This window comes from Bradyrhizobium semiaridum (genome assembly GCF_020329505.1).
Lineage (GTDB): Bacteria > Pseudomonadota > Alphaproteobacteria > Rhizobiales > Xanthobacteraceae > Bradyrhizobium > Bradyrhizobium semiaridum.
The window spans coordinates 57672-171260 of record NZ_JAGKJJ010000003.1 but is presented as its reverse complement, the minus strand read 5'-3'; the positions used below and the strand labels follow the sequence as shown (position 1 = coordinate 171260).

Below are 113589 nucleotides of genomic sequence, written 5' to 3'. Positions count from 1 at the left end.
GAATATGGCGCCATCAGCAAGGTGTTCTCGGGCGAACTCATGGAGCGGTTCGGCGAAGCCGCGCTCTATATCCTCGGCATGCGCGCCACGCTGTCGGAGCAGATGCCCGGCGCGATCGATAACGGCCGGTTCGAGCAGAACCTGCGCCACTCGCTGATGTGGGTCATCAGCATTGGTACCAATGAAATCCAGCGCAGCCTGATCGCCCAGCGGGCGCTTGGACTGCCGAGATAGGAGAAGTGCATGCAGGAGCAGCAAACGGCGGGCCGGCCCCTCGAGGGCGTGCGCGTGCTCGACTTCTCGATCATGCTCGCCGGTCCCTATTGCGCCCGGCTGCTGGCCGACGTCGGCGCCGAGGTAATCAAGATCGAGCCGCCGGAGGGCGACGACATGCGGCTGCGGACGCCGCTGCGCGACGGCCACAGCGCCTATTTCGGCCAGCTCAATGCCGGCAAGCGCAGCCTGGCGCTCGACCTGAAGAACGCCGATGCGATCGCGCTGGTGCACCGGCTGGTGGCGCAGGCGGATGTTGTGGTCGAGAATTTCCGGCCGGGCGTGATGGATCGCCTCGGCCTCGGCTATGAGGCGATGCGCGCGATCAATCCGCGTCTGATCTATTGCTCGATCTCCGGATATGGACAGTCCGGCCCGGCCGCTGAGCGCGCGGCCTATGCGATGATCGTCCATGCCGAAAGCGGCTTCGACCGTTCCCTGATGCGCTATGCCGGCGACCGCGATCGGCCGGCCTCCGGCGCGATCTTCGTCGCGGATGTGCTCGGCGGCATCTTCGGCTATGCCGCGATCCAGACCGCGCTTGTTCAGCGCGCGCGAACCGGCACGGGGCAGCGGATCGACGTCGCGCTGATGGATTGCATGCTGAATTTGTTGGTCTACGAATTGCAGGAGGCGCAGTTCTCAGGTCCGGCGCCGCGCGCGGCCTATGGCCCGGTGCGCGCCCTCGACGGCGACATCCTGATCGCCCCGATCACGCCGCGGAATTTCGCCGCACTTTGCGAGGTTACCGGACAGCGCGAACTGGCCGACGATGCCCGCTTCAAGACCGTGCCGGGCCGCGCCGCGAACTGGGCCGCCATGATGCAGGTCGTCGAGACGTGGACCGCGCGGCATCCGGTGCGCGAATGCATGGCCGCCCTCGGCAGCGCCGGCGTTCCCTGCGCCGAATATCGCGATCCCGGCGCGGCGTTGACCGATCCGCACCTCCTGGAGCGCGGCGCATTCGCCGCCATTGCCGACGCCGCCGGGCAATTCATGGGCGTCAATGCGCCCTGGAAGATGTCCGCGGCAGATACCCGGATGCAGCGCGCAATCCCGGCCATCGGCGCGCATCGGGACGAGGTTTTGTCGCGCGTGCTCGGCCTGTCGGCGGATGCGATCGCCGAGCTCGGCGCCGCAGGCGCGTTCGGGCAACCGGCGGATTAACTAAAGCGCGATGAGGTTTGGTCGAATCGTCATCGCGCTTGAGCTCTTTGTTTGAGCATGATCTTTTCGGAAAACCGCTTCGCACTTTTCCGGATCATGCTTTAGGTCGGCCGCCGGATATCGCTAGACCCGCGTTTTTTCGGCAAACGTTGAGCTGTTCCGGCGGGCCGGCCCTGGGAAGTGCGATCATAGGTTGAGACCTGTTTCGACCTATACGTTTGCGAGTTCTTTGCAAAGGCCGGTCGCAAGAAGCGCCCTTGCGCGGCAAAAAATCAATCTTTGCCCGAAGGCTGGATCGAATGCTAGGATCGGCGAGCGGGACATTTCGGTTGAATTTCATTTGGAAGCGGCCTGCCGGGCCGGAGCGCAACAGACAGCCTCGCTTGCCGCTGGTCGCGGCCATGAATGGGTCGAGCGCGCGCCATGCAATGCGTCGAGTGCGGTGTGACAAGCCAACCAGGTAAGCGCTTTTGCGCTGACTGCGGCGCCTCGCTGCCGGCCGCCCTTTTGTCGGAGCCGATCCAACGCAGCGCAACCAATTCCGGCGCCATCCTGCCAACTGGACGGGTCTACCGCGAGCGGCGGCATCTGACCGTGCTGTTTGGCGATCTGGTCAACTCGACCCGTCTTGCCGCCGAACGTGATCCGGAAGATTGGCGCGATATCGTGACCGAGTGCCTCGGGGCAACCAGCACGGCGATCACGGACCTCGGCGGATACGTTGCCCGGTACATGGGCGACGGCGTGTTGGCCTATTTCGGATGGCCGAACGCCAGCGAGGATGCCGCCGAACGCGCGGTCAGGGCCGGGTTGATGATCGTCAGCGCCTTCGCGTCGCTCAACCGGCGGCTGATGGGGACGACGGGCTCCGAGCTTGCCGTGCGCGTGGGAATTCACAGCGGCTGGGTGGTGATCGACAAATTGGGCACCAACAAGGTCGAGATATTCGGCGACACGCCAAATGTCGCATCGCGCGTACAGGCGAAGTGCGACCCGAATGCCGTCTTGATCACGAGCGCCGTGCACGATCTTGTCGCAGGTCAGTTCGTCGTCGAGGATTATGGCACGCATCCGCTTCCGGGCATTGCTCGCCCGATACGGCTTTATCGGCCGATCGCACCGAGCGGCGTTCGGCGGAGCTGGCGGCGCAAGGGCGTTCGGGGCCCGACGCCGTTCGTCAACCGCAAGCGCGAAATCGAGTCGCTGTTGTCGAGCTGGCACAGCGTGCGCAACGGCGCAGCGCAATACGTTTTTCTGACAGGCGAACCCGGAATTGGAAAGTCGCGCCTGATCGAAGAACTCCGCTCGAGGCTTACGGATAACTACACCTGGATGGAATGTGCCGGTGAACGCTTCTCCGAGAGCATTCCGTTTCATGCGATTACCAAGCTGCTTGAGCAAGTGCTGGACGGGGAGCGGAGCGAAAGCGCCGAAACGCGGATCCTTCAGCTCAAACGTGCGATCAGATTCAGCGGTGTCGATCCCTCCGAGATGTTGCCGCTCATCGAAGAGGCGCCGGGTCTTCCCTTGCCGGAGGACAACCTCGCTTCCGAGATCGGGCCCGAGCGCGCGAGGCGCCGCTTGCTCGCGAGCCTCGCGGAGTGGGTGCTGAACCTTGCCAGACGTCAGCCGCTCGTCCTCGTCATAGAGGACCTGCATTGGGTCGATCCTTCCAGCATCGAATTGATCGGAATGCTGGTCGAGCTGAGCGTCGACGTCCCGCTGATGCTGATCGCGACCGCGCGGCCGGAATACAGCCCGCCCGCGGAATGGCGGGCTGCCGACAAGTTGATGGTGCTCGAGCGGCTGAGCCATTCCGAGATCGGTGAACTGATAGCCGGCTCTCTGGAGGCCAATGATCTCGCCGCAGATGTCCTCGATGGTGTCGTCAAGCGTTCCGACGGCGTGCCGCTGTTTGCCGAAGAACTGCTGTCGTTCGTGGTCGAAGGCGAAGGGGATCCGCGGGCCAACGATATTCCCGCAACCCTGCTGGATTCGTTGACGGCGCGCCTCGACCGCCTCGGACCGGTGCGCCGGGTAGCCCAGGTTGCAGCCGTGCTCGGCCGCACGTTCGACTACTCGCTGCTCAGGGCGGTGGTGTCGGGTTCGGATCACTACGTTCAATCGGCGCTCGAGGCCCTGATCGAGGCCGAATTGATCTACATGCAAGGCAAGCCTCCCAAGGCGACCTACCAGTTCAAGCACGCATTGATCCGCGACGCCGCCTATGAGGGCCTGCTCAAGACCGAACGCCGCGAACTCCATGCGCGCGTGGCACGGACCCTGAGCGAGCAGTTTGCGGCATTGGCCGCAGTCCAGCCGGCGCTGCTGGCGCGTCATTGGACCGAGGCGGGCGAAGCGGAAGCGGCCATCGAAGCCTGGAAGAAGGCCGGGCAGACGGCGCTTGCGCGGCGCGCGTTCATGGAGGCGGAGGAGAGCTATCGCCAGGCGAACGCCTTGCTCGGCAGGTTGCCGCTGTCGCAGTTGCGCGATCGGGTTGAATTGGACCTTTGCAGTGGGCTGGTGCGCGTGCTGCAAGTGACCAAGGGCTACTCGGCGCCGGAGACGATGCAACTCGGGGCTCGTGCAAGGGTGCTCGCCGAACGGCTCGGTGATCTCCCGCAACTCATTCGCCAGGGCGCCCAGACCTGGGCTTCAATTTTCTTCACGGGTGACTACGAGACCGCCGCGACCCTCGCGGAGCAAATCCTCGAAATTGCCGTGGCTGAAGGTAGTCCCAACCACCTGTTCTTCGCCCATTATGCGCAGGTGCAGGCGCGGTTCTACGCGGGCGATCTGGAGGGAGTTGAAGAGCATTTTGCAAGACTCTCCCCGATGCTCGACACCAAGTCGATTGCAGCAGCGTCCTATCTCATTATCCCGATCGGCGTTGCCAGCCACACCGCCTGGCAGCAAGGGCGTATCGATATCGCGCGTGACCGGATGAGTCGCGCGATGGATCTGGCCGACAAGAGCGGCGACCCCTACGCTCTGGCGATGGCGCTGCATTTCAAAGGCAACCTGAACCTGTGCCTCAAGGCGCCGCGGCAGGCCGAGGACGATGCCAATCAGCTGTTCCTGCTGTCGGAGAAGCATGGCTTGAGCTATGCGTCCGATCTGGCGCGCGTGATGCTCGGCCGCGCCACGGCAGAACTCGGGGATGCCGCCGAGGGGGTCGAACTGATCAACCAAGCCCTGGTTGGCTTCGCCAACGCCGGTGCAAAAGTGGCTATCACCTATTTCCTCACGCTGCTGTCGCAGGCGCAGGCACTGGCTGGCGATACGGAATTGGCGCTGCGCACCGCCGAGAGCGCCCTGGCGGCAAATCCTCGCGAGCTGATCTGGCGTGCATACACGCTGACCTGGCGAGGAGAGCTCAAGCTCAGGAACGGGCAGACGGCAGGAGCGGAAGATGACTTCCGCAACGCGATCGAGATGTCGCGATCTCTCGGGCACAAGGCCTGGCAAATGCAGGCCGCGACGAGCCTCGCGCGGTTGCTGATGAACCGCGGCGATTACCTTGCCGCACGGGAAAATCTGCTGCCGGTCCGCTCCCGCGTCGGTCAGGGTCCGCACGCGACCGAGCAACGCGACGTCGATTCGCTGCTGGCGGAGATTGCCCATCTTCTGCCCGCGACCTGAGCTAGCGCGATGAGATCAGGCTGAATCGTCATCGCGCTCTGGCTCTTCGTTGCGCATGATCCATTCGGAAACCGCTTCGCACTCTTCCGGATCATGCTCTAGCGACGGGACAGCTCCCTGGTATGGTCGACAAGCGCATAGAGAATTGCCGGGTTGGCGGCATGAAGGTGCGCCTCCCACTTGGCCTCTGCCGCCAGTTGATCGAGCCGCTCCTCGGCGGCCGGCACCGCAGCCTTGACGGCCTGGGCGATGCGCGCCAGTTCGTCCGCTGAGCGGGTTTCCTTGCAAAACAGCTCGGCGATCACCGGGTCCTTGATGGCGATCGAGGCGGGGAGCGTGAGGATGCCGTCCCGCAAGTCCTCTTCGCCGCCGCCGCCAAGCGACTCCAGTCCCTTGACATCGCCCACGTCGTCACAGCCGTGGTACACGACACCGAGCAGCCCGCCGAACTTGCGGAACAGATCGTCTCTCGTGGCGATGCATGCACAAGTCTCGAACATCGATCCGGTGTCCTCGCCGGCGATCCTCAGCCAGTCCTCGACGCCGAGCGGCTGGCGCCGCAGATTCCATTGTAGGCACTCGGCCGCACCAAGGCGCTTGATCAGGTCGGAGATCAGCCTTGTGTCGATCCGGTCTCCGGCCGTCATCCGAAAGCTGTCGGCCACGATATAGCCGGACGCCATCAGGGCCTGCAAGAATCCGAACTGGGTGTGCAGCGTTGGTCTGCCGCGGCGGCTGTCCGACTCGTCGACGATGTCGTCGATGATCAGCGTCATGTTGTGGATCATTTCGACCACGGCAGCGGAATAGATCAGCCGATTGGGGATCGGCTCGTCGGTCGTGGCGCGATAGACGCTGAATACGGTGAGGGGCCGGAAATATTTGGAGGCGGTGATGAACTGCCACTCGAGCAGGGGCTTGATCTGGTCATCGGCGCCGCGGATCCAGGATTCGATGATCTCGCGAAGCTGCTGGATCTCCTCCGTGAACCCGAGTTGCGAGATGATGCTTTGCGTCTTTGCCTTTGACACCGTGACGTCCCCAATTGCTCAACTGTTTCCCAACCCGGTGCGCGCGCCGTCCAGTCAAGGCTTGGCGCGATGCCTGCGCACGTAGTTTGACCGGGGACGGTAACGTCCGGAGCCGCGCAGCAGCCCACCGGTGCTCGGGGGTGCGGATGGCGAAGCTTGCCCGGTGCGGGCCCGCGCCGTGGACGCTTCACTTGCGCCGGCATTGATTGCCCTGAATATGTCGGTGAGCAGGGAAGACAGATCGCGCGGTTTGCTGGATTTGTCCGACGTGAGATGCGGGCTTGCGGCCAGCACTCCCTTGGCCGCCGCTCGCAGCCCCTCCTGGGCCGCAGCACCCAGACTGCCCGGCTCGCCGGTGGAGGAAAACACGGCGATCGCCAGGTTTTCGAGGCTCTTCACCCAGTCGGCGGCAAATCTCAGCGGAAGCAAGGCGAGCGTCGTTCCCGGCGTCAGGATCTCTTCCGGGGTATCGACCCGCCCGTCCGACAGATCACGCATGGCAGCGTTCACGGCCGACCAGGCCATGGCGCCATAGGCAAGCGGAAGCAACAGGAGCTTTGCGGCGGCGAATTCGCCCGAGCTCGGCATGACGCTTTGCTCGATCACGATGTCGGTCTTGCCCTCGACGCGCGTCTGGACCGCGCGCGCAGCATGGAGGCCGCTCAGGACGGCGGCCTCGACCGTCGCCATCTTCACTTCGTTCAGGCAGAAATCGCCGGCGAAGAACACGCTCGGCAGTTCGGCGTAGGCCGGTTCAACCACCAGATGCTCCGAGTTCATGTCGTTCAGGAACAGGGTGTGGTTGCGGTTGTTCTGAGCGAACGAATTGCAATAGTCGATGTTGCTGTGCGGGTCGCCCCAATGGCTGCCGGGCTTCACCACAGGCAGGTAGCGGGCGAATTCCTCGAGCATCAAATGAGCCCATTCCTCGTCCCTGGACGCCGGGTAGTCATTGGCATCGGAGGCGGCCAGGATCAGGACGGTTGGCTGCTCCTTGCCGTTCAAATTGGTCCAGAGCTGCGAAATGTCGATGAAGGTCAGGTAGCCGCGTGATCCGGACAGGCCGACATGCTCGGGCGGGATGTCCTTGAGCCGCTCCTTGAATACGACCGTCACGACGAGAATGTTGGCCGTTCGCAGCCGCTGCAGTTCGGAGAGCTGCGGAAGGCGTTCGACAACGCAGCGTGTGGTGTCGCCCGGTTTGCCGCCGCCGGTGACGACCAGCTTTGCGAGTTCGGGCGCGGGCACGGCCAGCACGGCATTGTCGTGCGTTACTTTTGCGTGGTCGCCCAAGGTGAGGTGGACCTTGTTGTCGTCGCCGATTTCCAGGCCGGTCACGGCGACGCCCGACTTGATCAGGCAATTGGGACCGAGGCGCTCCTTCCAGGGAGCGATCAGCCGCTCCTCGAGGCTGCCCCGCAACAGCCAGGCGAACGGCGGAGCGCTCGATCCGAGCGAGTGCTTGATGAAATCCTTGTAGGCCGCGGCAGAGGTGTCGTTGCTCGAAATCGACCAGATTTCGTTCAGGATCGTGTTGTGCAGATCGGCGCAATCCTGCGTGGCGTAGGGACGCGAGTACAGGAATCCGTTCACTGTCTGCTGTTCGAGAGTGACCGAGCGGCGAAACGGCTGAGAGGCCAGATCGAGCATGGTGAAGCCGACCAGGAACATGTCGGGCGGAGGCAATGCGCCGGACTTGAGGTTCTCCAGGATGTTCTTCAGCGAGGTCGGGTTCTTGAGGTCGACATATCCCGGAGCCTTGCCGGTTCGTTGCTGCTGGCCATTGATGAGATCAAGCAGCTTGACGCCCAGCCGGGGCTCGAATGCCTCGTCCCGCCCGATCTTGAGATCGTTCTCGAGGATGCTCCAGAAATTGACGTACCAGTCGCAGAACAGATGCGTATAGACGTCGTGATACAGCTCCTTGTGCAGGACCGAGGACAGATTGCCTCCCAGCATCTTGTCCTTCTCGTACAGCGTCACCCGGTATCCGCGCTGCGACAGGCGCAGCGCGCATGTCAGTCCCGCAATGCCCGCGCCGATCACGGCGATATCGCTCTTCGGCGACAGTGCTCCAGGTGTTTCTGGTTGGGGTGCGGTAGAGGCCACGCGCGTACTCCTTGGGGAATCTGAAAGCTCAGATCGACAATCCACGTATCCTGGGGTTCTCGAGCGTCAACAACGTGGGGCCAAGCTGCGCGGCCCGCCGGAGGAGATCGGACAGCCAGGCGGCGTGCCAGTCCGGGTCGTCGCTGGCCGACCGTTTCCATGCGCTCTGCCATTCGAGAAGGTCACCAAGCATCGCTTCCCGACCGAGCGAGCCTTCGCTGACGAGGTGCCGCAGGGTGTTGATCGTGCCTTCGCCGAAGTAGCGCAGGAGGCTTGCCCCGATATGCTGCAGAATTCCGAAAGGATGGACGTTCAGGCCGCCGAAGGCCGCTCCTGCGACACGTGCAAAGTTTCCGTCGGCCATCGCACGCTCGCAGCCCCGTAGCGAAGACCGCATCCAGAACTCGCGAAAATGCCAGTTGCGCATGACCGCGGCGCAGAAGCTCAGGAACAGCATGCTGGGATCGAAGTAGCGGCGAAAGTCCCGTTCGAAGTTTGCCAGGAACGCGGCGTCAGACCTTCCAAGCTCGAGAGCTTTCAGCAGCGTCGAGGAGGCAATCAGCGCCGATTCCATCCCTTGCGTGATTCCCTCACCGGTCATTGGATCGGCGAACGCGCCGGCATCGCCGATCAGGACGCCGCCGTCGAAGTAGTTCGACCCGGCACCGCCATACATCTTGACGACGCCCCCGATCGGTTTGCTGATCAGCTTGACCCGTGCGCAGCCGGGGTGCCGGATCTTGAGCCGCTCGATCGTCGCTGCGAATGCCCCCGGCACGGAATGGCCCTGTCGGTGGCAGGATTCGCTCAGGATGCCAACGCCGACATTGGCCCTGCCGCCGGACATCGGAAACATCCAGCCATATCCGGGGGCAATGTCTTCGTCGAACCAGACCGTGGCTTCGCCTTCTTGGACCTCGACGCCCTCGATATAGGCGCGCTGCGCAATCGAGATGTGGGCGCGGTCGGCCATTTCGAGGTTGAACGACCTCGCGACGATCGATTCCGCGCCATCTGCGCCCACAATCAGCCGGGACCGAAGTGTGAGATTGACGTCCGCGCTGTGCACATCGACGTGAATCAAGCCGTCTTCGCGCCTGATGCCGCGTGCAGCGCAGCCGGCATAGACTTTGGCGGAGGCCTGCTCGGCCTGTTCCAGGAGGCGGTGGTCGAGGACGTGGCGCGGTATAATGGAGCCGTGCGGCAGCAGCCCGTGCTCAGGCTGATAATAGGGGATTGCGCCGCGAAAGCCGAGACGGGGCCCGAGATAGATCCGCGTGGACGTGATCGGAGAGGACGTCGCGGCCTCCAGCGCCTCTCGAATTCCCATGGCTTGCAGAATTCGCAAACCTGCAGGTTCGACGAAGTCGCCGCAAACCTTTTCGCGGGGAAAATTGGCGCGCTCGACGATTGCGACACGTACACCGCGCCTTGCCAGCGACCAGGCTATCGTGGAGCCCGCCGGGCCGCCTCCGACGACAATCACGTCATAAAGTTGGGAATCCGACACTCAAAATACCTTGATAACATACGGCGAGAATTTCAGAGCGGGCGAGCGTGGTCAAGGCATAGGTTCTCGCGCGCAAAATGCAGCGCGGGATGGCCTGACCAACCATTTTGGGCTGGCATAGGGTGGTTTAGTCGAGGCGAGATTACAACCTGCCGAGGCTCCGCGGAAGGGGCCTGTCCCGTGGGTCGGGACAAATTCTTCCGCATTCGGCCCTCTCGTTGATCTATCTCTTCCGCTAACCCGGGTTGACCCGGCCCCATTCGCGGCTTCCGGGACTTGAGGGCGGGGGGAGCGAAGTATGCCGGTCGCATCTTTCCGGGCCAGCGAGGTGCTGAACGACCCCGTAGAACCTGCAGCCGGGCTCGATTTTGGTGTTCCTGCGATCTTGATGGCGTGACGCCGGCCAGGCTTACTGCTGCGCTGAGGTGCTCGCCGTCGACGTCCCGGCGGAACCCGAAGGGCTCACTGGAAAGTGTCCAGCGCAAGTGAGGCGCTTCACATCGCAAGGCCACGGCCCGCACTATTCAGACCACTGCAAAACTTCTTCGGGGACAGCTTCAACCGAACGGAGATTTCGCATGAAGGGTCTGGTGGCGGCGGTTACCGTTTTCGCTCTTGTTGCCGCGGTGCTTGGCATCCCGAGACCACACTTGGTCTCGACAACCGGGCGGGCCGAGACGGCACGCGGTTTGACAGTGCAGGACCTGCAAGGCGCCCGAGGCGCAGGCAAGTTGGCCGCCGAGGACTTCGACGACCGGTCTCTGGTCTTTCCGAGAGAACCGGCTCGCTAAAGCGCCGATGAGACCGGATGAATCGTCATCGCGCTTTGGCGCTATGGGGCCAGGAACGCGGTTGGCAGCGGGACATGGTTTCCGCGCAGACCAAGCGACTCCAGCTCACCTCGATGCAGATCGACTTCGAGGATGGCCACGAAAGACGCCAGCACGACCGCGATCCAGATGAGCGATGATGACGTTCGGCGCGGCGCTTCGCCGTCGTGTGGCGCAATCGAATTGCGGAGCGATCGCCACACCGAAATGAAATGCAGATACGTCTTGGATCGTATTTGCATGCCTTCATCCTTGACGCTTCGGATTTGAGCATAGGAGCCGGTGACCCGCGCTTCAAGCCGACAAGACGCGATTGCGGCATTGAGTAGCGGGACAATCCCGATCCCGCGACGCAGCATGGAAACCCGACAGCGACTCCAGCCGTTGACCTCCGATCAAGCGCGCGCAAGTTTTCCTGCAAGGCGACGGCTACCGGCTGGAGCCGATCCGCGAGGCGCCGATGAATTGGCTCTCAACTCTGTGTGTCGTTGTCGTCCTGTGGGCATGTGATTCAACGCCGGCCCGAGCACAGCTTGCGGGTCACGGCGGTCCGGTCCGCGCAATCGCGATCTCGCGCGACGGCAACAGCGCCCTGTCAGGCAGTTTCGACACGTCGGCAATTCGATGGTCGCTCAAGACCGAATCGGCGGAGCAAATCCTTCGCTTTCACTCCGATGCCGTGAATGCGGTTGTGTTCCTGAAGGATGGACGGATGGCAACAGCCGGAGCCGACGCGCGGATCGCGATCTGGACACCCGGCCGCGAGCAGCCGGATCGCGTCTTCGAGGGCCATCAGGCGCCAATCGTTGCGCTCGCCGTCTCGCCGGACGGAACGAAGCTCGCCACCGCATCGTGGGATCATCACGTTGGCATCTGGTCGCTTGCCGACGGCACGTCACAGATGCTGAAAGGGCATACGCAGAACGTGAACGGAGTTGCCTTCTCCGCGGATGCGCAATCGCTGATCAGCGTCGGTTACGATCGCGAGTTGCGGATATGGCCGATCGTGGCGGGAGAGCCGCGTGTCGTAGCGTTTCCGTCACCTCTGAACGTCGTGGCAGTTGCGGCCGACAGCGAGATCGTAACGGGCGGAAGCGACGGGAAAATACGGTTTCTGACATCGGCGGGCGATGAAACCGGGGAGGTTCAGGCCGGATCGGCTCCGATTGTCGCGCTGGCGATTTCGACGGACGGTGCATTGGTCGTCGCAACCGGAATTGATGGAGGAGTCTTCGTCATCGACCGGAAGGCGCGGAGCATCGTGCAATCGCTGACCGCTCAGGGGGCGCCCGTTTGGTCGGTGGCTTTCCTGCCCGACAATGCAACGTTGCTGACCGGAGGCGCCGACGGCAGGATCCGGCGCTGGAATGCGCGCACCGGCGATTCCATCGACCCGCCGTTGCGGGCTGCACAGGGCGACCCCCTGGCGGTCTATGCGGGAGATCGTGGCGCCGAAGTGTTCAGGGCGTGCGTCGCGTGTCACACGCTGTCCGCAGAGGAGCCGCAACGCGCCGGCCCCACGCTCGGTGGCCTGTATGGTCGCAGGATCGCGTCGTTGCCGGGATATCGCTTCTCGGCGGCGCTGACGAGGATGGACATCATCTGGACTCCCGAAACGGTGGCTCGGCTCTTCGAACTCGGCCCGAATGCCTATACGCCGGGCACCAAGATGCCGGAGCAGCGGATCGGCTCGGTCGAGGATCGCAAGGCGCTCACGGATTTCCTGGGGCGTGCAACCTCCGGGCGGCGATAGCTGCGCGCTAGTAGCCGGGCCATCTCTCGACCGGCATGTCCGTGATGTTGGGATACTCCTTGATCAACCTGATCACGTCGACGTTCGGATGTTCCTTCAGGGCCTCGGCGACGCAATTGTTGACGTATTTCCGGCGCGAGAGCCATTTGACCTTCTTGCCCTTGGCCTGTGCCTTGCAAGCGACGATCGCCTGTTTCAGGGCGACCTTGTCGGCTTTCGACAGGCGCGCGGCTTCGACAGGAGCCGGCATCGTCGCCATGCCAAGGGCGACGGCAGCGGCAATGAATGTAGAATGAGCTTTGGAGACATGAGACATAATGCGCCCTCCTGACTATGTTGCTCCCCGCAATTGAATTGGCTCTAAGTCTTGGTTTCCCGCTCGCGCAGATAATCGTCGGTCGTGCGGGGCGCCGGGCGCTGTGGCGCGCCGGCAAACGGATCGAACTGCTGTTCGCTCATGGTGATCACGCGGCAATCCGCACACATTCTGACCGTCTCGAGCCGCCGGTCGCCCGCGGCATACATCCAGTGCCGGCCCTCGAGCTTCGCCGCGATCTTCTCGATCGTGCTCTTCACGCCAAACGGCTTGTTGCAGCGAATGCAAAGCGCCGGCTCTTCCTCCTTGATGATGACAGCCGGGGCCCTGGCGGCACGGAAATCAACCTGCGGCTTGAGCGTGATCACCTTCTCCGGACAGGTGGTCTGGCACAGCCCGCATTGCACGCAGGCATCCTCGACGAATTTGAGCACAGGGCGCTCGGGATCGTCGCGCAGCGCACCGGTCGGGCAGGCCGATACGCACGACAGACACAAGGTGCATCCGTCCACGTTGACGCTGATCGCGCCGAGCGGCGCGCCTTCGGGCAGGGCGATGACGTCGACCGGCGACGGAGCGAGACGGTGCAACTCGTGCAGCGCCAGGCGCAGCAATTCGCGCCGCTTGCCGACCGACCGGAAGGTTGCGGGAAGTGCGACGGTCGATGCGGGCTCGATCGACCAGAGCGTCTTGCCGAGAGCGTCCGGATCGTCGGTTTCGATTGCTTTGACCCGGTGTCCTTCGAACCCAAGTCCGGAGACGATCGCATCGGCCATCGCAATCGTCTTGAAGAGGCCGGCGACGTCATGCCGCGGCTTTGCGCGAAGCAGAAAGCGTATTCCCGCCGCGCCATAGGCAAAGGACGCGATGACAGCCTCGAGTCCGAGCTGCGTCACCTCGTTCACCGCGAACGGCAGCACGTTGGCCGGAAGCCCGTCGCCATGGCGGGCAAGCGCATCGATCAGTGCGGTGCCGTGCTGGCTGTCGTGGAACAGGACGACGGCATCGGTGCCGCCGGCCGCATGATAGGACAGAAGCATCGCGCGCAATCTGTGCAGCAGCGAGTCGGCCGGCGGCAGGGCATAGGTTGCGGCACCGGTCGGACAGGCCGCGGCGCATTGGCCGCATCCGGCGCAGACCTCCGCATTGATCCTGACGTGATCGCCATCCGGTGTGATCGCCCCGGTCGGGCAAAGATCGAGGCAACGATGACAGCCGGTCAGCTTCGACCGCGAATGCACGCAGAGTTCTGCGGTGAAATTGACATATTGCGGCTTGTCGAAGTTGCCGACGAGGTCACGCGCCCTGAGGACCGCGCGCAGCATCGCAGACGGATCGCCCGGATCGGCGCGCAGATAGCCGTCGCGCAGCTCATGCGCGGGAAACAGCGGCGTCGCGCCGGAAAGATCCAGGATCAGGTCGCAGCGCGATGTCAGGCCGTTGCGTGGCGCATCGAACAGCAGTGCGTCGCGCGAGGAGGGACGAGGCGCGGCATAGTCGTCGACCACAAGCTCGAAGGCGCCGAGATGTCCCTTGGCATTGCGGATCGTTCCCCTGACGATCGGAAACGATGTCGTTCCGGGCGGCGCCATCCGCGCCGGCCTCGTGATCATCACCGTGACGTCGAGGTGATCTGCCAGCAACCGGCCCGCTTCAACCGCGACGTCGTCGCGGCCATAGATCAGGATCACGCCCTCGCTCGACAGGGTGACAAACGGGTAGGCCGGCACGGGCTCGGACGCCGCGGCGAGCAGCCCCGCCATTTTCGGCCCCGCCTGCCGCCCTTGCAGGGACCAGCCTGCGGTCTCCCTGATGTTGACGAACTCGGTTCTCTCCGAGCGGCCCTCCATCGTATCGGCAAACAGCGGCGCCTCCTGGGTGCAGCCGACGATCATGGGGCCTGCAACCTTCGCCGCATCGCGAAACCGGTCCAACTCGGCCCGGCAGAGGTGCCGGAATTCGGCGATCTCGCTGTTGCGGCAGCCTCGCTTGATCGCGGCAGTATCGAGACGCATCGTGTCTTCGCACGAGCAGATCAGGATCGTCTTCGGTGAATCCGGCATACGCAGCTATTCACCTCCCGAAGCGGTCGGAGAACGAGGGGGCGGACTCGCGCCGTCCGCTTTGCTCGGATAAGCTATTATCACATGGGAAGAAATGGAAGCTGGAGGACCGACTGTCGCCGACCGTCCGCACGCGCGCATCGATGCTGGAGCCCGTTGAGCTGCCTCCGCCGTTCACGCTGGTGAGGCTGCGCGAGAGCCGCGACGCATTCGCCGATGCGATCGGCATCGCTGACGAGAGTGGGGCAGGCACGCTGACCTATGTGGGGCGGTTCGATCTTGCCGAGTTCGCCGTCGTGCTGCAGCCGGCGGAGCCCTTGCGCACTGCGCGCCGCGCCTTCTATGCGGCCATGGTGGCATTGACCGACGCGCTGCGTGCCTACGCACCGCCGAACAAGGAGGTCGCGATCGACTGGCCGGATGCGGTTCGTATCGATGGCGGGCTCGTCGGTGGCGGCCGGCTTGGCTGGCCATCGTCCGCAAGAGAAGATGAGCCGCCGCGCTGGTTGGTATTCGGCGCGATGATCCGGACGGTTGCGATGACCGACGCGGAAGCGGGCGTTCATCCGCTCGCTTCGGCACTCGACCAGGAGGGCTTTGGCGAGACCGGCGCAGCCCAGATCACGGAAAGCTTTGCGCGGCACCTGATGCGTGCCACCGAAACCTGGCAAGCCGACGGTTTTGACGCCGTCGCCCGTGAATTCCTGGGCCGGTTGACGGACGGGCCGCAGGCCTCCCGCTCGATCGCCGACAACGGCGATCTTCTGCTGCGCCGGGTTGCCGCCGATGCAATCGAGCGGCGCGATTTGCAGAAATGCCTGCGATCGCCCTCATGGCTCGATCCGAAGCTCGGAGGGCCGCGCCGGTGAAGCTCTTGCGCACCATCGCGCTCGATCCGTCCGACACGTTCGTATTCGATGTGCCGGCGGAGCCCGGCGAATGGGCGGTGCCGGGCGCGTTCCGCTTCCTCAACCACGATCTGGCGCGCCTCGAGGGTAAGGACCGTTCCGCGTTCCGCGGCGGCTTGCTCGGAGTGCAGTCCTGGGGCTGGTCGACGCTGGCACAGATCGTTCCCGCAACCGCGGACGATCGCCGGGCCCTGGTCGAGTTGCTGGCGAAGCGGCTGGTCGAACGGTTCGGCGCGCCGGATCTCGTAACCGCGCGTGCGGCGGCGGAGGAGGAGGTCGCCTTTGCGCAATCGCTCTGTAGCCATCCGGTGAGCACGCTGATTGCCGTGCACCGCTCGGTGCGCGACGGCGAGGTCCGTGAATCCTTCCGGAGCTTGCGGCTGCGCGAGGGACAGGGGCACGGCAAGGCGTTCTCGTTCATGGAAATGGAGGATGACGCCGGATCCGACGGCGATCTCAATCCTGATCTCAATCTTGCCGACATGAGCAAGGAGCCGGGGCGATGAGGGCTTGGCGATGAACGATTTCTGGATCGCCTGCGGCCACCATTTGCTCGATCGCAACGCGAGCGGCGGCCTCGTCGTCACGGATGAATATCTGAAGGCCTATTTTGCACGTCCCGAGCTGATGCCGCCGGATGACGCCTGCGCGGTCGAGCGTCGCTTGCACCGGCAATTGCTGGCCGATCCGCGTCGTCCGGTCGAGGGCAATGAGGTGGCCGCGATCGTCGATGCCGATGCACGGGAAAATTGGCAATTCGTGCTGGCATTTCGTGACCTCCTGCTGCGCTATCCGACGCTGGAGGCGGCCTATCTGGCGACGGTTCGCTCAGCTTCGGTCAATCTGCCGCCGCTGTTCATGAACCAGCTTGTGCATGTGATCCTGCGCAATGCGCTTGATCGCTGCGAGGATCCGTTTCAGCTGCGCGCAGCCGAGCTGTTCTTTCGGCCGCAGCGAATCCTGTCGCACGAGCATTTGCTGCTGCTGGGCGACGACGAAATCCTTGGCGGGCGCAGTTCGACCCCGGTGCTGTCGCTGATGTCGATGCTGGGCGCGGCTGATGATACCGAGCTCGACGTGCTGAGCGAGGAGAACGCCGGCAGCTATTGGCAACGGAGTGATCAATTCGATATGGCGCTTGATCTGACCGGCGGAGGGCGCGGGCAGGCCGCGCTGGCCGGCGCGATGCGGCGCTGGATCTCGCATCTGCTCGGCATCGATGTCGTGATCGAGCCGCTGACGGAGCTGCGCGACGCAGAACTCACCTGGTATGTGGGCCTCGATGCCGAGGCGACCCGCATCGGCGACCGGCTTTGGCAGGGCGAATCCCTCGACGAACGCAGCGCGGGGCGCGTGCTGGCGCTGTTCAGGCTGAGCTTTGCGGATCCCGGCCTGATCGTCGAGGCTGCGGGGCGCGCGCCGGCCTACCTGATCCTTGCGATGACGTCCGATCGGGGCATCCGGATGAAGCCGCAGAACCTGCTGACGGGCCTGCCGATCAAGCACCTGGAGGCCGTGACGTGAGCCCCGTCGCCGAGCCGCTGGTGCGTGTCTCCGTCGGCGTCGTGGTCGAACGCCGCAGAGCGGATTCTCCGTGGATCGACGCCGTCTGGCGCGGGGTCGGGGTGCTGCCCGATGTCCTGGACATGACGCCGTGGACGGTGATCCGCGAGCAGGATGGCGTGACGCTGTTCTACGCCGGCAGTGCGACGGTCGATCTCTACCGCTCGGAAACCGATCGCTACCGCGACAATCTTGCCTCGGGGACGCCGAGCATCTGGATCGTGTTGAGCCCTGCCGAGGGAGCCTTGCCCTACCTCCTTGGTGGGGTGACGGCGGATCCCGCCGAAGGGGAGGCGTTCACGGCAGCCGGCGCCAATCTTGTCGAAGCGGTGCCGATGCCCGAGGTGCTGCGCCGGGCGATTGAAGATTTCATCGCCGAACACCACGTCGAGAGTGAGTTCTTCAAGCGCGAGCGCGATCGCGCCGATCCGGAGGCGCTGGCGCAGCGGCGCCGTGGAGATGGGCACGAATGAGCGAAGACGACTTTCTGGCACGCTGGTCGCGACGCAAGCAGGCGGCGAGGAACGGCCACGCTGAACCAATAGCTGGACAAGCCGTCGAGGCGGATGCGACGGCGGCAATCACTCCCGACGTCGCGGAGCCCTGTCCCAGCGAGCCGGACTTGTCGAACCTGCCGCCCGTCGAATCGATTGATGCCGCGACCGACGTCACGGCCTTCCTGCGCAAGGGCATTCCTCAGGAGCTGAGCCGCGCGGCGCTGCGCCGAGCCTGGAGCGCCGATCCCGCCATTCGCGATTTCGTTGGGCTGGCGGAGAACGCCTGGGACTTCAACGACCCGGCGGCCATGCCCGGCTTCGGTCCACTGGACTATTCGCCCGAGCAGGTCGACGCCCTCGTTCGGCACGTTTTCGGGGAGCTCGTGCAAGCCGCCGAGAACACGGCCGGCGCGATTGGAGAGACTGTCGAGCACGCCATGCGACCTGCCGCAGACGATGTGGCGCCCGCGCCAGACCCGGTGGAAGCGCCCGCGGATCTGCCCTTGGCCGACAAGTCCGCAGCCGCGGCATCCAATCCTGCTGCACTGCAACTGCAGAACGCGAACGAAGAGACTGCCCTTCGGCGCCGCACGCATGGTGGCGCGCTGCCCCGATAGGATGCGACCAAATGCTATAGTTATAGGCTATGGCCGTTGATTGACCGGTTCTAAACAGCCGACTACTCTTTGTTACGCAAACGCAATCAAGCGCTTGGCCCCTAGGATGGGAGGGTGGCGTGCGCGATGCGGGCCTCGAACGTGCGATCGATGCTGCGGGCGGCGTAGCCCAGCTTGCCCGGAAAATCGGTATTGCCCAGCCCTCGGTGTCGAACTGGAACCGGGTTCCGGCGCAGCGCGTCGTTGCCGTCGAAACCGCGACAGGTGTCTCGCGAAAAATTCTTCGTCCCGATCTCTACAGCGAGCTTGCGATGTCGGACATGCTCGATCCGATCGAGACCGGACGCGTGCAGGAATACGCACTGCTTGCGACGTTGCTCGCGTCGCCGCCGTCGCAATCCTTGCTCGCGCAGCTCGCGCAACTGAACGGCGATGCGACGCCGCTTGGGCGTGCCCACGCTGCGCTTGCCGAGGCCGCTTCGATCACGGTCGCGGCCGAGGTCGAGCGCGAATTCTTTGACCTGTTCATCGGCGTCGGACGCGGCGAACTGCTGCCTTACGCGTCCTACTATCTCACCGGCTTCCTCAACGAGCGCCCGCTGTCGCGGCTTCGCGACGATCTCGCCGCGCTCGGCATCGAGCGGATCGAGAGCAATCCAGAACCCGAGGATCACGCGGCGACGCTCTGCGAGATCATGGCGGGGCTTGTGTCAGGTCGCTTCCCGGCGCCGCTCACGGCACAGCGCGCCTTCTTCGAGAAGCATGTGTCGCGCTGGATTGGACGCCTGTTCGCCGACATGGCGAAGGCCGAGAGCGCGAAATTCTATCGCGCGGTCGGGGCGCTGGGATGCGTGTTTCTGGAGATTGAAACCGAGGCCTTCAAGTTCGCCGATTGACCGGCTGTCCGGATGCAGGAGAGGTGCAATGAGCGATGAGAAGAAAATGACGGCAGGCCGCCGCGACTTCCTTCGCAAGGTCGGCATCGGCACGGCCGGTGCGGGAGCCGCGCTGGCAACCCCCTTGATCGGACCCGCGCAGGCCGACAGCGAGACCGAAGCCGACAAGCGCAAGGCGCGCTACCGGGAAACCGAGGACGTCAAGACGTACTACCGCGTCAATCGCTATCCGCGCTGAGGGAGGCGGCCATGCTGATCAGGAGAACACAGCGTTCCGATTCCGAGCGGCGTGGATCCGTCGCGACCGTTCTGTCCGGGCAGAGCGGCGGCCTCGACCGCCGCACGTTCCTGCGCCGGTCCGGCCTTGCCGGCGGAGCGCTTGCCGCGCTCAGCACGCTGCCGCTCGGCAGCGTCCGCAAGGCGGAAGCCGCTGCCGCGGGGCCGCTCACCGCGGGCGCGACGGTGCGCAAGAACATCTGCACGCACTGCTCGGTTGGATGCACCGTGACCGCGGAAGTGCTGAACGGCGTCTGGATCGGCCAGGAGCCGACCTGGGATTCCCCGATCAACCGCGGATCGCATTGTGCCAAGGGCGCCTCGGTGCGCGAGCTTGTGCACAGCGAGCGGCGGCTGCGTTACCCGATGAAGCTCGTGGGCGGGCAGTGGACCCGGGTCTCCTGGGAGACCGCGATCAACGAGATCGGCGACAAGCTGCTGGAGGTGCGCGAGAAGTCGGGACCCGATTCCGTCTATTGGCTCGGCTCGGCCAAGATGACCAACGAGGGGGCCTACCTGTTCCGCAAGCTCGGTGCGTTCTGGGGCACCAACAACACCGACCATCAAGCGCGCATCTGCCATTCGACGACCGTCACCGGCGTGGCCAACACCTGGGGCTACGGCGCGATGACCAACAGCTTCAACGACATCCGCAATGCCAAGACCCAGATGATCATGGGCGGCAATCCGGCCGAGGCGCATCCGGTCTCGCTGCAGCATCTGCTCGAGGGCAAGGAGCTCCAGAAGGCCAACTTCATCGTCATCGACCCGCGCCTGACGCGAACCGCGGCGCACGCGACCGAGTATGTCCGGATGCGGCCGGGCACCGACATTCCGGTGCTCTACGGCATGATGTGGCACATCCTGCAGAACGGCTGGGAGGACAAGGAATTCATCCGCCAGCGCGTCTATGGCTTCGACGATCTCCGCAAGGAGGTCGAAAAATGGAATCCGGAGGAGGTCGAGCGCGTCACCGGCATTCCGGGCGAGCAGCTCAAGCGTGTCGCGAAGATGTTCGCGACGGAAAAGCCGTCGACGCTGATCTGGGCCATGGGGCAGACCCAGAAGACGGTCGGCACCGCCAACGTGCGGGCGAGTTGCATCCTGCTGCTGATGACGGGAAATGTCGGCGGACCGGGCATGGGCGCCAACATCTTCCGCGGCCATGACAACGTGCAGGGCGCGACCGACGTCGGGCTCGATATCGTCACGCTGCCGTTCTACTACGGGCTCGCCGAGGGCGCGTGGAAACACTGGTCGCGCGTTTGGGACGTCGACTATGAGTTCCTGAAGTCGCGCTTCGACTCCAAGCAGATCATGGAAGCGCCGGGCATCCCGCTGACCCGCTGGTTCGACGCGGTGACGCTGCCGAAAGACCAGGTCGCGCAGAAGGACAATGTGCGAGCGGTGTTCGTGCAGGGACACGCCTCCAACAGCATCACCCGCATTCCGGAATCGCTGAATGGCCTGAAGGCGCTCGAGCTGCTCGTCATCGCCGACCCGCACCCGACCACCTGGGCTTCGCTCGCGGTCGAGGTCGGGCGCAAGGACGGTCTCTACGTCCTCCCGGTGGCCACCCAGTTCGAGTGCAAGGGGTCCCGTGTCGCCTCGAACCGCTCGCTGCAATGGGGCGAGCAGATCGTGAAGCCGATCTTCGAATCCAAGGACGATCTCGAGATCATCTATCTGCTGGCGAAGAAGTTCGGCTTCGCCGACAAGATGTTCAAGAACATCAAGGTCGAGAACAATCTGCCCGAGGCTGAGGACGTGCTGCGCGAAATGAATCGCGGCAGCTGGTCGACCGGTTATTGCGGGCAATCGCCCGAGCGTCTCAAGGCGCATATGAAGAACCAGGCGAAGTTCGACATGCTGACGATGCGGGCGCCGAAGGACGATCCGGAGGTCGGCGGCGACTATTACGGCCTGCCCTGGCCGTGCTGGGGCTCGCCCGAGGTCAGGCATCCGGGCACGCCGCTGCTCTACAACACAAATCTCGGCGTGATGGATGGCGGCGGCACGTTCCGGCCGCGCTTTGGCATCGAACGCGAGGAGAAGGTTGCCGACGGCACGACGCGCAAGGTCAGCCTGCTCGCCGACGCGTCCTATTCCAAGGACTCGGAGATCAAGGACGGCTATCCGGAATTCACGCTGGCGAGCCTGAAGAAGCTCGGCTGGGACAAGGATCTGACCGAAGCCGAGCTGGCCACCATCAACAAGATCAATCCGGCCACGCCCGACGCGGTGTCGTGGTCGCTCGACCTTTCGGGCGGCATCCAGCGCGTCGCGCTGAAGCATGGCTGTGTGCCGTACGGCAACGGCAAGGCGCGCATGAATGCGTTCGGCCTGCCGGATCCGATTCCGGTTCACCGCGAGCCGATCTACACGCCGCGCGTCGATCTGGTCGCGAAGTATCCGACGCTGCCGGACGCCAAGCAGTTCCGCGTGCCCAACATCGGGTTCTCGGTGCAGAAGGCCGCGGTGGAGAAGGGGATCGCCAAGCAATTCCCGCTCATCCTCTCCTCGGGACGCCTGGTCGAATATGAGGGCGGCGGCGAAGAGACGCGAACCAATCCGTGGCTCGCCGAACTGCAGCAGGACATGTTCATCGAGATCAGCCCCGCCGATGCCGCCGACCGCGGCATCAAGGATGGCGGCTGGGTCTGGGTCAGCGGCGCTGAGAACAATGCGCGTGCCAGGATGAAGGCGCTGGTGACCGAACGGGTCGGCAAGGGCGTCGCCTGGATGCCGTTCCATTTCGGCGGCTGGCTCGCGGGCAAGGACCTTCGCGGCAATTACCCGAAGGGGACCGATCCGATCGTGCTCGGCGAGAGCGCCAATACGATCACGACCTATGGCTATGATCCTGCAACCAACATGCAGGAGACCAAGGTCACGCTCTGCCAGATCGTCGCAGCCTAGAGGAGCAACGCACATGGCCCGGATGAAATTCCTCTGCGACGCCGACCGTTGCATCGAGTGCAATGCCTGCGTGACTGCCTGCAAGAACGAGCACGAGGTGCCGTGGGGCATCAACCGGCGCCGCGTCGTCACGATCAACGACGGCAAGCCGGGCGAGCGATCGATCTCGATGGCTTGCATGCACTGCACCGATGCACCCTGCGCGGCGGTCTGCCCGGTGAACTGCTTCTACACGACTGCCGACGGCGTCGTGCTCCATTCCAAGGATCTGTGCATCGGCTGCGGCTATTGCTTCTATGCGTGTCCGTTCGGCGCGCCGCAATATCCGAAGGTCGGCAATTTCGGCTCGCGCGGCAAGATGGACAAGTGCACGTTCTGCGCCGGCGGCCCCGAGGCCGATGGCAGCAAGGCGGAGTACGAGAAGTACGGCGCCAATCGCCTCACCGAGGGGAAACTGCCGCTCTGTGCCGAGATGTGCTCCACCAAATCGCTGCTCGCCGGCGACGGCGAGATCATCGCCCAGATTTACAAGGAACGTGTGATGAAGCGCGGCTACGGCTCGGGCGCCTGGGGCTGGAAAACCGCCTATCGCGAGACGATCGAATCCTGAGGCGGGCTCGCGCAAATACCGGGAGGAGCTCATGGCGTCTCTTGCAAGATATATCCGCCTCGGCCTCGGCACATGGCTGCTTGCGCTGATGATCACCGCGTCGATGCCGTCGGCCGCCCAGCAGGTCAACCCGACCGCCAGCGCGGTGAAGGAGCAGCAGCTTCTGCAGGAGCTCAACCGGATCCAGGGCCGCGTCAGCATCCCGGATCAACGGTCGGGCGTGCTGGAGCAGCCGGCGGGACGCGAATGGCGGGAATTCCGCAACGTCACCCTGCGCTGGGTCGGCGGAATTGCCATCCTCGGCATGCTCGTCGTACTCGTCGTCTTCTATCTCACCCGTGGCATGGTCCAGATTCAGCACGGCAGGTCGGGACGCACCATCGTGCGGTTCGGCGCTTTCGAGCGCTTCGTGCACTGGATGACGGCCACCTGCTTCATCATCCTGGCCGTCTCCGGACTGAACATCACCTTCGGCCGTCCGCTGCTGCTGCCGCTGATCGGCCACGAGGCATTCTCCGCATGGTCGCAATGGGCGAAGTACGCGCATAACTATTTGAGCTTCCCGTTCACCATCGGCGTGGTGCTGATCTTCCTGATGTGGCTCGGCGGCAATATCCCGAACAGGGTCGACGTGGAGTGGATCAGGCGTGGCGGCGGCATCGTCGGGAACGACCATCCGCCGGCCTATCGGTTCAACGCCGGCCAGAAGGCGGTCTACTGGATCGTCGTGATCGGCGGCGCTGCCGTTGCGACCAGCGGATATGCGCTGATGCTCCCGTTCTACCTCTCCGGCATCGAAGGCATGCAGATCGCCGCGGTGGTCCACGCGATCGTGGCGGTGCTGTTCGTCGCGGTGATGCTGGCGCACATCTACATCGGCACTATCGGCATGGAGGGCGCGTTCGAAGCGATGGGCAGTGGCGTCGTGGACGTCAATTGGGCGAAGGAGCACCACAGCCTGTGGCTCGAGGAGGAGGAGGCGCGCGCTGCGGCCAACGACGCGCGCCCGAAGCCGGCCGCGACCGCGGCGGAGTAGCAGCGCCGCCGCGGGCGAGGCTGCTAAAGCGCGATGAGATGGGGTTGAATCGTCATCGCGCTTTAGCACCTTGTTTGAGCATGATCTTTTCGGAAAACCGCTTCACACTTTTCCGGATCATGCTCTAGAGCCGCACGGCCGTCGTTGCAAAAGCCTCTGCGACCGGCTCTTGCACCCGGTCAAGGACTGCGGCGCCGACACCCGCCACGACGACGGCGGCCACGCAGGCGAGCAGGAAGGCTTTCATGGCGATCCTCCCAAGAGTGTAAGTGCCGCAGGAGTTTACACAGATTGGATCGTTGCGGACAGTGCCGTTCCGCCGCGCCCCTCGAACCACGACCGAGCGATCTCGTCGCGAGACAGCGAGGCGGCATGCCGCTCAAAAGGACGGCCGCGCTTCGACGCATGGACGTCGACGTGCGCAGGCCGTGATCGCGCGGCGACGTGCGCAGGGCGGAAGGGTTAGCGCGCGCGGTGTGTCGAATCCTGAGATCCGCATCGATGTCTTGATGACGTGCCGCTGCAGGCTGCTTGGCCCAGGTTGCATCTATATTGCTGTGGACTAAATCATCAGCATCGTGACCGCCCGCGGGCCCCAGCTTGGCGAAGCCGAAGCTCAGTCGAGAGGCGTTGGCTTCGACCGCAAAAAGCTCGCCAGATGATCGAACCATCCCTAAAAAGCCCAACGAAATCAGTATAGATATGTTGCCGTGTTTTCGCAGGACCAGGCCGACGAGAAGACCTTTAAGTGCTTGAAAATAAATGGAAATTTTCCGTCGCTCCCATGATGGATTGGATCGAGAGTTCAAGCTTTTCAATCAGTTGGAAGGCGGCGTGTGCACGATGTGTGCACCGGGAGATCAAAGAAAATCTAGCGGCACCAACGAGAGAAGCGCTGTCACGCTTCACTGTCGCCAGCTCGCGATCTCGTTCGGCAAGCCAGCAATCGGCGAGCTGATTTGCCAAAGGTTCATTCGCAGAATGCCGTTGCATCGCATGGCACGACCGCTAATGGCGCGAGGGGACGTCGCCGAACGTCAAAGATCGCGGGCGAGCGGCTCTGAAGTTCCGGACCACCTTCGCGTTGCCGAATTTCTCCGTTGCAGGATGCCCAGTCCTACTGAACGGCGCGTCGGCGCGTGCCGTGGCTGCGTGTAGAGGTCGCGCGACATCCCGCACCACTAGGGCTCATCGGGCCGGTATCAGCACGGTTCAAAGGCAAGGTCACGCTGAGCGACCTTGATCCCCCAACGGCTACAGGATCTCGGGGGAAGGCGAGGGCGGCGTCGCGGGCCACGCGAAAGGCGGTGCAAAAGTCAACCTAGCAGAAAGGCACTGCGGGACGCTGTCGAGCTATCATGTCGAGGCACAGATCGGCGGCAAACTGGCACAACTTGGCCAACGGCTGATCAACGGCAACCGCCAAGAAATTGGCCGAGGAGTTCTTCGCCAGCTTCGCGAAATCTCTAAGCGCCGCCGATGGGGCTGGACTTGATGCGGCGATCGCCCTTGTACTCGGCCCGGATGCCGGAAAAGCGGAACAGCGGTCGGCTCTCGTTGAGCGCACGATCATAGTAGCGCAGTTCGAGTCTGCTTCTCGTCAGCCCCTTCTCAGCACATTCGACGCCAGACACATCGATTTGCTCCGGGTCTTTGTACTCGGGCGAATCGATCAGACGCCATTGGCGAGAACTCACTGACTGCGGCTTCTTCAACAATATGTCCCGATGCGCATTGACCATCGTTCAAACGAAGGAAAGCTCCTCAGCGGACTCCAGGATGCGCCTCAACTGCAGCAAGGCTCTCTTCAGGTCATCTTCTGTCGCCGGATGACCCAGGCAGATCCGCACGCCGAGGGTTCCGCGGTCGACTTGCTGCAATGCGCCGGGGGGAGCAAGGGTAATGCCCGCCTGAGCAGCTTGTGCGACCAGCGCGATCAGCGTGCGGCCGGCTGGAATGGGCAGCCAGCGATGGAAGCCTGGTGTGCTCGACACGATCGGAAGCCAGTCGGCGAGAACTTCGTTGGCGATTGCATCGCGTCGCGCCGCTTCGGCTCGCTTCAACTGAACCTGACGATGCAAGTCGCCGCTATGGATCAACCGTGCGACGACCTCCGCCATGATCGGCGAGGCCATCCATCCCGTCGCGCGCATGGCGTTGATGCAGCGATCCCTGAATTTTTCGGGAACGATCATCGTAGCGATGCGCAGTCCCGGCGCGAGGCATTTCGCGAAGCTGGTGACGTAGAAGCTGCGCTCCGGCAACAGCAACGAGATCGGTCGTGGAGGCTCGCGGAACAGAAACGCGTAAGCGTCATCCTCGATCAGAATTCCGTCGTGCCGGCGGATGACTTCGGCAATTTCCTGCCGGCGCTCCTGGGGCATAACCGTTCCTGTCGGGGTCTGCAGCGTCGGCGTTGAAAACAGCACGCGCGCCTTCGTTTCCGAGAAGGCGCGATCGAGTTCATCCGGCAGCAAACCATGCATGTCACCGGCGACGCCATGGAGACGATAGCCGCTCATCGCCGACAGAGCGATCATGCCGGAGTAGGTGAAACGCTCCGTCAGCACCGTCTCATTGGGAGAGGCGGCCATCCCGAGCGCGATAGACAATCCATGTTGTCCGCCATGCGTGATGAACAGGTGGTCCACGTCGGTCACGACGTGGAGCTGCTCGAGCCACTTGGCCATAGTTTCCCGATGCTGCGGCAAGCCTTGATGCGGCAGATAGCCCAGCAATGGTGTTAATGCGCAGTCGGAAAGAACTTCTTCGAGAACATTGGCGATGACCTCGCTTTCGCCGGTCGACGGCGGGACGTTGAGCGCGAGATTCGTCGAGGCTGCGGTCTGTCCGCTGGCCGTTGTGATGGGGGGCCGCCTTTGAACAAATGTGCCGCGGCCGACTTCTCCCGAGATCAGACCGCGCGCCTCGGCCTCGGCATAGGCTTTGGAGATCGTGCCGAGGCTCAATCCAAGCTGGGCCGCCATGTCACGCTGAGGCAGCAATCGAGTCCCGGGCTTCAGCGTTCCTGAGGCGATGTCGTTCTCAAGGGCATGCACGAACGCCAGATACCGCGGCATGTTGCCGCCCGCGAGCGCGGGTAGCCATTCGGCGGGCGATCCTTGGGGCACGATTCTATCCTCGGTCTTCATGATCGTGACCGAGTAGTACAATTCGCGAATTGTTTCAATCACGACGTAAGATGTTGCAGTTTGATATTCCAGAAACGGTGAAAAGCCGCGCAAAACCGCCGCTCGACGATGCTATTTATCATATTGTTGCGTTGCAATGGACCAAACGTGTCCGATTGAACTGGAATAAGTTTGACATTGATATGGAGCATGTTTATTCCGGCTGCGAATGAAGACGAGTGGGAGAGAGCGTCCTTGATCTACGAAATTCGCATCTATGAGGCGGCAGAAGGAAGGGCCGAGGCCATGCGGGCGCGCTTCAAGGAGCACGTCGTGCCGCGCTTGCCTCGTCACGGCATCGAACTGCTCGGCGTCTTCGAAGCGCCTGCGGAGGATGGCCGCCTCACATATCTGACGCGCTTCAATTCCGAGCACGATAGGACCAAGGCCTGGGCGGCGTTCGGCGCCGACGAGGAGTGGCGAGCGATCAAAGCGGCGTCCGAGCGCAACGGACCTCTCCTGAAAAATCAGAGCGTATCCGTGCTTTCGCCGGCGGTCGCCGGTCTCCTGCTCGGGTGACGCGATCGTCGCGAGCCGAGCCGGCGAGAGTATCAAGCGTGGAAGTCACTCCATGAAGCCTGCCCCCTTCGAATATGTCAGACCGGATTCGGTCGCTCAGGCCTGTGAGATGCTCGCGGCCGACGAGGACGCGCGCATTATCGCGGGCGGTCAGACCCTCGTTCCCATGCTGGCGATGCGGCTCGCCCGAGCGGCGAAGCTCATCGATATCTATCGCCTGCCCGAGCTCAATGGAATTCGCGTCGAGAGCGACGTCCTCGTGATCGGCGCGACGACGCGTCAGGTCCAGGTCGAACGAAGCGCGCTGGCGGCGCAATCGACACCGTTGCTCGCCAAGGCGCTGCCCTGGGTGGGGCATCCGCCGACGCGCAATCGCGGGACGGTCGGTGGTTCGGTCGCCAATGCCGATCCGTCAGCAGAAATCCCGCTGGTTGCAGTGACGTTGGGTGCTGAGATCGAAATCACTAATCCCGATGGCGTGACCAGTATGCCGGCTGATGACTTCTTCATCGGCCCGATGCTCACGTCGGTGATGCCCGGAGACTGCGTGACCGCGGTGCGCTTCCCAATCTGGCGACATGCGCGGGTCGGCACCGCATTCCATGAAGTCAGTGCGCGCAAGTCGGATTTCGCTTTCGTCGCGGCCGCCGCGCAGGTTGCGCTCGACGACGACGGAAAGTGCATCGCGGCGGCGCTCGGCATCGGCGGTGTCGGTGATCGCGCCGTGCGTCTCGATCTCGCGAAGCTGCTGGGTGAAACGGCTGGCACTGCCAAGTTGAAGGACGTCGTCGCCGAAGCGGCCACTGTTCTTGAGCCGTCGTCGGATCTCCATGTCTCGGCCACTTATCGCACGCGCGTCGCTGTTACCCTTGGCGTCCGCGCTCTGGAGGATGCAATGACCGATGCACGCTCCAGTGCAACCCAGTCGAACCGCGGAATCACGCAATGAAGGTGACTCTCAAGGTCAATGGTCGCGTGTGCTCTGCCGACGTCGAGCCGCGCAAGACACTGCTGGATGCGATCAGGGAAGATCTGGCGCTGGTCGGAAGCCACGCAGGTTGCGAACACGGCGTCTGCGGCGCGTGCACGGTGCTGCTCGAGGGCGAGCCCGTGCGTTCATGCCTGATGTTCGCCGTTCAGGCGGATGGCTACGAGATCACCACGATCGAAGGCCTGGCGCCCGCTCCCGGAGAACTCAGCGTGGTCCAGGATGCGTTTTGCGAGACCCATGGTCTGCAATGCGGCTACTGCACATCCGGAATGATCTTGACGGGACATGCGCTGCTGCAGCGGACGCCTGAACCCACCCGCGAAGAAATCGTCGAGGCGATTTCCGGCAACATCTGTCGCTGCACCGGATATGGGCAGATCGTCGAAGCGATCGAGTTCGCCGGTGAGCGCCTGCGCAAGGCCAATGCCCCGCGAGGTTCGAAAGGGGTGGACGCCAATCAGCCGCATGTCGATCTTTCGGCCGAAACCGACGCGCCGCAAGAAGGTGTTCTGAAGGCTGCCCAGGCCGATACCCCGCATGGAGGTCGTCCGTGAGCCAACAGCCAGTCGCCCTAAGATTCGTGTCATCGAATCGGCGCGTCCGCGAGGACAGGAGGTTCGTCGCGGGGCACGGTCGCTACGTCGCGGACGTCGTGCTCGATGGGATGTTGCACGTGGCTCTCGTGCCCTCACAACATCCTGCCGCGAAGATCCTGGCGATCGATACCAGCGCGGCGCTGAAGATGCCGGGCGTTGTCCACGCCTTGACGGGCGACGATCTGGTCAGGGCTGTTGATCCGCTGATGAATGGCCTCGACACGCCGAAGGTCCGTCGCTTTCCGCTTGCGGTCGGGCAGGTTCGCTATGCCGGCGAGTGGGTCGTGGCCGTGGTGGCCGAAACCCGCGCGCAGGCGGAGGACGCTGCGGAGAAGGTGCGGGTCACATACGAGCCGCTGCCTTACGTCATCGATGGCGAGGAAGCCGCGACCGACGCCAGCCCGAAGGTGCATCCCGAACACGGCACCAACGTGCTTCTGGACAAAACTTTCGTGTGGGGCGACGTCGAGAAACATTTTGCCGAGAGTCCGCGCCACCTATCGTTCCGGGTTGTCTGGGGACGTAATTCGACCGTGCCAATCGAGACCTTCGGCGTGGTGGCACGATGGGACGCATGGCGGGAGATGCTTGAGGTCTGGGCGTCGATCCAGATGCCGAAATATCCGGACCAGATCGCCCGCGCGCTGCGTATTGCGGCCAACAACGTCCGCGTCCATCAGGATGTCGATGTCGGCGGCAGCTATGGCGTCAAGCGTGGCATCAAGCAGACCGTGCTGGTTTCGCACCTCTCGCGCATCCTCAATCGGCCTGTGCGGCTGATCGAGGATCGTCTCGAAAACATGCGCGCCGGCGACGCGCACGGCCCGGAGCGGACGTTCGATGTCGAGGTCGCATTCAATGACGACGGCATCGTCAAATCGATGAAGATGAAGGCGCTCGACAATGTCGGCGCTTATGCGGGACGTTCGCCATTCCAGCTCGGCAAGCCCGTCGGTGCGATTGTCGGTCCCTACAAGATCGAGAGCGTGCAGTATCGTGCGATAGCGGTGCTATCGAACAAGGCGGCTCAGGAGGCGGTCCGCGGCTTCGGTCAGTCTCCAACCAACTACGCGATTGAGGCGGCGATCGACAAAGTGGCCGCTGCGGTCGGGCTCGACCGCATTGAGATTCGCCGTCGCAATTTCATTCGCAGTCACGAGTTTCCATATCTGATCCCGAGCGGCACGCATTACGACAGTGGAGACTATCACACAGTCGTCAGCAAGGTGCTTGCGAGCGCGGACTACGAAGCGCTGGTCAAGGAGCGCGATGCGCTCCGCGCATCCGGCATGATGGCCGGCATCGGTATTGCCGCCTGCCTGGAGCCCAGCGGCGGCAACTCGTCCTTCGAGCCGTTGCTCAACGAGAAGAACACCACGTCGACATGGATGGACTCGTGCCGCATCAACATCGATGGCCTGGGCTTCGTCACGGTCACGATCCATACGACATCGGCCGGCCAGGGGCACGAGACGTTAGCGGCTACCGTCGTCGGTGAGGTCCTCGAGATCGATCCCGACCTGATCCGAATCGTCCGGCCGGATTCGCTCGCCAGTCTGCCGTCGAACAGCCCGGTGGGAAGCCGCATGGCGATCATGCTCGGCGGCGCCTGCTACCACGCCGCCGAAAAGCTGAAGACGAAGTTGAAGCGGATCGGTGCGCATCAGTTCGGATTGAGCGCCGATAACGTCGTCTATGCGCAAGGTGGCGTATCGGATCCGAGGTCCAACAAGACGCTGTCCTGGGCGGAGCTTGTGAACATCGGTCATCGTCAGTTCCATGCGCTGCCGGCAGGCATGGAGCCGGGACTCGAGACGACCCATGTCATGCAGGTGCCGACCGGGACCAAGCTGCCGGAGAATGGCCGGGTGCAGATGTATCCGTGTCACTCGTTCGAGTTTCATCTCGTTCTGCTGACATTCGATCCGGAGATCGCTAAACCCGAGATTCGCAAATACGTGATCGGACATGATTGCGGCGTCGTGATCAATCCGCACATCGTCAAGGGCATGACGCTCGGCGGCATCGCGCACGGGATCGGCGCAGCACTGCTGGAGGAGTTTTCCTACGACAGCGAGGGGCAACTGCTCACTCAAAGCTTCATGGACTATCTCCTTCCGTCGTCGCACGAAGTGCCAAATGTCGAGATCGTACATCACTGCACGCCGTCGCCATTCACGGTATTTGGACAAAAGGGATCGGGCGAAAGCGGCTATCTCGGTTCGCCGGCCGCGATTTCCGGTGCCATCAACGACGCGGTCTCGCCGCTCGGAATATCGTTTTCACGACTTCCGATCCGCATCGCGGCAATCAGCGATGCCATCGCGGCCGCCAAAAACAAGCAAGCAGAGGATTATGCATGATCATCGATTGTCACGCCCATCTTGTACCTCCGAGCCTGCTCGAAGCCATCCGGGCGCAGAAGGGCAGCTTTCCGTCGATTCGCGTGATCGAGGATAGCGGCAGCCTTGGATTTTCGTTTGCGGGCGGCAAGCCGACGCGTCCGGTATCGAAGCCGCTGAGCGATATTGCCGGGCGCCTGCAGTGGCTCGATACGAACAAAATCGAGCGTCAGGTCGTCGGTGGATGGCTCGACATGTTCGCCTACGAGATTCCCGCTGAAGAGGGGCTGCGGTGGTCGCAACTGATCAACACGCACCTGGCACAGGCGGCCAAGGAGCAACCGCGCTTCATACCCTTGGCGACTGTGCCGCTGCAGGATGGTGCGCGCGCGGCCGAAACTCTGCGCGAGGCGCACGCGGCGGGCTTCAAGGGCGCGATGATCGGTACGCAGCCGAAAGGGAAGGGCGGTGTTCTCGACGATCCCGCGCTGATCCCGTTCTGGGAGGCCGCGAACGAACTGGGATCGATGATCTTCATCCACCCGGTGTTCGAGAGCGGCGACGATCGCGTCCATGACTATGGAATGGCGAATGCGGTTGGCCGTATCACCGATACATTGATCGCGATTTCGCGCCTGATCTATGCGGGCCACGTTACTCGCTACGGCAAGGCCAAGATCGTCGCCGGGATCGGCGGCGCGGCGCTACCCTATGTGATCGGCCGTTTGCGCAGGAATTACTCGCTCGACAAGGACAAGCTTGGCGATCCGGATGCGGCGCTGGCCGCCATGTACTACGACACCATCGTGCAGGATTCGCGGGCGCTGCGTTATCTCGCCGACATCGTCGGGGCCGATCGCATCATGATGGGGTCCGACATGCCGTTCCCGATTGGCGATCTCGCTCCGCTCAAGATTGTCCAGGACACACACTTTTCGGACGCCGAGCGCTCCTCGATCGATGGCGGTCTCGTCCAGAAACTGCTCGGTCTGTGAGGAAGGCAGCATGAAGCTCGAAATCGGAGGCTCGGAAACCATCCCCGCATCGGTCGATGCGCTATGGGTTGCGCTCAACGATCCGGCCGTCCTGACCCGGTGCATACCGGGTTGCCGGAGCATGACCGAGATGGCGCCGGACGCCTACAAGGTTGAGATGCAGCTTCGCGTCGCCGCCGTCGGCGGCTCGTTCGAAGGAGAAATCAGCCTGCATGACAAGGAGGCGCCGAAGGTCTGCGGCATCAAGGTATCAGGCGCAGGTTCGCTCGGGCACGGCAACGGCACCGCGCGATTCGAGATCGAGCCCGACGGAGAGGATTCGAAGCTGATTTACAAGGGCACGGGCGAAATTGGCGGGCTCGTCGCCGGCGTCGGTCAGCGGATTCTCTCTAGCGTCTCCAAGCATCTCATCGGCCGCTTCTTCACCGCGCTCCGCAAGGAGTTCGAGCAGCCCGTTCACGGAGCGGCGGAATAAGAAATGGTTGGCGCAAGTCAGCAAATTATGCGGGTCGAAGTGGAGCCAGGCATTCGTTTGGCGGTGGAGGCCGCCGGCGACGCTGACAAGCCGGCGCTACTGCTGAGCAGTTCGCTCGCCGCCGACATGACGATGTGGGACGAGATCGTCGCACGCGCGGCCGACCAGTTTCGCATCGTGCGCTACGATGCGCGCGGCCACGGTCGTTCGGATGTGCCGGCTGGGCCCTATACGATAGAGCAACTCGGGCGGGATGCGCTCGCTATCATGGATGCCCTGGACATTGGGCGTGCGGCCTTTTGCGGTCTGTCGCTTGGTGGATTGACCGGCATGTGGCTCGGCGCAACCCACAGCGAGCGTTTCGGCGCGCTTGTGCTTGCCAACACTGCGGCAAGCTTTCCGCCGGCCAGGATGTGGTTTGACCGCGCGGAGCAGGTGCGAGCCAGCGGGATGCAGTCTCTCGCGGACGCGACCATCGAACGATGGCTCACCAAAGCGTATCGGGAGAGTCATCCGGAGAGGTCGGCAGCGCTCCGCGCGACGCTCGAAGGGACTCCGGCGGAGGGGTATGCGGCGTGCTGTAAGGTGCTCGCGACGACAGACATGCAGCCTCATCTCGGCCGGATCAATTGCCCGGTGCTTGTCATCTGCGGCGCCCATGATCCATCGACGCCGCCGGCGCGGGGTGAGGAGATCATGGCGGGGATCAAAGGTGCAACCATGGTGACGCTCGACGCCGCGCATATTTCCGCGGTCGAGGCGGCTGACGCTTTCGCAGCGGAAGTCAAGAAGTTCGTGTCTCGAATAACGGGACCGGTAGAGTAACAGGGAGGACAGGATGAAGAAGGTTGCATTCGCACTAGCATTCTTGTCAGCGCTAACAGCGGCCGCGCCATCGCCTGCGGCGGATCTGCCGAAGATCTCGATCGTCGTGTTCGGCGCGCCGTCTCTCGGAGCGTTCTTTCCTCCGGTGATCAAGGCGCAGAAGCTCGATGAGAAGAATGGAATATCGATCGATTTCCAGGAGCGCACGCCGGACGCATATACCGCGCAATTCAATTCCGGGGAATTTCAGGTTGGCGGGAGCGCGGCCCTTCTGACCGTCGGACTCGCCGACGTGCGCGGCGTCAAGGCGACGTATCTTTTCAATTTGTTCGACTATTGGGGTGCGGTGGTAACATCACGCGCCGAGATCAAGACCATCAAGGATCTGGAAGGCAAGGAGCTTGCAGCGGCGAAGGGTACGACCAACTACGTCATGTTCGATTGGTTCGCGCGTCAACTCGGCGCGGACACGAGCAAGTTCTCGGTGATCAATACCGCCACGCCCGGATTGGTCGGCTATGCACTCGCCGACCGCGCCACAGCCGTTCAGTTGTGGGAGCCGGCCTATACGACGCTGCACTCCAAGAAGCCAAGCATTCGGATGCTCGATCTCAAGATCAAGGAGAGCTGGCAGAAGATGTCCGGCAGCGCCAACATTCCCTATCTCGGCGTTGCTGCGCATCGCGATTGGGCCGAAAAGCACAAGGAGCTGATCCCGAAGCTCTATGCGACGTACAAGCAGGCGGCTGATTGGGTTGTCGCACATCCGGACGAGGCAGCAACGCTGATTGCCGGGAAGGGGTCGGCGGAGTCCGGCAAGGCGATCGCCGATCTGATCCGGGCAAACGACCGCCTGGGCATGAACGTGACGCCGGCGTCTGCGGTCGCGAAGGAAATCAAAGCGGTCTACGAGGCAGGCAAGTCGATTTCGTTCCTCCCGTCGCACCCGTCGGATTCGACGATCTACGAGGGACCAATGCAATGACGGCGGCTCAATATCAGCTTTCCGACGCCACCAGGTTCAGCGTGAGCGCGCTTCGTCGCGTGGGCACCTACGTTTTGCCGTTCGTGGCGGTTGCGGCGGTTTGGCAATTCGCCTCGTTGTTTTTTCCACCGTTCCTGTTTCCCTCGCTGGTCGACGTTTTCTGGCGCTTCATCGGCATCGTCACCGACTGGGCTCAGTTCTCGGACGTCATCGCCACCGTGCTGCGAATTCTGGCCGGGCTGGCAGGCGCGTTCGTCATCGGCGCGCTGCTGGCGGTCGTGATGGCGCAATCGCGCGCGGCGCATGATTTCCTGTCGCCTGTCCTGACGCTGTTTCAGGGCATTCCGGCGCTGTCCTGGGTCGTGTTTGCGATCATTTGGTTTCATGGGATCGAGCCGCGCATCTTCTTCATCATGGTGATGACGACGCTGCCAGCCTTCTCGTTCCAGATTCTCGGAGCGCTGCAGGCGATGTCGCGGGATCTGGTCGAGATGGTCATGAGTTTCCGACCGTCGCGCATCAAACTGTTTCGATCGATGATCATTCCGGCCGTGCTGCCGGACATTCTGACGGCCTGGAAGGTCAATCTCGGCAATGCGTCACGTGTGGTCGTGGTTGCTGAACTGGTCGGCGCGACCGGCGGCGTTGGCTATGAGCTCCTGCAGCAGCAGCAGGTGTTCGACATGGCAGGAGCTTTGGCATGGACGCTGCAACTGGTCTTCTTCGTTCTGATCGTTCAGGCCATCCTGACGCTGATCGAAAGGATCGCATTCCGCTATCGGGCAGTGTCGGAGCGCTCGCTATGACCTCGAACGATTCAACCGAAATGGCCATCCGTCTCGATGGCGTTTCGAAGAGTTTCGGCAAGCCGGGGTTGGCCGGCGCCTATCTGGCGGTCGACAATCTCGATCTGCAGGTCGCGCAGGGGCAGATGTTGGCCCTGCTCGGCAAGACCGGCTGCGGAAAAAGCACGATCTTCAACATGATCGCAGGCCTGACCGAGCCCACCGAGGGCCGGGTCACGGTAGACGGCCGCAATCCGTTTCGCGATTTCGACGCGTTTCGCGGCCGCATGGCGATCGTCTTTCAGAACGACAGGCTGTTGCCTTGGCGGACTGCGATCCAGAATGTCGAACTCGGCCTTGAGATCCTCGAAAAGACCTCAGAAGAACGCCGCGCCATCGCGCAGCGCTGGCTGGAGACGCTCGGACTGCGCGGCCACGAGAACGACTATCCACACGCGCTTTCCGGCGGCATGCGTCAGCGAGTTTCGATCGCGCGCGCATTCGCCACCAACGCGAATATCCTGCTTTGCGACGAACCGTTCTCAGCGCTCGACGAGATGACGGGACGTCGACTGCGCACCGAGTTCGTCAAGCTGGTGAAAGAGAACGGAAAGACCGCCGTCTTCATCACCCATTCGATCAACGAGGCGCTCGAGATCGGAGATCGCATCGTGGTTCTCAAGCGGCCTGCCAACATTGCGATCGACATCCCTCTCACCCCCGCGGCGTCCCAGGAGAGCAAAGAAGCCATCCGAAGCCAGATCCAGCACGTTCTGGCGGCGTAAGCCAAGGCTCGACACGCGCCGCCAGGTGGGTGGCTGTCTGAGATCACGCAAAGCCGCCCAGCTGTGCGGCGGCGGGGGCGCCAGCAAGCAGTCGATTTGGGCCGGGTTTGACGGAAGTCGGCTCTCTTATGTCCTATCGAAGAAAAGATCGGCGGGGAGGAATATGTCGCGTCGTCGGTTCGCTCTGTTTGCAGCTATCTGTCTTGGCATCAGCACCGTGGCTCAGGCGGCTGAAGCCGCTGAGTGGCCGAACCGGCCGCTCACCATGATCAATCCGTTCGCGCCGGGAGGCCCCAATGACGTGGTTGCCCGTTTGATGGCGCAGCGCATGGGAGAAATCCTGGGCCAGCCCGTCATTGTCGAAAACGTGGGTGGTGCCGGCGGCATGAATGGGGCCGGCCGTGTCGCCAAGGCCGATCCCGACGGCTACACCTTCCTGCAAGGCACGGTCGGTACCCAGGCTCAGAACCAGACGCTCTACAAGAAACCGGCATACAACGCGCTCACGGACTTCGAGCCGGTTGCGCTGGTGATGGAAGCGCCGTTGGTCCTGGTCGCGCGCAAGGATCTTCCGGTCAAGGACATGAAGGAATTCGTTGCGTACGCCAAGGCCAACAAGGACAAGATGCAGTATGGCTCCGCCGGCACAGGCTCGGCGATTCATCTGGGCTGTGCGCTGAGCAACATGATCACCGGCCTCGACGTCGTTCACGTGCCCTACAAGGGCGCGAATCCCGCCATGCAGGACCTGATAAGCGGTCGCGTCGATTATCTGTGCGACATCATCACCACGGCCAAGGCGCAGATCGATGCAGGTACGGTGAGACCGATCGCCATTCTGTCCAAGCAGCGGTCTCCGGCCCTGCCGAACATACCCACCGCGATCGAGCAGGGCTTCGATGTCGACGCCTACACATGGAATGCGTTCTTCCTGCCGAAAGGCACAGCGGACGCCATCGTACATAAGCTCAATCAGGCAACCGTCGAAGCCATGAAGACGCCGGCCGTGCGGGAGAAGCTGGAAGCTGCCGGACTGGTCATGGCCAGGGATGAAGAGGTTACCCCGGAGTACCTCGCAAAGTTCGTACAGAGCGAAACCAAGAAATGGGAAGCGCCGATCAAGGCGACCGGCATCAGCATCGAGTGACATGAACTTGTCACCCGCTATCCTGCTCGTCCGATTTCGGTCAGAGGCGTGATACAATGTATAAATGTATCACCACGAAAACCTGCCCAGAATTGCAGGGGAATAAGGGCGCCTTGAGCGGAACTTAACCAAATGCCGGTAGGATCCTTTCGGTATGTCGCTCCATCCATTCCGGCGACAGACTCTCCCAAGAGGACCTTACCAGATGCTCGCCCGTTACTCGATCCGCACCAAGATCACTGTCGTCGTTCTGTTTCTGCTGGCAGCGATGTCGGCGATAGGCGGGTTGGCGCTAAAGCAGATGAGCGACATCAATGACTCGACCGTTGAAATCGCGAATAGTTGGCTGCCGAGCATTCGCGCACTCGGCGAGATCCGCGCAGCCACCATCACCTATCGCGCAATCGTCCGTACGCATCTCCTGTCGACCAACGAATCCGGCAAGCAGGCGCAGGAGGTACTGCTGGCAAAGTGGATCGCCATCCTCGGAGAAGCTCAGAAACGCTACGAACGGATGATCACCTCGCCCGAGGAACGCGCCATCTACAATGAATCGAAAGCTGCGTGGGAAGAGTATCTCGAAGGCGTCAAGCAAGTGCTGGTGCTTTCTCGCAAGAATGAGGATGCGGAGGCACGATCGCTGCATGCCAAGGCATCGCTGGTCGGGGTGAAATCCGACGAGATCCTTCAGAAGGACATTGATTTGAACAACAAGGGTGCCGACGCCGCCGCCGCAAATGCGGCGGTGAGCTACGCGACCGCGATGAAGATCGTGCTGGCCTCCCTTGTGCTGACGATGATCCTCGGCGTGTGTGCCGCAATCGTCCTTGTGCGCGACGTCTCGACCGGGATCAAGTCGATCGAAGCTCCGATGCAGGCGTTGGGCAATGGAGATCTGACCGCCGCGATCCCCCATCAGGAAGAGAACACCGAAATCGGCAACATGGCGAGAAACCTGCAGGTCTTCAAGGAAGCGTTGGTTGCCAAGAAGGCGGCGGACGAAGCCGCGGCTGTCGACGCCAAAGACAAGATTGTGCGCGGAGAGCGCATCAATGCAATCACCCGCGATTTCGAAGCTCTGATCGGCCAGATCGTGGAGGCCGTGTCCAGCGCATCCGTCGAGCTCGAAGCATCCGCCGGCACGCTGACCGGATCAGCCGAGCGTTCGCAGGAACTCACGTCACTGGTCGCCGCGGCTTCGAACGAAGCCGCTACCAATGTTCAGTCAGTGGCATCGGCGGCTGAGGAGATGTCGTCTTCCGTGGACGAAATCAGCCGCCAGGTGCACGAGTCCGCCAGCATCGCTGGCCAGGCGGTGGAGCAGGCGAGTAGAACGAATGACCGCATCGAAGGATTGGCCCAGGCCGCGACGCGTATCGGAGACGTCGTTCATCTCATCAATACCATTGCCGGACAGACCAACCTGCTAGCTCTGAACGCGACCATCGAGGCAGCGCGAGCGGGCGAAGCGGGCCGCGGTTTCGCGGTCGTGGCCTCCGAAGTGAAGACACTGGCAGAGCAGACGGCGAAAGCGACGGGCGAGATCAGCCTGCAGATCTCGGGGATCCAGGCGGCCACCCAGGAGTCGGTCGGCGCGATCCGCGAGATCAGCGGCACCATCGGACGGATGTCGGAGATCTCCTCAACCATCGCGTCGGCCGTGGAGGAGCAGGGCGCTGCGACCCAGGAGATCTCGCGCAACGTGCAGCAGGCGGCTCAGGGAACGATGCAAGTGTCGGTGAATATTTCCGACGTGCAGCGCGGAACCATCCAGACGCAATCTGCATCCGCGCAGGTTCTGTCCGCTGCCCAGTCGCTATCGGCCGAAAGCAGCCGCCTGAAGCTCGAGGTAAGCAAATTCCTGAACTCCGTCCGAGCGGCATAGCCGCTCGCAGAATGAAATAGCCAACGCATTCGCCGCTTGAAAAGTCTTCGCTTCTGCCGGACCCCTTTTGCTCCTTCGCAACGATGCCTCCCTCAAGTCGAACGAGCGGTCGGCTTTCGCGCTGTGGAGGCATGACATTTGGTGCAAGAGTGAGGCGAGTAATACCAACGGCCTTAAGGGCTGACCGTTGCCCAATGGCGTGTGGTGATGGCAGCGATCCGCGGTGGATCTGTTGCAAAGAAGTTCCGAGCGTCGCAGGCTTTGTTGACGATGTCGTCACAGTCATCGAACACGGTGATGGCGAGTTTGTTGGCACGCAGGTAGGCCCAGACGTTTTCGATCGGGTTGAGCTCGGGCGCATAGGGCGGCAAGCGTAGCAGGGTGATGTTGTCTGGAACGGAGAGGGCAGCGGCACCGTGATAGCCGGCGCCGTCGAAGACGAGGATGGCATGTGCGCCGGAGGCGACCTTGCGGCTGATCGCGTCCAGATGCAGCGACATGGTCTCGGCATTGGCGGTCGGCATGACTAGGCCGGCAGCGACGCGGCGCTGAGGACAGGCGGCGCCGAAGAGATAGGCCCAGTCGTAGCGCCGATCGCGGGGCGCGCGCGCCGCTGTCCCCCATCTTCGGAAGCAGGGCGGCGGACGTATCATCCAAATCTCGACGATGGGTGGTCAGGCGACTTTCCCCGGCGCGTCGCTCTACCACACGTCGAAGTGGGGCATCGAAGGCTTCATGGAGTCGCTGCGCTACGAGCTGGCGCCGTTCAACATCGGCGTCACCATCGTCCAGCCGGGCAGCTGGAGGTCTATGCCGCGGGACCGGTGGCTCAGGTGCGAGCCTTTTTCGGCGGTGGCACCTATGAGTCCCCCGGAAACGCGGACAAGACGGTGAACGCGATCATCGCGACCGTCGATCAAAATCCTGCGCCGCTGCGCCACGCCACGGGCAGCGACGCTTATGCCGCGCTTCACAAGGCAATGATCGCTCGCCTCGCCGAACTGGAGGCTCAAAAACACGTCGCCGTCTCCACAGACCGCAGCTGAGCACCGCGAGCGTGCGGCGCCCCACACGGGCGCCGCAGGTCTGTCTGAGAGTCAGCGAATAGCAAGTTAGACGAACCGACCGACAACCCAATCGATGAACAGGCGGACGCGCGGGGAGAGCTGCCGACTGCGGGGGTAGAGGACAGAGACCTGCCCGCTGGAGAGGGGGTAGTCGTGCAGCACGCGCTCAAGCCGCCCCGTTGTAAGGTATGGCTCAACGTGGAAGAGGGGCATCTGGGCCAAGCCGAGCCCTAGCAGGACGCCGTCGAGGAAGCTCTCCGTGCCGGTGACGGTCAGGGGGGCGGGAAGTTCGATTGCGGTCGTACCGTCCCGGCGCTCGAACTCGAACGGGGCAAGCATGCCGGTGGTGATGGATCGCAGGCCGACCATCTGGTGGCCCGCCAGTTCATCGAGTGAGCCAGGCCGCCCGAAACGGTCCAGATAGGCCGGCGAAGCGCAAGTGATGCGCGGCAGTTGCGCGATCGTTCGTGTGACCAGGTCGCTGTCGGGCAACGCGCCGTATCGCAGGACGCAATCGACGCCCTCGCGCACGACATCTACCCAGCGGTCGCTTTCACTCATCGCAATCTCGATGCCGGGATAGCGGGCCATGAAGTCCGGGATGCCGGGCATGACGAAGTGGCGGGCAAGAGTGCCCTGCACCTCGACACGAAGCATGCCCTTGGGAACCGCGCCGCTGAACGCGCCCTCGGCGTCCTCGATGTCGTCGAGGATGGCGAGGCAACGCCGGTAATAGGCTTCGCCGTCCAGCGTCGGTCGCACGGTCCTGGTCGTGCGCTGCAGGAGCCGAACACCCAGCCGCTCCTCGAGCTGACGGATCACCTGGGTGGCGGTCGACCGCGGAACGCTGAGGTCGTGCGCCGCATCCGTGAAGCTGCGGCGTTCAACCACCCGTGTGAACAAGCGCATTGCGTCCAAGCGATCCATTGTTTGTCCGGTTGGAACAGTGTTGCTGTTTTGAGGCAGATTATCTCGTTCTCCCCAAGTGGCAAATAGCACTCATCGCTCATCGACGAGCGCCCAAACGGAGAACCGAAATGAACAAGGACAACGCCAAAGTCGCGATCGTCACCGGCGCTTCGCGCGGGATAGGTGCAGCGATCGCGACGCGCCTCGCCGAGGACGGCTTCACCGTCGTGATCAACTATTCCGGCAGCGCCGGCGAGGCCGACGCCCTGGTCGAGGCTATCGAGGCTGAGGGCGGACATGCAATTTCGGCGCAAGCCGATGTCAGCGATCCGACTGCGGTGGCCCGCATGTTCGACGCCGCCCAAGCGGTTTTCGGCGGCATCGACGTGCTGGTGAACAACGCCGGCATCATGAAGCTGGCGACGGTCGCCGACAGTGACGACGCGCTCTTCGATCGGCAGGTCGCGATCAATCTGAAGGGGACCTTCAACACCCTGCGCGAGGCCGCAAAGCGCCTTCGTGAGGGCGGCCGGATCGTCAACCTGTCGTCCAGCGTCGTGGGCCTCTACCAGCCGACCTATGCGGCCTATGCCGCGACGAAGGCGGGCGTCGAGGCCATGACGCATGTGCTCTCGAAGGAGTTGCGCGGCCGCAACATCACGGTCAACGCCATCGCCCCGGGGCCGACGGCCACGGCGCTGTTCCTCGATGGCAAGCCGCAGGCCGTCATCGATCAGCTCACCAAACTCGCACCGCTGGAGCGGCTGGGGCAGCCGGAAGACATCGCTTCGGCGGTCGCGTTCCTCGCCGGCCCGGACGGCGGCTGGATCAATGGCCAGGTGCTGCGCGCGAACGGCGGAATCATCTGATCCCGCGCTCAACTCAACCCCGACAGGAAAAGGAATTCGTCATGACCAAGAAGATCGTTCTCATCACCGGCGCGTCCAGCGGCTTTGGGCGGCTGACCGCCGACTCGCTCGCCAGGGCCGGGCATACCGTCTACGCCTCGATGCGCGATGTCGCCGGCAAGAACGCCAAGAATGCCGCCGACATGGCCGCCATGCCGGACAAGGACATTCGCCCGATCGAGCTCGACGTGCAGTCGGAGGACTCGGCCAACGCCGCCGTCACGAAGATCATCGCCGAAAGCGGCCGGATCGACGTGCTCGTCCACAATGCCGGCCACATGATGTACGGGCCCGCCGAGAGCTTCACGCCCGATCAGTTCGCCCAGCAATACGACGTCAATGTGCTCGGCACCCAGCGCGTCAACCGCGCGGTCCTGCCGCACATGCGCAAGGCCAAGAGCGGCCTCCTGGTTTGGGTGCCGAGCTCGAGCGTCGCCGGCGGCGCGCCGCCTTACCTCTCGCCCTATTTCGCGGCGAAGGCGGCCATGGACACGCTCGCCGTCCAGTATGCCCGCGAGCTGGCCCGCTTCGGCATCGAGACTTCGATCATCGTGCCGGGCGCCTTCACCAAAGGCACCAACCATTTCGCCAACGCCGGCAGCCCCGCCGACAAGGACCGTCTCGCCGAGTACGAGAATGACGGCCCCTACAAGGGGTTCGGCGAGCGGGTGCAGACGGCCTTCGCCAACATCGTGCCCGACGACGCCGACGTGCAAGGCGTGGCCGATGCGATCGTCGAGATCGTCGATACGCCGTTCGGCAAGCGCCCGTTCCGGGTCACCTATGACCCGACCCAGGATGGGGCCGATGTGAGCTTCGCGGTCATCGACCGTATCCGCGCCGAGATGTTGCATCGGGTCGGTCTGTCCGATCTGCTGCACCCCGCAGCCTGAGACGGGAGACAAGACGATGTTTGTAGTGACTGGAATTACGGGCCAAGTCGGCGGTACGGTGGCAGAGCAATTGCTCGCCACCGGCCAGCCGGTTCGAGCGGTCGTTCGTGACGCTCAGCGCGGAGCAGCCTGGGCGGAACGCGGGTGCAATATCGCGATCGTGCCCGACGCGTCGGACGCCGGCGCGCTCGGAGCCGCCCTGGAGGGCGCCAAGGGCGTGTTCCTGATGAATCCGCCGAACTACGATCCCGAGCTGGGCTTTCCGGAAACAAGCCGGGTCGCTGCGGCCTTTGCGGAGGCGATGGAGAGAAGCCGGCCGGGTCGAGCGGACTTTCTGTCGACCGTCGGCGCGCAGGTCGAGCGTTTCAACCTGCTCAACAATGGCGGGATCGTCGAACAGGCCTTGCGCGGCGTCCCGGTTCCGGTGGCCTTCCTGCGACCGGCCTGGTTTCTCGAAAATGCGGCTTGGGACGTGCCGGACGCTCGTAAGGGGCGCATCCATAGCTTCCTTCAGCCCTTGGATCACGGCATCGACATGGTTGCGGTGCGCGACATCGGCGCCGCGGCGGCGGACCTGCTGGGCCAGACATGGCAGGGCGCTCGGACTGTCGAGCTGCGCGGTCCCGGCAAGGTCAGCGCGCAGGATATTGCGGACGCCTTCAGCCGAGCCCTCGGCACGGACGTCGCCGTCGATACCGTCGCGCGCGACACCTGGGAAGCGCGATTCCGGAGCGAAGGGATGAAGCATCCCGAAGGCCGGATGGCGATGCTCGACCGGTTCAACAACGACTGGATCGTGTTCGAGGGCGGCTCCGCAGAGCTGCGCACCGGGACGACCTCACTCGACGATGTGGTCCGCACGCTCGTCGAGCGCCGCTGACGGAAAGGACAAATAAGATGGCGAGAGTCTTCATCACCGGATCTTCTGAGGGCCTCGGCCTGATGGCTGGCCAGCTCCTTGTGGAGCAAGGCCATCAGGTGGTCCTTCACGCGCGCAATGCGCGGCGCGCCGATGTCGCTCGAAATGGGCTTTCCCAAGCGGAAGCGATCATCGAGGGCGACGTCGCGACGATCGCGGGCACGCGCGCGCTCGCTGAGAGCGCCAACGGGCTCGGCCGGTTCGACGCCGTGATCCACAATGTCGGGATCGGCTACCGGGAGCCGCGACGGATCGAGACGGAGGACGGCCTGCCGCACGTCTTCGCGATCAACGTGATGGCGCCCTATCTCCTGACTGCGCTGATGGAGCGTCCATCCCGTCTCGTCTATCTGAGTTCCGGCATGCACCACCATGCCAGCGCCGATTTGGACGATATGCTTTGGACGCAGCGTCGTTGGGATGGGTCCACGGCCTATGCGGAGAGCAAGTTGCTCGACGTCCTACTCGCCTTCGCGGTCGCTCGCCGGTGGCCGGACGTGGTGTCGAATGCGCTCGAACCGGGCTGGGTGCCGACCCGAATGGGTGGGCCGGGCGCGCCGGACGACATGGACAAGGCGCATCGGACGCAAGCGTGGCTCGCGGTCAGCGACGATGCTGCTGCGCGCGCCACCGGTGCATATTTCTATCATCAGCGCCACCGCGCCGCGAACCCCGAGGCCTTCGACGTCGCTCTTCAAGATCGCCTTCTGCGGAGATGCGGAGAGTTGTCAGGTGTCGATTTCCCGGCCTGACGCACGGGTTTCGCTGCGATCGCCTTGGGACAGCCCCACGGGTTGCGGTGGGTTGCTTCGGCGAGCCAATTATCAAGCTTTTTAAAGGGAAGCTTGGATGCGGCGTCACGTTCGATGGAGATTTCTCTCCTCCGTCGTAGAGCCGACTAAGATGGACGCTGACGGTACTTTATCCGGCTCTCGTGCATCATTCATCGACAGCGAAAACACAGTTCTAATGTCGATACTTGGCAATAGACGGCGATTAGTGGTTCGGTCGAAACATCCAAAATTCCTGAGCAAAATCGGTAGCGTCGTTTTCTGACGGGCTCGAAGACGGTACTAATTGCGCTGAAAAATAGTTTCATACGGAAAATAAGATGGTTGGCTTGGCCCCGAATAATCGAGTGGGAGTGACCGATACAACGGCGGCAATAGCGTAGTTTGCGCGGAATTCCGTCCGTCATCGCGCAATATCGTTGCGGTCCGAACCTCACTCCGATCAGCTCGCGTTCTCCGTCTCTGCTTCGCTGGTTCGATCTGCGCCCAGTTTCAGGATGATGTAAAGTCGCTTTCGAGGGCGGGAGTGCCCTAGCGTAGAATAGCGTGTGCAAAGACGGGCCTGCCTTGCGCCCACCGTCGCCATTCAGCGACACGATCATTCTCCCAAAGCCGCCGTACATCCGTGTTGAGCTGCCCACGACCATGAATGGCTGCGATCGGCCTTTATCTGATGATTCTGGTCTGCAGGCAGCCATCGCGGCAGCCTGGCATTACGCGACATTCCGATCTTCAGTCAGGCGCTAAGCTGTCGGCCAGAAGGCGACATCTAACCCAGCGATCGATGACCCTAACGACACGGATGGCGTGCGTCGGAGAGCGGCGGAAAATCGCTTCGAATGTGTCGAGCGGATAAATCGGGCCTCTGCCGAGCCGTGGCGATCACTGATATCTGCATTCGCCGGTTCCGGCAAATCCGGCCGGTCGGTCATCTCCTTAATTGGAAGCGATGCCGAGTAATCATTGCAACTTGACGCGGGCAATCGAAATAGTCTATTTATGCAAGTAACAATTTGAATGGTCGACTACGAGAGAACCCTAGTTTCATCGGCCAATGCCAAAGAGGTTACGTGTCGGAGGAAATTTACATCGAGCAGCGCGACGGCATCGCCCACGTCGTTCTGAACCGGCCCTCGCTTAAGAATGCCGTGACGCTCGCGATGTGGAGCGAAATGGCCGCGATCTTCTCGGGCCTGGCCGGCGAAGAGGAGGTCCGCGGCGTCGTCCTGAAGGGTGCGGGAAAGGACTTTTCCGTCGGCGCCGACATTTCCGAATTCGAGAGCATCCGCGACGACAGGCACCAAAGCGCCGCCTATGAAGTAGAGGTCGATGCCTGCTCGAGCGCGATCGCCGCGCTCGGCAAGCCAGTCGTGGCCGCGATCTCCGGCTACTGCCTTGGCGGAGGCTGCCACCTTGCTTTGGCGTGCGACTTTCGTTTCGGCGACCGCACCGCGACGGTCGGGATACCCGCAGCCAGGCTGTCGATCGTCTACGGCCTGCACAGCGTGCAACGGCTGCTCGCCCTCACGGGCGTTTCGAATGCGAAGCGTATCCTCTACTCGGCGGACCGCTATTCCGCCGAGCAAGCCATCTCGATGGGGCTGCTCGACGAATTGCACGAGAATCCCGGTCTCGCGGCCGAGCAATTCCTGCGGCGGCTTTCCGTCAACGCACCGCTGTCGATCGCCGGCGCGAAGCACATGCTGAACGGTCTTTCGATGGGCGTCGGCGGGCTCGATCGGGCCGCGGTACAGCGGCTGATCGACGAAGCCTCCGAGAGCGAAGACTTCAGGGAAGGCCGCCGCGCGTTCGCGGAGAAGCGGCCGCCGCAGTTCCGCGGCGCGTAGGTCCGGAAACGAGCAGCCCTGGAGGGCATCCGATGAAGCCTGCGCAGTTCGAATACGTTTCACCATCGACGATCGACGCCGCGATCGCGGCGCTGGTTGCGTCGAACGGCGAGGGCAAGGTGCTGGCCGGCGGTCAGAGCCTGCTGCCGCTGCTGAACTTCCGGATGGCTCGTCCCGCCGTGCTCGTCGATCTCAACGGCATCGAGGGATTGTCGTACATTGAAGACCGCGGTGACCGTATCGCTATCGGCGCGCTGGCCCGCCATCGTGAGCTGGAGCATTCGCCGCTGATCGCGTCCAAACTGCCGGTGATGTCGGCGGCGATGCGCCACGTCGCGCACCTGGCGATCCGCAATCGCGGCACCATCGGCGGCAGTCTGTCGCATGCCGATCCCGCCGCCGAGCTGCCGATGCTCGCGACCTTCTACGAGGCTGAAATCTCGGTGCAGGGGCCCTCGGGCCGCAGGACGATAGCGGCAGGAAACTTCTTCGTCGACGCCCTGACGAATTGTCTGGAGCCCGAGGAGATTGTGGTCGAGGTCGAGTTCCCGGTCCTGAAGCAGGATGGCTGGGCGTTCGAGGAAGTCGCGCGGCGCTTCGGCGACTTCGCGCTCGCGAGCATCGCCGTCTCGGTCCGCCGCGGACCGGCCAGCTTGGAGGCCGCGCGCGTCGCGGTGATGGGTGTGGCCGACACGCCGCGGCGGCTGAGGGAGGCTGAGGACGAGCTCGTTGCGATGGCGCTCGACGACACGACGCCGGATCGTTTCGCGGAGATTGTCGTCTCGCTGGTCGCCCCGAACGACGATCTGCATGCGTCGGCCGACTACCGCAAGCATCTGCTCGCGCAACTCGCCAGGCGCGCGTTGCGGACCGCGTTGGCCATGAAGGGCTGATCCGATGACGATGCACGTATCTGTGACCGTGAATGGCGAGACATACGACGTCTCTGATGTCGAACCGCGCATGCTGCTTTCCGACTTCCTGCGCGACCGGCTCGGACTGACCGGGACCCATGTCGGATGCGAGCATGGCGTGTGCGGCGCCTGTACGGTGCTGGTCAACGGCGACAGCGTGCGCGCCTGCCTGATGCTGGCGGTCCAGGCCAATGGCGCCGAGATCGTCACGGTCGAAGGACTCGGATCACCCGATGAGCTCAATGTGCTGCAGGCCGAATTCCGCGAGCATCACGGGCTGCAGTGCGGCTTCTGCACGCCCGGCATGCTGATGACCGGCGAAGATCTGCTCCGGAAATATCCCCTCGCGACCGATGACGACATCCGCGAGGGGCTCTCCGGGAATCTCTGCCGCTGCACCGGATATCAGAACATCGTCGCGGCGATCAGAAGCGCCGCGGCCAAGCGCACGGAGAAAGCGTCATGAAGCTCAATTTCCTCGCCGCCGGCCGCGTCCGCATGAAGAAGAGCATCTACGTGCCCGGCGCCGATCGCAGCGAAACCATCGACCTTCCCGTCAGCAGCGCCCTGATCCGGCACAAGCAGGGCAATGTGCTGTTCGACACCGGCTGTCATCCCGCGGCGGTCGACCATGCTGAGGAGCGTTGGGGACCGCTCGCCAAGGTCATGAAGCCGCTGATGAGCGCGGAGGAGACCTTGCTGCCGAGCCTGGCATGCACCGGGCTCGGGCCTGATGACATCGACATCGTCGTCAACTCGCACTTCCATCCCGATCATTGCGGCTGCAACCAGTTCTTCAGGAAGGCGACGATCCTGGCGCATGCGAAGGAGATCGAAGCCGCGAAGGCGCCGAACGCGGAAGCGGCCGGCTATCTCAGGAACGATTGGGACTACGGGCAACCGATCAAGGCGGTGCATGGAGAGAAGGATCTGTTCGGCGATTCCAGCGTCGTGCTGGTGCCACTGCCGGGCCACACGCCGGGGATCGTCGGCGCGCTCGTCAGCCTCGATCGCGACGGCCAGTTTCTGCTGGCGTCCGACTCGGTCAGCCTGCGGCTGCATCTCGACACCGACGCGCCGCCGCGCAACACCTGGAACGTCGACCTTCAGTTGAAGACCTATGCGGAGGTTCGCCGGATCGAGAACAGCGGCGCCACCGTAGTCTGCGGCCACGACGACGCGCAATGGCAAGGCCTGCGCAAGGGATCCGAGGGCTATGAGTAGCGACCGGCGCGCAAGTCCCTCCGATGTCGTGAGGCCGCGGAACGTCGGTGCGCCGATCAAGCGCACCGAGGACCCGCGTCTTCTGACCGGCAACGGAGAGTATACGGCCGACCGGAAACCGGACCGGCCGTTGCACCTCGCGTTCCTGCGCAGCGGTCAGCCTCACGCGCGGATCGTGCGGATCGACGCCGCCGCCGCGCGGCAGGCGCCGGGCGTGGTCGCCGTATTCACCGCGGAGGACATCGCCGACGACTTCAAGCCGGTCGTTCCATTCTCCCGGATGCCGAACTACTACGCGACGCCGATCCTGCCGCTGGCCTCCGGGAAGGTCCGCTACGTCGGCGAGGCCGTGGTCGCTGTCATCGCCACCTCGCGCTACCTTGCCGAGGACGCGCTCGACTTGATCGACGTCGACTATGAACCGCTCGGCGCGCTCGCCCGCGCCGAACTGGCGCTCGCCGATAACGCTCCGCTCCTGCACGAAGCGGCCGGCACCAATGTCCTGATCGCGCGCGAATTCCGGAAGGGCGACGTCACAGCCGATCTCGCGGCCGCGACGGTCAGGGTGGCCGGCCGCTTTGAAATGACGCGCAAGGCGCCGCTGGCGATGGAGCCGCGCAGCTACGCAGCGGAGTACGACAAGCGCCGTGATGCCATCACGCTCTACACTTCGTCGAACATTCCCGGCATCGTTCGCGACGCCGTCTCGGAATCGCTGGGTCTCTCGGGACACTGCATGCGGGTGGTCGCGCCTGACGTGGGCGGGAGTTTTGGTTCGAAGGGCTCGCTTTATCCGGAAGAGCTTCTGATCTGCATCGCCGCCCGAAAACTGCGACGGTCGGTCAAGTGGACGGCGGACCGGCTCGAGGACGTGAGCAGCAGCAGCCAGGCCTTCGCCGAGATCGTCGATGCGGAGATGGGGTTCGACGCCAACGGCATCGCGACATCGCTGCAGGCTGACGTGATCGGGGACGTCGGCGCCTACTCGATCTATCCCTGGACCTGTGGCCTGGAACCCGTGCAGGTCGTGAGCTTTCTGCCGGGGCCCTACAAGATCGGGTCCTACAGGGGCGCCGTGCGCGGCGTCGCGACCTGCAAGCCGCCGACCGGTCCCTATCGGGGTGTCGGCCGGCCGATCTCGACCTTCGTCGCCGAGCGTCTGATGGATCTCGGCGCGGCGGCGCTCGGGATCGATCCGCTGGAGATCAGGCGGCGCAATCTGGTCCGGGCCGAGGAGTTTCCGTACCGGATCGCGTCCGGCATCATCTGGGACAAGGCCGGCTTCATCGAGTGCCTGGATGCCGCCGCCGAAGCGGCCGGTTACGACCGGCTGCGCAAGGAGCAGGCCGAAGCGCGCAAGCAGGGGCGACTGTTCGGCATCGGCATTGCATCCTATGCCGAACTGACCGGCATCGGGTCCCGGATCGCGGTGGCGCCGGGCATGCCGATCAACACCGGCTCGGAAACGGCGAAGATCACGATCGACTCGACGGGCGCCATCACCGCGGCATTCGGTGTCGCATCCCACGGCCAGGGGCTTGAGACCACGCTGGCCCAGATCGTCGCCGACGATCTCGGCGCCCGGTTCGAGGATGTGCGCGTGATCCAGGGCGACAGCGACGAAGTCCCGATGTCGACCGGAACCTACGCTAGCCGCAGCGCCGTGCTCGGCGGAGGCGCGGCGAAGCACGCTTCGAAAATCCTGCGGGAGAAGATCAAGCGGGTCGCCTCGCATCTGCTCGAAGCCAACGCTGACGACATCGAGGTCACCGAGGGCAAGGCGGTCGTGCTCGGCACCGATCGCGCGGTGAGCTTCAAACAGATCGCCAAGGCGGTCTATTCCGACATGAAGACGCTGCCCGTCGAGGCGCGCGAGGAGCTGAGTGCGACTTATACCTACGATCCGGTCAACGGAACGACCGCGGCGGCCACCCACATCGCCGCCGTCGAGATCGATCCGGCGACATGCTTCGTGCGGATCCTGAAATTCGTCGTCGCCGAAGACTGCGGCCGGATCATCAACCCGATGATCGTCGACGGCCAGGTGCATGGCGGAGTGGCGCAAGGCATCGGCGCGGCGCTGTTCGAGGAACTGATCTACGACGAGGACGGCCAGCTGCTGACCGCGAGCCTTGTCGACTACATGATCCCATCCGCGCCCGAAGTGCCGGTCATGGACGTCGTCCATGTCGAGAGCGAATCCGCCGTTGCCGGCGGCTTCAGAGGCATGGGCGAGGGGGGAACGATCGGCGCGCCCGCTGCGATTGCCAACGCGATTGCCGACGCGCTGTCGCCACTTGGCATCGGCGTCTCGATCCTTCCGATGACGCCGGAGCGCATCTTCAGACTGATGGAACAAGCTCAAATCAAGAGGAAAGCTGATGAGTGACTTGAAAGGACGCGTCGCGCTGGTGACGGGCGGTGGACGAGACGTGGGTGCAGCCATCGCCACGATGCTCGCGGCACGTGGTGCAAACGTTGCGGTGAACTACCACAGCTCCAAGGCCGAGGCGGAAGCGGTGGTCTCCGAGATCGAGAAGGCCGGCGGCAGGGCGAAGGCCTATCAGGCCGACATTGCGGATGCGGATATCGTCAGGAAGATGGTCGCGGATATCAAGAGCGACTTCGGTGGCCTCGACGTTCTGGTCAACAATGCCGGCCTGGTGTTCCGCCAGCGCTTCAGCGAGAGCACGCCCGAGGACTGGAAAAAGCAGATCGACACCTGCCTCTACGGCGCGCTGAATTGCTCCCACAGCGCGGGCCCGCTGCTGGAGGCGTCGGGCCGCGGACGGATCATCTCGATCATGGGCGACTCCTCGAGGGTCGGCGAATCCGGGCTGGCGCTCGCGGCCGCCGCGCGCGCGGGAACGATCGCGCTGATGAAGTCGCTGGCGCGCGAATGGGGGCGTTCGGGCGTGACCGCCAACTCGATCTCGCTCGGCCTGATCGAAACCGCGCACGACAAGACCTGGGTCGATGCGAACCGCGACAAGCTGGTCAAGGCCTACGCGATCCGGCGGCTTGGCTTGCCGTCCGATGTCGCTCCGCTGGTCACGCTGCTCGCCTCCGATGCCGGAAGCTGGATCACCGGGCAGGTGATCAGCGTCAACGGCGGATACAGCATGGTCTAGGGGAGGCAGGCATGCTTCACGTCGATCTGATCGCACCCGTCTCGACGCTGCTCGAACGCCACGCGACTCAGCGTCCCGACAAGGTCGCGTATTGGGACTCGTCGCGATCGGTCACTTACGCGGAACTCGCCCGGCGAACCGCTTCGATCGCGGCCAACCTTACCAGGGCTGGTGTGCGGGACGGCGACAGGATTGCAATCTATCTGCCGAACGGCGTGGATTGGGTCGAAGCATGCTTTGCCGCGTTGCGCGCCGGCGCGGTCGTGGTTCCCATCAGCTATGACGCGGCAGAAGGCGAGATCAGCTATCGCCTGACCGACGCGGCTTGCGGATACGTCGTCACGACGGCCACGCGGAAGGATCTGGTCGACAAGGTCTGCCGTGATGCGGCGATCGCGCCGATCTCGATCTTCGCGGGTCCGGACCCAGAGAGGGCGGGTCTTTCGCTGGAGGCGCTCGCATCCACCAGTCCCGCATCGCCCTCCGATCCCGGCGACATCGACCGCTCGTCCTTCATCATCTACACGTCCGGAACGACCGGGCGGGCGAAGGGCGTGCTGCTCTCGCTGCGCGGCATGTTGTGGATCGCCGCCTCGTGCTGGGCGCCGATCGCGGAACTGAGCGAGAAGGACGTCGTGCTGTCGCCGTTGCCGCTGTTCCACTCCTACGGCCTCAATCTGTCCGTGCTCGGCGTGCTCGCCGTGGGCGCGAGCGAACGCATCATGGAGAAGTTTTCGCCGCAACAGGCGCTCGATCTGCTGCGGACGGGAACGTATTCGGTTCTTCCGGGCGTGCCGACGATGTTCCATTATCTCCTGCTCCGCGCGCGGGAGAGCGGCGTCGAACGCCTCGGTGGACTCCGTCTTTGCATCTCCGCCGGCGCAATCATGCCCGCGACCCTGAACAGGGCGTTCGAGGAGCGCTTTTCGATCCGGCTGCTCGACGGGTACGGCATTACCGAAACCTCGACCATGGTGACGATGAACTGGCTGCACGGCGCGAGGCCGATGGGTTCGTGCGGCTTGCCCGTGCCGGGTCTTGCCGTGCGCATCGTCGATCCGTCGTCGGCCGAGGACCTACCGATCGGCGAGGAAGGCGAGTTAATCGTCCGCGGCCCGAACCTGATGCAGGGCTACCACAACAAGCCGGCGGAGACGGCGTCGGCGCTGCGCAAGGGCTGGTATCACACCGGTGATCTCGCAAAGTCTGATCCGGCTGGTTACCTGACCATCACGGGAAGGATCAAGGAGTTGATCATCCGCGGCGGCCAGAACATCGCGCCCGCCGAGATCGAGGAGGTCGTGGTTCGGCATCCCCAGGTCAGGGATTGCGCCGTCGTCGGCTTGAAGCACGCGACGCTGGGAGAGGTGCCGTACCTGTTCGTCGTGGCAAAGGAGAACGGGTTGGACGTCGCTTCGCTGATGGACCACTGCCGGGCGCAACTGTCGGCCTACAAGATTCCCGAGGCGACCCATCTTGTCGGCGAAATTCCGCGGACCGGCTCGGGGAAGATCATGCGCTTCAAGCTGGTCGAAATGCTGAGCCAGGCGTCGTAGGTCGAGACCGCTCAGTCGACCGACCGCGGCGCCGAGGCACCGAACGATTTGGGATCGTACGCCAGTCGGTAGCGCATATCGGCGGCGACGATCGGCTTGTGGCAGCGATCGCAGTCCACCGAAGGCTCGAAGTCGTGTCCGCACTTGAGATGGGTCAGGATCAGCGGCGGCTTGCCCTTGGAGAGCCAGCGGTCGCCCCACCTCAGCATCGCGATGAACGGACCGTAGAGATCGCGTCCCATGTCGGTGAGAAGGTATTCGTAGCGATCCGGCGAGCGCTGATATTGCCGTCGCTGGAAGACGCCGCTGGCGACCAGGCGGTTGAGCCGGTCGGTGAGGATGTTCGGCGCGATCGCGAGCTCGTTCAAGATCTTGTCGTAGCGGCGATTGCCGAAGAAGCCCTCGCGGACGACCATGAAGCTCCATTTGTCGCCGATGATCTCGAGCGCACGCGACACCGAGCTCGGGCGGCCGCGGACGAATTGGCTTCCGTCGGAAGCCCGCCTGGTGTTGCGGCCCGGCTTGGCGGGGCAGCGTCCTGCACCGGGGCCGTCGCGATATTTCGCGTCGCGCGCGCCGACGCTCTCGCCGCAATGGGAGCAGGTGACGACGGGATGGCTGTCGCAACCGCATGTCGCATGGATCAGCGTCAGCGGAGGAGGCTTGCCCTTGGACAGCCAGCGGTCGCCGAATTGCATGAGCGCGATGAAGCTTGGATAGAGATCAAACCCCATTTTGGTCAGGCGGTATTCCTTGCGCAGGGATGATCCGGGCGCGACCTGACGGAAGATGGCGAGCTGGGTCAGCTTCCTCAGCCGATCGGTCAGCGTGGCACGCGGGATACCCAGCGCCGAGCGGAACGCTTCGAACGTCTGCGTCCCGAAGAATGCCTCGCGGATGATCAGGAACGCCCACGCGTCCGAAACGATATCCAGCGTGCGCGCGACGGAACAGTTGCGCTCGGTCCGGGCGACGACCTTCCGGGCCGCGTGCGCTGTGGCCCGCGGCTTCGCAGAGGGTTTCGTCGTCTGGATCTTGGCGGCGGCGGGCATTTCAAATCAGTCCATTTCACGCGGCCGCGTGACGGCGGCCTTCGAAGGTTGCGCACCTCTAGCACAACGGTGCCGTTGACTCGTTGAAAAAATAAGTCTAGTTACGCAAGTAACATTGGTCTAGTTATGCTAGTGATAAGACGCGAACGCGCAAGCGGAGCAACCCTGGGGAGAAGTGACATGAAGCTGAATATTCGAAGCGTCCTGGTCGCGACAGCAAGCGTCCTGGTCGCGACAGCGGCAATCCTGATGTTCGACAATGCGGCGGACGCGCAGGCCGCGCGCATCTCGGACGACGTTGTGAAGATCGGCGTGCTCACGGATATGTCGGGACAATTCTCCCACGAATCCGGCGAAGGCGCAGTGACGGCGGTCAAGATGGCCGTCGAGGATTTCGGCGGCAAGGTGCTCGGAAAGCCGATCGAGGTCGTCGTCGCCGATCACCAGAACAAGCCCGATACCGCCTCGGCGCTGGCGCGAAAATGGTTCGACGTGGACCGCGTCGACATGATCGCCAACCTCATCAATTCCTCGATTGCGCTCACCGTGTCCGGTCTCGCGAAGGAGAAGAGCCGGATCGCCATCATCAACGGCTCCGGGTCGTCGCGTCTGACGGGAGATGCATGTACGCCCAACAGCATTCATTATGCCTACGACACCTATGCGCTCGCGCGCGGGACCGGCGCCGCGCTGGCCAAGGCAGGCAAGAAGTCGTGGTACTTTCTGACGGCAGACTACGCGTTCGGGCACGCGCTCGAAGCCGACACCTCGGCGGTCGTTAAGGCGTTGGGCGGCGAGGTCGTCGGGGCGACCCGCTATCCGCCTGACGCGTTCGACCAGTCCTCGTTCCTGCTGCAAGCGCAGTCCTCGAAAGCGCAGGTCGTGGGGCTGGCCGGCTCCGGCAACGTGCTGGTGAACTCGATCAAATCGGCGCACGAATTTGGCATTCCGGATGGCGGCCAAACTCTCGCCGGGCTGCTGGTCTGGATCACCGACGTCAAGAGCCTGGGGCTCTCGGCCGCGCAAGGGCTGGTTCTCACCAATGCGTTCTACTGGGACCGTGATGATGAAACCCGAGCCTGGTCCAAACGCTTCTACGAACGCACGAAGCGGATGCCGCACATGGGCGACGCCGGCGACTATTCGTCGACCATGCACTACCTCAAGGCGATCGAAGCCGCCGGCACCGACGAGGCCCAGGCGGTGATGAGCAAGATGCGCGAGCTTCCGATCAACGATTTCTTCGCCAAGGGCGGACGGATCCGCGAGGACGGTCGCATGGTGCACGACATGTACGTCTACGAGGTCAAAAAGCCGTCCGAATCGAAGGCCGATTGGGATTTCTACAAGCTTCGCGAAGTGATCCCCGGCGACCAGGCATTTCGTCCGCTCAAGGACAGCGCCTGCCCGCTGGTCAAGAAGGGTTGACGCAGGTCGACGACACAGGGCCCGGATGCGGTCGCATCGCGGGCCCGCACCAATGGAGGCATCGAGATGGATCAGGACGTCTTAACAGCCGGCTCAACGCCGTCGCGGAATCCGATCCGGTCCGGCGCTGAGTACATCGAAAGTCTGAGGGGCCGGAAGCTCAAGGTCTATCTGATGGGCGAATTGGTCGCAGAACCGGTCGAGCACCCCATTATCAGGCCGTCGATCAACGCGGTTGCGGAGACCTACGATCTCGCCAATGCGGACCCCGAACTTGCGTCCGCCATCTCGCCGCTCACGGGCGGGCGCGTGAACCGCTTCCTTCACATATCCGGCAGTGTCCGCGACCTCGTCATGCAGAACAAGATGCAGCGGCGGCTCGGGCAATTGACCGGCACCTGCTTCCAGCGCTGCGTCGGCATGGACGCGCTCAACGCGTTGCATTCGGTGACACACGATCTGGACTGGAAGTACGAGACCGATTACCACGCCCGGTTCGAGCGGTTCCTCGCGCGCGTGCAGAGCGCCAACCTGGTCATCGGCGGCGCGATGACCGACGTGAAGGGCGATCGCGGCAGGTCGCCGTCGCAGCAGGCCGATCCGGATCTCTTCCTTCACGTCGTGCGCCGCACGTCCGAAGGCGTCTACGTCAGCGGCGCAAAGGCGCATCAGACCGGCTGCCTGAATTCGCATTGGCTGATCGTGATGCCGACCATGAGGCTGGAGCCGGCCGACAGGGACTACGCCGTCGTCGGCGCGATCCCCGTTGACGCCGAGGGCATCACCTACATCTACGGCCGTCAATCCTGCGACACCCGCAGCGCCGAAGGCGGCGACATCGACGCCGGCAACGCGCGCTTTTCCGGCCAGGAGGCGATGATCGTGTTCGACAACGTGTTCATTCCGCGTGAGCTCATCTTCCTCGACGGCGAGTTCGAATTCGCCGCCACGCTGGTCGAACGCTTCACCTGCTATCATCGCCGCAGCTATGTCTGCAAGAGCGGCGTCGGCGACGTCCTGATCGGCGCCGCGGCGACGATTGCGGACTACAACGGCGTCGAGCGCGCCTCGCATGTCCGTGACAAACTGGTCGAGATGACCCATCTCAACGAGACGATCTACGGCGCCGGCATCGCCGCGAGCCATCAGGGCGTCGCGATGAAATCCGGAGCGTACCTGCCGGACGAGATGCTCGCGAACGTCTGCAAGCATCACGTGACGAAAATCCCCTATGAGATCGGGCGGCTGGCGCAGGATCTCGCCGGTGGATCGATGGTGACGCTGCCGTCGGAGCGGGAGCTGCGGCACGACACTATCGGTCCGATCGTCGAGAAATACCTCAAGGGACGGCCGGAGATCGCGACCGAGGACAGGATCCGCATCCTGCGCCTGGTGGAGAACATGACCCTCGGCCGCAATGCCGTCGGCTATCTGACGGAATCCATGCACGGTGCCGGATCCCCGCAGGCGCAGCGCATCCAGATCGCCCGATCCATGCAGCTCGATTTCAAGAAGGAACTTGCGAAGTCGCTGGCCGGCGTGGCCTCCGCGTCGCGCGCCGAGATCGTGGATGACCTGTCGACCTACATGGCGCGGGTATTCGCGCCCGTCGCGGAATGACCCGCTGCCGCCGTTACATCCCAGCTTCCAGGCGTCATCGTTGAAGGAGACGCCGGAGCCCAAACCTTGGAGACTTCGATGGCGATGACGATGATGGGCGAGATCGAGCTTGCAGCGCCGCGCGAAGTGGTCTGGGCGAAGCTGAATGATCCGTCCGTTCTGAAAGTCTGCATCCCGGGTTGCGAGGAGCTGGAGCCGACCGAAGACGGCGGCTTTCGCGCCGTCGCGAGGATGAAGGTCGGGCCGGTCTCCGCCCGCTTCAAGGGCAGGGTTGCCTTGAGCGATCTCGATCCGCCGAACGGCTACAGGATATCGGGCGAAGGCGAAGGCGGCGTTGCAGGTTTCGCGAAGGGGGGTGCCACGGTCGCGCTGGCCGACAAGGACGGCGGCACGCTCCTGAGCTACAGCGTCCAAGCCCAGATCGGCGGCAAGCTGGCGCAGCTCGGCCAGCGCCTGATCAACGGAACGGCCAAGAAGCTTGCCGACGAGTTCTTCGCCAATTTCGCGCGCGCGCTTTAGCGAGGCTAGGTTAGCGGCAGCTTGAATGCGCAATGTGCATCACGCGGGCTAGTATTGGTCGGCGTATACGGCGTGTCGGCGGGCCCCGGTCGAGGGAGACCGATGGCGATTGACGGTATCGGGCGAAAAAGAGGCGCGCGACGTTAACGGTTGCTCTTAAGCACACGCGCTCACTTTATCGCTTGACTGCGATAGCTGGCGAAATAAGCCAGCTCTCAGAGCCACGCAAATTTTACTGTGAATTCAAGATCGAAAAGTGGGGACGGATGTAGCGCCGGGGTTTGTCCGTCAGTTTTTGAGAAATTGTGCTTGGGACTCAACGTGGTACAGAAGTCATAGATAATTGAGTGGGAGTAGGGCGGCCGGCTGCCATCGCCTTGTTTAGCGTAGTTTGGTCGAGTCGTTCTTCGCTTCCGCCGCACTGAGAATTCGAAGTAGCGAGCTTGGCTTATCCCAGCAGAGGTCCGACATCCATTGCGACTTCACTGATGGACTATTACAGCGCGCTCGATCGTACAGAAGGGTCGGGTGCCTGAAGCCTGGTTAAGAGCACCGACAAGTTTTGGCGCAAGACCGTCACGGCCAACTAAAGCGGTCTTGTGGCGCATGTTGCTGGTCTGATTGCAAGGGCAGGAGGCCGGGAAGCATTTTCGAGTAGTATTAGTTGTTCGAAATGGCAAAATCGAGATTCGTGGGTTTGACTCTCACTCTCTCCGCCATTTGCAGGATTTCTGCGCCCAACTACGATTTTCTCCGATAGTTCGCTGACCGATCATGCCTCGATCGTGGCGGCATGTTGCCGGCGACGAGGCGCGATCGCGCTAACGATATGAAGCCCTGGTCGGGCTTCATCACAAGGCTGGTGATCTCCAAAAAAAAATGCCGGCGGCGGACATCCGTATGCCCGATCAGAACGGAATGCGAGAACGCGGCCGTCCTCGTACATGAGGGCATAGACGCTCGCATGAGCATCGACGCAGAGAGAATCCAGAAATCAACGATCACTTGATCGTTGGCGGCAGCGCCGAGGGCAGTACTGATGGCGCGAACGCTCCGACGAGCCTTTGTCAGGAAACGACGTGCGGCTGTCCTGATCCAGAGCATGCTGCTTCTTGTCCAAAACAGGCCATATTGCGAAATAGGGGTCAGAGCCATCCAGAGGTCGAGCCAGCTTCCGACTTTCAGGCGACGGTCGATGCTCACGATCAATCCCGCTGGCGCGCCGAAGAATGTGTAGTCTCCGGGAAGTCATGGACAGGACACGCAGGGCGACTGCGACCGTGTTCTTCGCCCCTCCTTGGCCAGCAGAAGCCGGCCGGTCCGCTGAACTATGGCTCGAGAAGGGTGGTCAATTCAGCTCCCTCATCAGCGACAAAGACGGCTATCAGTTCGGCCGGTTCGGTGTTGCTCGCGTTGACGGAGACGAGATGTGTCGCGCCGGGCGGTTCGAAGAACGATTGCCCTACCTCGAATGTCTCCAGCGGGCCACCGCTCAGCTGTGAGCGGACCTGACCTTTGACGATGTAGGCGGTCACCGAGCCGCCGTGGCGGTGCGGCGGCGTGAAGCCGCCTGGCCCGTAGCTGACGCGCACCACCGTGACGCGCTTGCCCGGTACGTTCGGCAGAGCGTGCGAGGAAATCACCGCGACCTTGTTGAGCGACGCGCCTGACGAAGGCATCTCGGCGTACAACGGACCCGGGAATGCTGTTGTCGAGCTCATCGCAGCGCAAGGGTCTTGGCGATTCCGAGCGCGCAGGCGAAGCCGGTGACGACAGCCAACGACAGCGGGGGCCAGTCGCGCTCCGCGAACGGCGCCAGGGCTGCGATTGCAATCCGCATGGGTTTCTCCTCTTTCAGGTCGCGACGTTTGGCTTGAACACGGACAGCGGCGCGGGATCGCGGCTCGGCGGCGGCGGGACCTTGCCGTCGACATCGGTGAAGCCGTATTCGGCCGCCAACTCCGAGGCGAGCAGGATCTGGCCGCTTTTGGCCATCACGCCGGGATCGGCGGCGAGCGCGGCGACCGCGCGCCCGGCGAACACCGGCGTCTCGCCGCGCTCGGCAATCAGTTTGGCGAGCGTCGGCGGCACGCGGTCGGGCTGCGCCGCAAGCTTCTCGCTCTTGATGTAGCCGGGCCAGATCGAGACCGCGGCAATGCCGAACGGCTTCAGCTCATGCGCCATGTCGCGCGCCATCCGGTCAACGCCCGATTTCTGCACCCCGAACGGAACGTTGAACGTGTAGCGCACGCCGCCGCCCGAGGACGTATTGATGATCAGGCCGCGCTGCTGCGGCAGCATCAGCGGCACGGCGAACTGGCTGGCGACGAAATGCGAGCGCAGGCCGACGCGATGCATGGTGTCCCATAGCGAGGCCGGCACCTGCCAGAACGGGACGTTGACCGGCATCCCGTTCGGCGCCGCAAACACGTTGTTGACGAGTACGTCGAGCCGGCCGTGGTCGCGCCGGACGAGGTCGAACACTTCGCGCACTGCTGCATCGTCCGAGTGATCGCACTGGACGCCGATGCCGCGGCCGCCGGCTGCGTCGATCGCGGCGATGGTCTCGTCGAGCGAACCCGGCCATTCCGATCCCCCGCTGTTCCGTGTGCGCGCCGTGACGATCACGGTAGCGCCGGCTTCGGCGAGGCCGATGGCCACGCCCTTGCCGACCCCGCGGCTCCCTCCCGTCACCAGCGCAATGCAGTCCCCAAGCCGTCCCTTGGTCATGCGATTCCCCGATATGGCTTTCCTGGAAGATAACTTGACAATAATCTTCCTAGGAAGATATTAGGCCGAGAACGCCGGAGGCGTCAACCAGGGAGGTTCGCGATGGTCACGAGGGAAGAGAACGAATTGCTGTGCCGCGTCACGGGCAACGCGCCGATGGGACGGATGCTGCGCCAGCATTACTGGCTGCCGGCAGTGCTCTCGGTGCGCGTGCGCAAGGGCGAGGCGCCGGTGCGGGTCAAGCTGTTCGGCCGCAACTTCGTGGCGTTCAGGAGCAAGGATGGCACCGTTGGCTTCCTCGACGAGGCCTGTCCACATCGCGGAGCCTCGCTTGCGCTTGCGCGCGTCGATGACTGCTCGCTGACCTGTCTGTTCCACGGCTGGAAGATCAGCGCCAGTGGCGAGGTGCTCGACGTTCCAAATGAACCGAACAACCCGAAGGAATTCGCCAAGACCGTCAAGGCGAAATCCTATCCAGTGCGGGAAGGCGCCGGGCTGATCTGGGTGTGGCTCGGGGAGGGCAAGGCGCCACCCGCGCCTGACTTCGAGTGGATGGATTTGCCCCCGGATCAGGTCTACGCGGCCGGCATCGAGCTCAATGCGAACTGGCTGCAGGGCGTCGAGGCGACCATCGATTCCTCGCATGTCGCGCTGCTGCACCAGAGCTGGACCGCGACCTCATCGAGCGACTTCGGCGCAACGCGCGTCAACACTGAGGTGGGCTACGAATTCGAGAAGAAGCCTTATGGCTTCCGTGCGGCGGCGCTGCGCACCGCGCCCGACGGCTCGCGTCTCGCTCGCGTCACCGAGTTCGTGATGCCGTATTACGGCCTGATCGCGCCGATCTATTCCGGACAACAGCAGGATCGCACCGCGATCATCGCGGTGCCGATCGACGACGAGAACCTGATCCAGTGGTACATCTACTACAATCCGGAGAAGCCGGTGGATTCCTGGCGCAAGGTGCAGCGTGCCAACCAGTGGCCGATGGCCGGCGGCCTGCCGGGTGATCGATCGACCAATTGGGGCCAGAACCGGCAGATCATGGATGCTGGCAACAGCACCGGCTTCCACGAGATCGTCATCGAGGATTTCGTTGTCATGGTCAGCATGGGCCCGATAGTCGACCGTTCGCAGGAATATCTCTGCTCGGCCGACCAGGCGATCGTCAGGGTGCGTCGCCAGCTGCTCGATGAGGTGCGCGGCTTCATGGCGGGAAAGCCGCCGAAGAGCGGCCAGAGCGAGACCATGTCCTACAAGGACATCCGCGCCGTCGGCGGCCGGCTCGCCTCCGCCTCCGAGGATTGGCGGCAGATTCCCCGTTGACCGAATCGGAAGCAAAGGGCGCGGACTGCATGTCCGCGTCGATGTTCCAGCTCTGATCGAGGAGACGTCCCATGATCTGGCACCGCCTGTGCGCCGTCGCGAAACTGTCGGAGGGAGAGCCGTTGGGCTTCAAGGTGAGCGACCGGCGCATCGCGCTCTACAAGGTCGGCGACGATGTCTTCGCAACGGATGACGTCTGCTCGCACGCATTTGCGCTGCTGTCGACGGGGTTTCTCGAAGGCCATGTGATCGAATGCCCGCTACACGGGGCGATGTTCGATGTCCGTAACGGAAAATGCCGATCCAGCGCCTACAAGGATATCAAGGCGTTCAGGGTCGAGATCCGTGACGGCGAGGTTTATGTCGAGCTTGACGGCAATGCTGCCCTGCAAGCCGCCGGTGACGGCGGCGTGGACGTCAAGCCATGAGCGGCCTTGTCGTCGTCGGTGCATCTTACGCCGGCATCGAGGCGGCGTTCACCGCGCGCGAGGCCGGCTATGCCGAACCGGTGATCGTGATCGCCGACGAGACGTTGCTGCCTTATCAACGACCGCCGCTTTCGAAGGAATTCTTGCTTGATCAGGTCAACGCCGAGAGCCTCATTCTGCGCGACGAGGCTGTTTTCGCGAGCAGGCGGATTGAACTGCTGCTGGGTCACCGTGTTGTCGCGATTGACCGCCATGCAGAAAGAGTCGTGCTGGCCGACGGCGCCGTACTGGACTTCGACAGACTGGTCATCGCTACTGGCTCGCGCGCGCGGCGGATAGCGGTCCGCGGGGCCGAACTCGACGGGGTCTGCTATCTCCGATCAGTCGGAGATGCCGCCGATCTCAAGGCGCGGCTCGGCCGGGCGAGCGAAATCGTGATCGTCGGCGGCGGCTTCATTGGGCTCGAGGTGGCTTCCTCGGCGGCCAGGCTCGGCAAACGGGTCACGGTGATCGAGGCCGCCTCCCGGCTGCTCGAGCGGGCGGTGTCTCCAGTGGTGTCATGCTTCCTGCTCGACATCCATACCCGGGCGGGCGTCGCGGTGAAGCTCGGCACGTCTGTTTCGGCATTGGTCGGCGATGGGGGACGAGTGGTGGCGGTCGAACTGGACGGCGGCACCCGCCTCGGCACGGACCTGGTCGTCGTCGGCATCGGCGGCATCCCGAACCATGAGCTCGCAGCCGCTGCCGGGCTCGGATGCGCCAACGGCATTGTGGTGGATCAGCACGGTCGAACCGCACGCGAGAGCATCTACGCCGCTGGCGATTGCACCACGCACTTCAACCGGTTTGCCGAGGACTGGATCAGGCTGGAGTCGGTTCAGCACGCGCAGGACCAGGGACGCACGGTCGGGCTTGCGATCGCGGAAAGCCATGAGCCATACAACAGCGTGCCGCGGTTCTGGTCGGATCAGCACGATCTCAAGCTTCAGATCGTCGGTCATGGCGCGCGCAGGGACCGCGTCGTGATCCGCGGCTCGATCGAAGCTGGCCGCTTCTCCGTATTCAATTACCGGCAGGGCAGGCTGGTCGCCGTCGACAGCATCAACAATCCCGGGGATCAGATGTTGGCGCGGCGCCTGATAGCCGCGGGCATTTCGCCGACGCCGAGCCAGGCCGAGGACAGTTCATGCGATCTTAGATCGCTGCTGAAGGCGGGTGCCAGGGCCGTCGCGTAGCAGGTGCCGCAGCTAGTCCGCCGCCGTAAGCCGGCCGGACTTCTTCGGCGTCTTCACCGTCTTCACCGCCAGCAGCTTGCGCAGGCAGCGGTCGAGCATCGCGATCTCCGCGTTGGTCAGCCCGCTTGCCTCGATCGTGCGCGCGACGACCCTTGCCACCTCGGCGATGCCACAGTCGGCGGTCGCGAGACCCTTTGCGGTGAGGCGGACCAACTCGGAGCGGCCGTCGTCACTGGCGGAGACGCGCAGCACGAAGCCGCCTTCCTGCAGCCGTGCTACCCGCTTGGTCATCGCGCCCGATGTGACGAGCAGGGCCCGGAACAGGTCCGTGGGACGCAGCTCGTACGGCTTGCCCGAGCGTCGCAGCGCCAGCAGCACATAGAGCTCGCCGGTCTGCAGCCCGACCGCCTTCGATATTTCCTGCAGGCGCATTTCGTGGAGCTGGTTGACGCGCTCCAGCCGCAGCAAGGTGCAGGCGGCGGCGAGGTCGAGGTCGGGCCGTTGCTCCAGCCACGCGGCCTCGATATCGTCGTAAAGGGAGCTGTCAGGCGATGGCGGCTGCTTGATCGCGGGTTCGGTGCGGCGTGACACGCTGCTCTTCTTCATTCCCTTCCAGTCCCGTTTCGCCGCGCGCCAGGTGCGCGGGCATCATGCGTCGCAGCAATCTAGCACCGCCAAATTCAGGTGTCGCCTCGCAAGTTCCTGGTATCGCTCTAGCCCTGTGCATGGCCGCGTCCAGCGGCCAATTGCCGCCGCGTTGCACGGTTGACAAATATCTTCCTAGGAAGAATATTCTAGGTAAGAAAAATGGAGCGAGGAGCGCATGCACGGACTTTGCGCGACATTGGTGTTGGCGGCTGCACTGGCTGCCTGCGGTTCGGCCAAGGCGGCGGGCACTGAATTGGTTCTCGGGCAGACCATGCCGTATAGCGGGCCGGCGTCGGCCCTGAGCGCCGTCGGCAAGGTGCAGACCCGCTATTTCCAGATGATCAACGATCGTGGCGGCATCAATGGCCACAAGGTCAAGCTGATCTCCCTCGATGATGGCTACAGTCCGCCGAAGGCGGTGGAGCAGACGCGCAGGCTGATCGAGAATGACGAGGCGGTTGCGATCTTCGGCAGCATGGGAACGGCGCAGAACGCCGCGGTACAGAAATATCTCAACGCCAAGAAGATCCCTCAGCTGTTCGTGTTCGCGGCCAGCGAGCGCTTTGCCGATCCGAAGACCAGCCCCTATACGATCTCGGGGATGACGCTGTTCAGCACTGAGGCCGCGATCTACGCGCGGTTGGTGGCAGAGCACACGCCCGGTGCCCGCGTCGCCGTGTTGTACCAGAACGACGACTACGGCCGCGAATATCTTCGCAGCTTCAAGGCCGAACTGACCCGGCTCGATCCCAAGGCCGAGATTCTCGCGACGTCGCCTTACGAAGTCACATCGCCCACCGTGGATTCGCAGGTTGTGGCGCTGGCGAGCACCAACGCCAACGTCTTCCTCAATGCGTCGACCGGCAAATTTACCTCGCAGGCGATCCGCAAAGCGGGCGAGCTCGGCTGGCGCGCGCAGCAGTTCCTGCCGATCGGCAGCAACTTCGTACCGACGATCCTCAAGCCGGCCGGGCTCGACAACGCCAAGGGAGCGATCTCTGCGACGCCGACCAAATCGGTCGGCGATCCCGAATGGGCCAACGATCCCGCCTATCTGGAGTGGCTGGCTTTCATGAGGAAGTATTACCCAGAGGGCGATATCGAGGATCAGCTCAACTTCACCGGATGGAACGTCGCTGTTCTCATGACCAAGGTCATCGAGGCCTGCGGTAACGATCTGTCCCGGCAGAACATCATGAAGCAGGCCACTGCACTGAAGAACGTGGCGCTACCGGGCCTGATCCCGGGCATCACCGTCAACACCAGCCCGGATGATTATCGCCTGATCACGTCGCTGCGCCCGCAGCGTTTCGACGGCGAGCGCTGGGTTCCGATATCCGGTACCATGGCCGCGCAATGAGGACCGCCGATGGTGTGGCGAGGCGGAGGCGGCCGCTTGCGGCCGTGCCTGAGCTCTCCGGTGGCGCGCCGGAGCATCTCGTGAAGCCATTTCGTGCCAAGGTTCGTCCTCGACGCGTTCGCGCCAAATCAGCCGAACTTTTGGCCAGTCATTGGCCATCGCGAACGCGGTCCTCTTTCTCGCCTGCAATCCATTCTCGACCGGTTCGATTGTTGTCGTTGATGGGGGCGCAACGATCGCGTCGCGAACGCCCCTGAACCGGTGGACCGCTTCGACAGGCAGGGTATTATCGAGAAAAGAAGGATGTTCGTCTATTGAACACAACGATCGGGAGGTTGGAATGGTCTGCAGGTCGGTGGCGCTCGCGATGCTCGGTGCGGGAATTCTATTCGCGGGCGCAGCGCCCGCTGCTGCCCAGCAGGGAGATGTCAACTCGCCCGATCTCGTCCTCGTCAGCGGGAAAGTTCTGACTCTCGACGAACGATCCAGCGTGACCGAGGCGATCGCCGTTCGGGACGGAAAAATTCTCGCGACCGGTAGCAGCGCAGCCATCCGGGCGCTCGCCGGTGCGCGCACGCAAGTGCTCGACGTGTCCGGCAAGACCGTGATTCCCGGCCTGATCGATACTCACGCTCATTTCAAGGCGGCCGGTCTCGCCGATTATGTCGTCAACATGAGCCGCGCGAAGACGGTCGCCGAAGCGCTCGAGGCGATCAAGACGTTCGTGGCCAAGAAGAAGCCGGGCGACTGGATTGTGGGCGGCGCGTGGCACCCGCCGTCGCAACTCGCCGAGAAACGGTATCTAACGAGGCAGGAGATCGACCGCGTCGCCCCCGACAATCCGGTCTATCTGCGGACCGTCGGTCATTTCTCCATGGCGAACACGATGGCCCTGCACAAGGCAGGGGTCGACAAGACCACCGCGAACCCGAGCGGCGGTTCCTTCGAGCGCGACGCCGCCGGTGAACTGACCGGCGTCCTCGTCGAGACGGCGATCGACCAAGTCGAGAAGGCTGTTCCGCCTTGGACCGAAGACGACGAAATCAGGCAGTTCACGCTCGCGGAGCGGGCACTGAACAGTTTCGGGATCACGAGCGCGGTCGAAGGCGCCACGGAAGCGCGCGACGTCCGCACACTGCAGAAGATCGCCGCGTCCGGACAAGCGACGTTGCGGACGGGATTGATGTTCAGACCCGAGCCGCCCGCCGAGCTAACCGCTTGGGAGGCGATCATGGCGGGCAACGGAGCTTCGTCAGGCTTCGGCGACGACTGGGTCAAGTTCGCCGGCATCAAGATCTTCTACGATGGCGGCATGACCCTGAAGACGGCGCTAATGCGCGATGTCTATCCGGACTCGCACGATAACTACCATGGCATCGCCCAGCAAACGCCCGAACGGCTCGTGCAACTCGTCTCGATCTGCAATCGCTACGGTTGGCGTGTAGGCGTGCACGTCGTCGGCGATCTCGGCATCGATCAGGTGCTCGATGCTTTCGAAGCTGCCGACAAGGAAAGGCCCATCCGGGACCGTCGTTTCGTTCTCATTCACGCGAGTCTGATCAGGCCCGAGCAGATGGAGCGCGCTCACAGGCTGGGGGTCAGGGTCGATTTCCAGAACGTCTTCATGTGGGATAAGGCCGCGACCGTCGAGCGCTTCCTGGGACGGCCGACCGCCGATCGCGCCGTGCCGACCAAGACCTTGATCGAAAAAATGGGGCTGGACAGCCTCGGCGCCGGAACTGACTTTCCCGTCAACCCAATCAACCCGTTCCTCAACATGTACATCATGGTGACGCGGAAAGATCCCAATGGGAGCGTGTACGGCGCCGCGGAAGCTATCAGTCGCGAACAGGCGCTCCGTCTCTACACGTCGGCAGCTTCGCGCTACACGTTCGACGAGGCGCGCAAGGGCACGATCCAGCCGGGCAAGCTTGCCGACCTCACGGTCCTTTCCGCGGACTACATGGCCATTCCGGAAGAGCAAATCAAAGATATCAAGGCGGACATCACACTCGTCGGAGGCAAAGTTGTCTTTCAACGCTGACTCAGTGAGGAGACTGACGCCAAAGCGCGCAATGTTGACGTCGCAAGCCTCCGCCCGCGCCAGGCGCTTGGCCGGAGCGCGGCAGTGCGAGAGCGGACGTTGACGCCGATCGATTTAGATTTGTATTGTGGATTTTCAAGGCTTCATTATTCGTGACATCAATGCTGGCGCGTCATGAACCTTAGATCTGTCGATCTCAATCTTCTGGTCGCTCTTAACGCTCTTCTCATAGACCTTCATGTAACCCGTGCTGCCGACAGGATTGGCCTTAGTCAACCCGCAATGAGCAATGCGCTCTCCAGGCTGCGTCACATTTTCAAGGACGAGCTCCTGGTCCGGACGGCCAACGGCATGCAGGCCACGCCGCGTGCGATCGAACTGGCGGAGCCGGTGAAGCGGCTTCTGCGGCAGGTGGAGCGCCTTCTGGATAGCGAATCCGCTTTCGATCCGACCACCACCACACGAAGTTTTTCCGTGAGGTTGTCCGATCTTCTCAGCCGTCTTCTTCTTCCCGCCGTCGGCAAAACGTTGGAAACGACTGCCCCCTTCGCGCAGCTCGACGTCGTGCACTATTCGCCGACGCAAACGGTTGAGGCCTTGGAGAAGGACGAAATCGACCTTGCGATCTCGATGGGTCTTGCCCATTCGAATTCGATCAAGTCGGTCGTCCTGATGAAGGATCGGATGGTGTGCGTGATGCGCGAAGGTCACCCTTTGGCGCAGCGGCCGCTTACGATGGAAACGTTTCTCCAGGCGGCGCATCTCAAGGTTTCGATGTCGCCGACAGACCTCCGCTTCGTCGATGACGTGCTCGCCCGGCAAGGGCTGGCCCGCCGGGTCGCGGTCAACGTTCCCCATTGGCTGCTGGTCCCGCACGTGCTGCGGGATTCCGATCTGTTGTCGGTCATGCCGCGACGTTTGGCCTTCGCGATGGTCGCAGAAGATCTTGCGATCAGAGACCTACCGTTCGCGTCCAATCCCTTCGAATGGTCGATGTATTGGCACCGAAGGCACGATGCAAGTCAGGACCTGAACTGGTTGCGTTCAATCTTCGTCGATGCCACGCGAAGCCTTCCCCATAGTGACTAAGAGAGGGCCGCTCGCCGACCATCTTGCGATAATCCCGAGCAACAGCAGGATTATTAGTCTGCCAAATAATGGAATAGCGGATTCCGATTAGACGTCGCCATCCCGATGGCCATCCTGCTCCCAAACAATTTCGGTCAATGTCAGTCGACCCTTGGGAGGGATGCATGCAAGCGATTTCGGATATACCGGTTGCATCGGTCAACGCGGGCGCTCGCCTCGATCGGCTGCCGATTTGCGGCTTTCATTGGCGGGTCCTTGCGCTGATTGGCGCGGGCATGTTCCTCGACGCCTTCGACATCTACCTCGCCGGCGGTGTTCTCGGAGCCGTACTGAAGGAGGGGTGGTCGACACTCGAGCTCAACGCGGCGTTCGTCACCGCGACCTTCATCGGCATGACTTTGGGTGCCTGGTTCTCGGGCATTCTGGGCGATCGCTACGGTCGCCGTTTCTCCTATCAGGTCAATCTGGCCATCTTCGGCCTTGCCTCTCTGGCGGCGGCGCTTGCTCCGTCCATGCAGGCGCTGATCGCCGCGCGCTTCGTCACAGGGATCGGGCTGGGCGCCGAGATTGTCGTCGGTTACGCAACGTTGACCGAGTTCGTCCCTGCATTGTCCCGCGGCCGATGGATCGGTATCCTGGCCGTCATCACCAACCTTTCCCTGTTCGTCTCGTCGATGGTCGGTCTGTGGGTGATTCCGAGCCTCGGATGGCGCTATATGTTCGGCCTCGTCGGCGTGCTGGCGATGATCGTCTGGTTCCTTCGAAAGTCGATGCCCGAGTCGCCTCGGTGGTTGGCCGCTAACGGCCGCGGCGACGAAGCCGAGGCGATCCTCGCTCGCATTGAAGCGGAAGCTGTCAAGAAGGGGCCGCTGCCGCCGGTTTCGACGGTGCAGCATGTGGAAGACGAGGGCGGATCCGTCTGGCGCCTGTTCGCACCTCCTTACCTCAGTCGGACCTTGCTCGGCAGTCTCCTGCACATCGTCGTCGGCTTCAGCCTCTACGGCTTCATTGGCTGGTTGCCGACATTCATGGTGAAGGGTGGCCACAGCATCGTGTCCTCGCTCGGCTACACGACTTTCATGTCTCTGGGCGGCCCGATTGGATCGCTGATCGGCTTGGCGCTAGCCGATGCGATAGGTCGTAGACCGTCGATCATCGGATCGTCGATCGCGGCGGCGGCCTTCGGTCTGGCGTATCCGTTCATGCCGGACGGCGGTCCGCTCGTCGTGGTCGGCTTCCTTCTCGTCACCGCGACCTATGTGATGTTGGCTACCGGCTTCGCCATGCACGTTCCTGAGCTCTTCCCGACCCGCTACAGGCTCCGCGGCACGGCCATCTGCGCGACCGCCGGGCGCGTGACGACGGCACTGGTCCAGTTCGTCGTCATCGCGATCTTCGCGTGGAAGGGGCTCGTCGGCGTGCTGGTGACGCTCGCGGGCATTCTTCTCTTCCAGGCCGTGGTCTTCATGATCTTCGGCTTCGAGACCAAAGGTCGCGCACTTGAGGAAGTCTCGGGCGCGCCGACCGGAACGGAATCGTCGGCCTCGACAGAGAAGGTCGTCGGTATCGGAGCCTAGCGGACATGGACAAGTAGCAGTGGGCCCGGAGATTCGCTTCGGGCTCCCTGCCGTCGAGCCGTTTGGAGAAGCTGTGACCGAACCTGTGGAGCCGCGACGACATTCACGTCGCGAATGTGCGCAGAAGAACAATCCATTTCGAAATGACGGTGGATGCGATCAAATTCGGATCATCCACTCAGTCAACGAGCAAAGGGAAGAAGCAATGACCGACATCCAGACTCTGAAGGACACCGTGAGGGTCTGCATGTTCGACCAGTACGGCACGGTCGTCGACATGCAGGGCGGCCTCATCAAGATCGCGACGCCGTTCCTCAAGGAGAAGGGCTGGACCGGCAATCCGAACTCCTTTGTCACCTGGTGGCGCCGCACTCACTTCGAGAACTCGATGATCGACGCGCTGCTCCACCGCGAGCATACGCCGTACCGCGAGATCGGTCACCGCGCCGTCTCCCAGGTCATGGACCGGTCGGGCATCAAGTACACGAAGGACGAGGTGAAGTACCTGGTCGGCGAGATCGAGAAGCTCGAATGTTTCCCTGAAGTGCCGGCGGCGCTCGCCAAGATGCAGACCAGGTACAAGCTGGTTGTGCTCTCCAACGGCGACCGCGATATGCTCGAGACCGCCAAGAAGTATCACAAGATCCCGTTCGACAACGTGATCTCGGTCGCCGAGGCGAACTCCTTCAAGCCGCATGTGGCGACCTACACGAAGGCCGCCGAGATCCTTGGCCTCAAGATGGATCAGATCCTCTTCGTTGCCAACCACGCGTTCGACGTCATTGGCGCGAAATCGGCCGGCATGCACACGGCGATGATCAATCGCCGCGATCGTCCGTTCGAAGAGACGCCGCACAAGCCCGACATCACCGTTCCCACGATGAAGGATTTGGCGGATGCGATCGTCTAGGACGGAAGCTCTCTCCGGCATCAAGGTCCTTGACCTCTGCCGGGTCGTCTCCGGCCCCTTCGCCACGATGCATCTCGGCGATCTCGGCGCGGACGTCGTGAAGATCGAAGACCCGCGTGTCGGCGACGAAAGTCGCCGGTACGGCCCTCCGTTCGTCAACGGGGAGAGCTCGTATTTTCTGTCGGTCAACCGTAACAAGCGGAGCTGCGCAATCGATTTGAAGTCCCCGGCGGGACGCGATGCGGTGATTGCGCTCGCCAGGGCGGCCGACGTCGTGATCGACAACTTCAGGCCCGGTACGCTCGACAAATGGGGCCTGTCTTACCCAACATTGAGTGCCGGCAACCCCACGCTCATCCAGTGCAGCATCTCCGGGTTCGGAAGGAGCGGTCCGGACGCGAGCCGGCCCGGCTACGACCTTATCCTGCAGGGCGAGTCCGGCGTCATGGACATCACAGGTGATCCGGACGGTCCGCCCACCAAGGTCGGTACATCCATCGCGGACCTGGTCACCGGCCTCTACGCTTCGCAGGCGGTGCTTGCCGCGCTCATGAAGCGCAACAGAACCGGTATCGGCGGACGGGTCGACGTCTCCATGCTGGACGCCATGGCCTCGCTGTTGACGTTCAACGCAGGCATGTACTTCGCGTCTGGGGAAAGCCCGAAGCGTCGCGGCAACGTGCATCCCACAATCAGCCCGTACGAAACGTTCGAGGCGAGCGACGGCTGGTTCAACCTCGGCGTCGCCAACGACAAGTTCTGGTCGCTGTTCTGCGCAGTCATCGGTCGCAAGGACCTCGAAGCCGACCCTCGCTTCGAGACGGCCCCCAGGCGCGCGGCGAACCGCGTAGCGCTCGGAGGAATTCTGCGTCCGATCTTCAAGGCCGAGCCGCGCGACCGCTGGCTCGAGTTGTTCGGCGGTGCGGGCATTCCGTGCGGCGCGATCAGAACGGTCGGCGAAGTCTGCGAAGCGCCGCAGCTCATCCAGCGCAACATGGTCCAGACCGTGAAGCACAGGGTCGCCGGCGAAGTCAAATTCGTCGCCCGGCCGCTTCGGTTCGACGATAAGCCGCCCGCACCGTCCACGCCGCCACCGACGCTCGGCGAGCACACTGTCGAAGTGTTCGAGAACTGGGTCGGGTGGTCGCGAAAGGAAGTGCTAAACTTCGCCTCGAAGGGCGCGTTCGGCGATGCCGCGCTGAAGCAGCCGGCGGAGTAAGAAGGTGGGACGGATGGACGAAGCGCAGGTGCGGGAGGCTGGTCGTTGCGGCCGCGGTCGCGACGAATTCGGATCGTTCTTTCGCGGTTCTTCGGGATGGCGGTCTCCTACAACGCCGACGCCTGCATCGTCTCTCTCGACGTCAAGCCCTACATGTTCAACCCGCAGGGATCGGTTCATGGCGGCGTGCTGGCGATGGCTTTCGACATCTCGATAGGCCATCTCCTCAAGCACCAGTTCGGCGCCGGCGCGACGCTCGCAATCTTTTGGGGCACTCACAGGCGAACGCCGCGGCCTGAAATACGACCCGGAGTTGCTCTACCTGGGTGTCATGTTCCACGACATGGGGTTGACCAAGAGGTATTGAAGTGCCGACCTGCGCTTCGAGGTGAACGGGGCCAACGCCGCACGCCTTCATGGAGGGCTACGGCGTACCCGAACGCGACGTCGAGGATGTCTGGACCGCCATCGCGCTGCACAGGTGCCCGGCATCCCCGAGCACATGCGTCCACATCGCATTGGTGAGCGCCGGCGTGGAAATGGACGTGCTTGGTGTCGTCTACCATGACTTCACGCACGAGCGGCGGGACCAGTCTGTGCTCATCATCCGCCATCGGCCTCGCCGAGGCGAATTACGATCTCGAACAGCGCACGTATCCATGCCCCGGCCTCGCCGGCCTCGACCACAAGCCGCAGTGCACCGAGGCGGGCCGTGCGAATGAGATCGATCTCCGGCATGGCAGGACATGCTCGCGTTCGCGTTCGCTGGCACCCTCCGCAATGCGACCCAGAAGCGCGTCGATGTCTGGCGAAAGCCTTTGCAGGCGATCGGACGGCTGCAGTGATGTGGCGGCGACAGGCTTGTTCATCGGTTCGACCCAGAATGCGCCGGTTGGTGATTTCGTTCAGAGCGGTGCCAGATGGTCCGTGACCTTGACCGCCTCGGGCAGCACCTCGCGTGCCACCAGCCAATCGGCGGCCTTCTGCAGCTCGGATAGGAATTTCTCGTCGCTGACCGGGAAATAGCGGTACTGCCGGTTCATTGCGATGAACTGATCGCGCACCTGGTCGCTGTACTTTCCGGCCTTCTGGGCGATGTATTCGGCGTCCTTGCTGTTCGCGGAAATCCATTTGCCCTCGGCGCGGAAGGCGTCGTTGACGGCACGGACCAGCGCGGGATTGTCGGTCGCAAACTTCCGGGTGGTCAGATAGGACGTATAGTCGATCTGGAAATCCAGATCGCGGCCTTCGAGGAAGATGTCGTGCGCCTTGTATTCCAGCCGGGCGATATCAACGCCGGGACTCCACATCGACCACGCGTCGACCTTTCCTGAGACGAGGGCCGGTGCCGCATCCGGCGGATTGAGGTACACGAACTTCACCGCGGAGCGGTCGACCTTGTGCTTCTCGAGCGCCGCGACCAGCAGGAATTCGCCGAGGCCGGAGCGGTTCACCGCCACTGACTTGCCGACCAGGTCTTCGACCTTATTGATGCCGGAATCATCGCGCGCGATGATCGCGGTGGTGCGGGGCTCGTAGACCACGAACTGGGTGAACACGAGAGGCGAGCCGGCGACGATCGCGGCCAGCGCCGGCGTCGTGCTGCCGCCAAAGCTGAAATCGGCGCTGCCGCCGGTGACGGCCTGCAGCGTCGGAGCATGGTTCGGGAACGGCCCCAGCCATTCAACCTTGATGCCGTCCCTGGCGAGCAGCTTCTCGAACTCGCCGCGTTCCTTGGCAATCAGGTTAAGCCCACTCAAGCCCCAGGTCAGGCGAACCGTGTCGGTGACACGACCGGTCGCGGCCCATGCGCTTCCGGACAAATCAAAGCCCGCGAGCGCACCGATGCCGACGGCGGCGGTACCGAGGAAGCCGCGGCGGGACGGCGTTGAAATTGCAGACATGAAATGGTCCTTTCGGAGAGCTCAGGCAGGAATGGGTTGAAATGCGGCGACGCCGAGCTCAGCCAGGAGCTCGATGCGCGCAATCGACTGCGCTCCGTGACCGCGGGTGCGATGCTCGAAAGCGATCCGGCCCTCGCGCATCACCAGAATACGATCCGCAAGCGCGATCGCCTCGTCCACGTCATGGGTGACGAGGAGAACGCCGGGCCGGTGAGTGGCGACCAATTCACGCACAAGCTCGTGCATCCGAATGCGGGTCAGCGCATCGAGCGCGGCAAAGAGCTCGTCAAGCAGAAGAAGCTCAGGCTCCTGCACCAAAGCGCGCGCCAATGCGACGCGCTGCGCTTGTCCGCCGGACAGGTTGCGCGGCCAGTCGTCGAGCCGGTCGCCGAGACCGACCTCGGCCAATGCCGCGGCGGCGCGCTCACGGGCATTGGGCGCCTGCAGGCCGAGCGCAACGTTGCGCCATAGGCTGTCCCATGGCAGCAGCCGGTGCTCCTGGAATACGACCGCGGGCCGGCGCGGTGCGGCGATGCGCCCGCCGTCGATCGGGTCGAGACCGGCCAGCGCGCGGAGCAGCGTGGTCTTGCCGCAACCGCTTTCACCGAGCAGCGCAACGAACTCGCCGCGCTCGATGCGCAGGCTGAGATTGTCGATCACGACACGGCTGCCATAAGCGCGACGAAGGTTGGTCACCGCAACGGCCGGCGAGGCCGTGCTCGAGGAGGGGACCACGTGCAAGGTCATCGTGCGCCCCCATAGTTTGGATGCCAGGCCAGCAGGCGGCGCTCGAGATGACACGCGATCGCGTCGGCCGCGACGCCGATCAGTGCGTAGATCACGATCGTCAGAACAATCACGTCGGTGCGCAGGAACTCGCGCGCATCCATGGCCAGGAAGCCGATGCCGGATTGCGCGCCGATGGTCTCGGCCACCACCAGCGCCAGCCACGCAGTGGCCAGCGCATAGCGCACGCCGGTCAGGATCGAGGGCAGCGCGCCCGGCAGGATGATGCGCCGGATCAGTTCCAGCGTGCCGAGCCCCTGCACACGGCCAAGCTCGATCAGCTTCGGGTCAACCTGCCGAATTCCGAGCGTGGTGTTGATATAGATCGGGAACGTCACGCCAAGCGCGACCAGAAAGATCTTCTCGACTTCGCCGACACCGAGCCAGACGATCACCAGCGGCAGCAGGGCGAGGAACGGAATCGCGCGGATCATCTGGATGCTGCGGTCGATCGCAGCTTCTGCGACGCGCGAAAAGCCGACCAGAATGCCGAGCGCGAAGCCGATGCTGCCGCCGATGGCAAAACCCGCAACCGCGCGCAGCAGGCTAACGCCGAGGTCGTTGAGCAAACTTCCCGAAACCACCAGCTTGAATGCGGTCCGAATCACCTTGCTCGGAGCCGGCAGCACCTGCGGCGATAGCCAGCCGGCCTGCGCCAACAGCTCCCAAACGATCAGAAGAACGACCGGAGCAAGCCATGACAGCAGCAACAAGCCGCGCCGGCTGATCTCAAACGGCGCTTTCGAGGTTGTGGAGCGGTCGCGTAATCGTCGCGCTGCGCTGAATCGAATGCGACTGATGACGCGGTCTGTTCGAGGTTGCTCAAGATGAATTCGTCCTCGCTCGTCGCCGCGCGATACCATCGTCGAATGCGCGCGACGTAAAATCGCCGCTCACTCGACCGGGCGCCAGTGCTGCGTTCGAGTGGAAAGCCATGTTCACATGTCCGAAACTGTCCCACGATTTTTCGTCAACAGAAATAGAGCGCTTTTCCAATTGTCGGTGGTTGCGGAGGTTTCTGATTTATCTGCGTGGGCAACATGGCAAGGAATATCTTTTGATGCGCCGCTGCTTGATCTCGCGCCACACTTTGCCGACAACGGACCGGCGTAAGCAGGAATTTCGAAGAGACAGCCGATGACGACACGACCGCTCCGGTTTGGCATCTGGGCGCTGGTGCACGGTTCACGCGCCGCCTATCAGGATCCCGAAGAGCCGTACGATGCATCATGGGAGCGCAACCGCGATCTCGTGCTCGCGGCGGAGGCGCTGGGTTACGATTCCACGCTGATCGCGCAGCACACCATCAATCCGCATCAGGAGGATCTCGATCAGCTGGAGGCCTGGAGCGCGGCGGCCGGGATCGCGGCGCTCACCAGCCGGATCGAGATCATCGCGGCGATCAAGCCCTACCTCTACCATCCGGTCGTGCTGGCCAAGCTCGCGCTCGGGATCGAGAACATCAGTCGCGGCCGCTTCGCCATCAATCTGGTCAACGCCTGGAACCGGCCCGAGCTCGACAAGGCCGGCATCGGGTTCGCAGAGCACGACGCTCGCTATGCCTATGGCCGTGAGTGGATCACCGTAGTATCGCGCTTGATGCAAGGGGAGCGGCTGACCCACAGGGGCGAGCATTTCGACGTCCGTGATTATGTGCTGCGGCCGACAAGCCTCTATCGGCATCGGCCGTTGATCTATGTCGGCGGGGAATCCGAGCCGGCGCGCGCGCTGGTCGCCGATCATGGCGACGTATGGTTCATCAATGGCCAGCCGCTGGAAGACGTCGCCGGCCTGATTACCGACGTGGCGGCTCGACCACGAACCGGGGCTCCACTCCGTTTTGGATTGTCCGCCTTCGTCATCGCGCGGGAAACGCACACCGAGGCACAGGCCGCCTATGAGCGGCTGCTCGATCTGTCGAAGAAGGATGCGCCGATCAAGGCAATCCAGAAGCACAACACCGATCCGAAGGTCGTCATGATGCAGACCATGCAGAAATCGGCGCGGGTCGGCAGCAATGGTGGCACAGCCGCGGGGTTGGTCGGCAGCTACGACGAGGTGGCCGCCCGGATCCAGGCATTCCATGCCGCCGGCATTGAATTGTTCATGCTGCAGTTCCAGCCGTTCGAGGCGGAAATGGAACGCTTTGCGAAGGAGATCATCCCGCGTGTGCGGGCGGCATCACCGGCCAAGGTCAACGACAAGCCGGCGCTGGCGGCTGGCTCACGTTGAACGGCGTCGGACACGCGTGGGAGGTCGAATCGCAAGCGGTCCGCGCGCAAAAAAGAAATATCCGTCTCAGCTGGCCGTCCCTGCGCGGAATCCCGTGTCGCGCCTCACCGCAGTAGCGAAACATCCGGTATCCGGCGACAGGAATCTTCTTCCGCCGGTGACGGCAGAGAAAGCTTCGTCCAACTCTCTGCAAATATCTGAAATTGCCAGCGCTGTTCGTGCGCGTAACGATGCTGCTGCAATGCGAGATGCGATCGAGCCCGCCCGGAGACGTCAGTTATGAGCATCCAGACCCACCGCGCCGAGCGGCTCCCCGCGCAGCCCGGATCTGTGGAGTTTGACGCCGACGTGCTGGTGCTCGGCGGCGGACCGGCGGGCACCTGGGCGGCGGTGAGTGCTGCTGAACGCGGCGCGCGCGTTTTGCTGGCCGACAAGGGGTTTTGCGGCACGTCGGGAGCAACCGCTGCGGCCGGCACCGGTGTCTGGTACATCGATCCGGATCCCGCGTTGCGTGAGGCCGCGATGGCAAATCGCGAGAAGATGGGCGGTTATCTCCAGGATCGCCGCTGGATGGCGCGTGTGCTCGACCGAACCTATCAGCAGAGCAATCGGCTGGCCGATTGGGGTTATCCTTATCCGGTAGACGAGCACGGCAGGTCGCAGCGCAACTCGCTGCAAGGGCCGGAATATATGCGCCTGATGCGCAAGCGAACCAAGCAGGCGGGCGTCGCCATTCTCGATCATAGCCCGGCGCTCGAACTGCTTGTCGACGACAACGGCGCTGTCGCCGGCGCCAGCGGTGTGCGCCGGCAAAAGCAGGACCGCTGGACGGTGCGTGCCAAGGCGGTTGTGATCGCGACCGGCGGCTGCGCATTCCTGAGCAAAACATTGGGATCGAACGTGCTGACCGGTGACGGCTATCTGATGGCTGCGGAAGCCGGCGCGGAATTCACCAGCATGGAGTTTTCCAACCCCTACGCGATCTCGCCGGCGTTCGGCTCGGTGACCAAGACGCTGTTCTACGGTTGGGCAACCTTCACCTATGCCGACGGCAGCGTGGTTCCGGGCGCGGCGTCCAAGGGCGGGCGCTCCGCGATCGCCCGCGCCCTGCTTCGAGGTCCCGTCTATGCCCGGCTCGACAAAGCCGACGATGGTGTGCAACGGCACATGCGGGTGTCGCAGCCGAATTTCTTCCTGCCGTTCGACCGTACCGGGATTGATCCGTTCAGGGACCGCTTTCCCGTGACGTTGCGGCTGGAAGGAACCGTTCGGGGTACCGGCGGCCTTCGCATCATCGACGACGCCTGCGCCACCAGCTTGCCCGGGCTTTACGCCGCCGGCGATGCGGCCACGCGCGAATTGATTTGCGGTGGCTTCACCGGCGGCGGCAGCCATAACGCCGCCTGGGCGATGTCGTCGGGATTGTGGGCCGGGCAGGGTGCCGCCGACTATGCCAGGCAGATTGGCACGACCACCGCGCGGCGGCTGCTATCCGCCGCAACGGTCGCATTTCGCGACCGGCCGCGGCGCGCGTTCGATCCCGCGGCGCTGGCAAAGGCGGTCCAGGGCGAAGTCTTTCCGTATGAACTAAACTATTTCCGGGACGCATCTCGACTAAACGGAGCGCTGGCGCGTCTTGACGCCGGGTGGCGTGATGTTGCGGAAGCCGGCCCCGCTGATCCCGCCGACGTGTTCCGGGCGCGCGAAGCCGCAGCGATGCTGGCGACGGCGCGGTGGATGTACCGCAGTGCGCTGGCGCGTCAGGAAAGCCGCGGCATGCATCGTCGCGACGATTTCCCCGACCAGGACGGGCGGCAGCGTCATTACGTGACCACGGGCGGTCTCGACGAAGTCTGGACCTCGGTCCGGCCGCATGCCGATGCTGTCCATGCGGAGGCCGCGGAATGATCGAGGTCATCGACGCCGAGCGCTGCACGTCCTGCGACATTTGCGTGACCGCGTGTCCGACCAACGTATTTGACAAGACCGATGGAATTCCGGTAATCGCCCGCCAGAGCGACTGTCAGACCTGCTTCCTGTGCGAGCTCTATTGTCCCGAGGACGCGCTCTATGTCTCGCCCTTCGCGGACGAGGCCCAGCTGATCGACGTCGTCATGCTGAAGCGCACCGACGTGTTGGGCAGCTACCGCCGGGCGGTTGGCTGGACCGATGACACAAGGGATCGCCGCGGCGTCGACCGTAGCTATCTGCTGTTTGGCCATTGAGCTCGGACCTGCAATCGCGAGCGACCAAGGCCAGCCCCGCAATTGGATGACTGAATGAACGTGCATCAATCACTGACGGCAGCGCGGTCTGTCGAATCTCTGCCCGTTGCGCCCGCACCGGTCGCAAATGATGCCATGGTGCGGTTCGAGGCGGTCTCGAAGGTCTATCCTGCCTATCGTGACAAGCCGAGCGTACAGGCGCTGCAAGACATCGATTTTGCAATCCCGCGCGGCTCGATCACCGGCGTGATCGGACGCTCCGGTGCCGGCAAGTCGAGCCTGGTGCGGCTCATCAACGGGCTGGAAAAGCCGTCGAGCGGCCGCGTCGTCGTCGACGGCCGCGACGTCTCCGCGCTAGCGGGCCGCGAACTGCGCCTGGCCCAGCGTTCGATCGGCATGATCTTTCAGCATTTCAACCTGCTGTCGTCGCGCACCGCCGCCGACAACATCGCCCTGCCGCTCGAGATTGCCGGTTGGTCGAAGGCCGATATTGCCGCCCGCGTGGCGGAGCTGCTCGAACTCGTCGGCATCGCCGACAAATACGATCGTTACCCGTCCGAGCTCTCCGGCGGCCAGAAGCAGCGCATCGGTATCGCCCGCGCGCTCGCGACGCGGCCGAACGTGCTGCTGTCGGACGAGGCGACCTCGGCGCTGGATCCGCAGACGACACGGTCGATCCTGGATCTTCTCGCCAACATCAATCGCGAGCTCGGCGTCACGATCGTGCTGATCACGCACGAGATGTCGGTGGTCCGCCAACTTGCGAAGGAAGTCGTGGTAATCGACAGCGGCCACATTGTCGAGCGCGGCCATGTCGCTGAAATCTTCACGCATCCCAAGCATCCGGTCACGCAGGCCTTCCTGTCCGAAGTGATCGGCGACAGCGTTCCAGTGTCCTTGGCAAGCCGCCTGGTGCCGCAGCCGATCGTCGGCGGCAAGGCCGTCATTCGTCTGCAAATCCTCGGCACGGACGCCGGCGATACCATCGTTGCGCGCCTTGCGCGCGAGCTGTCGAGCGATGTTGCGGTGCTGTCGGCCCGCATCGACGAGATCGGGGGCCAGCATGTCGGCTCGCTGACATTGGGCGTTCCCGGCGGCGAAGCGGCGGCCATTCAGGCTATATCCTATCTGACCCGGCAGAAATTCTCGGCGGAGCGCCTCGGCTATGTCGCGTGAACTCATCAACCTGATCATTCAGGCGACGGGCGAGAGCCTGTTCATGGTGTCGGTCGCCGCGCTTGTCGCGGCCTCGTTCGGGGTGCCGATCGGGGTCTTCCTTGCGACCAGCCGAAGGGGCGAGCTGTTCGCCGCGCCGGCCGCCAACAGCATCCTCGGTGTGATCGTCAATGCCACCCGCTCGACGCCATTCATCATTCTGGTCGTTGCCATCATCCCGTTCACGCGGCTGATCGCGGGAACGTCGATCGGCTCGGGGGCTGCGATCGTGCCGCTGACGATCGCGGCGGCGCCGTTCATCGCGCGTTTAGTCGAGGCGGCGATCAGGGAGGTCGATGGCGGATTGATCGAGACCGCGTCGTCGTTCGGCGCGAGCCCGCTACAGATCGTGTTCAAGGTCCTGATTCCGGAGGCGCTGCCGGGACTGGTGCTGGCCTTGACGCTCGCGGTGGTCAGCCTGCTCGGCTATTCCGCGATGGTCGGCGCCGTCGGTGGCGGCGGCCTCGGCGACCTCGGCATTCGCTATGGATACCAGCGCTTCATGCCTGAAATGATGCTGGCCGTCGTCGTGGTTCTGATTGCGCTGGTGCAGACCGTGCAGACTGCCGGAGACTATCTCGCGCGCCGCGTCAATCGCCGCGTCCGCCATCGCTGATTTTTCACCGCGGAGCGGCTGATGATGAGGCCGTTTTTGCTGACTTTCATGGAGACCAAGATGTCGTTTCGTTCAATTGTTGTGCTCGCGAGCGTCCTTGCGGGCTGGTCGGCGGCCGTGGCCGCCGAAACGATCAAGATCGGCGTCACGCCGGGACCACACGCGCAGATTCTAGAGGCAGTGAAGCCGATCGCGGCCAAGAACGGACTGGATATCCAGCTCGTCGAGTTCTCGGACTACGTCGTGCCGAACGCCGCTCTGGACGCCGGCGATATCCAGGCCAACTCGTTTCAGAACCAGCCCTATCTCGACAACCAAAAAGCCGATCGCGGCTACAAGATCGAGCCGATTGCGCTGACGGTCAATTTTCCCATCGGAGTCTATTCAAAGAAGCACAAGAGCTGGGCGGATATCCCGGAAGGCGGCAAGATCTCGATTCCGAACGATCCCACCAATGGCGGCCGCGCGCTGCTTCTGCTGCGCGACAAGGGCGCGATCAAGCTGAAGGACGGCGTCGGGTTCAAGCCGACGACGCTGGACATCGCGGAAAATCCCAGAAAGCTGAAATTCGTCGAGGTCGATGCGGCCCAGGCACCGCGCGCGCTCGATGACGTTGATGCCGCAGTCATCAACACGAACTACGCAACTCAGGCAGGCCTGGATCCGGTCAAGGACCCGATCCTGCGCGAAGATCCGAAGGGGCCTTACGTCAACCTGATCGCAGTGCGCGCCGCGGACAAGGACAAGCCGTGGGTCAAGGTGCTGGTGGACAGCTATCACACGCCCGAGGTCAAGGCGTTCGTTCTGACCAAGTTCAAGGGCGCCGTGTTGCCGAGTTGGTAGTCGCGACGGTGTCGATTGTCTCACATGCGGTTCAGGCCTGGCTCAATCCCGCCACCGACGCCATCGCCCGCGAAGCGGCCGAGGTCACTGGGGCAATTGTGCGCGAGGAGGACAAGACAACCCTTGGTTCAGGCAGCTCGTCGATGCCTATTGCTCCGACGAGGTGAAGGCGTTCCTCGATAAACGCTCCGAGGGGACGTACATCGCGAGCTGGTGAGACGCTAGCCCAGGAGGCTGCCTGATGAATTGTCGGCTTCTTGCTATTCGGCGGCTTCGGGGCGGCCTGTGTCGGGGGCCGGATGCCGATAGGCCGCGCCCGGGTGGGTGTCATGAAGGCGCGGCCCGCGACCGGGAAACAGCTTTTCACGCAAGGTACCTTCCGAATAGGCCGCCTTGTAGGCGCCGCGCGACTGCAATTCCGGCACTACCAGATCGACGAACGCGTTCAACGATTCCGGTACGACAAGGCGGAACAGGTTGAAGCCGTCGACATCAGTCTCGTCAGCCCATGCGACCAACTCGTCAGCGACATCCTGGGGCGAGCCGACTACGAACGGCGAGCGCGCGCCGGCGTGGCTAAGGGTCGCGAGATCGCCGACCTTGACCGGGCGATCGCTGCGCAGCGTGAAATTCTCGACCATCGACTGGATCGCGTTGCTCTCGACATATTGCACCGCCTGGTCCGGGCGATACGTCGAAAAATCGATGCCGGTCCAACCCGAGAGCAGGGCGAGCTGGCCGGTCTGGTCGACATATTCAGCGTATTCCGCGAGCAGATCGTCGGCCTCCGCCCGGGTCGGTGCGACGATGACCGTCGCGCCGGCAAACAGGCGGATATCGTAGGGATCGCGTCCGAACTCCTTTGCGGCAGCCCTGATGTCGCTGACGGCGCGGGCTAGAATCGGCTTGGTCTGGCCGTTGAGAAAGATCGCCTCCGCATGCCTCGCCGCAAACGCGCGGCCACGCTTCGACGTTCCTGCCTGATACAGCAGCGGCGTCCGCTGGGGAGAGGGTTCGGCAAGATGAATGCCGTTGACGCGGTAATGGCTCCCCTCGTGTTGGACGGGGTGTATTTTCGTCGGATCCGTAAAGATACCAGCCTTGCGGTCGCGCCGGACTGCGCCATCCTCCCAGCTGCCTTCCCACAGTTTATAACTTGCGGCGAGAAAATCCTCGGCCGCCTCGTAGCGTTCGTCATGAGCGCGGTTTGCGTCAAGACCCATCCCGCGGGCGCCGCTGTCGAGATAGCCGGTGACGACGTTCCAACCAATCCGCCCGCTGGTGAGATGATCCAGCGTCGAGAAGCGGCGGGCGAGCTGGTAGGGATTCTCGTAGATGAGATTGGATGTGATGCCAAAACCGAGATGTTTAGTAACCAGCGCCATTGCCGACACGAGCAGGGTCGGCTCCGCGTTCGGCAGCTGGACGGCGTGTGTGAGCGCTGTCTCTGGGCTGTTGCCGTAGACGTCATAGACGCCGAACACGTCGGCCAGGAAGATGCCGTCGAACAGCCCGCGTTCAGCCGTCCTGGCATAGTCGACCCAGTAGTCCAGCGAATTATAGTCGAGCGAAGCGTCGCGCGGATGCGACCACAGGCCGGCCCAATTGTGGCTCGGAGCCATCATATTGAACGCATTGAAGCGAAGTTTCTTGGATCTAGACATGGATCTACTCCGTCATCGGCATGTCGGGACGGTTTATCATCTAGCCGGCGCGGCTTCGTTTTGTATTCCGATGGCGGAGGTGAAAATCTTGCTGTCGGTCGATCAACCTTAGGAACGTTTCATTTGTGCGCCGACTTGGGGCGTCAAATGACGCGTGAGTCGAAGCGATACGATGATCGTCCGGATCGCGCTTCGAGCGCCAGGGGTAGTCGAGAGCCGACTACCCCGGCCGCGCATAAAACAAAACCGTTGCGATCGGCGTGCTTTCTGAAACATTCAGCGCACGGGTCTCTTGGCGGCAGCATGCTCATCGCTATTTTCCCCGATGTCTCGACAGCGCAGATTCCCCTACGCATCATTTCGTCGCTGACTTGACGAACACGGAGTGGAATCGAGACCATGAAGACTTTGATTTGCTTGGCGCAGGTGGCAGCTGTGCTGCTTGCATTGACGGCCGGTGCCGTCGCGGATGAGCCTCTCAGAATCGCGACCAGCGCCGGACCGGTCGGGCAACTTGCTCAGTTTGCCGCCAAGCTCGCCAAGGACAAAGGACAGGACGTCAAGGTCGTCGAACTGTCCGATTGGGTTGCATTGAACGAGGTGGTCAATAGCGGCGACGTCGATGCCAATTTGTTCCAGCACGCCACCTATCTTGCGATCCAGAACAAGCAACGTGGCTTCAATCTGGTTCAGGTCGATAAGGTTGGCGTGATCGCGCCGGTCGGACTGTTCTCGAAGAAGATCAAGTCGCTCGACGAGATCAAGCCCGGCGACAGTGTCGCGATCCCGAACGAGCCGCTGAACGGCGCCCGCGGACTGATCCTGCTCGAGCGCGCCGGGTTGATCAAGCTGACGCCCGGCAAGGGCTTTGCTGTGAGCCGGTTCGATATCGTCGACAACCCGAAGAACCTAAAGATTGTCGAGCTCGACCCGGCGCAGACCTATCGCTCGCTCGACGACGTCACGTTCGCGCTTGTCAATATTACATACCTGATACCCGCAGGCGGCGACCCAAAATCGGCGCTAGTCATCGACCGCACCGTTGACGATGGCTTGGTGTTGCGCTTCACGGCGCGACCCGACAAAAGGGATGATCCGCGCCTGAAGGCCTTCATCCAGGTCTTCAACTCGCCGGAAGTGAAACAGTTCATCGAACAGAAGCTGCCCGCGTTCATTCCGGCCGGATTCAGCGGTTAGGCGCTGCTAAGCTCTCGATGGGGCTTGGGCGACGGCTCACTTCGGTCGCTGGCCAGCCGCGCCGCGAGGGCGGCACATTGGTTGCGGATATCGGGGATCGCAATGATCTCCCAGAAGGCAGCGCGGGTCAGCGGGCCTATCGCGAATAGCCGTTGCGAGCGGACACCGTCGCGATTGATGATCGCGCAATCGGCATCCGTGTCGATGCCGATACAGAGCGGATCGACGCGAGCGAGTCCCTGGTGGAACAGGCTACGCACCGCCGGATTGGGGGTCGCGCGTGGATCCTTGACGACGCCGGTGCAATCCACGACCCCTCCGACCTCCATGTGGCGGATATCGGCATCGCCCCGTCGGCGATAACGGATCCGGACACCGGCGTCGTCCGGTTCGACGCGGATCGCTTTGGCGGCCATCAGGGTGAGTTGTCCCGTGTAGAGCGCCTGGGCGATGCGCGCCTCGACCTCGGGTGCCATACGGTGGCGATGCACGTCCCACCAGGCGCGCGCGTGCTCCAGGAAGCGGCGCTTGGAGGTCGGCGGGAGATCGCGCCATAGCCGCTGGGTGTAAGGACGGAGGCCGTCAATGACACCGCGCCAGTCACCTCCCTCAGCTGTGTGGCGGTTAATGCGGTCCCGAAGCCAGCGCAGCAAGCGGCTGATGCTGGCGCCGAACGGAACTTCCGTCTCTGCGATACGCACAGCATCGATGCGACGATGAGGTTTTGCGAGCAGGCCTCGCCGCGACATCGCGATGATCGGCCCCCGGTGCCCATCACGGAGCAGCGACAGGACGTAGTCGACCATCGTCAGCCCGGTACCGAGGATCAGAACGGTCGCGTCGGGAGAGATGGGAGCGGCCGAAGGCGGCGCCCAGGGATCTGCATGACCCGGACTGCTGGCTCTTGAGTCATGTCCGGTCGCGAGCACGACGGTGTCCCCGAGCAGCGTGCGGCCATCCTCCAGAGTGACGAGGACATCCGCGTCGCCTTCGCTGACACCGACGCAAGTGCCATGCACGATCGAGAGCGGTATCGCGTCCGCCTGATCTGATATCGTTTCGAGCAGGCTTGCGATGTAGTCGCCATAGATACGCCGAGGCACAAAGCAATAAGGATCTGGACATGCCGGCACAACCGTCTCGCGCGAAAGCAACCAGCGCCAGAAGTGATCCGGCTGGTCCGGCAGCGCGCTCATATTGGCGACGCGCACATTGAGCAGGTGATCGGGGTTGCCGGTATGGTATGCGATGCCGCGGCCGATCTCGGGGCGCTGCTCGATCAAGGTGACGTGAAGTTCGCGCACCGGCTGGTGCAGCAGCTGATAAGCTAGCAGGACGCCGCTTGCGCCACCGCCGATGATGATCACGTGACGCCCGCCGGAACCCGCCATGCTGTCACTCTACCGATCAGCCCGCGGCGCACGATGTGCGGCGCCAGGAACTATCTTCGAAGGTGCCGATACGAGACCCAATTTCGGTGCTGGATGCGCCGGCTCCAGTGTGGTGTCCGGCAGCGCTTTCGGTTCAGGCCTGATCGACGTGAGAGGCGCGGTTAGCCATGTGGCCCGAACAGAAAGAGCTCGTGGAGACTATCCCGTCCGTCGGCCGCTGCCGCGCGCGCAAGTTTACGGCGCCATCTCTGTATTCGCCGAGTCATACGACGAAGAACGTGAAGCCAAGACTGTGCCGGCTGCATAAACTCTCCTCCGCATTGCAAGTGTTTTGAAAGATAGCATGTCTTGACGCGGGCCGGACGAGAGTGTCGGCGGCGCCGGCAACTTTGAAATCAAAGGCGTGCGTCACGTTTCTTTGGAGGAGGATAATTTCCTCTGCGAAAGCGCCGATGAAAATTCATTTTCTGCGGACCGATGCAGACACCCGTGAATCGGGCGGGGTGCAGTCTCCTGTCGCGTTCCGCATCTGACATCGATGATCGGTTTCGAGCCTAAGCTGCAGATTGCGCCGGGAGCGGGCTCGTTCCGATCCGCAAGCAGCGGGAATCGACATCGCCATAACCCTCCTGCTTTCCGGTTTGCTGCAGACGGGGCGTCGCGCGGAGGCGTCAACTTTGGATACCGATTTCATTGACGGTGGTCCCATTCCGCCGGATATTCCAGTGAGCAGGTGGTGCTGCTCCGGATCATCGCAATGCGAAAGACGGACAGTTGATGTGTGACATGTGACGCCGCATCCCCCATCGCTGCGTCTCGGCGGCGACCGGCGTCTGTTGTTGATTGTACCGGCAAATCCAAGTTCATCGACAGTCAGACAGGAGCGTCGAAACCCGGCGATCGACCACACATGTCCCAAACCTATGTCATCGAAGTATCCGATCGAACGGTCGGTATCTTTGTCGGCGACGACCGCGGCTTTTGCTTCTTCTCGTCCGAACGCGCCTTTGACAGCCTCGATGACGGTCATTTCGGCTCCGTTCACGCTGCCGAGCGGGCGGCCAGGGGCGCTTCTTGGTAGCCGTCTCGAGGTTCGTGCACTGAGGTTGCTGTGGCGGGCTACAACTGCGCGCAGGTGGAATATTGTCCCGCTGTTTGATAATGATGGACCTGGCTTCTTCTCTTTTCCATCTGCCCTGTCTGAAACGACAGGTGCCCCGCGTTTGGAATCTTGGTGTCGTGAGCTTCCCTTCAGCAGGAGCTCGCCATGTACGCCATCGCCATCGATCGCCGCCAAGTTGGACAGCATCTCAATCTATTGACCGAGATGTTTCGGCTGCGGCGGCGTGTCTTCAGGGATCGACTCGAGTGGAACGTGTCTGCTTGTGGGGACCTGGAGATCGACATCTACGACGCCGTCGAACCAACCTATCTGGTCGTCTTCTCGCAGCAGAATGACGTCATCGGCTGCGTCCGTCTGCTGCCGACAACCGGCCCCAACATGCTGGCAGACACGTTTTCCGTGTTGCTCGCGGAGCGCGAAGCCCCGAGGGATGCAGCAGTCCTCGAAAGCTCACGGTTCTGTATCGATACCAAGCGCGCCACCGAACTCGGCCGGAACGGCCTCAATCGGGCTACCCTCATTCTATTCGCTGCAATGCTTGAAGCCATGCAGGCGAGGAGCGCTCGATCGATCGTCACGGTCACCGATACCGTCATGGAGCGCATCTTGAGGAGAGCCGGCTGGCCACTCGAACGATTGGCGCCGCCGCAGCAGATCGGCGAGACCAACGCGGTTGCGGGGTTTTTGCACAACTCCGAATCGGCGCTGCAAAAATTGTACAGCTACGCAAACTGTGATGGCCCGGTTCTTGGCACCGCCGACGCTGGACGGCATGCCGCCTGAGCCTGCGGGGCACCCATGACAGCGACGTTCTCATGCTGGCCGATCCTCATCAGAGCTGCATTTTGCTGGTAAACTTGACACGTGGAGTCGATGCAGCCGCTTCTGCTGTTTTGGTTACCCATCGTGACAAGTGCCTCTCTCTGCTCGTTGGCTGTCGCGGGCTCTTCAATGTACGTCAGATCGCCCTCGGCGAGTGCGAGGCCGGCTTGTTGCCGGATCCAGTTGCCGCCTCGATCGAGCACCTCGATGCTGACGTATTTTCGCTCTGGGCGGACCCGCGCATTGCCGGCTACCTCGCAACATCCGACATTGGTACCGTGTTTCTCGGCGGATCATACCTTGAGGAGGACGTCCTGATCGCTGCGCTGCAGGGAGCCGGATATGGATACGACGTTCGCATTCTTGCGGACCTTTCGATAGCGCGCTCTGAAATCGATCGTCCTCTGCTGCTCGATCGGCTGGCCCAGCACGGTATCGTGGCGACCACGATGCGGCAAGCCGCACTCGAATGGGCGGTATCACTCGGGGATGCCGCGATCATCCGCAAAGTGCGCGAGCTGCTGTCCTGAGAGGACCGCGTAGACATCGTGGCTGGTCCGGCAGGCCGGCTTATCGTGAGCGTCATCGCTGTGATCGATGACAAGTTTGACAGCTGCAACCGTCTCCGCTGGCATCTTCCGATCGCCTCCGAGGTGTCGAGGCGCGCTGGTTTCAAACCACGCGAGCAGTTGCGCGCGATGCGCGAAGAGCGCGGCGACCTGTTCTCACGTGCATTTGCAAGTGACATTCTTGTGGGGGGCCGGCCATATGCGGCCGCCGCATTTTATGTGCCCCAGGACGGCGCGGTGGGCGGCGCTCCCCTATAGCCCCGAACCGGCGAGCCGCAACCGCGCGGCCGCATGTCGACAGATTATCGAAACGAACGCGTCCGCGCGGTCCTCCGCTGGCGCTCCGGCCGTTCCGGTGCGGCTCGCCTCTTCATTCGGGGCTGGCCGGTCGCTCTTCGCCGCCCACCCCGCCTTCCGAGGGCAGGGCGCGAAAGGAAAAGCAAACGGAGATCGTCGTGTCGAAAATGACAAGAAAGACTCAGGCGCCGCAGCAAAGGCAAAGCATCTATGAAGAAATCACCACAAAAATCATCGCGGAGCTTGAGGCTGGCATCTTTCCCTGGGCGCGGCCATGGGATGCAAGCCCCGCGAAGGCTGCTTTCTCATTGCCGAGCAACGCTGCGACCGGCAAAAACTACTCCGGCATCAATATTCTCATCCTCTGGGGGCGGCTCTACGAAGGCGGCTTCTCCATGCAGCGCTGGCTGACCTACCGCCAGGCGCAGAGCCTTGGCGCCAAGATACGCAAGGGCGAGCACGGCGTCGCCGTCTGCTATGCAGACCGCTTCATTCCCAGGCGCGAGGAGGCCGCCAAGAGACCCGCCGCAAGCGATGCGGGCGAGCAGGCCTTGGATGAAGCTGCCATTCCGTTTTTGCGCCGTTACGTGGTGTTCAACGTCGATCAATGCGAGGACCTGCCGGAACAGCTGATTGCCGCGGCGCCGGCGTTGCCGGAACGCGAGATCGTGCCGGAAGCCGAGCGGCTAGCCAACGCAACGGGCGCCGTGATCCGCGTTGGAGGCACCAGCGCATTCTACGATCCGGCGTCCGATAGTGTTCACATCCCGCCACAGCCGGCGTTTTTCGAACAGATCAACTATTATCGCACGCTTTTTCATGAACTCGGTCACTGGACTGGACACACAAAACGGCTCGACCGCGACCAGTCCGGAGCATTTGGCTCCAAAGCCTATGCGAGGGAAGAGCTGGTCGCCGAACTGACGACAGCATTCGTCTGCGCTTCACTCAGGATCAGGCCGACGGTCCGCCATGCGGACTATCTCGGTTCATGGCTCGCAGTGTTGCGCGAGGACAACCGGGCCATCTTCCGCGCCGCGAGCAAGGCGTCCAGGGCCGCCGACTTGCTGCTTGCATTCGGCGCGAGCAAAGCAGATGCACAAGCCGGCGGCGCCAGTTGTGCATGACCGCTCGCGGCGACTGGGCGACGGGCTGGCGCGACGTTTCATATCTGGCGCGCCAGCCGCAAACCCGGACGCCGCCCGTCTCTCCGCGTTTACCGACCAATGAGCGAGGCGCTCACTATCGATCTCAACTCGCGGCAACGCATGGCCGCCGCATGCCGTCGAGGCCGCTGCCGCAAGGTTCCGGATCGAGCAAACGGGGAAGCGGTGCACGGATCGGCGCAGGGCCTGCGGAGCGAACGGGGGCGGGCGAGAGGCTGACATAGCGATGTTTGATCAGCTGCCGCCGAATCCAGTCCGCTCCGGATCCGAGACCGCGACCTGAAGTCAGGAGGTGCAGATCGCCGGGCTTTTCCCGTTGACATCGGTTTCGAGGCCGGGCGAATCGGCACACGCTCAGCTGACCGTTGTCACCGCTAATGGTGTCGGAGACACCTGAATTTGCGCGGGCGTTTCCCCTTGTTGTGACGACCGATTCCCTCGCGTGGCGGAGAGACCTATGGGACTTGGCTCCGCCCGACAAACCCAGCTCACGCGCTTTTTTCCCCGCCGGACTGCGCCGGCTCCTCGCGGCCGCTACGCTTGCAAAAAAAGCGCGAAGCTGGGGGCGGCCGCGTTCGCTTCGCCCCATTCAGGTTCGCGGGCGTTTCGCGTCCCATCAGGTCCCGCCATCGCGAAGGGGATCGGTTTCTCGCGAACAACTCAAAGGAAAGCACCATGACCGCAATTGGATATGTCACCTGCGGGCTGGATCCGCCGCGGCGAGACCAGCGGCCGCGATTATGTCAGCCTCTCGCTCGCCGCGCCCGAGTTCGGTCCGCGCAAGCTCTACGCCGATCTCGGCCGTGCCGCGGGCCAGAATGACGACAGCGTGTTCGCCTGATCTGGAATCCGGCGGACTGAGAAAGACGGCTCCCGCCGGCGCCGCAGGCGGGAGCCGTTCTCTTGCCTCAATTGGCCGAAACGATCCGATGGGGCGAAAGCGACGGGGCCGCTTTTGAATGAGGTCTCCACAGTACCAGCCTGGCCGGCAACGCCGCCACGGGATCACATCACAGGACCAGCCGGAGTACGACGCCCCCGACTGGGCGTGGGAGTTCCTGCGGCGCAACGCAGGCTATGTCGCCGACTGGCGGCGATCCGTTCCGCAGCGCCTGCCGTGCGTCACCTTGAACGACGGTACGCGGCTGCTGCGGTTGCCACGAAGATTTCCGCAGGCCGAGAAGTGGGGCCTTGCCGCATTCGCTGATCCTGCGCTCTGCGCAGAGCAGGCGCCGGTGTTCTGGCATGCGAGCGCCTTCAAGCGTGTCGTCCGATTGAGGGCCAACGTGCCCAACGAGCGCGCGGCCCAGACATACCGGCTCTCCGATTTCAGAGTCGAACGCCGCGCGATCATCGACGTGGACCAGACTCCATTTGTCCTCATGAAGGGAAGGGGTGTTCACGTCGCCCTCAAGGTTGAAGGCCTGTCGGTCCTGAGCCGGCCATTTCGGCCCGTGTTCGAGCTTCACGGCCTTGACGATCTCGCCGTTCAAAACGAACTCTTCAAGCGGCTGCAGCGTTTCAGGGAGCAGCCACGCGCGGCCCCGCACGCAGCACAATTCACGAGCGACGAGCGGCTGCGTCACGCACTGGTCGCGCTCGACGAAAGCCTCAACGGCAAGACCTATCGGCAGATCGCGATCACAATCTTTGGAGTAAAGATGGTCGCCGACGAATGGCTGGGGGCAAGCCAGTTTCTGAAGGACCGCACCAGACGGCTTGTTGCCAAAGGCAAGGAGCTGATGGACGGCGGATATCGCGATCTTCTCAACTGAATCCTGATCTCCTTGCGCGGGCTTGACGAGCCTTGCTGTCCGGGGATGGCAAAAGCTGGCCGGCTGCCTTCGCCACTTCGATTTCCGCGCGTGATCTGACGACGCTTCCTGTTGCGCTCTGCTCGTTGGCCGATGCGCATGTGGAGATCATTCGGACATGACCAAAATGGAAGACAAGCAGCCTGAGAAGCCGTTCCTCAATACCATTGAGGCGGCCGCTTGGCTCAGGCTGACCAAGAATACGCTTGAAAAAATGCGCGTCCACGGCCGCGGTCCAGCCTATCGCAAGCACGGCCGCTACGTGCGCTATCACATCGAGGATCTCGTGGAGTATTCGCAGGCGAACAAGCGGAGATCGACCTCAGATGCGGATTGATCGCAGCTTGCTAAGCAAGTGCACGATCCTGTCGGCGCTATGCGGCGGGATCGTTGCCATGCTGGTGTCCTTTGTGGCCGGGACGCCGCTTGTGATCTACAATGCATCCGGCAGCGCGCCGCTCGGCTTCTACTATCTTGCGCAGCGATTGCCGGGGAAAGGAGAGCTTGCGGTGTTGAGGCCGACACCCGCCATCGAGCTCTTGCTCCTCGCCCACGACATCATGCCGGCACCTGTGCCGCTTCTGAAGCAGGTCGCAGCGACCGCGAGTGACGACGTTTGCCGCTCGAACGAGCCGCCGGGTACGATTTCCATCAACGGCAAGGTGCTCGCCGAGGTGCAGGCCAAGGATCGGGCCGGCCGGCCGCTGCCGACCTGGGACGGCTGCGTGCATCTCGTCGACGGCGAGTATTTCCTGCTGCAGCCGCACCCATTCTCGTTCGATTCCCGCTACTTCGGGCCCGTCCTGCGATGCGATATTCTCGGCGTCGCATTCCCGATCTGGATCTGGAATCCCGATGGCTGAGCGCCCGGTGGCTGCAATCGGGCGGCAACTGGACCGGAGGGGCATCGCGGCGCGAGCCTTGAAGTTTCCTCCGGTCTTTTTCCAACACGAGCATTGCGTTCCTGCGTTCCATTTGCAAAGCTAATGGCAAATCATCTGGACATAAGGTGGGCTGCTGCCATGATGAACCTGATGCATTGGAGAACGGTCGTTGCCGTCGCCGACTATGGCAATATCACCCGCGCGGCCGAGCGCGTCGGCCTGACCCAGTCGGGTGCGAGCCAGGCCATCGCCCTGCTTGAGGAGTTGCTCGGCGTGCAGCTCTTTACCCGCGATCGCAGGCAGACCGTTCCGACCGCCGTCGGATTTCAGATCATCGAGCAGGCGCGGGTGATGCTGTCGGCGCTCGAGACGATTCGGACAGTGGTCGATGAATCGAGAGGGCTCGAGCGCGGCACGATCAGGATGGCCTGCTTTCCGGTCGTCCTTGCCACGATCCTGCCGCCGATCCTGCGGCGCTTCAAGCAATCCCACCCGGGTATCGATGTCATCACCCTCGAGGCGAGCGATGAAGAGATCGATGCGCTGATCGCCGCGGGGCAGGTCGACATCGGCATGGTGGTCAATCCGCCCGCGTCGCGCAATTCCGTCCTGCTCGGCAGGGATCCATGGGTTGCGGTTGTCCCCAATGGCCATCGGTTTGCCCGCCCCGCGCGGCGCGACGTCGTTGCCTTGAGCGAATTGGTCGCCGAGCCGTTTATTTTGGCGACCGGAGGGTGTCGCGCCACCGCCGAGAAGGTCATTGCCGAGCAGCGCCTGAAGCTCGATGATCTCCGCGTCTCGGTGCGTGACTGGAGCAGCGCCTTTGCGCTGGTGCGCGAAGGAGTCGGCGTGACGCTGGTTCCGGAATTGACACTCCCGGATAACCGGCAAGGTCTGCGCATTCTTGAACTCGCAGAGCCCGTCCACCGGCGCTTTGGCCTTGTCAGCCACACCAAGGCGAACACGAAAGCGGTGCGCGCGTTTTTCGACATGCTGCAGCCGGCCTGATCGCGCCATCAGCATCTATTGCGAATTGTCCCGTCGCGCGCGATCCGTGCGTCGACCGAATCCGTGCTGGCGTGTCCCTGGCGATCATGAGCGATGCGGATCGCGCGCTCGCACAATGTGCCTGCTGCCATCGACATCGAGTCTGGACTCGTGCCGTCCACCAAGCAGTAGCGGAGCTAATGGGAGGATTCTGGACAATTAATTTTACGCGATCCTGGGCGAGCCCTATCCGTTGACGGCGATCAAGCGGGGACGCACCGGCCGACCTTCGAGCGTGCCGTGGAACGGCGGACGCCCGGCGCACAACAGAGACGAAACGATAGGGATGACATGATGAAGTTATATTCGGCGCCGAATTCCTGCTCCCTGTCGCCACATATCGTGCTGCGCGAGCTCGAGCTACCGTTCAAGCTCGTGATGGTGAACAACAAGACCAAGCGGACATCCGAGGGCGGCAATTTCCTCGAGATCAATCCAAAAGGTTACGTGGCTGCACTGCAGCTCGACGGCGGCGAGATCATCACCGAGGGACCGGCAATTGTGCAGTATCTCGCCGATCTCAAGCCTGCAGCCGGGCTCGCGCCTCCGTCAGGAAGTCTGCAACGCGTGCGGCTGCAGGAGTGGCTCAACTTCATCACAAGCGAGATTCATGCGACCTCGCATCCGCTATTCAATGCGGAGATACCGGAGAACATCAAGCAGATCTTCAAGGAACGTCTGTTCCGCAGGTTTGGCGAGATCACGGCAACGCTCGAAGCGCAGGATCATCTGCTCGGCGACAGCTTCGGCATTGCCGACGCCTATCTCTATACGGTGCTGCTCTGGATGAAGTCATTCTCGATCGATCTCGCTCGCTGGCCGGCGATCCAGGCCTACATGGAGCGCATTGCAAGGCGTCCCCACGTTCAAGCGGCGCTCGACGCCGAGGCGAGGGCTTCGCTCCCTTAAGCGGATGGCCGGCTGGGCCGGCCGTCTGGGACCATTTCCGTGCGACGGCGATGCAAGGCGCGGCCGAAGATTATAGAAATTCATGGAGGATTTGCTGATGACTTACGAACCGATCGTAAGGATGGATAAGCGCGTCGACGGGCTGATCTCTTCCGACGCCAAGCTCGAAGCCGTCGTCACCGGGTTCGGATTCACCGAGGGCGTGACCTGGATCAATGCCGGTCCCGACAGTCATCTGCTGTTCAGCGACATTCCGGCCAATGTGATCTATCGCTGGCAGCCGGGCCACAAGGCCGAGATTTACCTGGAGAAGACCGGCTACCAAGGCGCCGACGTATGGCGCGTCGGCATGCCCTTCACCAACGGCAAGGCGTCCGAGCATCCCCAGTTCGAACAATTCAACATGTTCGGCTCGAACGGCCTCACCCTCGACCAGGAGGGGCGGCTCATCATCGCCACCTGGGGTGGCCGCTCCATCGTCCGGGTCGAAAGGGACGGTCGGCGCTCAGTCCTTGCCGATAAGTATCAAGGTAAGCGGTTCGGCGGACCAAATGATGTGGTGGTTCGCAAGGACGGGTCGATCTATTTCACCGACACATTCGGCGGCATGTTGAAGCTCGGCGACGATCCGAGCTGCGAGATCGATATCAATGCAATCTACATGATCAGAAATGGCGATGTTGTCCGGGTGATCGACGACATTCCAAACACCAACGGGCTTGCGTTCTCGCCGGACGAGAAGGTGCTCTACGCCAACGGATCGATCGACAATTACATCCGTCGCTACGACGTGCTGGACGATGGCACGGTGGCCAATGGCCGCATGTTCGCCGACCTGCGCGAAGAGACCGGCATTGGCATTACAGATGGCATGCGGGTGGACGAGCGCGGCAATTTGTGGTCGGCGGGACCGGGCGGCGTCTGGATCATCAGCCCTGAGGGGACGCGCCTTGGCCGCATACCCCTGCCCGAGGGTGGGACCAATCTCGTGTTTGGCGGCGCTGACCGCCGGACGGTATTCGTGTCGTGCCCGACGACAATCTACCGGATCGATACGCTCGTCGCCGGCGCCCGCTGACATTCATTTGCCGGCGCGTGCGCTCGGCGCCGGCGCTGAAAATCATTGACGTTCCGTTCCTCAGGAGATCCTCATGAAGAGAAGGCAGTTCCTGACACTGTCGGGCCGGGCGGGCTTGCTTGCTGCCGCCGCAAATGCCGCACCAGCGCTGTTGACGAGACGGGCCGCCGCACAGACGCGCTCCTCGATCCGGATCGGCATGTCGATTTCCTCGACCGGCCCCTTCGCACATGATGCGCAATCCGGCAGCCGGGCCATCAAGATGTGGCTGGACGATGCGAACCGGCAGGGCGGTCTCCTGCACAGGGGACGCCGCCTGCCGATCGAGCTGCTGATCCGCGACGACCGCAGCGACAAGCAGCTGGTGCCGCGCGTCTATGAAAGCCTGATCAATGACGACAAGATCGACCTGGTGCTCGGGCCCTACGGCTCGACCCTGACGGCCGCGGCCGCAGCCGTCACCGAGCGTTATGATGTCTTCATGATGGGTTGGGCGGTCGCGGCAGACACCGTCTTCCAGCAGGGCTACCGCTTTATCGTGAACGGCGGCACGACGCCGATTTCGCGGGTGCCTGACGTTCCCGTGCAAGTGCTCAAGGATGTTGGCGGGCGGGTGGTCTCGACCATTGCGGTCGACGAGCCATACTCGGAAGCCCTGGCCGGACTGATCAAGATTGCCGCCGAGAAGCGCGGTCTGCGGATCGGGACCATGGAGAAATACCAGCGCGGCGCACGGGATTTTACCATCTCGCTGCAGAAGGCTGCGGCTGCCGGCACGGACCTGCTCTGCATCACCTCCTACGATTCCGACATGATCGCCATGCTCCGGCAGATGAAGGAAAATGACATCAATTTCCCCGCGATCTTCTCCGGCTTCTCGCAGAATTCTTCCATCCTGGCGCTCGGCGCCGATGCCATCGGGCTCTGGGGCCAGTTCAACATCGATCCTCGGGTGCACTATCCGGTCACCCGCGGGGCGGATGCGGCAGGTTTCCTGAAGGCCTACCGGGCGACATATCCGGGGGGGCCGGATCCCGACATCAATACCGCGGTCGCTTACGCCGGCACCACGGTGCTTGGTGCGGTGATCGAGCAGGCTGCGGATCTTTCCGCCGCGGCGCTGAAGCGGGCGGCGCTTGACCTGAGCGGCAAGCTCACCGTGCTGAGCGGGACGTACGCGATCGACGAGACCGGCCAGCAAACCGGGTTCAATATCCTGGTGCTGCAGAACACCGCCGATGGCCGCGATGTCATCGCGCCAGCGTCAGTCGCGACGGCCAAGCCGCGTTATCCGATGCCGACCTGGGCGGAGCGCGCTTGATGTTGGCTGGTTGTTTCGGTCTCGCCGGTAGATCGCCTGCGGCGACATATGGCGCAGCCAACGCGGCGGCTGGTTCGCGACCGGGGAGGGGCCGGTGACGGAGCTGAGCCAGGCTACGGCGCAAAATACCCGCAAGGACGCATATCAAAGCGCATCGTCGAGGCTGACGCGCTCCTCTCTTCTGATCTGGAACGCCACACTTGCGGTTATGTTTGCCGTCGCGGCAGCGATCCCGTGGGCAAGCAACGGTCTTTCCTTCTGGTTCTATCTCCTGCAATGGGTGACGCTTGCGACGGCGGTCAATCTCGTTGCCGGCCTTGTCGGCTACCTGCCTTTTGGCTTTGTGGCGTTCTTCGGAATTGGCTCATATGCAGCGGCAGTGCTGACCCAATTCCACGGTGTTTTGGCGGGATGGAGCATCTGTGGAGCGGCCATGGCGGGCACTGTGCTGGCGCTACTGTTCGCGCCCACCATGAGGCTGAGCGGCGTGTTCTTCTCGATCGTCAGCCTCTCGCTGTCGATTGTCCTGAAGAGCCTCGTCTCGATCCTGCCAGAACATGTCGCCGGTGGAAGCTCAGGTGTCACGATTACCGCCATCAAGGATCCGAGCCTGGCCTACTACCTGATGGTCGCGCTCTGCCTTGTATCGCTGTCAATCGCAACGCTCATTGCGGTCACGCCTTACGGATTGCGGCTGAAGGCGATCCGGGACGATGCCGGAGCTGCTGCGATGATCGGCATCGACGTCACGCGGCTACGGCTTTCGGTGTGGCTTCTGTCGGCCACGATTGCCTCGACGTGTGGCGGGATCGAGGCGCTCTATTCGTCCGTGATCGACCCGTCAGCCTCCTTCAACATGCTGATCTCGGCAAAGGCCATCATCTATGCCGCGCTCGGCGGGCTCGGCACCGTCATGGGGCCATTGTTGGGGGCGCTGCTGATGAGCGTGGTCGATGAGTTGATCTGGGCGAGATTTCCGGTCGCAAACCTATTCATTCTCGGCGCCCTGATATCGCTGACCGTCCTCGCCATGCCGAAGGGATTGATCGGCTCGCTGCTCGACCGCCATCCCCGGTTCCGCCGCTGGTTGTTCTGAGGGAAACATGGCGACACTCGTCCCCAACATCATCCTGAACGCTGCGATCCTCGGCGTCATCTACGGGTTTCTCGGCTTGAGCCTGACCATCGTCTACGGCGGCATGCGCATAGCCAATCTCGCGCATGGCGACATTGTCGTTGCCGGCAGCTTCATCACGTACGCGCTGACGGCCAAATTTGGTTATTCGCCGATCGCCGCCCTGCCGGTCGCGTTCACTTATCTTTCCGTGCTCGGCTACGGCCTGTATCGGATTGCCGGCAAGCGGTTGCAGAACTCGCGGGAGCCGGAACTTGCTTCGTTTCTCTTCTTCTATGGTGTCTCGCTCATGATCAGCGCATCGCTGCTCTTCGTCTTCGACGCCGACGCGCGCGCCATCTCGTTCCAGTTCAGGCCGCTTTCGTTTCAATTTCTGGGCCTGCGGGTGCCCCATGCCAGGCTGGTCGCGGCTGGCGTTGCGCTTGCCCTGGTGCCGGTGATCTTCTGGGCGCTTTACCAAACTATCTATGGCAAGGCGCTGCGTGGCGCGATCATGAACCGCGACGCGCTCCGCATCGTCGGTATCGATATCGACCGACTGTCGTTATTTGCCTTCTCGATCAGCTTCGGACTTGCAGGAATGACCGGCGTGCTGATCGCGTTGGTGTTTCCCGCGTTCAGCCCGTTCTCCGGGATGGACTATACCATTCTGGGCTTCGTCGTGATCGTCCTCGGCGGACTGGGCAGTCCGCTGGGTGCATTGGCTGGGGGAATGGTGTTTGCGCTGACCGAACAACTGACGACGCTCTACCTCGGCCAGAGCACCGGGCTGATTGCAGGATTTCTGGTACTTGTCGCCGTCATCGTGGTCCGGCCCGCCGGCCTGATGGGGCAGGTGGAGTGGAGGGCCTAGGGCGATGCTGAGGATTTCCGGGGTGTCGAAGAGCTTTGGCGCGATCAGGGCGCTGCGGGAGATATCGCTCAATATCGAACCGGGTGAAGCGGTTGGATTGATGGGCGTCAATGGTGCCGGCAAGTCGACGCTGCTCAATTGCATCTGCGGGCTGATGAAGCCGGATGGTGGCGCGATCGAGCTCGACGGCAAGAACATCATTGGCATGGCGCCACATCGCGTCAGCATGATGGGGGTGGGGCGTACGTTCCAGGTGCCAAGGTCATTTCGCGGCCTAACCGTGCTCGAGAACTTGATCGTCGCGCCGTCCCGCGAGGCAGATCGGGAGGCGAAAGCAGATCGCGCCCATAAGGCGCTGAAGCGCGTCAAGCTCGACAGGCTGGCAAGCAACTATGCCTGGGAGCTCTCTGGCGGACAGCAGAAGTTACTTGAGCTCGCCCGATTGATCATGATCTGGCCGAACGTCGTGCTGTTCGATGAGCCGTTTGCCGGGATGCATTCGGATCTCTGCCGCATGTTCATCGACGAGCTCAAGGAGATGCTGCAGCAGCGTGTTGCGATCCTGCTGGTATGTCACGACCCCGGAACTCTCTATCGCCTCTCCAGGCGGATCATCGTGATGCACGAGGGCGGAATCCTCGCCGAGGGATCACCGGAGCAGATCAAGACCGATCCAAAGGTCGTCGACGCCTATCTCGGCACTGCGCATTAGAGGAGCGAACGGCGTGACCGAATTGTCTTCTGACAACGTCAAGGCGGTTGTCGCGGAATTCTGCGATGTCTCCGCCGCGTATTTCGGCGACATCCACGTGCTGCGAAATCTGTCGCTGGTATTTCGATCTGGGACCGTGACAGGGATTATCGGACCCAACGGGGCGGGCAAATCGACCGTGCTCAAGACCTTCATGGGAGCGCTCAAACCGCGCTCCGGCGACATCCGCCTCTACGGCAAGTCGCTTGCCGGCGTCCCCAACCATGTTCTCGCATTGATGGGCGTCGCCTATGTGCCGCAAAACCGCAGCCTCTTCCTCGGCCTTTCGGTGGAGGATAACCTTCTGCTCGGGTGCTGGCCGATCCGCCACGACCGGGTCAGGACCCGCAGGATACTGGACCGCACCCTGACCGAGTTTCCGATGCTCGGTGCGGCGCGCCGAAATCTGGCGGGGTCGCTCAGCGGCGGACAACGCCGCTTTCTGGAGATAGCGCGAGCGCTGCTTTTGGACCCCAAGATCATCCTGCTCGACGAACCGACCGCCATGATCGCCCCGAAGTTTGCGGCCGACGTCTACGAGAAGATCAGCGCACTCGCGGCGGAGGGCCTTGCCGTGGTTCTGGTCGATCAGAACATCAAACCGTGCATCGAGGTCTCGAACTACATCTATGTGCTCGAGCTTGGCCAGAAAACCACCGAGGGCACCGCGGACTTCCTGCAGTCCGACGACAAGATGCGTGAAGAGATCGGCCGCTGGCTCGAGGTTTCGGGCGGCTAGAGGCGTATCGGCGCCCGGAAGAGAGAGAGCGATTGGCTGTCTAGTGAGGATATGCGCGGCGATCAGTGGCGTGCGCGGCGTGCCATTCGAGCGGCCGTGTGGTTCGGTGCGGCATGGCAGCAGAACGAGGGCGTGTCGCCTTTGCGTTGCGCACCCGGCAACACGGTGTGAGAGCATTGCTGTTACCAGAGTAGCGAGCCACTCGACTATATCCGGCTCCAGTTCGCGGAACCGGAGATGTCGAGATGCCGTTCGTGTCGGTCGCAGGTGCAGAAATCCACTTTGAGGCGATCGGCCAGGGGCCACCATTGATCCTGATCTCCGGTATGGGCGGACTGGCCTCCTACTGGACACCACAGCTCGAGCCGCTCTCGAAACTGTTTCGGGTATTGACCTTCGATCACCGGGGAACTGGCCGCTCGAGCCATAGCCAGATCGAGTACTCGGTGGAACTGCTTGCATCCGATACGATCGGATTGATGGATGCGCTCGGGATCGAGGCTGCGCACTTTCTCGGCCATTCGACCGGCGGCATGATGCTTCAGGTGATTTCCTCGAGATATCCGGCGCGAGTGTTGAGCCAGGTTCTTTATGGGACCCGCGGGCGAACTGATGAGTTCACCCGCCGGGCGATGGGAATGCGAAAGGAGATCGTACTCGGCGTCGGTGTCGATGCCTATGTCAAGTCGACGCCAGTGTTCCTCTATCCAAGCCGATGGATTGCCGACAATACTGCCGAACTGGCGAGGCGCGAGGAGCTTGCGATCAAGAGCTCCGCAGCTCCCGCCATACTCGCAAGCAGGCTCGACGCCGTGTTGCGGCATAACCAGATCGATGCGCTTCCCCGCATTAAGGCGCCGACCCTCGTAACCTGCGCCCGGGACGATTTCCTGACGCCAATCTACTATTCCGAGGAGCTGGCCGAACTGATCCCGAGAGCAAAGCTCTCGTTCGTCTCAGGCGGAGGCCATGCCTGCTCGGTGACCAATCCGGCCGAATTCAATGAGATTGTGCTCGAATTCTTCCGGAGCGTGACCGAAGAACGAGCAGCAAGTAGCGCGCGGCCGCGCGGCTGATGGGCTCGACGGCTGGCCCGATCAGGCCCGCCAACAAGCGGCTGTTCCCGCGGACTGCAAATCATTTCAGCAAAGGGAAAGGACCCGATAAATGCCTAAGATTCCGATCAATCCCGTAGGCTCCGCAGCACCGCTTGCGCCTTACTCCGCTGGTGTCCGGGCCGGAAACGCGGTCTATGTCTCTGGCGTGCTGCCGATTGCCGCCGACGGGCAGACCGTCGGAATTGGCGATGTCAGGACGCAAACCCGGCACGTCCTGCAGCGGATAGAGGCGGTGATCAACGCTGCCGGCGGGACAATGGCCGACGTCGCGATGAACAGCATATTCCTCAAGGACCTGAACGACTATCAGGCGATGAACGAGGTATATGCGGAGTTCTTTCCAGGCGATCCTCCGGCCCGCTTCTGCATCCGGGCCGACCTCGTCAAGAGCGAATTCCTGGTCGAGATCGCGTCCGTCGCGCACCTCACCTGAGCTGCTGGGCCAGGGCATCGAGCATGGCGCGGGCTGCGAACGACAGATGCCTCTTGTTGTGGACGCACAGTTCCAGGCGATAGGCGGTCTGCGGAGTCGTCACGATGGCCTTGGCGAGGAGACTGCCTTCCTCGAGCTCGCGCCGGATCAGGGAGGGAGACATGAAGGCGATAGCTGCTCCCTCGAGCACCAAGCCCTTGATTGCCGCGACCGAATTGGACGACATCAGCTGCCGGGGCGTGACCCCGCAGCGTGCGAAGGCCTGATCGAGGAGTTGCCTGACGCCAAATGAACCGAGCAGCATTGCCGCCGGATAGCCGCTCGCTTCCTGTAGGGTGATGCTGTCGCGAGCCGCGAGCGGGTGCAGGCGCGACACGATGGCATGCACCTTCTCGGTGCGACATGCGACGACCTTGATTTCCGGCCGTGCGGCCAGATTGATCGTGATGCCAAAGTCGCATTCGTCCTGCAGGAGCGCTTCAGCGATCCGGTCGGTTGGGGCGGTGATAACCTGATAGCTGACATCGGGATATTTGTTGTGGAATGCCGCGATGGCGCGTGGCAGGAACTCGGTGGCAAGCCCTTCGACGCAGAAGATGTCGAGCCGGCCCCGCCGCAGCTGTTTTAGGTCGTCGACCAGTGAACGGATCCGGTCGAAGCCCCGAAACATCGACCTGCCTTGCTCGGCAACGAGGACGCCCGCCGCCGTCAAGGTGACGCCGCCTGGGCCGCGTTCGATCAGCTCGGCCTGCAGATCATGCTCGAGGTTGGCGATCTGCCGGCTGACCGCCGAGGCCGCAACATGAAGGCGCTGGGCGGCCTGCCGGATCGAGCCGCAATCCGCCACCTCAATAAAATATCGAAGCGAAACGTGGTTCATTTTGATCGCCAAATTAAGGGGCAAGAGTGCCCGAGCAGACGATACTTGCTTCGTAGCGACCCTTCCAGATGTGCGCGGACCGGCTTTGGCTTGCCATCTGCGCCGCGTCATTTCTTGCTGTGAGCAATCGGTCCAAGCGATGACGGAGCCCTTTGCGCGTTGCATTAGCGGCAACGCGCTGTTCGGCTCTTCATGCTACCTGCCTGCATGCGAGTTGTTGCACGGTGGCGTCCGCAGCAAAAGTTAAGGAGCCCAAAATGAGCGCGCGACCGCCGGCAAGTGGCATCAGCAAGAGTATCCCGCAGCCCATCGTCGACATCAGGCTGGCATCGCTGGAGGCAAGCGAGAAAGTGGTGTTCGGACCGCTCTCCTTCTATCAGCCGCTGATCGATCGCGGTGAAACCCCCGTGTTCATGGGAATACAAACCTGCGAGCCGGGATACTTCCAACCGATGCACTGGCACCCCTACACCGAGTGCCTGGTGGTGCTGGAAGGCGAAGCGAACGCATGGCTCATCGGCAAGGAATCCGAGAAGAAGCGAGGGAAGGCGGGAGACGTGTTCGAGTTTCCTCCCAATGTGCCGCATGCGTTCGAAGTGGCCGGACAAGCCACCGTTCGGGTGCTGGGCGTTCACTGTTCGCCGGTCCGTATCGTCCACTTCGTCGATTCGAGTCTCGTCATGAAGAATGGCTACCAGGTGCTCGACGAGCAACTCGCGCCGACCTATTGAGGTGGGCTTGCAAGGGTGGAGTGGCCGCGCGCAGGCTGGCGGCGATCGTAACTTGCACCGGCTGCGGCCGCCGCCAAAAGTGCCAAGCAGACATCTTAGCGGCCTCGCGATCACGCCATCAAACATTTGAACGCCGCCCGCTTTGGCGTGTCGCTGGCGACACGAACGGTGTTCTCGAGAGCTCTCCCAAACTGAGCCCCCGGCCGCGAGGCGGGGGCTGCTTTTTTGTGAGTACCGGTGCTGGAGCAGCACTTGAAGGTTCGTCATGACGCCCATCGAATATTCATTTCAGGGGTTTGTTGATGAGCTCGAGACGGCCTCGGATCAAGCGTCCTTCGAGCGCGTCGCGGCTCGCATGACGCGCAGGCTCGGATTCGAGAGCTTTGCATATCTTCGCCTCACCGCCGATGATCCGACCTTGATATCCTCGTACCCCAAATCCTGGACCGAGAGATATTTTGGTCTGAAGTACCAAAAAATCGATCCGGTGGTCCGGCGTGCCGCTGCGGAGCAAGACGTGTTCGCGTGGGACGGTCGTTCGATCCAGACAGACGACCGGAAGCTAAAGCGGTTCTTCGAGGAGGCGACAGCGTTCGGGATCAGATCGGGCGTCACGGTGCCGATCAGGTCAGGGTTCGGGCGAATGGCAGCTTTCACCGTTGCGACAACGGAAACGATAGACGACACCGAGCGGCTGGTTTCGGAGCGTGTCGAGATCCTGCGGCTGGCAGGCTTGTATTTCCACGCCCACGTCAGCGCGAGACTGGAGCCGCACGAGAGCGCCGCCGAAGGCGCGATCCTGACGCAGCGGGAGCGGCAATGCCTGTCTTGGGTCGCTCGCGGCAAGACTATTGCTGATGTTGCGGTGCTCGTTCAAATCTCGCCTCGAACTGTTGCGTTCCACCTTGAGAATGCCCGGCGCAAGCTCAATGCCGGCTCAATTGCGCAGTGTGTTCTCGAAGCATTTCGCCTGCGGGAATTGAGCTGACGGCACGTGGTTTCGCCCGACGGGCAAACGCTCGATCGAAGCGTTCGGGACCTAGGGGTTGCAGGTTCGAATGCTGCCACTCCGACCGCCGCTCAGAGCCCCGTGCAGATGATCGGGATGGTGATGGCCATAAGTACCCTGCAGAACCTACGGCGACATGCCGAGGAACCCGGCTGCGGCCTCCCAAATCGGCACGCCGCGCTGCGTCAGCCACGTGTCGCCGTATGGCGCAACGTGTGTGGAGTGACTTTCCCGGGCATCTTGGCCCGATCCACGGCAGATATTAAGTCCTCATGTCAAGAGCTAAGTGACTTATTTTATTGGGATTTTCGATCCGCTTGAGTACGACCGAGGCCCGGTAAATTGAAGCGCCCTTCTAAAGTAGACGCCGAAGGGCTTCAATCTGCTCAGGTGTTCAAACGTCGATTCCTGGTGCGGTCCATGAGTTGTAACGAACCCGGAGAATGTGAAGTTCCTCATATGGCCCTCCGGCGCTTATGCCGTCTTCTCGGCTTAAGCGATGGCCCGCCTCTTGCGCCGTGTCGGGTGCGCGTCAAGGGCGGGCACCGCCGTCGTCTCGACCCTTGATGCGCACCAGACGCGGTGCGACCTGTCGCCTCGTGGACGGTGGCTCAGCACTTGGTCTGTCCTTCCGCATGGCGCAGGTGACCGCGGGCTAGCCCCTCATAATTTTTCGAGTCGTAGGAAATCAACCGGGGCAAGCGTGTTGTGTGTCTGGGGCAACCTGGAGGAGGATGCTCATGAGGATAAGCACGTTCGCTGTTGTGGCTGCAGTGATCGCAGTGGCCCCCGCGATGGTTCAACACGTAGCGGCTCAGAACCTGCAAAGCGAAGCTGATAAGGGCGTGAAGACCCGCAACTCGGGCGAGTCCGGCTACGTCGGCGACCAGGAGAAGCCGGGCGCCACGGCAACGCCCCCGGGACGGCCGGGTGCGGCCAGTGGTGCAAGCGGCGCCATGAACTCTCCAAGCGCTCAGAATTCGGGAACCGGCATCAGTGGTGCTCCAGGCAACAAGAACGGTCCCGCGCCAGGAAGCACCGTAGGCTCAAACCCTCAAAATCAGCACGTCCAGCAACAAGACCCGTCAAACATTAAAGGCCTGCCCGGCAACAAGAGCGGCCCGCCCGCAAAGCGCTGAAAACTGTCAAGGAGAGGCGGCTAACGACTTCCAATCAGGCAACGGCCGCCTCCGCGATTCCTTCGGATTGCCTAGCGCATTGCGGCCCGCGCCAATTGGCACCTTCGGTAATCATACAGGCGGAACTTGGCTGTGCTGCTCGGAACCAGCCTGTAATCAGCCCTTGGCCGAGCGTATGACCGACGCGGAACGATATTTTCTCCAGGCTGAGGATTGCCGAAGGCAGGCCGAGAGATCCCTCAGTCCGTTAGACAGGGAGGCATGGCTGCGGTTGGCGGAAGAGTGGACCAAGCTGGCGGAAAACGCGAGGGCCAGAGTGGGCTTCCGAAGACCACCGAGCGGCGATGCGGGGAACGACGGTTAATCGCTGTCGTCTCGACAGGCCTTCACTTCCATGAGCAATGAGGAGCTGTCGTAGATGGCTCGACGCAGCTCAGTGACGCGCTCTTCCTGTTGCGCGACGAACATTCTTCTCTGCTCGCGCAGGCGGCGTGCTTCTTCAATCGCAAGCGAAGCGCGCATGAGCAACTGGTCTGTCATGCCACCAGATTAGACAGATGGCCGATCGACGCCTTCGCTTATGTTAGGATCGTCCAAGACGGGCGGTCACCAGGGGCGCGGGCATTATGCCCTGCCGCCATCCTCCTCCACGCTCTCAAACCCGCCTAATTCTACAATTCTTTCGAGGTCACGGAGCGTGACGACCCGGCGCTTGAAATCAAGGACACCTTCGGTCCGGAACGCCTGGAGGACCCGATTGACATGGACAACACTGAGCCCGAGCGCATCGGCCAGCTTCGATTGCGTGATGGGAAAGTCAAACTGCTCGTTGGCAACCAGCCCCATGGCCGCCAGCCGCTGGCGCAACTCCCCGATCAAATAGGCCATGCGCCCCGAGGCTGATCGCGTGCCGAGGTTTACAATCCATTGACGAAACAGGACAGCGTCAAGCAGCGTCTCCCGCCACAGCGCTCTCGCCAGCGCCGGCCGTGACTCAATGATCCGCTCAAGCGCATCATGATTGATGAAGCCGAGCCTCGCTGGCGAGAGGGTGGTGAGGTCGTGGTCCATCCGCTTCAGAGGCAAGCCTTGGAGATCAGGTATGTCACCAGCGATGTGAAACGAGAGAATCTGCCGCTTGCCAGTTTCCGAAACCTTGGACCGGTAAGCAAAGCCGCTCATGATGACACAGCATTGGGTGCTGAGATCACCCTCGCGAACGATGAGCGAATCCTCGGGCATATTCTTAACCGGAGTCACGACGGCGCGTAACGCCTCGACATTTTCATCAGGCAGTTCGGAGTGCAGCCGCAACTTGCGGATCATCATCTCGACGGGCATTCGAGATTCCTTAAGAGAGGGGCGGGACGGATGCTATCCGGTTCCGCCAGCTTACGCTTGGAACGAGCCCGAATGTCATTAATTATTCCGCAGCATCAGCCCACCGCGAACAGTCGTCTGGAATGCCTCGCTATTTTTTTCACATTCAGCATGGCGAGCGCTATGCCGACGAATCCGGCGTAGATCTTTCCGGCGAGGAGGAGGCGTGGAAAGAGGCTACTTTCACTGCCGGGCAACTTCTCCAAGACCTCGACGGGGCGCTGAAGCCCGGCCAGGAATGGCGCCTGGAAGTAACCGACGAGGGGGCAAACCCTGTTTGCATCCTCCACGTGCTGGCCGAACGGCACTGACTGGCTTTTGTCGACCCAAAGGCGGGCGCGGCTTCAAAGCCCAATGCGCGCCACAGCGGCCTCAGCGATCTGCTTGGGATCCCCCGGGCTCGTCTCGGCAACCTCTAAAACCTTGCGAGCTACCAGTTCGCAAAGCGGATCATCACGATCAACCAGCCCCATCCGTCCCAAGGCAAGATTGAACGCCTTGGTCAGACACTCGATTTTCTCCGGCGGATATTTCTCCGCCGCCAGTAACCGATTGATTGGCATTGCTTGCATTCCCGCCCAAACCCGACTTCCTTCGTACGATTGAACTTGCTCGCGCAGTAGATTGGTCGGAGCTAGCCGCCTCCAGCCTTGACTCTAAGTTCTCATTTCGTTCTTATGGCGGCTTAGGTGCTGTCCTAATTAGGACACCCGCAGAATGGAATTAGGACACCCGTCCCCGTTAAGCATCCGGACGATTTGTTTACCTTTGATTCACCCAAGTTAATTGACTGGCTCACGCTTTGATTCGATGTTCGACGAACTGGGCATGGCGGTTTAATTAAGGACAATTTTTCTCAGGGCTCAGAGAGCCGCCAAAGTATTGCATCGGCGGATCGGGAAGGCTGGAATGAGGAACGGCCTCAGCATCACCTCCAAGGGTGCTGGGGCCGTTTCTTTTCACAGTTAGCCTGCGCCGGTCGCCCCCTATGCTAGGCGACCGGCAGCAGGCTTGGGCCGGGCGTCCCGTGCTGAGTGGGTTGGCCGGCCCCGCGTTGGTCGTATCATAGCGGAACACGGCTTACATCCGCGCAACTACGGGCCGGGAACTGGTGGCAACCGTTCTCGTTAGACTTTCGTCCCGTCGAGGAGAGTGGGACACAACGGCTCCAGCGCACCCTGCCATCGCTGGAGCCGCTGTAACAAAGAACGGCCTCAGTGGCTCCTCCGGGCGCTGAGGCCGTTTCTTTTCAGTGCGGCTTATCGTTATCTAGATCGGACGGATGTTGGCCGTGGAGATCGCATAGACGACGAAGCGCCCAGAACTCGCATCGATCATCATCGCCCTCGACGGGGACAGTAAATGGACCGTTCTTCCCGATCCACCATTCGGCTGTGTTTAGCGGACCTTTCCCTTCCATTGGCTTGCACTGCCAACGGCGGAGTTTCGCCTCCCATTCGCTTCTAGAAAGGAGGCGATTTGCAATCACGTTTTAATGGACGGTTGCCACGTATTCCTTTGGTCCGGGCACAAAACCGCGCGGGGCAACGATGCCGTTTTCCTCAAGCATTTCCCGAAGATTCCCAAGAGGCTTTACGTCGATCTGAGTATTGAACTGGTGAGACAAGATCACGCTCAGAGCTTCCGTCACATCCTCCAAAACACCATCGATGTTAGTATGTGAAAGCACGAGCCCGGGAACGTCATCACTCCAAGCGCGGAGTCCACCGTCGGGACGCGACTCAAAACAAACTGTGACCTTGAATGACCGATTTTTCATGGCGACTTTCTGTTGCTGGACAAGGGCGACAGACACGCTCACTTTCTAACGCGCATCACTGTGTAGACCAGACAAGTTACTATGTGGTTGATTTGTTCCAAAAATCAAGAGGAATTTCAGTAGGTTAGCCCAATGGTGATGTGCACCAATTTGGTGCACAAACCCATGATTTGATTAGAAAATTTTCCCCAACCTTAAACTTTACCGCCCTCAATTACCGTAAAGTTTCGGGTTACACGAACCGGCCGGTTCGGCTCCAGCGGCAGCACGGCGTCCAGCAAATCGCCAATCGTCCACACCCGCTCAGCAACGCCAAGCGCGACCGCTGGCGTGGTCCGCAGCGCCTCATGGACGCGGCACAGGTTGTAATGCGCCACATAGAGGCTCACGGCTGCGGCGTGGTGATCCAGCTTCTTTGAGAAGCCGTTGGTGAGCCGGGCAAACCGCTTTTGCGTCATCCGCAGCGTCAGGTTCTGCCGCTCAACGTAGCTGGTCGAGATGTTCGCCGGCATGCCGCTCTCTACCTCGCGGGTTACAGCTACTACTTCGGCGGGGCTGTAGCGGCGCGCGGCTTCCTTCACAGCCAGGTTGGTTACGCTGTAGGTCTTTACGATCACGCCATGATGGGCGCGGCCATTGAAGGCGTCGCGGATCGATACCTTGTACGGATGGAAGCCGTCCGTGCTGATCTCCGGCGCGCCAATAACACGCTGGCGAAGGTCCTGCACGAACAGGTCCGTATTACCGCCAATCCAGAGCGAACCATGCCCACACTCGAATTCCTCCGCTCGGAGATCGAGCGCACGCGCGTGCAAGTCAGCCGCCAGCGCAAGGAAATCCTCCAGCTCCAGAGAGCTGGTATCCTGACCAGTTCAGCCGAAGCTTTGCTCCAACGGATGCTCGACAGGATCGACCTTTGTACCGATCGGGATCGGATGAAGGCTCAGTTGCCGAAGCCAAAGGGCCGCGTGCTGGGAGGCCGGAAATGGTGAGCGAGCGCCCGCAGTGGTTCGACGATTGGGAAAACCCGCCGCCGTTCATCAAGGCCCTGAACGAAGTCCGGCAGCTCTCTTGCCGGGAAGGCTGGTGCTACCACCATGTTCAGGCCATCCAGGTTGCGATTGACCAATACGCGGAAGCTGCCCTCGGCAATCGCGCCTTCTTCCTGAACCGGCCCTATAGCATTGGTCCTGGTAGAAAAGTCGTCCCCTGACGAATGCCGGCCGATCGTCTCTCCAAACCGCGTAACCTTAGCGTTTGAACCAAACCGACTTTCCGGGGTTAGTAGTTCATCACCGGCCAAGGCTCTGTCCGTGGGCGTCGGTGGCTGAGAGACCGATCGCGCTCCCGCCTGCACAAGGAGGGAGCGGGCGATGCTCGACTCATCGGAATCTGCCGAACGCCTCAACAGCTATCGACGGATGGCGTCCCACTTGGCCGAAGTTATAGCTCGTTCACGCGAGGTTTTGGCCCGGTCGGAAGCACTGCTCCAACAGACACGACCGACGACGTTCCTGGGCGACCGCAGCAATCCGCCGAATGAACAAAGGAAGTCGACCCCGGTGGGCGGTTTCGTCGAAACGGGCCCGGTCGAAAGCTGACCCGCCCGGGCACAAATAAAAAGGGGCCGTGTCACGCATCACGGCCCCCAACCGGAAATCTGAAAATTCGATCTTGATGAAACTAGCCCGGGCACGACGATACTACCCTCGCTTGCTCTCAATGCAGACTCCGTAAAAACACGGGAGAACACGCTATCGCGACAAAGCGCTGGCGCTCGGCCTGGACCACAGGAACATCGCGGCCATGGCCAGCGTTTGCACGCATGGAAGCAGTAACCTGTACGCTGCCCGCCGTTGGCCCCAGCGGCGGGCTTTTTGTGAGTTGCGTTTTGACCAAGCGTATTGCCATGCCGGGGTTCATCAAACCCCAGCTTGCGACCCTCCGGAGCAAAGCTCCATCAGGGCCCGATTGGATTCATGAGATCAAATACGATGGCTATCGCATCCAGCTGCACCTTGATCACGGCACAGCCAAAGCGTTCACCCGCAACGGCCTGAACTGGGTGAAGCGGTTTTCCACCATTGCCGGCGCCTTCGACATCTCAGGCCAAGCCATCATCGATGGCGAAGTCGTTGTGGTCCACGAGGGCCGTACCAACTTTTCAGAGCTACAGGCCGAACTCGCCAGGGGCAATCAGGACCGTTTACTCTACTACGCCTTTGATCTGCTATGGCTCGACGGGCAAGACATCAGGAAAGCACCGCAGCTTGAACGTAAGGCCATGCTGCAGGGCCTGTTTGATGCGTACCAGCTCGAACCGCCCGTGGTGTTCAGTGAGCACGTTACCGGCGATGGTCAGCAACTGTTCGAGCATGCCGCCAAGCTCCACTACGAGGGAATTATCTCGAAGCGCACCGACGCGCCGTATCGGTCCGAGCGGGGTGAAGCTTGGCTAAAGGTGAAGACGACCCACAAAGGCAGCTTCCCCGTCGTGGGCTTCATCAAGGACCCGACAGGTGTCGCCGCGCTCTATCTTGGCAAGCAGGATGGCAACCAGCTTGTTTATATGGGAAAGGTCGGCACCGGCTGGAATCGCACCACGTCGGCGAAGATCCGGAAGGCGCTCGACAGCGTCATTAGTCCAAAAAGTAAATTGAGTAAGCCACTCAGGAAGCCCAAGGCAACATGGGTTGAGCCTGTTTTTACAGCTGAAATCGAGTACCGCGACCTAACGTCCGAAGGATTGCTGCGCGCAAGCTCGTTCAAGGGAATTTCCAAAAAGTAACACGTGTTGTAGCGTGGCCTGCGATTTCATTCTTAAGTAAGTCTCATCACCGCACGGCCCTCGGCAAACATCGGTGATGAGATCGCTCATCACAGCGCTCCCGCCCCACTCAAGCAGGGAGACGCGCCATGAAGAAGCGGCGTCGTTTCAAACAAACCGAAACCCTCCAGGAGCGGCTGGCGAAGTTTGCTGCCGATAGCCTTGAGCAGGCGAAGAACCTTCCGGCCGGCCCCGAACGAGAGGAGCTTTTGAAAAAAGCTCGCAGGGCGGATACGGCTGCTCACATCGACCAATGGGCTGCGTCATCTGGACTGCAGCCTCCGACGTAAGGGCTTGGAGTTTTCTCCTCCCTCCAAGTCCCAAGAGCCCTCGCATATGGCGGGGCTCTTCCGCGTTTAGGAACGAAGTCCATCACCTTCGCGTTTTATACTCATGAGTGAGCGCGTGCCCGTTCTTGTAGAAAATGCCGTTCAAATCGCCTGGGATTTCCTTGAAGGCTCCGGCGAGATCGTTGACGGGTACGAAACAAGCCGCTTCCTCGTGGAGTACATCGGCCGATTGGCCTCAGGCGGCGAGCGGCGTAAAATCATGCTCGCAAACCGCGCCATTGACGCTTACCGAAAGAGCAGGCCACAAGCCGCATAACATGAACAAACGCATTGACGAAGCTGTTGCTGCCCGCGCCTACGAGCTTTGGGAGAAGGCTGGAAAGCCGGACGGTCGTGACGAGGAATTTTGGCACCTGGCCGAGCAGGAACTCATCAACGAGGATAAAGGCTCACCCCTGCGTACCCCCGACACGCTGTGATCAACCCTAATTGCCCCATTTGCCACGGTCTCGGCTGGGTATGCGAGAACCACCCGCATCT

The 113589-nt window shown here is 62.6% G+C and carries 111 protein-coding genes and 5 pseudogenes (1 of these 116 cut by a window edge); 88 read left to right on the top strand and 28 right to left on the bottom strand.

Features of this window, described 5'->3' with window-relative positions; translation table 11 throughout:
* The 3 genes from J6500_RS05485 to J6500_RS05475 all read left to right on the top strand — a co-directional run.
* On the top strand, positions 1-234 hold the 3' end of the coding sequence (locus tag J6500_RS05485) for an acyl-CoA dehydrogenase family protein (RefSeq protein WP_225711650.1). It extends 2004 nt beyond the left edge of the window; 234 of the gene's 2238 nt are visible here — the last part of the coding sequence; the start codon falls outside the window, past its left edge; it ends in the stop codon at positions 232-234.
* A 9-nt stretch (positions 235-243) separates the two neighbouring features.
* Positions 244-1440: a CaiB/BaiF CoA transferase family protein gene (locus J6500_RS05480; protein WP_225711649.1), complete on the top strand. Its 1197-nt coding sequence runs from the start codon at positions 244-246 to the stop codon at positions 1438-1440.
* A gap of 423 nt (positions 1441-1863) precedes the next feature.
* Complete coding sequence (locus J6500_RS05475; protein WP_225711648.1) at positions 1864-5082, top strand: AAA family ATPase; 3219 nt, start codon at positions 1864-1866, stop codon at positions 5080-5082.
* Positions 5083-5180: 98 nt separating this feature from the next.
* On the opposite strand, the gene J6500_RS05470 is transcribed toward J6500_RS05475, so the two are convergent.
* From J6500_RS05470 to J6500_RS05455, 4 genes are all read right to left on the bottom strand, one after another.
* The gene (locus tag J6500_RS05470; protein ID WP_225711647.1) at positions 5181-6113 is read right to left on the bottom strand and encodes a polyprenyl synthetase family protein; all 933 of its coding nucleotides are present in this window, start codon (positions 6111-6113) and stop codon (positions 5181-5183) included.
* Positions 6114-6167: 54 nt separating this feature from the next.
* Entirely contained in the window at positions 6168-8222 is a 2055-nt protein-coding gene (locus tag J6500_RS05465) for an FAD-dependent oxidoreductase (protein ID WP_225711646.1), read from the bottom strand.
* A gap of 28 nt (positions 8223-8250) precedes the next feature.
* Positions 8251-9732 (bottom strand): NAD(P)/FAD-dependent oxidoreductase, encoded by a 1482-nt coding sequence (locus J6500_RS05460; protein WP_225711645.1) that lies wholly within the window; start codon positions 9730-9732, stop codon positions 8251-8253.
* Positions 9733-10564: 832 nt separating this feature from the next.
* The gene (locus J6500_RS05455) at positions 10565-10921 is read right to left on the bottom strand and encodes a hypothetical protein (RefSeq protein WP_225711644.1); all 357 of its coding nucleotides are present in this window, start codon (positions 10919-10921) and stop codon (positions 10565-10567) included.
* 101 nt (positions 10922-11022) lie between these two features.
* Between J6500_RS05455 and J6500_RS05450 the strand changes: the two genes are divergently transcribed.
* Complete coding sequence (locus J6500_RS05450; protein WP_225711643.1) at positions 11023-12315, top strand: c-type cytochrome; 1293 nt, start codon at positions 11023-11025, stop codon at positions 12313-12315.
* A gap of 7 nt (positions 12316-12322) precedes the next feature.
* Here J6500_RS05450 and J6500_RS05445 read toward each other — a convergent pair whose 3' ends face one another.
* Both J6500_RS05445 and J6500_RS05440 read right to left on the bottom strand, forming a co-directional pair.
* On the bottom strand, positions 12323-12565 hold the full coding sequence (locus J6500_RS05445; protein WP_225711642.1) for a hypothetical protein: 243 nt from the start codon (positions 12563-12565) through the stop codon (positions 12323-12325).
* A gap of 110 nt (positions 12566-12675) precedes the next feature.
* Positions 12676-14646, bottom strand: coding sequence for a 4Fe-4S binding protein (locus tag J6500_RS05440; RefSeq protein WP_225711641.1), 1971 nt, complete (start codon positions 14644-14646; stop codon positions 12676-12678).
* Between the two features lie 191 nt (positions 14647-14837).
* On the opposite strand from J6500_RS05440, the gene J6500_RS05435 reads away from it, so the two are divergent.
* The 10 genes from J6500_RS05435 to J6500_RS05390 all read left to right on the top strand — a co-directional run bounded on the left by J6500_RS05435 (position 14838) and on the right by J6500_RS05390 (position 24016).
* Complete coding sequence (locus J6500_RS05435) at positions 14838-15563, top strand: biotin/lipoate--protein ligase family protein (protein ID WP_225711787.1); 726 nt, start codon at positions 14838-14840, stop codon at positions 15561-15563.
* On the top strand, positions 15560-16108 hold the full coding sequence (locus J6500_RS05430; RefSeq protein WP_225711640.1) for a DUF6505 family protein: 549 nt from the start codon (positions 15560-15562) through the stop codon (positions 16106-16108). Before J6500_RS05435 ends, J6500_RS05430 begins: the two co-directional genes overlap by 4 nt.
* 10 nt (positions 16109-16118) lie before the next feature.
* Positions 16119-17126, top strand: coding sequence for a DUF6352 family protein (locus J6500_RS05425; protein ID WP_225711639.1), 1008 nt, complete (start codon positions 16119-16121; stop codon positions 17124-17126).
* Positions 17123-17638, top strand: coding sequence for a DUF3305 domain-containing protein (locus J6500_RS05420; protein WP_225711638.1), 516 nt, complete (start codon positions 17123-17125; stop codon positions 17636-17638). Before J6500_RS05425 ends, J6500_RS05420 begins: the two co-directional genes overlap by 4 nt.
* Complete coding sequence (locus J6500_RS05415; protein WP_225711637.1) at positions 17635-18279, top strand: DUF3306 domain-containing protein; 645 nt, start codon at positions 17635-17637, stop codon at positions 18277-18279. The genes J6500_RS05420 and J6500_RS05415 overlap by 4 nt, the downstream gene beginning before the upstream one ends.
* 119 nt (positions 18280-18398) lie before the next feature.
* Positions 18399-19175, top strand: a complete 777-nt coding sequence (locus J6500_RS05410; protein ID WP_225711636.1) for a molecular chaperone TorD family protein — start codon at positions 18399-18401, stop codon at positions 19173-19175.
* A 28-nt stretch (positions 19176-19203) separates the two neighbouring features.
* On the top strand, positions 19204-19413 hold the full coding sequence (locus J6500_RS05405; protein ID WP_225711635.1) for a twin-arginine translocation signal domain-containing protein: 210 nt from the start codon (positions 19204-19206) through the stop codon (positions 19411-19413).
* An 11-nt stretch (positions 19414-19424) separates the two neighbouring features.
* A complete protein-coding gene (locus J6500_RS05400; protein ID WP_225711634.1) occupies positions 19425-22370 on the top strand; it encodes a formate dehydrogenase subunit alpha in 2946 nt (981 codons plus the stop codon).
* A 13-nt stretch (positions 22371-22383) separates the two neighbouring features.
* Complete coding sequence (gene fdh3B, locus J6500_RS05395) at positions 22384-22980, top strand: formate dehydrogenase FDH3 subunit beta (RefSeq protein ID WP_225711633.1); 597 nt, start codon at positions 22384-22386, stop codon at positions 22978-22980.
* Positions 22981-23011: 31 nt separating this feature from the next.
* Positions 23012-24016, top strand: a complete 1005-nt coding sequence (locus J6500_RS05390; protein WP_225711632.1) for a formate dehydrogenase subunit gamma — start codon at positions 23012-23014, stop codon at positions 24014-24016.
* A 124-nt stretch (positions 24017-24140) separates the two neighbouring features.
* Here the strand turns inward: J6500_RS05390 and J6500_RS31950 are convergent, their stop codons facing one another.
* A complete protein-coding gene (locus J6500_RS31950; protein WP_283842885.1) occupies positions 24141-24263 on the bottom strand; it encodes a hypothetical protein in 123 nt (40 codons plus the stop codon).
* 943 nt (positions 24264-25206) lie between these two features.
* Here J6500_RS31950 and J6500_RS05385 point away from each other — a divergent pair.
* Positions 25207-25485, top strand: a pseudogene (locus J6500_RS05385) (SRPBCC family protein); the annotation flags it as partial.
* Here the strand turns inward: J6500_RS05385 and J6500_RS05380 are convergent.
* On the bottom strand, positions 25483-25731 hold the full coding sequence (locus J6500_RS05380) for a hypothetical protein (protein ID WP_225711797.1): 249 nt from the start codon (positions 25729-25731) through the stop codon (positions 25483-25485). The pseudogene J6500_RS05385 and the gene J6500_RS05380 overlap by 3 nt on opposite strands.
* Before the next feature lie 30 nt (positions 25732-25761).
* A complete protein-coding gene (locus J6500_RS05375) occupies positions 25762-27261 on the bottom strand; it encodes an aminotransferase-like domain-containing protein (protein ID WP_225711631.1) in 1500 nt (499 codons plus the stop codon).
* 96 nt (positions 27262-27357) lie between these two features.
* On the opposite strand from J6500_RS05375, the gene J6500_RS05370 reads away from it, so the two are divergent.
* From J6500_RS05370 to J6500_RS05315, 12 genes and pseudogenes are all read left to right on the top strand, one after another.
* Positions 27358-27726 carry an NIPSNAP family protein gene (locus J6500_RS05370; RefSeq protein WP_225711630.1) on the top strand — a complete coding sequence of 123 codons (369 nt, stop codon included), beginning with the start codon at positions 27358-27360 and terminating at the stop codon, positions 27724-27726.
* Positions 27727-27778: 52 nt separating this feature from the next.
* A complete protein-coding gene (locus J6500_RS05365; protein ID WP_225711629.1) occupies positions 27779-28675 on the top strand; it encodes an FAD binding domain-containing protein in 897 nt (298 codons plus the stop codon).
* A pseudogene (locus tag J6500_RS05360) lies at positions 28672-29130 on the top strand ((2Fe-2S)-binding protein); the annotation flags it as partial. The gene J6500_RS05365 and the pseudogene J6500_RS05360, both read left to right, overlap by 4 nt.
* A gap of 137 nt (positions 29131-29267) precedes the next feature.
* Entirely contained in the window at positions 29268-31676 is a 2409-nt protein-coding gene (locus J6500_RS05355; protein ID WP_312018196.1) for a xanthine dehydrogenase family protein molybdopterin-binding subunit, read from the top strand.
* Complete coding sequence (locus J6500_RS05350; protein WP_225711627.1) at positions 31673-32650, top strand: amidohydrolase family protein; 978 nt, start codon at positions 31673-31675, stop codon at positions 32648-32650. The genes J6500_RS05355 and J6500_RS05350 overlap by 4 nt, the downstream gene beginning before the upstream one ends.
* A 10-nt stretch (positions 32651-32660) precedes the next feature.
* On the top strand, positions 32661-33125 hold the full coding sequence (locus J6500_RS05345) for an SRPBCC family protein (RefSeq protein WP_225711626.1): 465 nt from the start codon (positions 32661-32663) through the stop codon (positions 33123-33125).
* 3 nt (positions 33126-33128) lie between these two features.
* Positions 33129-33950 (top strand): 3-oxoadipate enol-lactonase, encoded by an 822-nt coding sequence (gene pcaD, locus J6500_RS05340; RefSeq protein ID WP_225711625.1) that lies wholly within the window; start codon positions 33129-33131, stop codon positions 33948-33950.
* A gap of 13 nt (positions 33951-33963) precedes the next feature.
* Positions 33964-34935 (top strand): ABC transporter substrate-binding protein, encoded by a 972-nt coding sequence (locus J6500_RS05335; protein WP_225711624.1) that lies wholly within the window; start codon positions 33964-33966, stop codon positions 34933-34935.
* Positions 34932-35741, top strand: a complete 810-nt coding sequence (locus J6500_RS05330; RefSeq protein WP_225711623.1) for an ABC transporter permease — start codon at positions 34932-34934, stop codon at positions 35739-35741. The genes J6500_RS05335 and J6500_RS05330 overlap by 4 nt, the downstream gene beginning before the upstream one ends.
* Entirely contained in the window at positions 35738-36505 is a 768-nt protein-coding gene (locus J6500_RS05325) for an ABC transporter ATP-binding protein (RefSeq protein WP_225711622.1), read from the top strand. Before J6500_RS05330 ends, J6500_RS05325 begins: the two co-directional genes overlap by 4 nt.
* A 163-nt stretch (positions 36506-36668) precedes the next feature.
* A complete protein-coding gene (locus J6500_RS05320) occupies positions 36669-37652 on the top strand; it encodes a Bug family tripartite tricarboxylate transporter substrate binding protein (RefSeq protein WP_225711621.1) in 984 nt (327 codons plus the stop codon).
* Positions 37653-37857: 205 nt separating this feature from the next.
* Positions 37858-39537, top strand: a complete 1680-nt coding sequence (locus J6500_RS05315; RefSeq protein ID WP_225711620.1) for a methyl-accepting chemotaxis protein — start codon at positions 37858-37860, stop codon at positions 39535-39537.
* 173 nt (positions 39538-39710) lie between these two features.
* On the opposite strand, the gene J6500_RS05310 is transcribed toward J6500_RS05315, so the two are convergent.
* Complete coding sequence (locus tag J6500_RS05310; protein WP_225711619.1) at positions 39711-40190, bottom strand: transposase; 480 nt, start codon at positions 40188-40190, stop codon at positions 39711-39713.
* On the opposite strand from J6500_RS05310, the gene J6500_RS32155 reads away from it, so the two are divergent.
* Complete coding sequence (locus J6500_RS32155; RefSeq protein ID WP_225711786.1) at positions 40186-40431, top strand: SDR family NAD(P)-dependent oxidoreductase; 246 nt, start codon at positions 40186-40188, stop codon at positions 40429-40431. The two genes, J6500_RS05310 and J6500_RS32155, sit on opposite strands and share 5 nt — an antisense overlap.
* On the top strand, positions 40428-40583 hold the full coding sequence (locus J6500_RS05300) for a hypothetical protein (protein WP_225711618.1): 156 nt from the start codon (positions 40428-40430) through the stop codon (positions 40581-40583). Before J6500_RS32155 ends, J6500_RS05300 begins: the two co-directional genes overlap by 4 nt.
* Before the next feature lie 66 nt (positions 40584-40649).
* Here J6500_RS05300 and J6500_RS05295 read toward each other — a convergent pair whose 3' ends face one another.
* Positions 40650-41531, bottom strand: a complete 882-nt coding sequence (locus J6500_RS05295; protein WP_225711617.1) for a LysR family transcriptional regulator — start codon at positions 41529-41531, stop codon at positions 40650-40652.
* Positions 41532-41641: 110 nt separating this feature from the next.
* Here J6500_RS05295 and J6500_RS05290 point away from each other — a divergent pair, with 110 nt between their 5' ends.
* From J6500_RS05290 to J6500_RS05240, 11 genes are all read left to right on the top strand, one after another.
* Positions 41642-42382, top strand: coding sequence for an SDR family oxidoreductase (locus J6500_RS05290; protein WP_225711616.1), 741 nt, complete (start codon positions 41642-41644; stop codon positions 42380-42382).
* Between the two features lie 41 nt (positions 42383-42423).
* Positions 42424-43314 carry an SDR family oxidoreductase gene (locus tag J6500_RS05285; protein ID WP_225711615.1) on the top strand — a complete coding sequence of 297 codons (891 nt, stop codon included), beginning with the start codon at positions 42424-42426 and terminating at the stop codon, positions 43312-43314.
* 16 nt (positions 43315-43330) lie between these two features.
* Entirely contained in the window at positions 43331-44194 is an 864-nt protein-coding gene (locus tag J6500_RS05280) for an NmrA family NAD(P)-binding protein (protein ID WP_225711614.1), read from the top strand.
* A gap of 17 nt (positions 44195-44211) precedes the next feature.
* Entirely contained in the window at positions 44212-44985 is a 774-nt protein-coding gene (locus J6500_RS05275) for an SDR family NAD(P)-dependent oxidoreductase (protein WP_225711613.1), read from the top strand.
* 1109 nt (positions 44986-46094) lie between these two features.
* Complete coding sequence (locus J6500_RS05270; RefSeq protein ID WP_225711612.1) at positions 46095-46871, top strand: enoyl-CoA hydratase-related protein; 777 nt, start codon at positions 46095-46097, stop codon at positions 46869-46871.
* 32 nt (positions 46872-46903) lie between these two features.
* On the top strand, positions 46904-47764 hold the full coding sequence (locus J6500_RS05265) for an FAD binding domain-containing protein (RefSeq protein WP_225711611.1): 861 nt from the start codon (positions 46904-46906) through the stop codon (positions 47762-47764).
* Between the two features lie 10 nt (positions 47765-47774).
* A complete protein-coding gene (locus J6500_RS05260) occupies positions 47775-48251 on the top strand; it encodes a (2Fe-2S)-binding protein (protein ID WP_446479907.1) in 477 nt (158 codons plus the stop codon).
* Positions 48248-49009 (top strand): N-acyl homoserine lactonase family protein, encoded by a 762-nt coding sequence (locus J6500_RS05255; RefSeq protein WP_225711609.1) that lies wholly within the window; start codon positions 48248-48250, stop codon positions 49007-49009. The genes J6500_RS05260 and J6500_RS05255 overlap by 4 nt, the downstream gene beginning before the upstream one ends.
* The gene (locus J6500_RS05250; protein ID WP_225711608.1) at positions 49002-51398 is read left to right on the top strand and encodes a xanthine dehydrogenase family protein molybdopterin-binding subunit; all 2397 of its coding nucleotides are present in this window, start codon (positions 49002-49004) and stop codon (positions 51396-51398) included. Before J6500_RS05255 ends, J6500_RS05250 begins: the two co-directional genes overlap by 8 nt.
* Entirely contained in the window at positions 51391-52140 is a 750-nt protein-coding gene (locus tag J6500_RS05245; protein ID WP_225711607.1) for an SDR family NAD(P)-dependent oxidoreductase, read from the top strand. The genes J6500_RS05250 and J6500_RS05245 overlap by 8 nt, the downstream gene beginning before the upstream one ends.
* A gap of 11 nt (positions 52141-52151) precedes the next feature.
* Positions 52152-53696, top strand: coding sequence for a class I adenylate-forming enzyme family protein (locus J6500_RS05240; RefSeq protein WP_225711606.1), 1545 nt, complete (start codon positions 52152-52154; stop codon positions 53694-53696).
* Between the two features lie 11 nt (positions 53697-53707).
* Here the strand turns inward: J6500_RS05240 and J6500_RS05235 are convergent, their stop codons facing one another.
* Complete coding sequence (locus tag J6500_RS05235; RefSeq protein WP_225711605.1) at positions 53708-54748, bottom strand: winged helix-turn-helix transcriptional regulator; 1041 nt, start codon at positions 54746-54748, stop codon at positions 53708-53710.
* Between the two features lie 249 nt (positions 54749-54997).
* On the opposite strand from J6500_RS05235, the gene J6500_RS05230 reads away from it, so the two are divergent.
* The 3 genes from J6500_RS05230 (at position 54998) to J6500_RS05220 (ending at position 58315) form a co-directional block, all read left to right on the top strand.
* Positions 54998-56176 (top strand): ABC transporter substrate-binding protein, encoded by a 1179-nt coding sequence (locus tag J6500_RS05230; RefSeq protein WP_225711785.1) that lies wholly within the window; start codon positions 54998-55000, stop codon positions 56174-56176.
* Between the two features lie 66 nt (positions 56177-56242).
* Positions 56243-57796, top strand: coding sequence for a 4-hydroxyphenylacetate 3-hydroxylase family protein (locus J6500_RS05225; protein WP_225711604.1), 1554 nt, complete (start codon positions 56243-56245; stop codon positions 57794-57796).
* Between the two features lie 78 nt (positions 57797-57874).
* Positions 57875-58315 (top strand): SRPBCC family protein, encoded by a 441-nt coding sequence (locus J6500_RS05220; RefSeq protein WP_225711603.1) that lies wholly within the window; start codon positions 57875-57877, stop codon positions 58313-58315.
* A gap of 741 nt (positions 58316-59056) precedes the next feature.
* On the opposite strand, the gene J6500_RS05215 is transcribed toward J6500_RS05220, so the two are convergent.
* The 3 genes and pseudogenes from J6500_RS05215 to J6500_RS05205 all read right to left on the bottom strand — a co-directional run bounded on the left by J6500_RS05215 (position 59057) and on the right by J6500_RS05205 (position 61045).
* Positions 59057-59518: a hypothetical protein gene (locus tag J6500_RS05215; protein WP_225711602.1), complete on the bottom strand. Its 462-nt coding sequence runs from the start codon at positions 59516-59518 to the stop codon at positions 59057-59059.
* Between the two features lie 125 nt (positions 59519-59643).
* A pseudogene (locus J6500_RS05210) lies at positions 59644-60155 on the bottom strand (cupin domain-containing protein).
* Between the two features lie 14 nt (positions 60156-60169).
* Positions 60170-61045 (bottom strand): SDR family NAD(P)-dependent oxidoreductase, encoded by an 876-nt coding sequence (locus J6500_RS05205; RefSeq protein WP_225711601.1) that lies wholly within the window; start codon positions 61043-61045, stop codon positions 60170-60172.
* A gap of 102 nt (positions 61046-61147) precedes the next feature.
* On the opposite strand from J6500_RS05205, the gene J6500_RS05200 reads away from it, so the two are divergent.
* The 3 genes from J6500_RS05200 to J6500_RS05190 all read left to right on the top strand — a co-directional run bounded on the left by J6500_RS05200 (position 61148) and on the right by J6500_RS05190 (position 64034).
* Complete coding sequence (locus J6500_RS05200) at positions 61148-62371, top strand: Rieske 2Fe-2S domain-containing protein (protein WP_225711600.1); 1224 nt, start codon at positions 61148-61150, stop codon at positions 62369-62371.
* Positions 62372-62442: 71 nt separating this feature from the next.
* Entirely contained in the window at positions 62443-62799 is a 357-nt protein-coding gene (locus J6500_RS05195) for a non-heme iron oxygenase ferredoxin subunit (protein ID WP_225711599.1), read from the top strand.
* A complete protein-coding gene (locus J6500_RS05190; RefSeq protein ID WP_225711598.1) occupies positions 62796-64034 on the top strand; it encodes an NAD(P)/FAD-dependent oxidoreductase in 1239 nt (412 codons plus the stop codon). Before J6500_RS05195 ends, J6500_RS05190 begins: the two co-directional genes overlap by 4 nt.
* A gap of 12 nt (positions 64035-64046) precedes the next feature.
* On the opposite strand, the gene J6500_RS05185 is transcribed toward J6500_RS05190, so the two are convergent.
* A complete protein-coding gene (locus J6500_RS05185; protein ID WP_225711597.1) occupies positions 64047-64640 on the bottom strand; it encodes a MarR family winged helix-turn-helix transcriptional regulator in 594 nt (197 codons plus the stop codon).
* Positions 64641-64857: 217 nt separating this feature from the next.
* Here J6500_RS05185 and J6500_RS05180 point away from each other — a divergent pair, with 217 nt between their 5' ends.
* The 7 genes and pseudogenes from J6500_RS05180 to J6500_RS32150 all read left to right on the top strand — a co-directional run.
* Positions 64858-66042, top strand: a complete 1185-nt coding sequence (locus J6500_RS05180; protein WP_225711596.1) for an ABC transporter substrate-binding protein — start codon at positions 64858-64860, stop codon at positions 66040-66042.
* A gap of 340 nt (positions 66043-66382) precedes the next feature.
* Entirely contained in the window at positions 66383-68086 is a 1704-nt protein-coding gene (locus J6500_RS05175) for an amidohydrolase (protein ID WP_225711595.1), read from the top strand.
* Positions 68087-68260: 174 nt separating this feature from the next.
* A complete protein-coding gene (locus J6500_RS05170) occupies positions 68261-69175 on the top strand; it encodes a LysR family transcriptional regulator (RefSeq protein WP_225711594.1) in 915 nt (304 codons plus the stop codon).
* A 164-nt stretch (positions 69176-69339) separates the two neighbouring features.
* Positions 69340-70752 (top strand): MFS transporter, encoded by a 1413-nt coding sequence (locus tag J6500_RS05165; RefSeq protein ID WP_225711593.1) that lies wholly within the window; start codon positions 69340-69342, stop codon positions 70750-70752.
* Between the two features lie 205 nt (positions 70753-70957).
* A complete protein-coding gene (locus J6500_RS05160; protein WP_225711592.1) occupies positions 70958-71662 on the top strand; it encodes a haloacid dehalogenase type II in 705 nt (234 codons plus the stop codon).
* Positions 71649-72881 carry a CaiB/BaiF CoA transferase family protein gene (locus tag J6500_RS05155; protein WP_225711591.1) on the top strand — a complete coding sequence of 411 codons (1233 nt, stop codon included), beginning with the start codon at positions 71649-71651 and terminating at the stop codon, positions 72879-72881. Before J6500_RS05160 ends, J6500_RS05155 begins: the two co-directional genes overlap by 14 nt.
* Before the next feature lie 259 nt (positions 72882-73140).
* Positions 73141-73533 (top strand): annotated as a pseudogene (locus J6500_RS32150) (HD domain-containing protein); the annotation flags it as partial.
* Here J6500_RS32150 and J6500_RS31940 read toward each other — a convergent pair.
* From J6500_RS31940 to J6500_RS05135, 4 genes are all read right to left on the bottom strand, one after another.
* Positions 73485-73619, bottom strand: a complete 135-nt coding sequence (locus J6500_RS31940; protein ID WP_283842884.1) for a hypothetical protein — start codon at positions 73617-73619, stop codon at positions 73485-73487. The pseudogene J6500_RS32150 and the gene J6500_RS31940 sit on opposite strands and share 49 nt — an antisense overlap.
* Positions 73620-73786: 167 nt before the next feature.
* A complete protein-coding gene (locus J6500_RS05145) occupies positions 73787-74785 on the bottom strand; it encodes an NrtA/SsuA/CpmA family ABC transporter substrate-binding protein (RefSeq protein ID WP_225711590.1) in 999 nt (332 codons plus the stop codon).
* A gap of 21 nt (positions 74786-74806) precedes the next feature.
* Entirely contained in the window at positions 74807-75532 is a 726-nt protein-coding gene (locus J6500_RS05140) for an ABC transporter ATP-binding protein (protein WP_225711589.1), read from the bottom strand.
* Complete coding sequence (locus J6500_RS05135) at positions 75529-76434, bottom strand: ABC transporter permease subunit (RefSeq protein ID WP_225711588.1); 906 nt, start codon at positions 76432-76434, stop codon at positions 75529-75531. The genes J6500_RS05140 and J6500_RS05135 overlap by 4 nt, the downstream gene beginning before the upstream one ends.
* A 274-nt stretch (positions 76435-76708) precedes the next feature.
* Here J6500_RS05135 and J6500_RS05130 point away from each other — a divergent pair, with 274 nt between their 5' ends.
* The 6 genes from J6500_RS05130 to J6500_RS05105 all read left to right on the top strand — a co-directional run bounded on the left by J6500_RS05130 (position 76709) and on the right by J6500_RS05105 (position 82702).
* Positions 76709-77803 carry an LLM class flavin-dependent oxidoreductase gene (locus J6500_RS05130; RefSeq protein WP_225711587.1) on the top strand — a complete coding sequence of 365 codons (1095 nt, stop codon included), beginning with the start codon at positions 76709-76711 and terminating at the stop codon, positions 77801-77803.
* Between the two features lie 279 nt (positions 77804-78082).
* Positions 78083-79711, top strand: a complete 1629-nt coding sequence (locus J6500_RS05125; protein ID WP_225711586.1) for an FAD-dependent oxidoreductase — start codon at positions 78083-78085, stop codon at positions 79709-79711.
* Positions 79708-80028 (top strand): 4Fe-4S dicluster domain-containing protein, encoded by a 321-nt coding sequence (locus J6500_RS05120; RefSeq protein WP_225711585.1) that lies wholly within the window; start codon positions 79708-79710, stop codon positions 80026-80028. The genes J6500_RS05125 and J6500_RS05120 overlap by 4 nt, the downstream gene beginning before the upstream one ends.
* Positions 80029-80082: 54 nt before the next feature.
* The gene (locus J6500_RS05115) at positions 80083-81204 is read left to right on the top strand and encodes a methionine ABC transporter ATP-binding protein (RefSeq protein WP_225711584.1); all 1122 of its coding nucleotides are present in this window, start codon (positions 80083-80085) and stop codon (positions 81202-81204) included.
* A complete protein-coding gene (locus tag J6500_RS05110; protein WP_225711583.1) occupies positions 81194-81859 on the top strand; it encodes a methionine ABC transporter permease in 666 nt (221 codons plus the stop codon). Before J6500_RS05115 ends, J6500_RS05110 begins: the two co-directional genes overlap by 11 nt.
* Before the next feature lie 48 nt (positions 81860-81907).
* Positions 81908-82702 carry a MetQ/NlpA family ABC transporter substrate-binding protein gene (locus J6500_RS05105; protein WP_225711784.1) on the top strand — a complete coding sequence of 265 codons (795 nt, stop codon included), beginning with the start codon at positions 81908-81910 and terminating at the stop codon, positions 82700-82702.
* Positions 82703-82962: 260 nt separating this feature from the next.
* Here J6500_RS05105 and J6500_RS05100 read toward each other — a convergent pair whose 3' ends face one another.
* Positions 82963-84366 carry an LLM class flavin-dependent oxidoreductase gene (locus tag J6500_RS05100; RefSeq protein WP_225711582.1) on the bottom strand — a complete coding sequence of 468 codons (1404 nt, stop codon included), beginning with the start codon at positions 84364-84366 and terminating at the stop codon, positions 82963-82965.
* A gap of 426 nt (positions 84367-84792) precedes the next feature.
* Between J6500_RS05100 and J6500_RS05095 the strand changes: the two genes are divergently transcribed.
* Positions 84793-85563 carry a MetQ/NlpA family ABC transporter substrate-binding protein gene (locus tag J6500_RS05095; protein WP_225711783.1) on the top strand — a complete coding sequence of 257 codons (771 nt, stop codon included), beginning with the start codon at positions 84793-84795 and terminating at the stop codon, positions 85561-85563.
* On the opposite strand, the gene J6500_RS05090 is transcribed toward J6500_RS05095, so the two are convergent.
* Complete coding sequence (locus tag J6500_RS05090; RefSeq protein WP_225711581.1) at positions 85560-86954, bottom strand: FAD/NAD(P)-binding protein; 1395 nt, start codon at positions 86952-86954, stop codon at positions 85560-85562. The genes J6500_RS05095 and J6500_RS05090 overlap by 4 nt on opposite strands.
* Positions 86955-87864: 910 nt before the next feature.
* On the opposite strand from J6500_RS05090, the gene J6500_RS05085 reads away from it, so the two are divergent.
* From J6500_RS05085 to J6500_RS05000, 18 genes and pseudogenes are all read left to right on the top strand, one after another.
* Entirely contained in the window at positions 87865-88035 is a 171-nt protein-coding gene (locus J6500_RS05085) for a hypothetical protein (RefSeq protein WP_225711580.1), read from the top strand.
* Positions 88036-88221: 186 nt separating this feature from the next.
* Positions 88222-88860, top strand: a complete 639-nt coding sequence (locus J6500_RS05080; RefSeq protein ID WP_225711579.1) for an acyl-homoserine-lactone synthase — start codon at positions 88222-88224, stop codon at positions 88858-88860.
* 32 nt (positions 88861-88892) lie between these two features.
* Positions 88893-89429: a cysteine hydrolase family protein gene (locus J6500_RS05075; protein WP_225711578.1), complete on the top strand. Its 537-nt coding sequence runs from the start codon at positions 88893-88895 to the stop codon at positions 89427-89429.
* A gap of 503 nt (positions 89430-89932) precedes the next feature.
* Positions 89933-90892: an ArdC family protein gene (locus J6500_RS05070; protein WP_225711782.1), complete on the top strand. Its 960-nt coding sequence runs from the start codon at positions 89933-89935 to the stop codon at positions 90890-90892.
* Between the two features lie 739 nt (positions 90893-91631).
* Positions 91632-91792: pseudogene (locus tag J6500_RS05065) on the top strand (DUF736 family protein); the annotation flags it as partial.
* Positions 91793-91890: 98 nt separating this feature from the next.
* Entirely contained in the window at positions 91891-92706 is an 816-nt protein-coding gene (locus tag J6500_RS05060; protein ID WP_225711577.1) for a DUF2285 domain-containing protein, read from the top strand.
* Positions 92707-92872: 166 nt separating this feature from the next.
* Positions 92873-93082, top strand: a complete 210-nt coding sequence (locus J6500_RS05055; RefSeq protein ID WP_225711576.1) for a helix-turn-helix domain-containing protein — start codon at positions 92873-92875, stop codon at positions 93080-93082.
* 58 nt (positions 93083-93140) lie between these two features.
* Positions 93141-93608 carry a S26 family signal peptidase gene (locus J6500_RS05050; RefSeq protein WP_249781354.1) on the top strand — a complete coding sequence of 156 codons (468 nt, stop codon included), beginning with the start codon at positions 93141-93143 and terminating at the stop codon, positions 93606-93608.
* A gap of 159 nt (positions 93609-93767) precedes the next feature.
* On the top strand, positions 93768-94637 hold the full coding sequence (locus J6500_RS05045; protein ID WP_225711574.1) for a LysR family transcriptional regulator: 870 nt from the start codon (positions 93768-93770) through the stop codon (positions 94635-94637).
* A 330-nt stretch (positions 94638-94967) separates the two neighbouring features.
* Positions 94968-95585 carry a glutathione transferase GstA gene (gene gstA / locus J6500_RS05040; protein WP_225711573.1) on the top strand — a complete coding sequence of 206 codons (618 nt, stop codon included), beginning with the start codon at positions 94968-94970 and terminating at the stop codon, positions 95583-95585.
* 97 nt (positions 95586-95682) lie between these two features.
* Positions 95683-96663 carry an SMP-30/gluconolactonase/LRE family protein gene (locus J6500_RS05035; RefSeq protein ID WP_225711572.1) on the top strand — a complete coding sequence of 327 codons (981 nt, stop codon included), beginning with the start codon at positions 95683-95685 and terminating at the stop codon, positions 96661-96663.
* Between the two features lie 73 nt (positions 96664-96736).
* On the top strand, positions 96737-97984 hold the full coding sequence (locus tag J6500_RS05030; RefSeq protein ID WP_225711571.1) for an ABC transporter substrate-binding protein: 1248 nt from the start codon (positions 96737-96739) through the stop codon (positions 97982-97984).
* A gap of 94 nt (positions 97985-98078) precedes the next feature.
* Positions 98079-99080, top strand: coding sequence for a branched-chain amino acid ABC transporter permease (locus tag J6500_RS05025; protein WP_225711570.1), 1002 nt, complete (start codon positions 98079-98081; stop codon positions 99078-99080).
* Between the two features lie 7 nt (positions 99081-99087).
* Positions 99088-99972, top strand: a complete 885-nt coding sequence (locus tag J6500_RS05020; RefSeq protein ID WP_225711569.1) for a branched-chain amino acid ABC transporter permease — start codon at positions 99088-99090, stop codon at positions 99970-99972.
* A 4-nt stretch (positions 99973-99976) separates the two neighbouring features.
* Entirely contained in the window at positions 99977-100684 is a 708-nt protein-coding gene (locus tag J6500_RS05015; RefSeq protein WP_225711568.1) for an ABC transporter ATP-binding protein, read from the top strand.
* A 13-nt stretch (positions 100685-100697) separates the two neighbouring features.
* On the top strand, positions 100698-101462 hold the full coding sequence (locus J6500_RS05010; protein WP_225711567.1) for a branched-chain amino acid ABC transporter ATP-binding protein: 765 nt from the start codon (positions 100698-100700) through the stop codon (positions 101460-101462).
* A 245-nt stretch (positions 101463-101707) separates the two neighbouring features.
* Positions 101708-102538, top strand: coding sequence for an alpha/beta fold hydrolase (locus J6500_RS05005; protein WP_225711566.1), 831 nt, complete (start codon positions 101708-101710; stop codon positions 102536-102538).
* A gap of 91 nt (positions 102539-102629) precedes the next feature.
* Positions 102630-103013 (top strand): Rid family hydrolase, encoded by a 384-nt coding sequence (locus tag J6500_RS05000; RefSeq protein WP_225711565.1) that lies wholly within the window; start codon positions 102630-102632, stop codon positions 103011-103013.
* On the opposite strand, the gene J6500_RS04995 is transcribed toward J6500_RS05000, so the two are convergent.
* Positions 103006-103893, bottom strand: a complete 888-nt coding sequence (locus tag J6500_RS04995; RefSeq protein ID WP_225711564.1) for a LysR family transcriptional regulator — start codon at positions 103891-103893, stop codon at positions 103006-103008. The two genes, J6500_RS05000 and J6500_RS04995, sit on opposite strands and share 8 nt — an antisense overlap.
* Before the next feature lie 257 nt (positions 103894-104150).
* Between J6500_RS04995 and J6500_RS04990 the strand changes: the two genes are divergently transcribed.
* From J6500_RS04990 to J6500_RS04980, 3 genes are all read left to right on the top strand, one after another.
* On the top strand, positions 104151-104624 hold the full coding sequence (locus J6500_RS04990) for a cupin domain-containing protein (RefSeq protein ID WP_225711563.1): 474 nt from the start codon (positions 104151-104153) through the stop codon (positions 104622-104624).
* Between the two features lie 265 nt (positions 104625-104889).
* Complete coding sequence (locus J6500_RS04985; protein WP_225711562.1) at positions 104890-105612, top strand: helix-turn-helix transcriptional regulator; 723 nt, start codon at positions 104890-104892, stop codon at positions 105610-105612.
* Positions 105613-106373: 761 nt separating this feature from the next.
* A complete protein-coding gene (locus J6500_RS04980) occupies positions 106374-106772 on the top strand; it encodes a hypothetical protein (protein ID WP_225711796.1) in 399 nt (132 codons plus the stop codon).
* A 360-nt stretch (positions 106773-107132) separates the two neighbouring features.
* On the opposite strand, the gene J6500_RS04975 is transcribed toward J6500_RS04980, so the two are convergent.
* Both J6500_RS04975 and J6500_RS04970 read right to left on the bottom strand, forming a co-directional pair.
* Positions 107133-107312 carry a hypothetical protein gene (locus J6500_RS04975; protein WP_225711561.1) on the bottom strand — a complete coding sequence of 60 codons (180 nt, stop codon included), beginning with the start codon at positions 107310-107312 and terminating at the stop codon, positions 107133-107135.
* An 84-nt stretch (positions 107313-107396) separates the two neighbouring features.
* Positions 107397-108113, bottom strand: coding sequence for a Crp/Fnr family transcriptional regulator (locus J6500_RS04970; protein ID WP_225711560.1), 717 nt, complete (start codon positions 108111-108113; stop codon positions 107397-107399).
* 122 nt (positions 108114-108235) lie between these two features.
* On the opposite strand from J6500_RS04970, the gene J6500_RS04965 reads away from it, so the two are divergent.
* Positions 108236-108463 (top strand): DUF6894 family protein, encoded by a 228-nt coding sequence (locus tag J6500_RS04965; protein ID WP_225711559.1) that lies wholly within the window; start codon positions 108236-108238, stop codon positions 108461-108463.
* A 33-nt stretch (positions 108464-108496) separates the two neighbouring features.
* On the opposite strand, the gene J6500_RS04960 is transcribed toward J6500_RS04965, so the two are convergent.
* The 3 genes from J6500_RS04960 to J6500_RS04950 all read right to left on the bottom strand — a co-directional run bounded on the left by J6500_RS04960 (position 108497) and on the right by J6500_RS04950 (position 110660).
* On the bottom strand, positions 108497-108715 hold the full coding sequence (locus tag J6500_RS04960) for a hypothetical protein (protein ID WP_225711558.1): 219 nt from the start codon (positions 108713-108715) through the stop codon (positions 108497-108499).
* 929 nt (positions 108716-109644) lie between these two features.
* Positions 109645-109968 carry a hypothetical protein gene (locus J6500_RS04955; protein ID WP_225711557.1) on the bottom strand — a complete coding sequence of 108 codons (324 nt, stop codon included), beginning with the start codon at positions 109966-109968 and terminating at the stop codon, positions 109645-109647.
* Positions 109969-110126: 158 nt separating this feature from the next.
* Positions 110127-110660 carry an IS1 family transposase gene (locus J6500_RS04950; protein WP_225711556.1) on the bottom strand — a complete coding sequence of 178 codons (534 nt, stop codon included), beginning with the start codon at positions 110658-110660 and terminating at the stop codon, positions 110127-110129.
* Between the two features lie 36 nt (positions 110661-110696).
* On the opposite strand from J6500_RS04950, the gene J6500_RS04945 reads away from it, so the two are divergent.
* The 6 genes from J6500_RS04945 (at position 110697) to J6500_RS04920 (ending at position 113528) form a co-directional block, all read left to right on the top strand.
* Complete coding sequence (locus J6500_RS04945) at positions 110697-110924, top strand: hypothetical protein (RefSeq protein WP_225711555.1); 228 nt, start codon at positions 110697-110699, stop codon at positions 110922-110924.
* Positions 110918-111145, top strand: coding sequence for a hypothetical protein (locus J6500_RS04940; RefSeq protein ID WP_225711554.1), 228 nt, complete (start codon positions 110918-110920; stop codon positions 111143-111145). The genes J6500_RS04945 and J6500_RS04940 overlap by 7 nt, the downstream gene beginning before the upstream one ends.
* 678 nt (positions 111146-111823) lie before the next feature.
* Complete coding sequence (gene ligD / locus J6500_RS04935; protein ID WP_312018194.1) at positions 111824-112720, top strand: non-homologous end-joining DNA ligase; 897 nt, start codon at positions 111824-111826, stop codon at positions 112718-112720.
* A 128-nt stretch (positions 112721-112848) separates the two neighbouring features.
* Positions 112849-113049: a hypothetical protein gene (locus J6500_RS04930; protein ID WP_225711553.1), complete on the top strand. Its 201-nt coding sequence runs from the start codon at positions 112849-112851 to the stop codon at positions 113047-113049.
* A 115-nt stretch (positions 113050-113164) separates the two neighbouring features.
* The gene (locus tag J6500_RS04925) at positions 113165-113365 is read left to right on the top strand and encodes a hypothetical protein (protein WP_312018193.1); all 201 of its coding nucleotides are present in this window, start codon (positions 113165-113167) and stop codon (positions 113363-113365) included.
* 1 nt (position 113366) lies between these two features.
* Positions 113367-113528, top strand: a complete 162-nt coding sequence (locus tag J6500_RS04920; RefSeq protein ID WP_225711551.1) for a DUF2934 domain-containing protein — start codon at positions 113367-113369, stop codon at positions 113526-113528.
* The last annotated feature ends 61 nt before the right edge of the window (positions 113529-113589 follow it).

What these genes read in the sequence shown, in the direction of transcription:
- J6500_RS04930 (WP_225711553.1), top strand. Translation starts at nt 112,849, where the DNA reads ATGAAGAAGCGGCGTCGTTTCAAACAAACCGAAACCCTCCAGGAGCGG.
- J6500_RS05070 (WP_225711782.1), top strand. Translation starts at nt 89,933, where the DNA reads ATGACAAGAAAGACTCAGGCGCCGCAGCAAAGGCAAAGCATCTATGAA.
- J6500_RS05335 (WP_225711624.1), top strand. Translation starts at nt 33,964, where the DNA reads ATGAAGAAGGTTGCATTCGCACTAGCATTCTTGTCAGCGCTAACAGCG.
- J6500_RS05130 (WP_225711587.1), top strand. Translation starts at nt 76,709, where the DNA reads ATGACGACACGACCGCTCCGGTTTGGCATCTGGGCGCTGGTGCACGGT.
- J6500_RS05280 (WP_225711614.1), top strand. Translation starts at nt 43,331, where the DNA reads ATGTTTGTAGTGACTGGAATTACGGGCCAAGTCGGCGGTACGGTGGCA.
- J6500_RS05390 (WP_225711632.1), top strand. Translation starts at nt 23,012, where the DNA reads ATGGCGTCTCTTGCAAGATATATCCGCCTCGGCCTCGGCACATGGCTG.
- J6500_RS05195 (WP_225711599.1), top strand. Translation starts at nt 62,443, where the DNA reads ATGATCTGGCACCGCCTGTGCGCCGTCGCGAAACTGTCGGAGGGAGAG.
- J6500_RS05200 (WP_225711600.1), top strand. Translation starts at nt 61,148, where the DNA reads ATGGTCACGAGGGAAGAGAACGAATTGCTGTGCCGCGTCACGGGCAAC.
- J6500_RS05450 (WP_225711643.1), top strand. Translation starts at nt 11,023, where the DNA reads ATGAATTGGCTCTCAACTCTGTGTGTCGTTGTCGTCCTGTGGGCATGT.
- J6500_RS05245 (WP_225711607.1), top strand. Translation starts at nt 51,391, where the DNA reads ATGAGTGACTTGAAAGGACGCGTCGCGCTGGTGACGGGCGGTGGACGA.
- J6500_RS05290 (WP_225711616.1), top strand. Translation starts at nt 41,642, where the DNA reads ATGAACAAGGACAACGCCAAAGTCGCGATCGTCACCGGCGCTTCGCGC.
- J6500_RS05020 (WP_225711569.1), top strand. Translation starts at nt 99,088, where the DNA reads ATGGCGACACTCGTCCCCAACATCATCCTGAACGCTGCGATCCTCGGC.
- pcaD (WP_225711625.1), top strand. Translation starts at nt 33,129, where the DNA reads ATGGTTGGCGCAAGTCAGCAAATTATGCGGGTCGAAGTGGAGCCAGGC.
- J6500_RS05225 (WP_225711604.1), top strand. Translation starts at nt 56,243, where the DNA reads ATGGATCAGGACGTCTTAACAGCCGGCTCAACGCCGTCGCGGAATCCG.
- J6500_RS05260 (WP_446479907.1), top strand. Translation starts at nt 47,775, where the DNA reads ATGCACGTATCTGTGACCGTGAATGGCGAGACATACGACGTCTCTGAT.
- J6500_RS04970 (WP_225711560.1), bottom strand. Translation starts at nt 108,113, where the DNA reads ATGCCCGTCGAGATGATGATCCGCAAGTTGCGGCTGCACTCCGAACTG.
- J6500_RS05115 (WP_225711584.1), top strand. Translation starts at nt 80,083, where the DNA reads ATGAACGTGCATCAATCACTGACGGCAGCGCGGTCTGTCGAATCTCTG.
- J6500_RS05230 (WP_225711785.1), top strand. Translation starts at nt 54,998, where the DNA reads ATGTTCGACAATGCGGCGGACGCGCAGGCCGCGCGCATCTCGGACGAC.
- J6500_RS05240 (WP_225711606.1), top strand. Translation starts at nt 52,152, where the DNA reads ATGCTTCACGTCGATCTGATCGCACCCGTCTCGACGCTGCTCGAACGC.
- J6500_RS05160 (WP_225711592.1), top strand. Translation starts at nt 70,958, where the DNA reads ATGACCGACATCCAGACTCTGAAGGACACCGTGAGGGTCTGCATGTTC.
- J6500_RS05265 (WP_225711611.1), top strand. Translation starts at nt 46,904, where the DNA reads ATGAAGCCTGCGCAGTTCGAATACGTTTCACCATCGACGATCGACGCC.
- J6500_RS05220 (WP_225711603.1), top strand. Translation starts at nt 57,875, where the DNA reads ATGGCGATGACGATGATGGGCGAGATCGAGCTTGCAGCGCCGCGCGAA.
- J6500_RS05175 (WP_225711595.1), top strand. Translation starts at nt 66,383, where the DNA reads ATGGTCTGCAGGTCGGTGGCGCTCGCGATGCTCGGTGCGGGAATTCTA.
- J6500_RS05110 (WP_225711583.1), top strand. Translation starts at nt 81,194, where the DNA reads ATGTCGCGTGAACTCATCAACCTGATCATTCAGGCGACGGGCGAGAGC.
- J6500_RS05120 (WP_225711585.1), top strand. Translation starts at nt 79,708, where the DNA reads ATGATCGAGGTCATCGACGCCGAGCGCTGCACGTCCTGCGACATTTGC.
- J6500_RS05085 (WP_225711580.1), top strand. Translation starts at nt 87,865, where the DNA reads ATGTCCCAAACCTATGTCATCGAAGTATCCGATCGAACGGTCGGTATC.
- J6500_RS05425 (WP_225711639.1), top strand. Translation starts at nt 16,119, where the DNA reads ATGAACGATTTCTGGATCGCCTGCGGCCACCATTTGCTCGATCGCAAC.
- J6500_RS05000 (WP_225711565.1), top strand. Translation starts at nt 102,630, where the DNA reads ATGCCTAAGATTCCGATCAATCCCGTAGGCTCCGCAGCACCGCTTGCG.
- J6500_RS05480 (WP_225711649.1), top strand. Translation starts at nt 244, where the DNA reads ATGCAGGAGCAGCAAACGGCGGGCCGGCCCCTCGAGGGCGTGCGCGTG.
- J6500_RS05030 (WP_225711571.1), top strand. Translation starts at nt 96,737, where the DNA reads ATGAAGAGAAGGCAGTTCCTGACACTGTCGGGCCGGGCGGGCTTGCTT.
- J6500_RS05100 (WP_225711582.1), bottom strand. Translation starts at nt 84,366, where the DNA reads ATGTCTAGATCCAAGAAACTTCGCTTCAATGCGTTCAATATGATGGCT.
- J6500_RS05445 (WP_225711642.1), bottom strand. Translation starts at nt 12,565, where the DNA reads ATGCCGGCTCCTGTCGAAGCCGCGCGCCTGTCGAAAGCCGACAAGGTC.
- J6500_RS05455 (WP_225711644.1), bottom strand. Translation starts at nt 10,921, where the DNA reads ATGCTGCGTCGCGGGATCGGGATTGTCCCGCTACTCAATGCCGCAATC.
- J6500_RS31950 (WP_283842885.1), bottom strand. Translation starts at nt 24,263, where the DNA reads ATGAAAGCCTTCCTGCTCGCCTGCGTGGCCGCCGTCGTCGTGGCGGGT.
- J6500_RS05325 (WP_225711622.1), top strand. Translation starts at nt 35,738, where the DNA reads ATGACCTCGAACGATTCAACCGAAATGGCCATCCGTCTCGATGGCGTT.
- J6500_RS05125 (WP_225711586.1), top strand. Translation starts at nt 78,083, where the DNA reads ATGAGCATCCAGACCCACCGCGCCGAGCGGCTCCCCGCGCAGCCCGGA.
- J6500_RS05295 (WP_225711617.1), bottom strand. Translation starts at nt 41,531, where the DNA reads ATGGATCGCTTGGACGCAATGCGCTTGTTCACACGGGTGGTTGAACGC.
- J6500_RS05005 (WP_225711566.1), top strand. Translation starts at nt 101,708, where the DNA reads ATGCCGTTCGTGTCGGTCGCAGGTGCAGAAATCCACTTTGAGGCGATC.
- J6500_RS05105 (WP_225711784.1), top strand. Translation starts at nt 81,908, where the DNA reads ATGGAGACCAAGATGTCGTTTCGTTCAATTGTTGTGCTCGCGAGCGTC.
- J6500_RS05075 (WP_225711578.1), top strand. Translation starts at nt 88,893, where the DNA reads ATGCTGGCCGATCCTCATCAGAGCTGCATTTTGCTGGTAAACTTGACA.
- J6500_RS05080 (WP_225711579.1), top strand. Translation starts at nt 88,222, where the DNA reads ATGTACGCCATCGCCATCGATCGCCGCCAAGTTGGACAGCATCTCAAT.
- J6500_RS05155 (WP_225711591.1), top strand. Translation starts at nt 71,649, where the DNA reads ATGCGATCGTCTAGGACGGAAGCTCTCTCCGGCATCAAGGTCCTTGAC.
- J6500_RS05475 (WP_225711648.1), top strand. Translation starts at nt 1,864, where the DNA reads ATGCAATGCGTCGAGTGCGGTGTGACAAGCCAACCAGGTAAGCGCTTT.
- J6500_RS05170 (WP_225711594.1), top strand. Translation starts at nt 68,261, where the DNA reads ATGAACCTTAGATCTGTCGATCTCAATCTTCTGGTCGCTCTTAACGCT.
- J6500_RS05045 (WP_225711574.1), top strand. Translation starts at nt 93,768, where the DNA reads ATGATGAACCTGATGCATTGGAGAACGGTCGTTGCCGTCGCCGACTAT.
- J6500_RS05285 (WP_225711615.1), top strand. Translation starts at nt 42,424, where the DNA reads ATGACCAAGAAGATCGTTCTCATCACCGGCGCGTCCAGCGGCTTTGGG.
- J6500_RS05060 (WP_225711577.1), top strand. Translation starts at nt 91,891, where the DNA reads ATGAGGTCTCCACAGTACCAGCCTGGCCGGCAACGCCGCCACGGGATC.
- J6500_RS05015 (WP_225711568.1), top strand. Translation starts at nt 99,977, where the DNA reads ATGCTGAGGATTTCCGGGGTGTCGAAGAGCTTTGGCGCGATCAGGGCG.
- J6500_RS05350 (WP_225711627.1), top strand. Translation starts at nt 31,673, where the DNA reads ATGATCATCGATTGTCACGCCCATCTTGTACCTCCGAGCCTGCTCGAA.
- J6500_RS31940 (WP_283842884.1), bottom strand. Translation starts at nt 73,619, where the DNA reads ATGCCGGAGATCGATCTCATTCGCACGGCCCGCCTCGGTGCACTGCGG.
- J6500_RS05135 (WP_225711588.1), bottom strand. Translation starts at nt 76,434, where the DNA reads ATGGTATCGCGCGGCGACGAGCGAGGACGAATTCATCTTGAGCAACCT.
- J6500_RS04980 (WP_225711796.1), top strand. Translation starts at nt 106,374, where the DNA reads ATGAGGATAAGCACGTTCGCTGTTGTGGCTGCAGTGATCGCAGTGGCC.
- J6500_RS05400 (WP_225711634.1), top strand. Translation starts at nt 19,425, where the DNA reads ATGCTGATCAGGAGAACACAGCGTTCCGATTCCGAGCGGCGTGGATCC.
- J6500_RS05255 (WP_225711609.1), top strand. Translation starts at nt 48,248, where the DNA reads ATGAAGCTCAATTTCCTCGCCGCCGGCCGCGTCCGCATGAAGAAGAGC.
- J6500_RS05435 (WP_225711787.1), top strand. Translation starts at nt 14,838, where the DNA reads ATGCTGGAGCCCGTTGAGCTGCCTCCGCCGTTCACGCTGGTGAGGCTG.
- J6500_RS05145 (WP_225711590.1), bottom strand. Translation starts at nt 74,785, where the DNA reads ATGTCTGCAATTTCAACGCCGTCCCGCCGCGGCTTCCTCGGTACCGCC.
- J6500_RS05250 (WP_225711608.1), top strand. Translation starts at nt 49,002, where the DNA reads ATGAGTAGCGACCGGCGCGCAAGTCCCTCCGATGTCGTGAGGCCGCGG.
- J6500_RS04995 (WP_225711564.1), bottom strand. Translation starts at nt 103,893, where the DNA reads ATGAACCACGTTTCGCTTCGATATTTTATTGAGGTGGCGGATTGCGGC.
- J6500_RS04960 (WP_225711558.1), bottom strand. Translation starts at nt 108,715, where the DNA reads ATGCCAATCAATCGGTTACTGGCGGCGGAGAAATATCCGCCGGAGAAA.
- J6500_RS05165 (WP_225711593.1), top strand. Translation starts at nt 69,340, where the DNA reads ATGCAAGCGATTTCGGATATACCGGTTGCATCGGTCAACGCGGGCGCT.
- fdh3B (WP_225711633.1), top strand. Translation starts at nt 22,384, where the DNA reads ATGGCCCGGATGAAATTCCTCTGCGACGCCGACCGTTGCATCGAGTGC.
- J6500_RS05090 (WP_225711581.1), bottom strand. Translation starts at nt 86,954, where the DNA reads ATGGCGGGTTCCGGCGGGCGTCACGTGATCATCATCGGCGGTGGCGCA.
- J6500_RS05310 (WP_225711619.1), bottom strand. Translation starts at nt 40,190, where the DNA reads ATGATACGTCCGCCGCCCTGCTTCCGAAGATGGGGGACAGCGGCGCGC.
- J6500_RS05405 (WP_225711635.1), top strand. Translation starts at nt 19,204, where the DNA reads ATGAGCGATGAGAAGAAAATGACGGCAGGCCGCCGCGACTTCCTTCGC.
- gstA (WP_225711573.1), top strand. Translation starts at nt 94,968, where the DNA reads ATGATGAAGTTATATTCGGCGCCGAATTCCTGCTCCCTGTCGCCACAT.
- J6500_RS05365 (WP_225711629.1), top strand. Translation starts at nt 27,779, where the DNA reads ATGAAGCCTGCCCCCTTCGAATATGTCAGACCGGATTCGGTCGCTCAG.
- J6500_RS05330 (WP_225711623.1), top strand. Translation starts at nt 34,932, where the DNA reads ATGACGGCGGCTCAATATCAGCTTTCCGACGCCACCAGGTTCAGCGTG.
- J6500_RS04940 (WP_225711554.1), top strand. Translation starts at nt 110,918, where the DNA reads ATGGTGAGCGAGCGCCCGCAGTGGTTCGACGATTGGGAAAACCCGCCG.
- J6500_RS04965 (WP_225711559.1), top strand. Translation starts at nt 108,236, where the DNA reads ATGCCTCGCTATTTTTTTCACATTCAGCATGGCGAGCGCTATGCCGAC.
- J6500_RS05275 (WP_225711613.1), top strand. Translation starts at nt 44,212, where the DNA reads ATGGCGAGAGTCTTCATCACCGGATCTTCTGAGGGCCTCGGCCTGATG.
- J6500_RS05345 (WP_225711626.1), top strand. Translation starts at nt 32,661, where the DNA reads ATGAAGCTCGAAATCGGAGGCTCGGAAACCATCCCCGCATCGGTCGAT.
- J6500_RS05190 (WP_225711598.1), top strand. Translation starts at nt 62,796, where the DNA reads ATGAGCGGCCTTGTCGTCGTCGGTGCATCTTACGCCGGCATCGAGGCG.
- J6500_RS05370 (WP_225711630.1), top strand. Translation starts at nt 27,358, where the DNA reads ATGTTTATTCCGGCTGCGAATGAAGACGAGTGGGAGAGAGCGTCCTTG.
- J6500_RS05035 (WP_225711572.1), top strand. Translation starts at nt 95,683, where the DNA reads ATGACTTACGAACCGATCGTAAGGATGGATAAGCGCGTCGACGGGCTG.
- J6500_RS04920 (WP_225711551.1), top strand. Translation starts at nt 113,367, where the DNA reads ATGAACAAACGCATTGACGAAGCTGTTGCTGCCCGCGCCTACGAGCTT.
- J6500_RS04990 (WP_225711563.1), top strand. Translation starts at nt 104,151, where the DNA reads ATGAGCGCGCGACCGCCGGCAAGTGGCATCAGCAAGAGTATCCCGCAG.
- J6500_RS05185 (WP_225711597.1), bottom strand. Translation starts at nt 64,640, where the DNA reads ATGAAGAAGAGCAGCGTGTCACGCCGCACCGAACCCGCGATCAAGCAG.
- J6500_RS05055 (WP_225711576.1), top strand. Translation starts at nt 92,873, where the DNA reads ATGGAAGACAAGCAGCCTGAGAAGCCGTTCCTCAATACCATTGAGGCG.
- J6500_RS05440 (WP_225711641.1), bottom strand. Translation starts at nt 14,646, where the DNA reads ATGCGTCTCGATACTGCCGCGATCAAGCGAGGCTGCCGCAACAGCGAG.
- J6500_RS04945 (WP_225711555.1), top strand. Translation starts at nt 110,697, where the DNA reads ATGCCCACACTCGAATTCCTCCGCTCGGAGATCGAGCGCACGCGCGTG.
- J6500_RS05050 (WP_249781354.1), top strand. Translation starts at nt 93,141, where the DNA reads ATGCTGGTGTCCTTTGTGGCCGGGACGCCGCTTGTGATCTACAATGCA.
- J6500_RS05235 (WP_225711605.1), bottom strand. Translation starts at nt 54,748, where the DNA reads ATGCCCGCCGCCGCCAAGATCCAGACGACGAAACCCTCTGCGAAGCCG.
- J6500_RS05180 (WP_225711596.1), top strand. Translation starts at nt 64,858, where the DNA reads ATGCACGGACTTTGCGCGACATTGGTGTTGGCGGCTGCACTGGCTGCC.
- J6500_RS05205 (WP_225711601.1), bottom strand. Translation starts at nt 61,045, where the DNA reads ATGACCAAGGGACGGCTTGGGGACTGCATTGCGCTGGTGACGGGAGGG.
- J6500_RS04985 (WP_225711562.1), top strand. Translation starts at nt 104,890, where the DNA reads ATGACGCCCATCGAATATTCATTTCAGGGGTTTGTTGATGAGCTCGAG.
- J6500_RS05320 (WP_225711621.1), top strand. Translation starts at nt 36,669, where the DNA reads ATGTCGCGTCGTCGGTTCGCTCTGTTTGCAGCTATCTGTCTTGGCATC.
- J6500_RS05415 (WP_225711637.1), top strand. Translation starts at nt 17,635, where the DNA reads ATGAGCGAAGACGACTTTCTGGCACGCTGGTCGCGACGCAAGCAGGCG.
- J6500_RS04975 (WP_225711561.1), bottom strand. Translation starts at nt 107,312, where the DNA reads ATGACAGACCAGTTGCTCATGCGCGCTTCGCTTGCGATTGAAGAAGCA.
- J6500_RS05315 (WP_225711620.1), top strand. Translation starts at nt 37,858, where the DNA reads ATGCTCGCCCGTTACTCGATCCGCACCAAGATCACTGTCGTCGTTCTG.
- J6500_RS05140 (WP_225711589.1), bottom strand. Translation starts at nt 75,532, where the DNA reads ATGACCTTGCACGTGGTCCCCTCCTCGAGCACGGCCTCGCCGGCCGTT.